This is a genomic window from Hymenobacter sp. YIM 151858-1 (assembly GCF_025979705.1).
Classification (GTDB): Bacteria; Bacteroidota; Bacteroidia; order Cytophagales; family Hymenobacteraceae; genus Solirubrum.
This window is the reverse complement of sequence record NZ_CP110136.1, coordinates 572,049-687,391: the sequence shown is the minus strand read 5'-3', so window position 1 is coordinate 687,391 and position 115,343 is coordinate 572,049. Positions and strand designations below refer to the sequence as shown.

The window sequence follows — 115,343 nt, the reverse complement described above, 5'->3', positions numbered from 1 at the left end:
GCCTTCGGGGGTGTTCGAGGAAAACGCTTCGGCGTAGATGATGCCCTGGCCCGCGGGGTAGTCGCCGGCGCGCGAGTAGAGCATGCGCAGCAGGTTGGAGAGCGTAGTAACCGAGCCTACCGACGAGCGCGTGGTGGGCGTGCCCCGCTGCTGCTGCAAGGCCACGGCCGGCGGCAGCCCGTCGATGCTATCGACCTCGGGCACAGCCATTTGGTGGAACAAGCGCCGCGCGTACGGCGACACCGACTCGAGGTAGCGGCGCTGGGCCTCGGCGTACAACGTGCCGAATGCCAGCGACGATTTGCCCGAGCCCGACACGCCGGTAAACACCACCAGGGCATCGCGCGGAATCTCGAGGTCTACGTTCTTGAGGTTGTGCTCACGGGCGCCGCGCACGTGCACAAAGCCGGTGAAATCGGGAGCTGCCGAAGCAGGAGGATTTTGTGTTGCCATGGATCAGAAACGCGGCCAAAGCCTGGCCGTAGCCTGCAGCCCCTACATACGTAGCTCCGCCGCCAACAACCACCCGGGCCGCCCGCCCGCCGCGCTGGGCCCGGCCAATTCCTTAAGCGCAGCGGCGAGGCCAGGTGCTTTTTCATCACCGCAAAAGCTGCCGCAACTGCCCTGCCCAGGTTACCTACAAATCACCGGCTCGTGCGCATCCATCCCCACGCAATGCCGTTACTTTACACCGGCAACGCGCAGGCAGCAGCTGGTTGATTGAGGCGCCGCACTCTGCACTCCGCCCCTACTAGCCTATTCATCAACGCCTTAGCCCGCAGTTACGCACCGGGTATTTCCGGGCGCAGTAGCGGCTCTGGCCCACCCCGCCCAAAGTGCCGCCGGCATTTTCCCAGGTACTTTCTCCATGACGAAGCAACGATACTTTTCGCTTATCCTGATCCTGGGCAGCCTGTCGGCCCTGGGTCCGTTCACCATCGATATGTACCTGCCGGGCTTCCCGGCCATTGCCCAGGATTTGCATACCACGCCGGCCCGGGTGGCGCTGTCGCTGTCGAGCTACTTCATCGGTATTTCGGCGGGGCAGCTGCTCTACGGGCCGCTCCTCGACCGCTACGGGCGCAAAAAACCGCTGTACGTGGGCCTGGCGCTCTACATTCTCAGCTCGGCGGCCTGCGCCACCCTGCACTCGATTGATGCGCTTATTGCCCTGCGCTTTTTTCAGGCGGTGGGCAGCTGCGCGGCGGCGGTAGCCTGCATGGCCATGGTGCGCGATTTGTTTCCGGTGCAGGATACCGCCAAGGTGTTTGCCTTGCTGCTGCTGGTGGTGGGCCTCTCGCCCATGCTGGCGCCCACGGTGGGCGGCTACGTTACGGCCGCGTTTGGCTGGCAGGGCGTGTTTGTAACGCTGGCCCTCATGGGCGTGGCGCTGCTGCTGGCTTGCCTGCTCTGGCTGCCCGAGTCGTATCAGCCCAACCCTAATCTGTCGCTGAAACCCCGGCCCATCCTCGCCAACTTCTGGCAGGTGCTGCGCGAGCCCAGCTTCTACACCTACACCCTCACGGGGGCCTTGTCGTTCTGCGGGTTGTTTGTGTACGTGGCCGATTCGCCGCTGGTGTTCATGGATATTTTCGGCGTCGACAGCAAAGTATACGGCTGGATTTTCGCCTTCCTGTCCATCGGCCTCATCGGCGCCAGCCAGGTAAACAGTGTGCTGCTGCGCCGCTTCCGGAGCGAGCAGCTGGTGTTTGGCGCCTTGTGCTGCCAGGTGGCTACCAGCGTGGTGTTTTTGGTGCTGACGGTGAACGGATTGATCGGCCTGTACGGCACCATCGCGTTGCTCTTCGTTTTTCTGTGCTGCCTGGGTTTCAGCAGCCCCAACACAGCGGCTTTGTCGCTGGCTCCGTTCAGCCAAAACGCCGGCAGTGCCTCGTCGCTGATGGGCGCCATTCGCATGGGCATTGGCGCCATGGCGTCGGCGGCCGTTAGCGTGTTCAACAACCACACGGCCGTGCCCATGGTGGCTATCATGATGGTAACCTCGGTGGTGGCCCTGCTGATTTTGCTCGTGGGGCGGCGCAACGTTACGCCCATGCCCGCTAAGGCCGAGGCGGCAGTGGCCGAACCGGCGCATTAGCCCTAGGTGCTCGTGCGGCTTAGCGCCCTCCGGGCTTACTGCGTTGGCTTATTTGATTTGGCTGCAGCAACTGCACCTAGGGCTCGCGCAGCGGGTTTTCCAGCAACCGGATACACTCCGAGTTGATGCAGTAGCGCAGCCCGTGCGGCGCCGGCCCATCAGGAAACACGTGCCCTAGGTGACAATCGCACACGTTGCAGAGCACCTCCACGCGCTGCATGTGGTGGCTGCCGTCGAAGGCGTATTTGATGGCGTTTTTAGCCGCCGGCTGCGTGAAGCTGGGCCAGCCCGAAATAGCGTGGTACTTGGTGGCCGAATCGAACAACCGGCTGCCGCACCCGATGCACACGTACACGCCCGGCTCGTAGGCGCGGCAGTAGGCATTGCGGTACGGCGGCTCGGTGCCTTTTTCGCGCGCCACGTGGTATTGCGCGGGCGTAAGCTGCCGGCGCCATTCGGCATCGGTTTTCTCGACGCGCCGCGGCGGCTCGGGGTTGCTGTATTTGGCGTACTTGATAACGTCGGACCAACGAAGCATACCACTCAGTACGGCCCGGAGCCGCGCACGGAGCGCTAGGCCTGCAACTCACCTAGGGCTTGCTCGATTTCGGCGAACAGCGGGCGGCTGGCTACCTCTGGCTGCACGCAACGTTGCTGCAAAGCACCTAGGGCTTGCCGTACTTCGGGGCGGGCGTCATCAACGCAACGCTGCAGCAGTTCCTCCAGCAAACAGCCAAAGGCGCGGGCCTCTACCTGCTGCAGTGCGCGGGCAGTAGCCTCGTCGGAGGGGTCGAAAAAGCAGGCGGCGCCGAAGTCGCCGAGCAGGCATTGGCCGCCCGCGGCCACCAGAATATTGTGGGCGTACAAGTCGCCGTGCAGAATGCCGCGGCTGTGCAAGTGCCGCACCGCGGAGGCAATACCCAGGGCGATGCGCAGCACCTCGGGCAGCGAGAAGCGGGTGCCCGCGGCGTACACATCGCGGGTGCAGCTGGCCAGGCTGGGCGGCCCGGCGAGGTTGCCAAAACGGGGCTCGATGAGCTGCAGCACCAGCCCCTCGGCGCCGGCGGGGTGCTGCTGAATTTTGCCCGCCACGGCAATCAGGTTGGGGTGCGCGCCGGCGCTGATGCAGGCGGCCATTTCGCTGTGCGGCAGCCCGTCGCTCGTAACGGCGCCTCTGAACAGCTTTACGGCTACTTCGGCCTGGGGCGCAGCCCGTTCGGGTTGCCACCGCGCCCGGTGGATGACGCCCGAAGCGCCTTCGCCCAGCTGCTGCTCGAGCTGCAAACTGGCCCAATCGATGCCGACGATGGGGCGCCGGGCCACGGCTGCGGCCTCGATGCCGTCGGCGAAGGGGTTGCCGGCGTAGGCCAGCCAGGCAAGCCGCGGCAGCTGCAACAGCCACTCGGGCAAGGCCTCCAGGCGGTTGGCGGCAATGCGCAGCAGCTCCAGGCCGGTGCACCGGGCCAGGGTTTCGGGCAGGTGCTGCAGGCGGTTGCCGGCCAGCATGAGCTTTTGCAGCTGGGTGCAGTTGCCGATTTCCGCGGGCAATTCCTCCAGCTCGTTATCCGTGAGAATCAGCCACCGCAGCTGCTCCGGCAAGGCGGCGGCCGGCAGCGTACGGATGCGGTTGGCCTTGAAGCCCACCATGCTCAGTTGCGGGCATTGGCCCAGCACTTCGGGCACGGTGGTAAACTGGTTATCGGAGCAGAACAGGATGCGCAGCCGGTGCAGGCGCCCTAGGTCGGCAGGCAGCGCTGATAGGGCATTGCCCGACAGGTTAAGGATTTCGAGCGTGTCGGCCAGGTCGAAAATTTCGTTTGGGAACTCCGTGAGGCCACACGATAAATCGAGCCGGTTAATGCCCGCCAATTGCCCGGTGCGCAGCTGTTCGAGGGTATGCATGCCGCAAAGGTCGGCAATACGCGGGGCATCGTGGCTGCTGGCCGGCCCCGGGCGCGGCGGCACCTAGGGCTTACTGCTCGAAAAACAAGCTATACACCGCCCAGGCCACGGCGAGCAGCCCCATCAGGTACCAGCCCCACTTAATGTATTTGTCGTCGGGCGATTCGTCGCGAATGGGCCGACGCTTTAAACCGGGAAGCTTCATACCAGTGGGCAAACAGGTTCGAGGAGGTGGACTATGCCTGCATACGTGCGCCGGGCCAGGCGGGTGGCCGGCGCCGGCAGCGCAACGTGCTGCATACCAGGCTGTGTCTGGAAATAATGAGACGGTTATGCTGCGCTTGTCGAACCGCAGGTCGGCGTAGCCAAGCATCTCTACCGCTCCGTTCGGGTTACTACCACGCGTCAGCACGCGAGATGTCTCGACTGGGCTCGACATGACGTTCTGTGACGATTGCGGACGAAGCGGTAGAGATGCTTGGCTTACGCCTTCCTTCGGTTCGACAAGCGGACGCCAGATGAAGCATGACGTTCAAGAATCACGAAATCATTCCTCAGGCGCAACCTAAACCTACAACGGCCGGCCGAAGTTGGGCGAGCCATCGGGGTGCCACCCAAACGGCTTGGCTCTGATTTGCCGCGCCCAACCGGCCTGGCTGCTGCGCGCCGCGTGGTAAATGATGTGGTGCTGCCCATCCACGACCACAAACGAAGCGTGGCCCGGCCCGAAGATGGTATCGGTTTTCGAGAACACCGGCTGCGGCTCCTTGCGCCACGACGCGGGCTCGAGCGGGTAGCCGCCCAGGTAGGTAAGCTGGCCGAGGCAGTAATCGTCCGTCCAGCTGCCGCTGGCGGAGTAAATGATGAACGTGCGCCCCGCGTGCTGCAGCACCTGCGGCCCCTCGTTTACGTGCGGGTAGCCCTGCTTTTCCCAATCGTGCTCGGGCCGGCTGATGCACACCCGATCCGAAGCAATGGTGTAGGGGTTGCGCATGCGGGCGATGTAAATGTTCTGGCTGGTGTTGCTGAACCCCTCCCACCCCGACCACAGGAAGTACATTTCGCCCTCGAGCTGCAGCACCGTCCCGTCGATGGCCCACCGGTCGGTGGGCACCTCGAGCTTGCCCCGGAACGCGTACGCACCCAGGGCATCGTCGGTGAGGCTTTCGAGGGCGTAGAGCCGCTCCTCGCCGTTGCGGGCGTTGTAGAGGGCGAAGTAGATGTACCATCGGCCATTGATGCGCTGCAGCTCGGGCGCCCAAATTTCGCGGTACTCGGGCACGGCGCCGTGGTTGCCGGGCCACACCTGCACCAGCTCGGCCGTGGCCATGTCCTGGAGCTTCGAGAACCGGCTGATCAGGATTTTCTGCTTCAGCCGATCCACGGTGCAGTAATACAGGTGGTTTTCGTGCGAAATCACCCACGGGTCTTCGCCGTCGGGCACCAGCACGTGGGTTTGGTCGCCGCTGGGCGGCTCGGCCCGCGCCCGGGCCGTCATCACGTTTATCTCGTCTACCGTCATGGGCGCCAGGTGCACCTCCTGGTAAATGTGGTCGTCGGGCGTGTGCATGAGGTGGTTGTACGGGGTATTGGTGAACGGTGCCGGTTGGTCGGGCGTCATATTGCCAGCCCTAGGTCGTCATGCCGAGCATGTTGCGCATCGAGCAAGGAACCGAGGCATCTCGCGTGCCGCCGTCAGATACTAACCACTCCCCTTTCTACGGAAGAGGGGCTTGCCCCGTGGGGTCCCGTGGGGGTCCTGACGTTGGCTGGCGTGATAAGGTCCTTCCTGCGTCAGGATGACAATTACCAGCCACTTACCACCCGGTTACTAGCGGGCATCAGCACGCGAGATGTCTCGGCTAGCTCGACATGACGTTTTGTACCTAGGCGGTTAGCCTTAAGCCTCGCCCATCATCAGCCCTTCGATGGTGTGCGCCTGCACAATGGGCTCGAGCTTATCCACGATGCGACAGGTAAGGTGCCGGCGCAGGCTTTCGGGCAGGGCTTGGTAGTAGGCGCGCGTTACCTGCAAATCGTGGCGCTCGGCGTTGTTGGCGGTGGGGGCATCCACGCCCAGCACCAGCGCCGGGCGCGGGGTATTGGAGGTGTTGGCAGTGCCGCGGTGGATGGTAAGCGCCGACCGGGCCGAAATGTCGCCCATCTGCGGCATTTTTTGCTGAGCCCTTGCCTCGTAGCGCGTGTACAGCGACCTAGGCGGAAACATGCCGTGCTCGAAACCCTCGGGCAAATCCCACTGCGTGCCAGGCGCCACCTCAAACGGTCCCATGTCGGGCGTCACATCGACGGTGGTCAGGTTGAAAGCCAGGGAGTTGAGGCGCCGGCCCACAATCGTGTCGTCGGGGGCCGGAAAGTCGCGGTGCCAGGGTTGGTTTACGGCGCCGGGGTTGGGCACATCAAACCCGATTTCCACGATTTTGTACTCCGGCCCCAGCACCGCTTCGCACACCGCCGCCACCCACGGGTGGGTGCACAGCTCCACAAAGCCGCGGATGCCTTCGGGGTGAATTTCGACGTAGTGGCGCTTGGGCCCGCGCCCGATGGCACCGCCCGGGCGCTTCAGGGCATCTTGGTACAGCACGGCAATGTCTTCGCCCAGCTGCTGCGCCCACTCGCGGCTGAAAGCACCCTTCAGGCCAATAATGCCGTCGCCGTACAGGCCGCCCATAATCTGGGCTATATCGAAGGCGGTTTGGGTTTTAAGCTCCTCTGCTATCATGCTCACGGGGTATTTGGTGGCCGATGCTTGCGCCCTAGGTGCACTGCGCTGATTGCAGGGCAAAGAGGCAGCAAGCTTCTCCGCTGATAACGAAATCGGGCGGCAATGGGTGGCAACGGCCGAGCTTGGCAAGTACCGTTCCCAACGCTGTCATTGCGAGGAGGCACGACGAAGCAATCCGTCCTGGGCAGGGCACAACTGCTCACCCAGCACTAAGCGAAACCGACCTAGGACGTAGCAGAACGCAGTAGCGCGGGCTTTGGCTACGCCGACCTGCGGTTGTAGTCCGCGTCCGCAGAGAGTATTCTCAATCGTCCAGCTGATTGGAGTTACTATCCGGGGACGCGGACTACAACCGCAGGTCGGCGTAGCCAAAGTCCGCGCTACTTGTTTTTCGGTTGCTGCTAGCTGAACGGTTGTGCCCGGCTCAGGACCGATTGCTTCGCTTTGCTCGCAATGACAGCGGCGGGAACGGCGCCTTAAGAGCTGCACGAAAGCGTGGCGCAGCCGGGCTTGGAGGCGGCCCAATCGGGGCGCATGGCAGCTAAGTCGTCGTGCTCGGGCTGCTCGGCGTAGGGCGTTTTCAGCACTTGCATCAAGCGGTTCAGCACCGATAAGTCGCCGGTTTCGGCGGCTTCGATGGCCTTTTGCGCCAGGTAATTGCGCAACACATACTTGGGGTTGGCTGCCAGCATGCTTTCGCGAATGGCCTCGGGCGTGGCGGGCTCCTGGCGCAGGCGTTTCAGGTAGCGCTGCAGCCACTGCACCAGCACGGTATGGCCGGCGTACCCGGGTTGGGCGTAGGAGTTGGCTTCGACGAACTCGAGCAGCTGGGTTTCTTCGTTGGCGGCATCGCGCAGCAACGCGGGGGCCAGGTGCGAGAGGTTGCGGAAGAACAGCGTCATGTCCATCACGGCGTCAACCAACACCTGGTGCATGTCCTCGATCAGCTGCTGATCGTCGGCGGTTTCGTGCGTAGTGAGGCCGAGCTTGCGCAGCATCATGGCCTGCATGGTTTCGGCCAGGGTAGTGCCGTAGAGGTCGAGGCCGGGGCGCAGCTGCTCGGGGTCGGGCACGAGGTGGGCAATAGCGCGGGCCAGCTGCACCAGGTTCCAGAGGGCCACTTGCGGCTGCTGCCCAAAGGCGTAGCGGCGGTAGCTGAAATCGGTGGTGTTGGGCGTCCAGTCGGGTTCGTAGGGCTCGAGCCAGCCGTAGGGGCCGTAGTCGATGGTGAGGCCCAGGATGGACATGTTGTCGGTGTTCATCACCCCGTGCACAAAGCCCACCGACATCCAGTGCGCAATCATGACGGCGGTGCGGCGGCTCACCTCCTCAAACCAGCGCAGGTACACCTCCGCCGACGGCTCGCCCAGCTCGGGGTAGTACCGGCGAATTACGTAATTGGCCAGCTCGCGCAGGTTATCCATTTCGCCGTTGGCGGCAAAAATCTGGAAGTTGCCAAAGCGCACGAACGTGGGCGCTACGCGGGCCACAATGGCGCCGGGCTCCTCCTGCGGATTGCCGTTATAGAACATATCGCGCACTACTTTGGCGCCGGTGCCTACCAGGCTAAGGGCGCGGGTGGTGGGCACGCCCAGGTAGTGCATGGCCTCGGAGCACAAAAACTCGCGCACCGACGAGCGCAGCACGGCGCGGCCGTCGGCACGGCGCGAGTACGGCGTGGGGCCCGCGCCCTTCAGCTGAATTTCCCAGGGGCTGCCATCAGTAGCGCGCAGCTCGCCCAGCGAAATGGCGCGGCCGTCGCCGAGCTGGCCGGCCCAGCTGCCAAACTGGTGGCCGCCGTAGCGGGCGGCAAAGGGCTTCATGGTTTCGGTTACGCGGTTGCCGGCCAGCACCTCCACGGCGGGGCCACGCTCGGCGGGTTTTTCGAGCCCTAGGTACCGGGCCAGGTCGTCGGACCAGGCCAGCAGGTGCGGATCGGGCACGGGCGTGGGCTGCACGCGCGAGTAGGCAAAGCCGGGCACCTGGCGCGGCTGTTTATCAAACGTAGCCTCGCCGCGCAACTCCTCAACCAAGGAGTTTTCGAAGGAGGCCTGATCTATGGAAAACGTATTTGCTGACATACAAAAAAGCGGAAGGAGTAAGCGGCAGCCCTGGGTTTGGCGCCGCAATGTCGGCAACACCGCGTGGCTGCTCAGGATTCCTTTACGGCACCGGGCGCTTGGCGAGTCGGGCCTGCCAATCAAAACCCTGATTAACACCTAGGCTTTGTGCCCGTGGCTAAGTACTTATTGCGTGGCTGATGCTGCGCCTTCACACCACACCAGGGCAGCCCAACAGCGCAGCTACGCGCAAACCTATTGCCGTGGAGCGGGTATTCAGTGCATTACGCTACTACCCCTGTGCTCCATGAAACGTTTGCTCCCGCTCGTGTGCTGCCTGTTTGGGCTAACCGCCCCCTCTACCCTGGCGCAGCGCCTGCAACCCGGTTTCGACAAGGCGGAATACATCGAGTTGCTGCGGGTGTCGTCGAGGCAAGCTACCGACTCAGTGTACTACGCCGGCGTGGCCGCGCCCAAGCAGTTTCGGCGGGTGTACCGCTCGCCCGTGGTGGGCCTCGATAACCGCTGGGACCTGTGGAGCAACGGCCGCGGCACGGTGGTGGTGAGCCTGCGCGGCACCACCCAAAACAACGAGAGCTGGCTCGAAAACTTTTACGCGGCCATGCTGCCTGCCAAAGGCGAGCTGCGGCTCAGCAAGGAGCGCACGTTTCGGTACGAGTTGGCCCAGCACCCGCAGGCGGCCGTGCACGCGGGCTGGCTGCTGGGCATGGCCTCGATGGCCGGTGACATCGTGAGCAAAATCGACTCGTGCTACCGCCGCGGTTCCAAGGATGTGGTGGTGCTGGGGCACAGCCAAGGCGGGGCCATTGCCTACCTGCTTACCTCGCACCTGCGCAACCTGCAAAGCCGCGGCGAGCTGCCCGCCGATGTACGCCTGAAAACCTACTGCAGCGCTGCGCCGAAACCCGGCAACCTGCAGTACGCCTACGAGTACGAAGCGCAAACTTACGGCCCCGATGGCGGCTGGGGCTTCAACGTGGTAAACGCGGCCGATTGGGTGCCCGAAACGCCCATTTCGATCCAAACCCTCACCGACTTCAACCCCACCAATCCATTTGTGGGTGCCCGCGGCATCATTCGCAAGCAAACTTTGCCCAAGCGACTCGCGCTGGGCTACGTGTACCGGCAGCTCGATAAGCCTACGCGCAAGGCCCAGCGCAACTACCAGCGCTACCTGGGTACGTTTGCCTCGCGCGAGGTGCGCAAGACGTTGCCCGAGTACCAACCGGGCACCTACTACGCCAGCAATAACTACGTGCGCACCGGCCGGCCCGTGGTGCTGCAGCCCACGGCCGAGTACTACCGCCGTTTCCCCGACGACCCCAAGCGCATATTCGGGCACCACTTGTTCTTGCCATACCTGTACCTGGCTGAGCAATTGCCCTAGGTGCGGCACCGCAGTAGCGCGGCTGTAGCGCGGACTTTGTAGTCCGCGTCCACAGATAGTATTCTCAATCGTTTGGGCACTAGGTGCCGCACGATGTAGAGCGGGCTGAAGCCGGCGCTACGATTGATTTTACTATCTGTGGACGCGGACTACAAAGTCCGCGCTACAGCCGCGCCCCATCACGACCTAGGAAAACCCACCTACGCCTGAGCGGTTTGCAAAAGCGGCAGGCTACGCTCGCGCCACAGCTGCAGGTGGTGGGCCTCGTGGCCGGCGGTAATGTAGGCCAAAGCACGCACCGTTATGGGCTGGTTGCTAGCCGTGCCTTGCTGCTCGTACGCCTCAGGTCCGAACGATTCAAATAAACTCAAGGTGGCGGCGCGCACGGCGTCGTACTCGGCTAGCAGGCTGGCAAGAGAGCGGGCGTCGGCACCGGAGGTTACCACGTACTCGTCCTGCTCGAAACCGGGCAATGACTGCTTGTCGCCGCGGCCTACGCGCAGGGCGCGGTAAGCGAAAATGCGCTCCGTATCGATGATGTGCAGCAGCGTTTCCTTGATGCTCCACTTGCCGGGTGCATAGCGCAGCAAGGCCTGCTCGTCGGAGAGGCTGCCAATCATTTGCTTCAGCTCGGTTTGCTGGTTGCGCAGCTGCTGCACGGGGTCGGCGCCGTCCGGAATCAGGCTGATGTAGCGCGCGTAGTAGGCGCCGAACTCGGTGGCGGCGGGGCGGGTGGTGCGGTAGTTCATGGGCGCCAAGTTACAAGGCCAGTTGGGGAGTTTGCCGCTCCAGCTCGAGCAGCCACTTTTTGCGCCACAAGCCCCCGCCGTAGCCCGTAAGCTTGCCATCGGCGCCGATAACGCGGTGGCACGGAATGAGGATGGAAATGCGGTTCATGCCGTTGGCTGCCGCCACGGCGCGCACAGCACCAGGTTGCGCCAGGGCGTTGGCCTGCTGCAGGTACGAGCGGGTGCTGCCGTAGGCAATGGTTTGGAGCTGCTCCCACACGCGCTGCTGAAACGGCGTACCGGGCGCGTGCAGCGGCACCGAAAAGGTGCGCCGCCTACCGGCAAAGTACTCTTCCAGCTCAGCCCGCAGCGTGGCAAAGTGCGGGTTTGGCCCCTGCACAACGGAGGCGTTCAGCAGCTTAGCCAAGGCCTTCAGCTCGGTTTCGAGCATTTTGCGGTCGGTGAATTCGAGCAGGCATATCCCCTCCTCCACCGCGCAGGCAATCATGGGACCTAGGGGCGTTTCGAAACGCAGCAGATCGATAACCCGCTGCGCGCGGCTGTTGGAAGGCGCCACGCCGAATACCGCTTTAAACGAATCCTGAAAACCGCTCAGCGACTCGTAGCCGGCATCGAAGGCGGCAGCTGTTACCGACTCGCCTTCCTGTATTTTCTTGAATGCGGTATTGATGCGCACCATGCGTTGGTAGGCTTGAAACGTGAGGCCGTGATGCTTCAGAAACCAGCGGCGCAACATGCTGGGCTCGAGGCCGCGGCGGCGCAGCTCCCGGTCGTTGATTTTGGCGGCGGGCCGGGCGTGTACTTCCTGCAGCAGCTCGCCGATAAAGGCCGGTGCCTCGCCGCGCTTGCCTAGGGGCGTACACACTTTGCAGGGCCGGTAGCCGCGCACCAAGGCCTCTTTGGTAGTGCCGTAAAACTCCACGTTTTCGGGCTTGGGTTTGCGGGCCGTGCAAGTGGGCCGGCAGAAAATGCCCGTGGTTTTCACGGCGGCGATAAACGTGCCCTCGTAGGCTACATCCTTGGCTACCAGGGCGCGGTAGTACTCGTGGGTCAGCGCGGGGTCGGCAATCATCGGAACAAGGTCGCAAAGTTTTGCTCGGAGCGCAGCGTAGCCATGGCTTGCGCATGCACGCGCCCTAGGTGCTCAAAGGCGAAATTGCCCATGCTGATGCGCCGCACCCCGGCTTGCTGCAGCTCGCCGAAATCGGGCAAGTTGGGCAGGCACATCACGTTCAGGGGCAAGGCGGTGCTGGCGGCCAGCTGACGCATCTCGCCTAGGTCAGTTAGACCCGGCACAAACAGGCCATCGGCGCCGGCTTGCTCGTAGGCTTGGGCGCGTTGGCTGGTTTCGGCTAAGGGCTGGGCCGTGCCGAGCAGGTACGTATCGGTGCGGGCGTTGATGAACACCTCCAAGCCGCGCGCCGCCAGATAGCTTTTGAGTTGGTACAGCAGCTCAGCAAACACGGCGGCGGGCACTAGCTGTCGGTGCCCGTTGCTTACCACCGAGTCTTCGATGTTGATGCCGACCACACCCAGCTCGGCGAGCTGAGCCACGTTGGCGCACACCTGCGTGGCGTCGCGGCTGTAGCCGGCTTCCACATCAACCGTAACGGGCACTTGCACCGCCTGGCAAATGCGCGCCACTACAAACCGCAGATCAGCGAAGGGCATTTGCTCGCCATCGGCGTAGCCCAGCATGCCGGCAATAGCGGCGCTCGACGTGCCTACGGCCCGAAAGTCCAGCTCCTGGTAGGTGGCGGCGCTGCGGGCATCCCAGGCGTTGGGCAACAGCAGGGGCTCGGCGTGGTGGTGCAGCTCCCGGAATAGCTGCGCGTTGGATGGTGTCATGCTCGTGGGATTTTGGGCGAAAGTAGACGCGCCACCCAAGGGCCGGCAACCGAAAATTGAACAGCTATTTCTTCGGGCCGGCTCCCAGGCTCCGGCTGGGCCTGGCGCACCTAGGGCTTGCTCCCGGCGCAAAAGGCCGCAGCCGAAGCAAAAAACTGTTTAAGCCGAACCGCCTGCAACTCGTTTTAATATCCAAATAAATAACTATATTATACACGAAATCCAGTGCGCTCGGCGTGGGCGTTCCGGACGCGGTACTTCCTATTAAGCTTGCCCTGGCCCATGAAGAACATCCTCGTACCCACCGATTTTACGCCCAAAGCGCACAATGCTTTTGAGGTAGCCCTGCAACTCGCCCAACGCACGGGCGGCCACGTTACCCTGCTCCACGTGGTGGATATGCCGGCCGGCGGCGGGGTGGTTTCGTCGGGCGGGCCGGCGGGCGGCGGCACCCTCAACGACTTGTACGCCATTAAGTTGCTGCAAGTAGTTAAGCACCGCATGTACGAGCTCATTGCCGAGGCGCAGCGCCGCGTGGAAGGCGTGGAGGTGCAGGACCTGATCCATACCGCTTCGCTCGAAGACGCCATCATGGAGGTAATCGAGGAGCGCGACATTGATTTGGTGGTGATGGGCGCCGAGGAACCCCGCGACTGGACGCGCCTATTCACCGAAACCACCTCGCAGCGGCTGATTCGTACCGCACCCTGCCCGGTGCTTACCGTGAAGCAGCCCGCCCCCGATTTCAAGGTGCAGCACATCGTGTTTGCCTCCGATTTCTCGGCCGAGGCCGACCGCGTGGTGCCCAGTCTCAAGCAAATTCAGGCGGCCTTCCCCGAAGCCACCCTGCACCTGCTCGACGTGGTGCCCTCGCACGACCGCGACGCCGCCGTGCTGGCGCGCATCAACGCGTTTGCCCGCCGCCACCAGCTGCAGCACTACGAGCCCGACGTGATTGACGCGCCGAAGGTGAGCATTGGCATACCGCGCTTTGTGGAGCAGGCCCACGCCGATTTGGTGGTGATGCTCACGCACGCGCACACCGGCCTTAGCCATATGCTGCACAACAACACCGCCGAGAGCGTAGCCGTGCACGCCGCCCCGCCGGTGCTTACCCTGCACACCTAGCAAACCACCTAGGGCCGGGGCGGCAGCTGCCACTTTATGCGGGTGTAGGCAATCCGGAAGCCGTGCTTTTCGGCGTTGCGCTGCGACTGGCTGCCCGGCAGGGCGCCCATCATAGCCAACGAGCAGCCTTGTGCGGCGGCATCGCGCAGGCGCGCGTGCAGCAAGGCCTGCTGCCCACCTTGCCGGCGGCCGTGCGGCACCGTGGTGGCACCGGCCAGCAGGGCCACGCCACCGTGCACATACATACCGCCGGCCGCAATGGGCACGCCGTCGAGTTCGGCCAGGTAAGCCGAGTAGCCCGCGCTGTGGGCATTAATGCGGCCGAAGTCATGCATAAAGGCTTCGGCGTTGTCCATTTCGGTGCTCCAACCTTGGGCCAGGGTCGTTACCCACGCATCGGCCTCGGTTGGGGGCACCACGCGGGTTTGCACCCGGGAGCCGGGCACGGTACCGGTAGCCAACGCGCCTTGCGCCAGCGGGAGGTACAGCACACTGGTGTACTCGATGGGCACGTAGCCGCGGGCGGGCAGCAAGGCCAGCAAGGCGCCATCGGCCATGGGGCTTACCTCGTGGCACACGGGTGCTTCGCGCTGCGCAAAAAACTGTTCCAGCCTGGTCAGTTCGGCTTCGCCCACGGGCCCAAACAAGCCCAGGCCAAAGGTTTGGGTAAGCGGCGACTCGGGCCCATCGAACATGGCGTAGGCGCCGGCTACCTCCAGCCACTGCGCGCCGCTGTTTGGGAACAGTTGCGCACGGGCTTCCACAAAGCTGGCGTTGCTGCGGCCCTCGGCGCGTTCGAGCCGGCGGGCTAGGTCCTGATCAGAAAATACCATGGCTGTTAGAAAAACGGGGGTGCCACTGGCGCCAGCTTTGCTGCACCGCCTTAGCATCACAACGCCGCAGCGTTACCCTGAAAACGCTTTCTCCGGGCTACCCCGTCGCTATATTAAAAAACTTGTTTATTCTTTACCTTAACTCAGCACGCCTACCTCCTCCCACAAATTCAGCAACCCATGAACCGTGCCCTCCTGCTCGTGCTGCTGGCGGCGCTGGCCCACGCCCCCGCGTGGGCCCAAACGCGCGCCGGCCTCACCGCCCCCACCAACGCCGATATCCTGGATAGCGAGTTAGCCAAGGGCAAGGGTGCGGCCGCGCGCTCGGCCACCACCGGCAGCCCATTTTTGTTTACGCACTGGACGAGCGGCCGGCTTGTTGGCACCAGCCTGGGCCCGCGGCGCGCCCTGCTGAAGTACGACCTCGCCCAAAACCGCCTGCTGGTACGCCGCCCCACCGGCGACTCGGTGGAGGTGATGATGGCGCAGGTAAAGGAATTTACCCTGGGTGATTCGGCGCGGGGCGAGCAGTTTACCTTTCGGCTGTACCCCGACATCAAGGCCGATAAGCCCGCCCTGCGCGCCACGTTTTGGGACGTACGCTACGATGCCGGCCGCACCGCCCTGCTGCGCCACCGCACCCGGGCGGTGTTTCAGCACGGCAACTCGCCCTCGCTCGCCGGCACCAAAGGCTCGGCCTGGCACGACATGAACGCCTACTACATCAAGCACTCCGATAACACCCTGACGCCGGTTCGGCTGACCAGCCGCTCCGTGCTCGAAGCGCTAGGCAAAACCCACGCAGCTGCCCTGCAGGCTTTCATCGAGCAGCAGCGCCTGAAACTGAACGCGGAGGCCGACGTAGCCAAATTGCTGGCCTACTACGATTCGCTCCCGTAAACCTACCCGAATAACGGACAGATTACCATTCTGAACCCAGGGTATTGTAATTTTGCAGCCTGCAACCCTGCCAACGGCGGAACTGACTGCCGCGCAATTGCATTGAGGAACGTTGCCGCGTATCCGTCACCAATCTTACTTACCCGAATGACTGACTCCGCCCTGCGGTTGTACTTCGAGAATCCTGTGGGCCGCGTGCTCGAGCACCCCGGTGGTTTTGCCGTGGTGCTGTACCACCCGGGCAAGCGCAAGCTGCACCACCTGCAAGCCTTCCTGACGCACACCAGCCGCTTGCTGCAGCTGCGCAACTGGAACAAGCTGCTCGGCGACCAACGCCTGATGGCGCCGTTTACCGACGAAGAAAGCCAGTGGATTGTAGGCTACTGGTTGTCGCAGGAGCGGCAGGACAGCACCATTTACGGGGCCGTGCTGCTGCCCAACGACGTGTTTGCCCGCCTCTCGGTAAACAACATGATGCACGAGGCCAAAGCCGCTGCCCTCACCTACCGCATGTTCGACAACGAGCCCGACGCAATAGCTTGGCTGGTGCGGCAGCCGTAGCCCCGCTCCTGCAAACCGCTTTGCCGAGGCACCCCACGGGGTGCCTCGCTGCGTTTCGGGCCACTGCGGCGTATGCCTGGCTACCTCCAGCCGGCGGGCCGGCTCGGCCCCTGACCAGCAGCATCGTTCGTGCTACCTAGGTGTTTTTTTCACTGGCCGTACTCCGCACCTAGGGCCCGATACCGCCGCCCCGGCCTGCAGCGCAGAACGCGCGTTCGGAGGTTTGCCGTGGCGCGCTGTTGATGAGCGGCAGCGAGCCATCATTACTCTTGTAGTAAGCTATGCCGCTCAACAACAAACGCGAAATCAACCACCAATTTTTAGCTGAATATACATTTGCTAATCAGATGCTTACCTGACATCATCTACACTTATACCTACGACACAATTGAGGCCCAACGAGCACACCACGCTTACCCGCGCCGCCGACCGAGCCACGGAAAGCCGCCGTGCCCGCCCCCAACAAACAGCCGGCCCCGCTTGCTGCCGGGCAGCAAGCGGGGCCAAAACCACCCAGGCGCTACGGCAAGCGCGGGGCAGCGCCTTTAGCGGTAGATGAGAATGCGCGCGTCGTCGAGGCAATGGAGCGAGTGGCGCGCCCCGGCCGGAAACACGATGTAGTCGCCGGCTTCCACTTCGGTAGCCGTATCCTCCACGGTAATAATCAGGCGCCCGGCCAGCACGGTTACCAGCACATCAACGGGGGCATCGTGGGTGGGCATGGTTTCGCCGGCCCGAAACGTCTTGAAAATGACTTTCTGCCCGTTTTTATCGACCAATACCTGGGCTTTGGTTTCGCCGATGGCGGTGTGGCGCCCGCCAAGCAAGCTGCCCGTTTGCAGGGCCGCGGAAGTAGCTGAATTCATGAGTAAAGTCCCCGTTGGGGCATTTGGTTGGGGCGAAGCTACGCGGCCGCTCCGGGCACCGAAATGACATTTATCAGCCCAAAACCTGACGCTGCTTACCTGGCCCGCGCGCCCGCCCGCAACTCCCTCAGCCCATAGCCGCCCCGCCGCCCCACCCCCCCGAACAACCTGGCCGCCGGCGCGTTAAACCTAACTCACCAAACGCGATACGGCCATGAGCAAGCATTCGATAGCAGGCCAAACGGTGGTTATTACGGGCGCCAGCAGCGGCATTGGCCGCGCTACGGCTTTGGCGTTTGCCCGCTGCGGGGCCCGGCTGGTGCTGGCCGCCCGGCGGGCCAACGTGCTGGCCGAGGTGGTAGCCGAGTGCGAGCACCTAGGGGCCCGGGCGCTGGCCGTACCCACCGATACCACCGATGCGCAAGCCGTGGAGCGCCTGGCCCAGCAGGCCGAAACTTTTGGCGGCCGTATCGACGTGTGGATTAACAACGCCGGCAGCGGTGCCGTGGGTGCTTTTGATGAGGTGCCCGTGGCCGCGCACGAGCAGGTGCTGCGCCTTAATTTGCTTGGCTACCTCTACGGAGCGCACGCGGTGTTGCCGCTATTTAAGCGGCAGCAGGGCGGTATTCTCATCAACGTGATATCCCTAGGTGGCTGGGTGCCCATGCCCTTCACGGCATCGTACACGGCCAGCAAGTTTGGCTTGCGCGGCCTGAGCGAGTCGTTGCGCGCCGAGCTGACGGACACGCCCAGCATTAGGGTGTGCGACGTGTACCCGGCCTTCGTCGATACGCCCGGTTTTCAGCACGGCGCCAACTACACGGGCAAACTCATCAAGCCGGCGTCGCCGGTTTTCAGCCCGTACAAAGTAGCCGATGCCTTGGTGGAGCTGGCCCGGCACCCGCGCAACACCACCATGGTGGGCTGGACGGCCACTGCCATGCGTACGGCTTATGCCCTGGCCCCCAACGCCACCCGCTCGGTGCTGGCGCGGTTTTTCAGGCTCTACCTGAAGCAGGCCAAACCCGCCCCCGTGAGCACCGGCAGCCTGCTGGCCCCAACCGCCGTACCGCACGGCACCGATGTAGAAGGTGGCTGGGGCAGCAGCGGCAAACCCGGCGTAGCCGCCTGGCTGGGCACGGCTTTCGCGGCGGGTTTGGCAGCCAGCGTTTACGCGCTGGCGCGGCGGCAGTCGGGCGGTGCGGCCTTCAGCAAACCGGTGCATTAGCTTGCTCCCCTGTGTCCTCAACAGCAGCTGTACCTAGGGGCGTCCGGCCCGAACGACCGAACTGCGCAACTAATTGATTAGCTGCTTGCTACTTCATATCCGTAAAAACCACGCATATAACTGCTTCAAGTTCAAATTATACCAAAAGACACGAACTAACTAATTGTTAACAACTTACCTACAAGACCTGGAACAAGCTTGCTACTCTGATTAGAACCCAACTTGAGCTGGCTTCAATGCTAATACAAACGCCAAACGGCCCGCAGCGAGTAGGTTTTGCCTACCCTGCTGCGGGCCGTTTGCTGTTGGAGCGGGCTTACTTCTTGGCCAGCGGAGCTGCTTGCACAACGGTGTTGTCGGGCAGCGGAATTTCGCGGGCGGTTTGGAACGTGAAGGGCTTGTCAGCTTGCTCGTCGATGCGGCGCTGCAGGATGCGCAGGCGGGCGCCGTCGCCGGGCGTTACCGATACATCGGAGCCGGTGCCGGAGTTGGCGTCGTAGCTCCGGAAGCCCACCAGCGTATTGCTCGGAAACTCCGCGCGCTTGGCTTTGGCTTCGTCTACCACATCGGGCTTGCCGGCAAAGCGGCCCAGGTCGACTTCCTTGGTTTCGCTGCCTTTGATGACGAGGTACACCGTGGTTTTTTTCTGGCCGCTTTCGGCATCTTTCACAGGCTCGAAGCGAAACGACAATTTCGCGGGCACGGGGGCGGCAGTAGTGGGCGCGGCGGCCGGCGTGCTGGCCTCGGTTGGCGCGGCAGTGGTGGCGCTGCTATCGGCCGCGGTGGCTTGCTCGGTGGTGCCGGCAGCGGCCTCGGGTTGCTCGGTGCTAGGTGCCGACTGGTTGCAGCCGGCCGCGAGCAGCGCCGCAGCCAGCAGACCCAGGTAGTAAGACTTCATAAAGGGGCGTGTACGAGGAGGTTGGTACTTTCTGAACGGTAAGAATAAGCAGAAATGGCCGGCTTTGCACTATCCGGCGGCGAATTGCACTTTACATTTCGGCCCCGAACCCTGCCGGCAAAGTTTTGGTGGTATAAATCCGAGTATATATATTGCTATGGAGCCATACGCCTGCCTTCCACCTGTTGCATGTTGCCGCGCCGTTTCACCGGCCGGCCCGAAGTGATTATTGCTGATTGCAGCCACCCTAGGCTTACTCGTATGCAACAAGTTGTTCTGCAGAATTCCTTCGGCAAACCCTTCCTCACGGTGCGGTGGGACGCAGCCAACCACTGGATTTACAACCGCTGGGAGGGCATGCTCTCGAAGGAAAACGTAATAAAGGGCGGCGAGCAGGTGCTGGAGGTGATGCAGGCCACCGGCTGCCGGCTGCTGCTCAACGACAACCGCGAGGTAAAAGGCTCGTGGAGCCAGGCCAACGACTACATTGCCCACCACTGGATGCCCAAAGCCAAAGCCCTGGGCTTGCGCCGCTTTGCGCACATTCTGGCGCCGGGCCTGTTTGCGCAGCAATCGGTAGAAGAAATGCTGCACCGCGTGGAGGGCCGTTTTGAAATGCGCCTGTTCGGTAACCTCGACGAGGCCACCGAGTGGCTGAAAGCCGAGCAGCCCACTTTTCAGCCCACGCCGGCCTCGTAGCCGCGCTGCCGGCAGCCAAACCCAGCGCAGGCACCTAGGCCGGTTGTAGCCTCCGGGGGCCCAACTGCGTACTGCCCATTGCGGGTGCTACCGTGGAGCTAACGACGCCCTGGGCTCCGGAGCGGTGCGGCACCCGGCACTGCGCTATGCTGCTGAAGAATTTCCGACGAGCTGCCCTGCTGGCCCTACTGCTTGCTGCGGTAGGAAGCGGGCTGGTGTTGGCGCTGCTGGGCACGCGCTCGGGCCGGCAACAGCTGGAGCAACAGCTGCGCGAGCAGCTGCGGCAAAGCACCAGCTTGGTGGCAAGCCCCTACACGGTGCGCCTTTCTACCTGGCAGGATTTTCCGCATTTCACGGCTACGGTGCAGGGTTTTGCGCTTACCGATACGGCCCACGGCCGCCCCCGGCAGGTGCTGCGCGTGGGCCGCGCCGATTTGCGCCTGCACGTGCTGGCGCTGCTCCGCGGCCGCGTGCAGGTGCGGCGCCTGCATCTGGCCGATGTAGTGCTGAGCAGCTACGTCGACTCGGCGGGGCGGCGCTGGGGCGTGCACGGCCGCGACTCAGTTGCGCAGCCGGCCGACCCATTGCCCTTCGAGCTGAAAAGCCTGCGCCTGAGCAACGTGCGCCTGCAGTTTCGCAACGACTACAAGCACAGCGCTTTTGCGGCCGTCATCCAACAGGCGCAGCTAAAGGCCCGCCAGGCCGACGGGCTGCTGCAGGTGCAGGGCCAGCTGGCGGGTACCCTGGAGCTGTTGCGCGGCCGGCGCGGCACCATGGTGGCCCGCCAACCCATGCGCGCCTGGGTGCACTACCGCTACCACCACGCCAGCCGGCAAGGCAGCCTCCGGCAAAGCGGCGTTACCCTGCACGGCGACACGCTGCACGTGGCGGCCACCCACACCACCGGCCTGGCAGGCAATCATTTGCAGCTGAGCATCAAAGGCAAGCAGCCGCTTAGCCGCGTGCTGCCCCCGATGCTGCCCCCCAGCCTGGCCGCCTACGTGGCCGATGCCCGCAGCCCCAGCAAAGCCTACATCGAATACCGCCTGCGGGGCGCCACCGGCCCCACGGTGTGGCCCCGCAGCACCACGCGCCTGCAGCTGCGCAATGCCCAACTCAACTGGCCCGATTCGGCCCGCCGCATCCGGCGCTGGAACCTGCTGGCCGTGCTCGACAACGGCCCCGCGCACCACCCGCGCACCACCACGCTGCGCTTGGAGCACTGCCGCATTTTTTCGTCGGTGGGCGAGCTGGACGTGCAGCTGACCATGCGCGACTTTCGGCGGCCGTACCTGGTGGGGCGCATGCGCGGCCGCACCGATTTGCCGGCTTTGGCCGCCCTGGTAGCGCCCGGTTTCTGGCAGGCCCACCGGGGCAGCGCCGAGCTCGACATAGCCCTGCGCGGCCTGCTGCCGCCCCCGCCCGGCCAGATCAGCCCCCGGCACGCCGCCGAAAACCTGCAGGCCCGCGGCACTGTGGTGCTGCGCAACGCGGCCTTTCGGCTGCCCGACCGCAATGCCGAAGTGCGCAACCTGCGCGTGCACCTAGGGATGCAGGACAGCGTGTGGCAGCTCAACAACCTGGCCGGCGAAGTCGACGGCATGCGCTTTCAAGCCTCGGCCACGGCCACGCACCTGCTCGATTATTTCACGGGCCTCGCCCCTGCTACCCACATCAGGGGCCGTTTTGCGGTAGAGGAGCTGCGCACGGCCCGCCTGCGCCGCCTGCTGCAACCGGCGGCACCTAGGGCCGCCGGCGTCAGGCCCAACCCACGCCCGCGCCACGCCCCCGCCGATACCAGCCTGATACCGCCGGGCTTGCGCCTGAACATCGACCTGAGCTGCCAGCGCCTGCTGTTGCCCGCCGACACCGTGTACCGCCTGGCCGCCGCCGTGCAGCACGATAGCCGGCGCACCTCGCTGCGCAACCTCTCGGCCCGGGTGTGGGGTGGCGAGGTGCGCGGCCAGGCCTCCTGGCCCTCCGCCGAAGCCACAAACCAAGCGCCGGCCAACCTGCAGCTCGATGTGCGATTTGGTGCCCTCAGCTACCAGCGCATGGTGCATTTGCTTACGGCCAAACCCCGGCGCCGCCCGGCCGCACCGGCTTCGGCGCTTTCTGAAATGCTGCTGGCCGCCAACGGCCAGGCCAATTGCCGCATTGCAACCCTGCACCTGCCCGCCAGCGGGCAGGTGCAAAACCTGCGCCTGCGGGTGCTGAAAACCGGCAACACCTTGCGCATGCCGTACATGCTTTTTAGCGCTTCGGGCGGCGGAGCAGGCCGCGCCACCGCTACCGCCCGCCTGGCCGGCGGCAAGCTGGCGGCAGCCAATGCCAACCTCGATTTGCGCTACCGCACGCTCGATATACAGCGCCTGTTGCTGCAGCTGGCCAGCCTGGCGCCCGACAAGACTGCCGACGACGCCCCCGCCGCCACTGCTTCGGCTAAGCCCAACGGCAACGGTACCAGCCGCATGCTCACCGATGGCCGCCTGAGCGCCCGGCTGCGGGTGCGGGCCGAGCAGGTGCGGTACGGCGTGCTTACGGGCTCCAACTTCCGGGCACTTTCTACCCTGCAACCCGGCAGTGCCCGGCTCGAAGACTGTGCCCTGCATGCGTTTGGCGGCTACTTTCGGCTGCGCGGGCGGCTGCAAACCACGGCGGTGCAGGGCTTGCACCCCTTGCATGCCCAGCTCGATTTGGGCAACGTGGCCCTGCCGCAGCTTTTCCGGTTGGCCGATGCCCTGCAGTTCGATGTGCTGGGCAGCCAGAACATCCGCGGCACCTTGCACTGCAACGCCGACGTACGCACCACCCTCGATGCCAACTTTTTGCCGGCCGCGGGCCGCACCGTGGGCTACGCCAGCGCCGACGTACTCAACCTGGAGCTGCTGAACGTGGCCGCGCTCGAACAGGCCTTTAAGCTGGCCGGCGCCCGCCGCACCAGTCATCTGGTATTCGAGCCCGTCAGCTCGCGCTTCTTCTTCGACCGGGGCACCGTGCTCATCCCCTCGCTGCACCTCAACAGCAACCTCACCGACCTCGATGTCAGCGGCTTTTACAACCTTAGCGGGCAGGCCAATTTGTATTTGGGCCTGAGCCCGTTTCAGGCCTTGCTGGGCAACAACGCCAAACGCGTGGGCCGCATTTTGCGCGACGAGCCTGCCCGGCGCCCGGGGCGCAACCTCACCTACGTGAACCTGCGCCGCGCCCCGCGCGGCCGCAACAACCTGCGCTTGTTCAAGGGCCAGGAAAAACGCCAGCAACAAACCTTGCTGCAGCAGCAATGCCGCCGGCTGCTGCTCGCCCACCCCCTCGACACTACCTTGCGCCAGCTTCAATAGCGGCCGCTTCGGTCCCTAGGTGGCGTTTGGTCTTAAGCCAATACGGGCCCGCCGCACCGTTGCACATCCGCCTATGCGCTGTGCCTGGGCGCGCAATTGTGTGGTTGCTGACATTCAATTTCGTACGTCATGCTGCGCTGGTCGAACCGCAGGTCGGCGCAAGGCAAGCGTCTCTACCGCTTCGTCGGCACGTCATGTCGAGCGCAGTCGAGACATCTCGCCGGATAGTATTGTCATCCTGACGCAGGAAGGACCTTATCATGTCAGGACCTCACGGGACCCCTCCGGGGCACGGCCCCCTCCCCAAAAGGAGAGGGGGAGTGTATGCTAACGGACGACCGCACGCGAGATGTCTCGACTGCGCTCGACATGACGTGCCGGCGAAACAGTAGAGATGCTTAACCTAAACCTTCAAGCGCAGCCGCACGCTAACTTGCCTTCCGGCCCAAAACCTTTCGGCGAGGCCGATTGTAGGAGTGCCCGACATGACAGAAGCAGACGTACTGATTGTAGGCGCCGGCGCGGCTGGCTTAATGGCGGCCCGCGAGCTAAGCCAGGCCGGCAAACGCGTGGTGGTGCTGGAAGCGCGCCCCCGCCTGGGCGGCCGCATCTACACCTTTACCGGCGAGGGTTTTACCGCCCCCACCGAGCTGGGTGCCGAGTTTCTGCACGGCGACGTACCCCTGACCCGCAGCCTGCTGGCCGAGGCCCACGTGGCCTGCCACGATACGGCGGGCGAGCTGTACGAAGTGGAAAACGGCGAGGTGCAAGCTTCCGAAAGCATGTTCGAGGAATTGCCCACGCTGCTGGAGCACCTGCAAACCCTCGAGCACGACATGACCCTGGCCGATTACCTGGCCCGCTATTTCGCCGATGATCAGTACGCCGCCCTGCGCACCTGGGCAACGCGCTTTGCCGAGGGCTACGATGCCGCCGATGCCCACCGCGTAAGCGTATTTGCCCTGCGCGACGAGTGGGCCGCCGGCGGCGCCGAAGACTCGCCCCGCCCTGCCGGCGGCTACGGACAACTTATTGAGCACCTGGCCCATGCCTGCCGTTCCGCTGGCTGCGAAATGCACCTAGGGCACGTGGTGCAAACGGTGCAGTGGCAACCCGGCCGCGGCGAGGTGCGGTGCACCAACGGCCAGCAATTTGCGGCCCGGCAAGTGCTGCTCACGCTACCGCTGGGTGTGCTGCAGGCCGGCGCCGGCCAACCTGGCAATGTGCAGTTTCGGCCCGGGTTGCCCGAGCACCGCGCGGCTGCCCAGGCGCTAGGTTTTGGCCCCGTGATTAAAGTGCTGCTGGAGTTCAAGACAACGTTTTGGGAAACCGCCGGCCCGGCCTTGCAGCGGCCGTTGCCCAACCTGGGTTTCTTGTTTTCGGATGCGCCGGTGCCCACGTGGTGGTCGCAGCGGCCCGACGCGCGCCCGTTGCTAACGGGCTGGGTGGCCGGCCCCGCCGCCGATAAGCTGCGCCACACCCCGCCCGCCGAGGTGCTGCAGCAGGCCCTGGAATCGGTGGCGTACTTGCTCGGCTGCAGCCCCGCAACCGTGCGCGAGCAGTTGGTGGCCCACAAAGTAGCTAACTGGGGGGCCGATGCTTTTGCCCTAGGTGCTTATGCCTACGCCACCGTGGGGGCAGCCGAGGCGCGGGCAGTGCTGGCGCAGCCCGTAGCCAACACGCTCTTTTTTGCCGGCGAAGCCCTGTACGAAGGCCACGCCATGGGCACCGTGGAGGCAGCACTGGCCAGCGGCCAGCAGGCAGCGCAAAAGCTGCTCGCGGCGGAGTAACCCGCAGGCCCGTGAGGCAGCGCACGTCACCAGCGGCACCGTCGAGCCAGGCGGTATCTGAAAAGGATGAAACGGTCCTGCTTCATCTGGCGTCCGCTTGTCGAACCGAAGATCGGCGTAGCCAAGCATCTCTACGGATAGTATTCTACTATCCAACGAAGCGGTAGAAATGCTTGGCTACGCCGACCTCCGGTTCGACAAGCTCAGCATGACGCTCAAGAAACGCGGCATCACTTTTCAGGCACAACCAGGCTGCGATTCAGGGCACAGGCGCGGCTTAACTGTCCAGCCGGGCCTTTTGCTGAGACGTATACCACACTCCCCCTACGTTTTCAGCTATGACATCCTTCGCTTCCAATAACCAGCCGCTGCGGGCCGGGCAGTCCGGCATGGCCGATATCGTTGAACGCAACATCGATGCGCTGCTGCAACGCCAGCGCCAGCACGACGAGCGCAAAAACTGGCAGGAGCGCCTTGCCGACGGCGTTACGCGCTTTACCGGCAGCATGACGTTTGTGTTTATTCACCTAGGGCTGTTCGGCCTCTGGATTGTCTGGAACCTGGGCTGGCTGGGCCTCAAGCCGTTCGACGAGTCGTTTGTGGTGCTGGCTATGTTTGCCTCCGTCGAGGCCATCTTCCTGTCCACGTTCGTGCTCATCAGCCAAAACCGCATGGCCGCCGTGGCCGACAAACGCGCCGACCTCGACCTGCAAGTCAGCCTGCTCTCGGAGCACGAAATCACGCGGCTTATCATCCTGACCACCGAAATAGCGCGCAAAATGGGCATCGAGGCCGCCAACGACCCCGAAATTCCGGAGCTGGCCAAAGACGTGAACCCCGAGCACGTGCTCGATACCATTGAGAAGCAGGAAGATAAAATGGCGCGCGAGACCGGCGGCACCTCGGCCTAGGTGCCCGCGGGCTGCAGCTTGCGCAGGGCCAGCAGGCAAAGCGCCACCGAGCCGGCTACGCGTATCTGCCCGCTCATCACGAGGCCTTCAATCTCGTGCAGCGGCACCGTAAGCACCTCAATGTTTTCGGTGTCGTCGAGCTGCTGCCCGGCTACGCGCCGGGCGTTGCGGGCCACGAAAAAGTAGATGCGGTTGGTGTCTTTGGTGGGGTTGTCGGTTACGTCCAGCACCTGCTCCACGTCGTCGGAGGCGTAGCCGGTTTCTTCGAGCAGCTCGCGGCGGGCGGCTTCGAGCGGGGTACTTTCGCCTTCATCAACCACGCCGCCGGGCAGCTCGATAAACACATCGGCGGCGGCGTGCTTGTACTGGCGCACCAGCACCACCTGGTTATCGGCCGTGAGCGGAAACACCAGCACCACGTTGGGCCGCACGCTCACGAAGTAGTCGTCGAGCACCTGGCCGGTGGGCAGTTCCACGTGGTCGCGCCGCAGCTTGTACCAGCGGTGGTTTACCACCAGCTCCGATTTCAAAATCTTCCACCGTTCCATGTCGAGGGGGTAGTTGGTCATGTGTAGCGCGGAAATCCGTTCCGCGCTACAGCGCCTACCAGAACTTTACGTAGAGCGCCGATACCATCAGCAAAATCAGTACAATGAGGAAAGTGTTTTGCGGGCTCACCCGGAACATGGCCGCATTCAGTACCAGAGCTTTGGGGTTCACCCGCGGGCCGAACAGGCTGATGACCACCATGAGCGCCACCGTGAAGAAGAACGACCAACCCATGCTTACCAGGAAAGGAATTTCGTAGGCGCCCTGGGCATTGCGGAAGGCCGAGTAGAGCACCGTTTCGGGCCCGAACAGCGTGGGCGCGTAGTTGTTGAACAGCACCGACAGCAGGAAACCCGCCAGAATACCCGCTACCGCGGCCGGGGCACTGGTGCGCCGCCAGAACATGCCCAGCACAAACACCGCCACGATGCCCGGCGAGATAAAGCCCGTGTACTTCTGAATAAACGTGAAACCGCCTTCGCCGCTGATGCCGAGCACGTCCTTCCACGTCAGGAACACGGCCAGCAGCATGGCGGCCAGAATGGTGAGGCGGCCCACCCACACCAGCTGCTTTTCGTCGGCCTGGGGGTTGAGGTAGCGCTTGTAGATATCGAGCGTGAAGATGGTGGAAATGGAGTTGGCTTTGCCGGCCAGCGAGGCCACGATGGCTGCCGTGAGGGCGGCCAACGCCATGCCCTTCAGGCCGTTGGGCAGAAAGGTGAGAATGGCTGAGTAGGCGTTGTCGGGGTTGAAGGCGCCGGTGGAAGCCATTTCGGCCTGCAGGCCGCCGTTTTTGTGCAGCACGTAGGCCGCAATGCCCGGCAGCATCACGATTACGGGCATGATGAGCTTGAGCAGGCCCGCGAACAGGATGCCCGTGCGCGCCGTGTTCAGGTCGGCACCTAGGGCGCGCTGCGTAATGTACTGGTTGCAGCCCCAGTAGTTGAGGTTGGCCACCCACTGCCCGCCGGCGTACATGGCCAGGCCCGGCAGGGCCAGGTAACGCGCCGTTTCGGCCGTGGAGGCGGCGGGGCCGGGCTTCTCGAAAATCATGTGGAAGTGGTCGTCGGCGTCGCGCATCATGGCCGAAAAACCGGCCAGCACATCGTTGCCAAGGCCAAACTGCTGGCTGACGAGCGTGAGGGCGATGTACGTGGTGGCCAGGCCGCCGATGATGAGCACCGTTACCTGCACCACGTCGGTGTAGCCCACCACCTTCATGCCGCCTAGGGTCAGCAACAAGGCAAACAGGGCCAGGGCCAGCAGTATCAGGTGGAAGCTTTCGCCGCCCACGATGTTGTTGATGGCCAGCGCCCCTAGGTACAAAATGGCCGTGAGGTTGACGAGCACGTACAGGAACAGCCAGAACACGCTCATAATCAGGCTAAGCGTGGCGTTGTAGCGCTGCTCCAGAAACTGCGGCATGGTGTAAATCTTCTCGCGCAGGTAAATCGGCATGAAGAACACCGCCACGAAAATCAGGATGAGCGCCGCTACCCACTCGTAGGCCGCAATGGCAATGCCCTGCACAAAACCGCCGCCCGACATACCGATGAACTGCTCGGCCGAAATGTTGGAGGCAATCATGGAGGCCCCGATAGCCCACCACGTCAGGGAGCCTTCGGCCAGGAAAAAGTCCTTCGAATCGGATTCGGTACGCTTTTTTTGGCGGTAGATGTAGTAGCCGTACAACGATACGCCCACGAGGTAAATGAGAAAGACCAACAGGTCGATAAGAGCCAGATCGTTGCGCATACCGCGGCTTGTAGATTCGGAAGTGACAGGCGGTGCTACGGCCGCCAAAATGCGCAGAAATATAAGCGCACCAGCGCGGCCCCGCGCCGCTGCCGCCCCCAAAACATGCCAGCCGCCGCGCCGCCGGGCATGTGCACGGCCTGGGCCGCCGCCCGGGGCCGCACGGGCATTGCCGGCTCACGGCATTGCCGGCGAAACCACAGTAATTGACTTATCCCTAGGTGCAAAGCAAGCGCCGCCGGCCAGGCAGGCCATAGCTGCAACGGCCTGCTTCGGCTTCAACCTACAAAGAGTCAGGAAATTGATTACCCAAAACCCTGATTCACAAATCGGTATTTGGCCGATGCCTGCCAAGCCCAGATATTTGCCTTTTCTTTTTCTTATGCCTACGCTACGTATGTTCAACTTTAGCCGCCGCAGCCGCCGTTTGGTATTGGCTACGGCTCTGCTGCTTACCGCTCCCTCGCTGCTGTTTGCCTGGGGCAACTGGGGCCACCAACGCATCAACCGCGCGGCCGTGCTGGCCCTGCCCGCGGCCATGCGCACGTTCTTCTACAACCACATCGATTACGTGGTGACGGAATCGGTCATCCCCGATTCGCGCAAGTACAGCATCAACGACAAAGCCGAGTTTCCGCGGCACTACATCGATCTGGAAGAGTATGGCCCGGTAGCGGAGATACCGCAAGCCGCTGCCGATGCCTACAAAAAATACGACGCCGAAACGCTGGACAAGCACGGCCGCCTGCCCTGGTACCTGCAGGATATGCTGGCCAAGCTGACCACGGCCATGAAAAACCAGCGCAAGGACGAAATCCTGTTTCTGGCCGCCGACCTGGGCCACTACCTCGGCGATGCGCACCAGCCCTTGCACACCTCCTCCAACCACGACGGCCAGCGCACCGGGCAGCGTGGTATTCATGCGTTCTACGAGTCGCAGCTGCCCGAGCAGTTTGGCCGGAACTACAACTTCAAGCTTGCGGAGCCCAAGCTGATTCAGGACCCCGTGGCCGAATCGTGGCGCATTGTGGCCCAGAGCCACGCCGCCATCGACTCGATGCTGACCATTGAGAAAAAGCTGGCCGGCGAAACGCCCAAAGAAGCGCTGTACGTGCTGAACGCCGACGGCCAGGTAAAGAAAAACGTGTTCAACAGCTGGGTGCACACGCCCGCCTACTCGGCCGCCTACCACAAGGCCCTCAACCACATGATTGAGCGCCAGATGCGCAACGCCGCCCAAACCACGGCCAACTTCTGGTACACGGCCTGGGTAAATGCCGGCAAGCCCGACCTCACCAAGCTCGACACCGAATACACCACCAAGAGCAACCAGAAAAACCTGCAAACCGAGCTGAAACTGATTCAGAAAGGCAAGCTCGTCGACTTCTCCTCGTTCGCCGAATTCCCGGTCAACTAAGGCATTTTAGCCGCCTTATCAGCCGCGAAACGCGCCGCCCTGGCGGCCGTTTCGCGGCTTTTTTGTTGCCGAAACCATAACCGCCGGGCTTGTTCGTTGCGAAGAATATTTGTGTTTTCGGCAAACGCTGCTATACCTTTGCAGCATCAATTCTTTCCGACCAAAGGATTGTTTTTATACAGAGGCGTGGAGAGACAGGCTCCCTGAAGCGCCGGCAACCACCAGCGGGGTAACTCCCGGGAACGGTGCCAAGTCCTGACCATATAAAAACAAGTAGCCGTGGCTTCAACTACCCGCACCGCCGCTTTTCGCTCTGCTACCACCGCCCCCAACCTGCGCCAGGCGCAGCGTTGCTGTATGGGCATGGCAGTTGCGGCCTGTTGTTGTTGAGCCCAACCCACACCCCCTCCCCTTGCTGCTGCATGGCTGCTAGGTGCCTGGGCACCTAGGGCTTGGTGCGTCGCAATGCCAGCCCGATTTGCGCTGGCATTGCCATCGGCTCAGTTCAGCGCTTGATTTCCAAGCACTTGGTGGCTTGTGAATTCGGCCGGCAACTGCCTCCTTCCCTGTTTTCCATTTTCTGCTGCGGCTCCGGCTTTTCGGCAGCGTGGGCGCGTGCTGCCCTCGGCTGCCCTGCTCTGCAGCACCTGGGGCAGTTGCAGCTGCACTTTCCAACCGACAATCAGCTCAGCAGCGCTTTTGCGGCTGCTTTTCCCTTCCGCTTACATCGTCATTATTTCTGCTAAACATGGCACAATACCCCAAGCCCATAGGAATTTATTACGAGCACCCCGAATGGTTTAAGCCGCTCTTCGCCGAGCTCGACCGCCGTGGCCTGCCCTACGAGAAGATTGATGCCGCGCACCACCTCTTCGACCCTTCGGAGTCGGAAAGCCCGTACGCATTGGTAATCAACCGCATGAGCTCTTCGGCGTACTTGCGCGGCCACGGCCAGGGCATCTTTCACACGGCCGGTTTCCTTACGCATCTGGAGCGCCTGGGTGTTCGGGTTATCAACGGCACGGTGGCCTCGGGCATCGAAACCAACAAAGCCCGGCAGCTCGATTTGCTGGCCGGTTTGGGCCTGAAATTTCCGAAGTCGCGGGTGGTAAACCACGTGTCACGCATTCCGGACGCGGCCAAGGAGCTGAGCTTCCCGCTGGTAGTAAAGGTGAACATCGGCGGCAGCGGCGCGGGCATCGTGCGCTTCGATACGCCCGAAGGCCTGCAAGCCGCCGTTGATAACGGCCAGATTGACCTAGGCATCGACCAGACTGCGTTGGTGCAGGAGTTTGTGGCCCCGCGCGGCGGCCACATCACTCGCGTCGAGACGCTGAACGGCAAGTTCCTGTACGCCATGAAGGTGTACACCACCGGCACCAGCTTCAACCTGTGCCCGGCCGAAATCTGCCAGATTCCCGACGAGCCCGCAGCGGAAGGCGAGTTCTGCCTTACCCAAGCCCCCAAGAAAGGCATTCAGGTAGAAGCCACCACGCCGCCGGCCGAGGTAATCGAGGCCGTGGAGCGCCTGGTAGCCGCGGCCAAAATCGACGTGGGCGGCATCGAATACCTCGTCGACGACCGCACCGGCGAGGTGCTGTTCTACGACATCAACGCGCTGTCCAACTTCGTGGCCGATGCCGTGAACGTGGTCGGCTTCGACCCCTACGCGCTGTTTGTCGACTACCTGGAGCAAGAACTGGCCGCCGCCACTGCCGAGCTGGCCCTGAGCCTCGCCACTAACTAAACCAGCCCGTCATGCTGAGCTTGTCGAAGCATCTCTACCGCTTCGCCAGATAGTAGATTACTATCCGTAGAGATGCTTCGGCGGGGCTCAGCATGACGTTCTTACAAGACAAGAAACCATGCGTTACGGATATTGGATGCCCGTTTTTGGCGGGTGGCTGCGCAATGTTGAGGATGAAAACATGCGCGCCGACTGGGACTACGTGAAAACGCTGGCCCAACGCTCGGAGGAGCTCGGTTACGACCTGTCGCTTATCGCCGAGCTGAACCTGAACGACATCAAAGGCGAAGAAGCCCCTTCGCTCGATGCCTGGAGCACGGCGGCCGCGCTGGCGGCCGTTACCAAAAAGCTCGAGCTGATGGTGGCCGTGCGGCCTACCTTCCACTCGCCGGCGCTGCTGGCCAAGCAAGCCGCCAACATCGACCACATCAGCGGCGGGCGGTTGTCGCTGAACGTGGTGTCGTCGTGGTGGCAGGACGAGGCCAAGAAGTACGGCGTGCACTTTGAGCAGCACGACGACCGGTACGCCCGCACCGCCGAGTGGCTGCACGTGGTAGACAACCTCTGGAAGCAAGACCACTTCAGCTTCAAGGGCAAGTACTACGAGGTGACGGACAGCATTCTGCAGCCCAAGCCGGTGTCGCGCCCGCGGCCGTTCCTGTACGCCGGCGGCGAATCGGAAGCGGCCAAGAACCTGATTGCCGCCCAGTGCGACGGCTACGTGATGCACGGCGACGAGCCCGCGGCCATCGGCCGCCGCATTCGGGATTTGCAGGAGCGCCGCGACCGGCTAGGCCTGCCCCCGATGAAGTTTGGCGTGGCGGCGTACAGCATTGTGCGCAACACCGAGCAGGAGGTGAAGCGCGAGCTGGAGCGCATCACGAACGTAAACGGCTCGGCCGCCGGCTACAAAAACTACCAGCAGTGGCTGGCCGGCACGCAGCTCGAAAAGCAGGTGTCGCTGCAGGACTACTCCGTGTCGAACCGCGGCCTGCGCTCGGGCCTCACCGGCACGCCCGATCAGATTGCCGAACGCGTGGCGCAGTTCGAGGCCGTGGGCGTTGACCTGTTCCTGCTGCAGTGCAGCCCGCAGCTTGAGGAAATGGAGCGTTTCTCGGAAGCTGTTATTCAGGTACTGGCCTAGGGCTCAGCTGTCATGTCGAGCCAAGCGAGACATCTGGGTGGGCGGTAATTATCGTCCTGACGCAGGAAGGACCTTACCGGTACCTCACCCCCCGGCCCCCTCTCCAAAGGGAGAGGGGGAGTGAATACTAACAAGAGTAGGCGCGCCAGATGTCTCGCTTTACTCGACATGACAGCCGAGCCCTAGGTCGTCAGGCTCCCCCTCTCTTTTGGAGAGGGGGCCGGGCCCCGAAGGGGTCCCGTGAGGTCCTGACGTGAGGAGGTCCTTCGCTTGGGCTCAGGATGACAATGTACCAACGCACAACGCCCCACCTGCCTGGCAGGTGGGGCGTTGTAATTCAGGCACCTAGGGCGCTGCTTAGTGCTTGTTGGTTTGCTCTTTCAACTGCTTCAGGCGCTCGTAGGTTTTCAGCGACTGATCGTACTGGCGCTGTACCTCATGGCGCAGCTCGCCGGTGAGGGTTTGGTCGGCCAGGGCCTCTTTGTAGGCTTTGATGGCCCACTCTTCGCCGTAGATGTTCGAGCCCAGAATGGCTTGTTCGTCGTAGCCGGTAACGGCGGCTTTGGCCTCCATGAAGGCGCGGTACACCTTGCCTTTCAGGGTGGTTTTGGTTTCGCGGGTGCCGCCTTCCTCGCGCAGGTAGTCGTTGAGAATACCGGCAAAGCGCTGGCTCTGGCTTACCAGTTGCTTGTAGTAGCCGCGCAGCTCGGCGTCGGTGCTTTCATCCACGGCGCGCTGGTAGCCCTCGATGCGGTCGTTCACGAACAAGAGCAACTCCTGCAGAGTGGCAGCCGTGCCGCGCTGCCCGCCGGTGCGGCCGCGGGTAGCAAAATAACCTACGCCCAGGGCCAGCAGCGCACCGCCCACTACCTTTTGGGTGGTGCTGAGGCGACCAATGCTGGAGCCCAGGTTGGTGCCTACGTTGCGTACCGGCGCGGGCAGCTGGCCCACCAGGTCGCGGCCTTGGCTAAGCCAGTTTTGGGCCTGGTTCAGCAGCGAGCCGCCGGCCTGCGTGTTGTTGTCGGATTGCGAGTGGGCGCCCGTTTGTGCGCCGGTGTTCGAAGAGGATTGCGGTTGATTCATAGCTAGAGTGTCGTATGGTTAGCTTGGCTGCCTGATACGGCCAAAACGCGGGCTTCGTTTAATAAAGCTTGCCATCAGCTGCATTTTTAGTCAGCATTTCTTGCCCTTCTCGTTCTCGAAACCGATTTAGCCAGCGGCCCGACCCCAATGCGTTTGCAACTGTAAATCAGCACCTAGGCAGCAGCATGCGAGGGTGCACCCGCCGTAGCCGGCATACCCTCGCATTGTCAACCCAACAATTACCCGTGGCCTACAGCAGTGCCACGCCCGCGCTGCTTAGCTCCTGCCGCACGGCTTCGGGCCAGATGCTTACCTGCACCTCGCCGATGTGCGCCTTGCGCAACATAAACATGCACACCCTCGATTGCCCAATTCCGCCGCCGATGCTTTCCGTCAGCTGCCCGGCCAGCAACAGGCTATGGAAACCTAGGGCCGCGCGCTCGGGACAGCCGCGCAGCGCCAGCTGGCGCAGCAAAGCCGCCTTATCCACCCGAATACCCATCGACGATACCTCAAACGCCGATTGCAGCACCGGGTGCCACAGCACGATGTCGCCGTTCAGGCCGCGCCGGCCGGGAGCGGTTTCGGTGCTCCAGTCGTCGTAATCGGGGGCGCGGCCGTCGTGGCTTTCGCCGTGGCTTAGCTCGCCGCCAATACCCACGATAAACACCGCGCCGTACTCGCGGGCCGCGGCGGTTTCGCGCTCCTTTACCGTGAGCGTGGGGTAGCGCTGCAGCAGCTCCTCGGCATGGATAAACGTGATTTGCTCGGGCAGCACGGGCACCACGTCGGCGTACTCTTCGGCCACGCGCAGCTCGGTGGTGCGCAGCGCGTCGTAAATTTTCTCCACGGTTTCCTTCAGAAAAGCCACGGTGCGCTGCTCGGGCAAAATGTGCTTTTCCCAATCCCACTGATCGACGTAGATCGAGTGAATGGGCGAGTAATCCTCGTCGGGGCGCAGGGCGCGCATATCCGTCAGGATGCCGCGGCCCACCGGTATGCCCAGCTCCGTGAGGCGCAGGCGCTTCCATTTGGCCAGGGAGTGCACCACCACGGCGCGGCGCTCGGCCAGGGCTTTAACCGGAAACGACACCGGGCGCTCCACGCCGTTCAGGTCGTCGTTGATGCCGGTGCCGTCGAGCACTGCTATCGGCGACGACACCTTGGTAAGCTGCAGTTGCCGGGCCAGCTCGCGGGCAAACGTGTCCTTCACGAACCCAATGGATTCTTCGGTTTTGAGCAGCCCGGCGGGGCTTTGGGCTTTGGCGGGGGCTAGTGTTGCTTCCATGCGAAATGTGTGGTTTTTGGATTAAAGAATTGTGTTTGGATTCGGCAATTAGAAATGTTCAGGCAAGGCTTCGCCGGACCGAAAAAACACGATGTTTTTTCGGTGCCGAAAACCCATTATTGGCCGCGTATGGGCGAAAAAAAAGCCTCCCGAATTCGGAAGGCTTATTGAAATCAGTTACTGATTTTACGTCTGTACATCAGACCAATAGCCTTCCAGCGTCGGAATTATTATTCCGATTCTGATTATTGAGGCTGTTGGCGAACTGAAGCATGATTGGCGCTTTTAGGGCGTTTTGTTTGGCCAAATTATAAAGCTTGGGTAGCAATGCAACATATCGACATCAATATTTTTTTCAAGCGCAATAATTAGTGGTTGTAATTAACCCTGCTTTGCATTGCTGCTCCCCTAGGTCCGGCACATATCATCCGGATGCAGGAAGGCCTTTATCGGGACCTCCCCCCCCTGCCCCCTCTCCAAAAGAGAGGGGGAGCCACGGCGACCTAGGGCCCAGCTGTCATGTCGAGCGCAGCCGAGACATCTGGGTGCTGACACCAGATAGCATCTGCTCCCCTCTCTTCTGGAGAGGGGCTGGGGGTGAGGTCCTTCGCTTTGCTCAGGATGACAGTCGCTATCCAACGCCAGCACGCGAGATGCCTCGACTGCGCTCGACATGACGGCCTGGTTTGCCTGACGCATCTTAAGACGACCCGGCTACCGGATTATTTCAAAACAAAAAACCGCTCCCAAACCATCAGGAGCGGCTTCTTACCTAGGGGCTATGTGCAGCCTCAGCCTTTGGCTTTGCGGGCTTCGTCGTAGCGCTTGCCGGCTTCGCTCCAGTTTACCACGTTCCAAAAAGCGGCCACATAGTCGGGCCGCTTGTTCTGGTACTTGAGATAGTAGGCGTGCTCCCACACATCGAGGCCGATGAGCGGGGTACCGCGCTGAATGCCGGGTAGGTCCATCAGCGGGTTGTCCTGGTTGGGCGTGGAGGTAATGGCCAGCTTGTTGGCCTTGGGGTCATGAATGAGCCAGGCCCAACCCGAGCCGAAGCGGCCGGTGGCAGCCTTGGCAAACTCCTCCTTGAACTTATCGAACGAGCCAAAATCTTTGGTGATGGCCGCGGCCAGCTCGCCGGTGGGTTGGCCGCCGCCCTTTTGGGCCATCAGCTGCCAAAAAAACGAGTGATTCCAGTGGCCGCCGGCGTTGTTGCGCACGGCATCGGGCTGCTTACTAGCCGAGGCCAACAGCTGCGCCAGCGACATTTTCTCGAGCGGCTTACCGGCCACCGCCTCGTTCAGCTTCGACACGTAGGTTTTGTGGTGGGCGTCGTGGTGGATTTCCATGGTACGCGCGTCGATGTGCGGCTCCAGCGCATTGTTGGCGTAGGGCAGCGGCGGCAGCGTAAAGGGGCCGTCGGCAATGGGCGTGGCGCGGGCTTCGCGCAGCAGCTTTTCGTCGCGGGCGTGGGCCAGCAGGCTGGGGCTTACCATGGCGCCAACAATCGTCAGCAAACCGTTCTTCAGAAAATCTCGCTTAAGCATCGTGGTACGGATGAGGAGGTGAACAGTGGGGCAACTAAAACCGCCGCCGGGGTGGCGGATCAGGCAAGGGTATCGGGCGTGGTGTCGGGGTCGTCTTCCTGCTCGGGCGGGGTGTGGCCCAGCTCCAGCACCACCTCGCGCACGGAGGGGTGCAGGTAGTCGGGCAGCTTGCTAGGGTCGAGCAGGCGCAGCAAGCGCAGGTATTTGGCGCGGCCTTCTTCGAGCATGTGGGGCGGCACTTCGAACACGAATACGTGGAAGGGTTCTACCTTCTGCACCCCTACCAGCAAGAAGCGTTCCGCCCGCAGCGCATCGGAGTAAAACGCGGCCTGGCGGTCGTAGTCGTAGCCGGAGCATTGCGCCACAAAGTGGTGGTAGTCGCGGGCAATGGTGGTTTTGAAATCGATGATGGTGTAGGGCTCACCGGGCACGTTGTACACCAAATCGGCGCGCAGCTTGCACATGGTGCCGGTAATGGGCTCCGTAAACACGCAGCTGGGCTCGGCCACGCCGTTGTCGATCATTTCGCGCAGGTCGTCGCGCAGGCGCACGCCCTCCACCAGCCACCACACCAGCGTGTCGTTTACGGCGGGGTAGCTGGGCACGTACTGGTCGGGCTCGAGCAGGGCCGTATGAAAAGCCGTGCCGAAGCTAAGCGCCGAGTTGCCACCCGATTCGCGCCGGGGTCGGCCGTTAAGCGCATCGCGCAGCTTCGAGAGGTCGGAGTTGGCAATGGCGGGCAGGGCGCGGTAATCGTCGTACGAAAGGCGCAGCAGATCGGGGCGGCGGTAAGGGGTGTTTTCGGGCATAGCGTAGTGCAATGTACTACGCTTGCGGCGGCTGGGTTGTGTGGGCGGGGGCGCCAACAACGGCCCGGCCAAAATTCAGCCAGGCTTGCGCAACTTTGCAGCTTGCGCCGCGGAATAAAGCCCGGCCGACTGCCCAACGCAGTTGTTTCTTCAGCACTACTCCCCTATTCTCCCTATGCTTCAGCTGATTGGCCTTGCGGGCAAACGTGGCAGCGGCAAAAACACCGTGGCCGAACTGGTTCAGGCAATGCAACCCGAGCGCAACTGGCAAATTCTGGCCTTTGGCGATGGTATAAAGGCGGTCAGCGCCGCACTGGCTTCCGAGCCTACGCAGCCCTACTACAGCCAGGAAGGCAAGGCCGAATTGCTGCCGGTTTTTGGGCTAACGCGCGGCGAACTGCTGCAGCAAGTAGGCGGCGCGCTGCGCGCGTGGCGCCCGCAGGTTTGGATTGAAGCCCTGCTGGCCGCCTTGCCCGCCGACAAGCCCGTGGTGGTAGCCGACCTACGCTTCCCCGACGAGGCCGAGGCCATCCGGAGCCGTGGCGGCGTGGTGTGGCGCATTGAGGGCGACCCGCTGCAGCAGCGCGGCGACGGCACCCGCGACGACAACCACCCCAGCGAAACCGCCCTCGATAATTACGCCCACTACGATGCCGTGCTGCGCAACACGGGCTCGTTGCAGGATTTGCAAGCGCAGGTGCAGGCGCTGCTGGCCGAAGTGTAGCACGGAAATCCGTTGGCTACGCCGACCTTCGGTTGCGCAACGCGCCCCTAGGTGCGTATGCGTAATTGCCCCGCAACAGCTAGCGAGCCGCGGAACCGATTGCCGTGCTACCGCAATTAAGTATCGATGAGAAACCTGCTCACTACCCTTTGGCGGCCGCTACGCCGTTCGGCTTTCGTTACGGTTCCGCTGGCGTTGTACCTCACGGGCTGGCACACCGAGGTAATCGGGCGGGTGCAGCAAGCGGTGCTGGCTACCGGTCTGCTGGCGCCTACCCTGCCCGATACGCCGCCGGTCGCGGAGGCCAAAGTCGATTACTCGTTGCCGCTGCGCACGCTCGATGGCCGCCGCATTACCCTAGGTGAGCTGCGGGGCCGGGTGGTGGTGCTGAACTTGTGGGCCACGTGGTGCCCGCCGTGCGTGGCCGAGATGCCCAGCCTGCAGCGCCTGCACGAGCAGCTGCAACCCGGCACCGACCGCATTTCGCTGGTTCTGCTTTCCGTCGACGACAACCCCGAGAAAGTGCGCAAGTTTGTGGCGCGGCGCGGCTTTACCATGCCTGTTTACACCCTCGCGGGCGACGTACCCAGGGTGTTCGACACGCAGTCCATTCCCACCACGTTCATCATCGCGCCCAACGGCGACATTGTATCGCGGCACGAGGGCATGGCGCAGTACGACAACCCCAAAATGCTGCAGTTTTTGCGCAAACTGCAACAGCAGCGGTAGGCACTTGGGCCGGGCAGGAAGAGCATCAACCGCGCCCGGGCAACCAGGAATAGCTGCCTGCATGCTGCCCAAGGCGGGTGGCAGGCGCGCTACCTAGGGCGTTACCTCCAGCTCGTCGCGGCCGTCTTCCGTCGAGATGTCGAGGATGGCGTAGATGGGGCAATAGGCAGCGCCGCCGGTTAGCAAAAAGATACCGCCGAACACCAGCAACAGCACCAACACCGGCTGGCTGGCGCCAATGGGCAGCAGCGCAATCAGTATCAGAACGGCGCCCACCGCCAGCCGAATCTCCCGATCCAAAGTTCCCACATTCGTGTCCATAGCCGTAGGTGCTTTTAGTTAAACATCTAACCATAAGTTAGATGCTGCGGCACTGAAAATCAACTACTTTCTCTTAAAATTACCACAACCCCAGCCGGACTACTGCAGGGGCCGGGTTGCCCAAAGGCGCGCCAGGCGGGCATCGCGGCCGTACACGTCGGCATAGGTGCGCAGCTCCCCACCCTCGGCGGCACCGGTGGCGTAGCGAATATGAATGGGCAACGGCTTGCGCAGGTGGTAATGCCGGGGCCGGGGCTGCCGGGCGCACTCGGCCTCGGAGGGCAGCTGGGCGCTGCTGCGGCCCTCGCGCTGCAACAGATAAGCCGCAAACTGCATGGGGTGCTCCAGCCGAATGCAGCCGTGGCTAAAGGCGCGCTCGGGTGCCCGAAAGGCCTCGCGGGCCGGGGTATCGTGCAGGTACACGGCGTAGGGGTTGGCAAACCGAAACACCACGTTGCCGAGGGCGTTGTCGCAGCCGGCGCTTTGCCGAATAAGGTACGGGAACCGCGCGGCCGATACCTGCTGCCAATTGATGCTGTATGGATTAAGCACGGCGCCTTGCTCGGAGTACAGCGCGTAGTTGTGCTCGGCCAGGTACCCGGGGTTGCGCTGCAGGCGGGGCAGTATTTCGCGGGTGGCAATGGAGCGCGGCACGTACCAATCGGGCGCGGTGGTGAAGTAGCCGATGCGGCTGCTGAGCGTGGGCGACGGGGTTTCGGGCTTGCCGATAACTACGCGGTGCGTGGCCACCACCCGCCCCTGGCTGATTACCTGCAGCTCGTAGGCTGGCAAATTGATCAGCACGTACGCCGTATCGGAAATGGGCTCCTGGCGCCAACGCTCCAGGCTGAACGCGGCACTGCTGAACTGGGGCTGCTGCCATAGCTCCGCGGGCTCCCATTGCTGCTGCGCGCTCAGCCAGCTGGCCAAAGCGGCTTGCAGCTGCCGGTACTCGCGGTTGGCGGGTTGGCTTTGGCGCAGCACGGTGGCAAAACCTTGCTCCTGCAAAGCCTGCTGCAGCCCGGCCACCGGGCCCGTGGGCTCCGGCCCGCCCGGGGCCGGTGGTGCGGTGGCCCGCATGCGCCCGCGCTGCACGTGCGCCAACACCTGCAGCATAGCGTCGGTAAGCAGCAGCTCGGTGCGGGCCTGCTGCCCTAGGTTGGGGGCGGCCTGCTGTGGCAAAGAGTCGCGCAGGGCTTGCAGCGCAGCAAAGTGGTAGTGGCGGCGGTCGAGGCCGTACGCGGCGGCGCGGGTAAGCAGCTGCGTTGCAGAGTCGGCCAGCGGCACGGCCTGGCCGGCGGCACCGTGCCAGGCCGGGGCAAAGTTGCGCCGGGCATAAAAGGCCTGCACCTGGGCGTAGGCCCCTAGGTGCGGGTGGGCAGCGGCGGAGTCGGTGAGTTGCGTGCGCAGCCGGTGCTGCAGGGCCGTATCGGGCGGGGCGGGTGCGGGCGGCGCCAGCGCGGGCAAAACCAAGGCTACCGGGTTGGGCGTGCCGCGCAGGGCCAGCAGCAAGGCGGCCGCGCCCAGCAATACCAAGCCCCCGAGCAGCGCCCGAACGGCAGGATTACGGCGGAGAGTATGAAACATCTGAAAGACGTGGCGCCGGCAGGCGCTGGTGTTGCCGCCTATTATACCACGGCGCAACTAGCAGTAAAGTTTTTGTCAAAAAAATGACATAAATCAGTGTATTAGTACTCTGCGAATGTCATATTTGTAAAGCGCCGAATCGCATCATCTGCCCTGCGGCGCAGGTGGTTTTGGCCTGCTGAATCTTTGCGCGGCGCCTCTGCCCGTTTGCGCCGCCGCGAGCCTGATGCCGCTCCGGGTTCCGTTGCTTTTGCTTACGCGTGTTGTTCCTCTCAACCAGTTACCATGCCTGCTTTAGCTTCGCTCATGGGCCAGCGCCCCACGGCCAATCCCAAAGCCTTCGTACACGACCTGTACCGCCGCATCAGCCTCGATGCCATGCTGCGCCCGCTTTTCGGCGACGCGGCCAGCCTTGCGCGCGTGCCGCAGCCCGATTTGGTGTACCTGTTTTGGGAAAGCGCCATGCAAGGCAGCTGTTACGAAGGCCGGCCTTTTCCGCGCCCGCAACCCGTGCCCCACTTGCTGGCGGCCTTTGGGCGGTGGCAGCAGGTGCTGGCCGAAACCCTGGATGCCCACTTTCCGCGCCACCAAGCCGACGAGCTGAAGGCCCGCACCGCCAACCTGGCCCTGCTGCTGCAGCACCACCTGCTGCACCGCCCGCAACCCGCGCGGCAGCACGCCCGCCGGCACGCCACCCGGCGCGCGGCCGCGCCCGTGCACAGCCACGCGGCCTAAGCCCCTGGGGCCCAAAGCGGCCCGCCCCACCTAGGGCCTCGCCGCTCCTGCGGGCGGCCGGGCCGCACCCCTCGGGGCAGATGCCGGGCCCCGCCGGCACATTCGCAACGTCACGCTTTCCAAACGCACGCGGCCGGGCTGCCGGCTAACCAAGCACCCAAGCCCCATGACGCCTTTTCCTTCCATCATCGTTCTTACCGACTTCTTCGCCGTTTCGAACCGCGCGCTTTCGTACGCCGGCGAGCTGGCCGAGCCCCTGGGTGCGCAGCTGGTGTTGCTGCACGTGCAGCACGATGCCCTGCTCGACCCGGCCGAGCACGGCCCGCACCGCACCCGGCGCGAAGAGCACAAGGCCGCGCATCAGCTGGTGCAGCTGGCCGAGCAGCAGCCCGTGCCCGCCGTAGCCGAAATTTCCGACGCCTTTCTGCCCGATGCCATTCGCGAATCGGTGGAGCACCACCACCCGCTGATGCTGGTGCTGGGCCGCCCCGGCACCGCCAACACCCCCTCCGACCTGGTAACCGGCGCCACCATGGATCTGATGCGCACCGTGCACCGGCCGCTGCTGGTGGTGCCCACCGTGGGCTGGGGCACCGTGCCGCCGCGCCGCCTGGCCATTGCCATCGACGACAGCGCCTTTACGCTGATGCAGCACGACGACCTGGTGCGGCGGCTGCAAACCTGCCTGGGCGCCAGCCTCAGCCTGGTGCACGTGGCGCCCCCGCACGAGCCCGAGCCCACGCCCGAAAGCCTGCTGAAACTAACCAGCGCCGCCGGCATCAGCTCCGAAATACCCGCCACCAGCGTGCACACCGTGTACCACACCGAACCCGCGGCGGGCATTTTGCAGGCGGCCCACGAGGTAAAAGCCGATTTGCTGGTGCTGGTGGCGCGGCGCCGCAGCCTGTTTGGCAGCCTGTTCCATCGTAGCGTAACGGCGCAGGTGGTGGCCGAAAGCCCCGTGCCCGTGCTGCTGCTGCCCGCCGCCGAGTAGGCGCGCTCGTTGCCCGGTTGCCCCTTCGTTGTTTTCCCTCTCTTCCTCAACCAACCACCCGTATGTCTGCTTCCCTGATCGTGCTGATGGACTTTTCGCCGGGCGCCGAGGCGGCCCTGCGCTACGCCACCGGCCTGGCCCGGCAGCTTTCGGCGCGCCTGGTACTGCTGCACCTCTACCACGACCCCTTGCTGGTAACCGAAACCGCGCTCGTAACGGTACCCGTGGAGGCGTATTACCAAAGCCAGCAAGAGGTAACGGAGCATTTGCAGCGGCTGGCCCAAACCTTGCCCGTACCCGCCGAGGTGGCCGTGGCCGCCAACACCATTCCGGAGGTAGTAGCCGATGCCGTGCAGCGCTACCAGCCGCTGCTGCTGGTGGCCGGCCGCGAGCACACCGACAATTTCCTCGACCGGCTCGTGAGTAACCTGGCCCTGCCTTCGCTGCGGGCCGTGCGCTTTCCGCTGCTGCTGGTGCCCGAGCGGCTGCCCGAGCCCAAGCTGCCCACGCGCGTGCTGGTAGCGGCTGATCAGCACCCGTTTCAGCTCAAACACACCTCGACGAACACGAAGGCCCTGTTTGCGGCCCTCAAGGCCGAGCCGGCGGTGGTGCACGTAGCGCCCGATGGGCCACCGGCCGCTGCCCAGGCGCGGGCGGCGCTGGCCTACGTGCGGCGCACTGGCCTGTTTGAGCAAGTGCCCGACAACCGCCTGTACGAAGTGCGCGACGAAGACCCCGCCGAAGGCATTGTGCAAGCCGTGGCCGATTTGCAGGCCGATATGGTAGTGGTGCTGGCGCGGCCCCACTCCTTTTTCGGCGGCTTGTTTCACCGCAGCGTTACGGCCCAGGTAATGAGCCACAGCCCCGTACCGGTGCTGGTGCTGCACACCCAGTAACCTACTTAGGCGCATTTTCAGCCCAGCCACACCCGCCAAGCCATACCAGCCATGCCACAACTTACCGCCCAACCCAAGCCCGCCAAGCTGGCCGCGCCCCTCGGCACGCCGCTGTCGCTGATTGTGCTGACCAACTTTTTCCCGGCGGCGCACCGCGCCATCCGGTACGCGGCCGAGCTGGCTGCGCCCCTGGGGGCGCAGCTGGTGCTGCTGCACGTGCGGCAAGCGCCTGCCCTGGCCGACGACGACGCCACCGGCCCCGAGTGGCTGCACGATGCGCACGAGCGCGACGGCGAGCTGCTGATGGCCCTGAATGCCCTGGCCGACGAGGTGTACGTGCCCACCAGCGTGGAGCTGGTGCCCAGCCTGCAGCCCGATGTCGCCCTCGACCTGGCCAAGCGCTACCAGCCCGCCCTCTTTGTGGTGGGCCGCGCCGCCACCGAGCTGGCCGAGCTGAGCGCCGCCGTGCTGCAGGTGCTGCGCACGGGCCGGTTTCCGGTGCTGCTGGTACCCGAAACGTACCGCGGCACCTCGTGCCCCACGCAGGTAGCCATAGCCGCCGACGGCGACGCCTTCCGCCTCGACGATGCCGCCACCGGCGCCCGGCAGCTGCTGGCCGAGCTGGAGCCCGACCTCACGGTGGTGAACGTGTCCATCATCGAAACCGACGATTACTGCCTGGCCGCCCGGTATCAGGTAGAGCAAAGCGGGCTTTGCGAGGGCGCGCGGCAGGTGCATACCCGCGCCTTTCAGCACCTCTCCACCGCGCACGGCCTGCTGCAAGCCGTGGAGGCCACCAAAGCCGATTTGCTGGTGCTTATTGCCCGCCGGCACAGCGTGCTGGGCGAGCTGTTTCAGCGCAGCGTAACCGACCGGCTGATGCAGCTAAGCCCCGTACCCGTGCTGGTGCTGCCCGCCCACGATTAAGCCTTACCGCACGCCCCAAAGCCCGCCGGACGGCCACGCACCTAGGGTTTGCGTGGCCGTCCGGCGGGCTTTGGGGCGTGCGGCGCCGAGTTGGCTTACCGCTCGTTTTGCTGCAGCCAAGTTTCGAGCTGGGCCAGCGAGGCAGTTTGCTCCGAAGCCAGGCGCTGGGCCAGTTTTTTCACCTCGGCATCGCGGCCGTGGGCCACTACGGCGTTGGTGAGGGCAATGCCGCTTTGCGTATGAATGCGCAGCAACCGGGCAAAGTCCACGTCAATCTTCTCCGACGACACCAGCGGCTGCTTCATGATGCGCATCACCCCAATCAGGCGGGCTTTGTAGGGGTCGGTGGCGTCCTGGGGGTTGTAGGTGGGGCGCGCGCCCGCCAGGCGCTTGGCCGTTACGCGCAAACGCTCGGCCTGGGCCGGGCGCTCGGCAACAATCTGCTCGGCCAGGCGCCGCAGCTCGGGGCTTTTCCCATCGCGCAGCTGCACGCGGGCCAGATCCACGGCGCCCACGGCGTGCTCGGCCATCATGGCGGCAAAGTCGTGGTCGGCGTTGCCGGTGGTGCGCACATCCGCCAGGCGCCGCGCATCGTTGTTGAGGGCCACGGTAAGGCTGGCGGCCGCCTCAACCACGGCCGGGTTCAGGGTGCTTTTGCCCGATGCGGGCGCCGGGGCCGCCGTGGGCGCAGCCGAGGCCGTAACAGGCGCCGCCGTATCGGCTGCTATGGCCGCGCTGGCCGAAACACTATCCCGATCAATCACCCGATCGGGCGTGGAACGAACCTGATCGGTACGGGTGCAGGCAACAGCAGTGGCCAAAGTGGCAAGCAACAGGTAGTGGCTTTTCATGCGCATGGTACGGATAATATGTTGTGCAGGGTGTGCGTGTACGGCGCTTTGGCGCAGGAGTTAGCGGCTAAATTGTTGATCTTAAGCTCCATCAACCAAAACTTAAGGCCCCGAACGCAGGCCGCGGGCTGTCGGTTCAATCGGGCCGCACCAGGCCCTAGGTGCCCGATGCCGGGCGGCCCCCAGGCACCTAGGGCTTGCGGGCTTAGTGCGCTCATTCTGGCTTGGGGCGGGCGCCGGTGGCGTTGCCCGAAAATGAGGAGGACTGCCACCGGCGGATGTAGGTCCTAGGTGATGCTTAGCTTGGTTGCGGAAGGCAGCAAAGCCGCATGCGCTAATTAAGCCTGAAGTTGAGCCCTTCTGGTTTATTCCATTGATTTACAATAAACTAATAAACACCTACGGAAACCTCGTTAGCAATTATCAGCCTGGCCAAGTGCCCGCTGCTGCCATCCCAACCAACCCGGTACGCACGGCTGAAGACCACTTGGCTGCCCCGGCCAACCGATAGCGCCGCGCCTGCTGTGGCGCGGCGCGAGCTGAAAGCTGCTGCCAGCACCGGCCCCGGCTAGCCGAAAGCCAAGCCCTGTTTTGTTGCCAATAACTTCTATTTTGTACCCGATTCTGCTCCCTGCTTTCCTTACCGAATACGGCTACCGCTTCCGGTTCTTCAGCAAATGATTGTTACACAACCGCTAGCATAAATCTCCGAGCATTCGGCCACCACTACCGCTACCCCACCCGTTTGTGCGCGCTATTGCATTTTGCTTTTTCAGCGTTCTGCTGATTCAACTTTTTTGTGCCTTGCCGGCCCATGCCGGCCGGAGTTACTGGGTCACCAGTTACGACTCGCTGCGCAAGGCGCTGCCCCGGCAGCAAACCGACAGTGCGCGTATGCGTACCCTGGTGCACCTGCTCGATTTGGTGGAGCTTACCGAGGCTCGGGGGCGCGAAGAAGCCGTGCCGATGATTGACGAGCTGCTTGCCCTGAATGCCCGCACGCAGCTACTCGACGATACCCCCTACCGGCTGCTGCGCCGGGGCGTGGTGCTGTGGCAAAAAGGCGGCAACGACCAGCAGGCCCTCGAAATCATTAAGCAGGCCATTGCCGAGTTCGACCGGCTCGAACACCCCATTCCGCGCCTGCTCATCGACCTGGCCCCGCTTTACAACCGCCTGCACCAATCGCAGGAGCGCTACGCCTACTTTCGGGACAAGCTGGCTTACTACCGCCTGCACAACTCGCTCGAAAACACCGCCTCCTGCTACCTCGTCATCAGCGGGTACTTCCGGCACATGGGCGCCTACAACCAGGCCATCAGCTACAGCCTGCGCGCCGCCGATTTATTCAAGCAGTTCGACCCGAAATACCACGTAAACGAGCTGATGGTGGCCGGCTCGCTCTACGCCGACTGGGGCAACGCCCAAAAGGCCCTGCAATACCTGGGGCAAGCCATGGCGCTGGAGGATAAGTACGGCGTGGAGGGGCTGCAGCGCTTTTACACGGTGCAGTCGCTCTCGAAGGTGTACTTGCAGGAAGGCGAGCTGACCGATGCGCTGCGCTACGCCAACCTGAACCTGCAGGAAGTAACCCAGGCGCAAAACCCGCTGCAGAAACAAATTTGCCTGGCCTACGCGCTGGTTCAGAAAAGCGCCGTGACGATTGCCCTGGGCCGGCCGCAAGAGGCCCTGCCCATGCTGCAGCGCGCCCAGTACCTGGCCGATTCGTTGCAGCTGCGCATTTCGGGCCGGCCGGGCGAGTTTTTGCTTGATGCTACCTGGGCCAAGTACTACCAGGCCACGCGGCAGGCCGGCCAGGCCGAGCAGCACTGGCGCCGGGCTTATACCAAAGCCACGGCCGGCCGCCTGAAAATTTTGCGCTACCGCGTGCTGCGCGACATCATCGGGTTTTACGCGGCGCAGCAAAAGCCCGCGCAGGTGCAGCAGTACACCGAGCTGTATTTGGCCCTTACCGACTCGATGCACCAGGAGCAAAGCGCGTTTTTGGTGGCGCAGTACGAGGGCGAGCGGGTGGAGCAAGCCCAGAACACGCGCATTGCCGCGCTTCAGCAGGCGCAGGCCATTCAGGAGCTGCACCTGCGCCAGCGCAACCGCCTGCTGGTTATTGCCCTGCTTGCGGTGGTGCTGGTGTCGGGGCTGGGGGTGTTTTTGTACCGCCAGCTGCATATCAACAAACGCACGCTGGCGCAGCTCAGGCAAACCCAAAACCAGCTGGTGGCCGCCGAAAAATGGGCTTTTGTGGGCGAGGTATCGGCCGGCATTGCGCACGAGCTGCAAAACCCGCTCAACTTCATGAAGCGCTTTGCCGAGGTGAGCACCACCATGATTGACGGCATGCCGCAGCAAGGCGCCCACGCCCACAACGGGCAACCGCTGCAGCAGGAGATTTTGGCCGGCCTGAAGAAAAACCTGCAGGAAATCAGCCAGCACGGCCTGCGCGCGTCGTCTATCATCAAGGACATGCTGGAGCACTCCCGCTCGGGCACCGGCCAGCGCGAAGCCACCGACCTGAACGCCCTGGCCGCCGAATACCTGCGCCTGGCCTACGAAGGCGTGCAAACCCAGGACCCCAACTTCCGGGCTACGCTCACCACCGATTTCGACGCCAGCCTGGGCGAGGTGCAGGTTGTGCCGCCCGACTTGGGCCGCGTGCTGCTGAACCTGCTCACGAACGCCTTTTTTGCGGTGCGCAAGCGCCAGCACCTGAGCCCCGGCAACGGCTACCAGCCCGAAGTGCGCATCAGCACGCGGCGCACCGCGGCGGGCGTGGAGGTGCGCGTGCGCGACAACGGCACGGGCATGCCCGAGGCCGTGCGCCAGCGCGTGTTCGAGCCCTTCTTCACCACCAAAGCCGTGGGCGAGGGCACCGGCCTGGGCCTTTCGCTCAGCCACGACATCGTAACCAAAGGCCACGGCGGCAACATCAGCGTCGAGAGCAAGGAGGGCCACTACACCGAGTTTGTGATTACGCTGCCGGCCTAGGTGCCCGGGGCCGCACGCCAGGCGGGCACCTAGGGCGTGCGGGCGGGGTTATCTTTGCGGCCGTGCCGCCCCCGCGCGCCGGCCGGCACGCCGCTTCCCCCGCATGAACGACCCCGAAATCCGAGCCCTGCTTTACCCGCTGCTGCAAGGCGGCGTGTACGTGGATGAGCTGCCCACCAGCACCACCCGCGCCGATGTGGTGCACATTACCGAGCACTACATGCACGGTTTCGAGATAAAAGGCGACCACGACACGCTGCAGCGGGTGCCCAAGCAGCTGCCCTGTTACACCAATGCCTACGACCTGGTAACGTTCGTCGTCACGGAAAAGCACCTCGACAAGCTGCTCCCGCTGCTGCCCGCGTGGGTGGGCGTGCTGGTGGCCACGCCCGCGGGCCTGCGCCCCCACCGCGCCCCGGGCTACAACGCCACCGTGCAGCGCGGTGCCGTGGCGGGCCTGCTGCGCCTCACCGAGGTAAAAGAGTTTCTGGCCGACCTAGGGCTGTACCACGTGGGCCTGCTGCGCCGCCGCGACATTACCAAGCTGCTGAATACGGCCCACTCCATTCCGCTCTCGCAGCTGGCGCAGTTTGTGCGCACCCGCCTGATGCAGCGCATGCCGCAGCGCCTGGAGGCCCGGGCCGAGCGCAAAGCCGAACGCCTGCGCCAACCCGCCCGCCGCCGCAAAAAGCCCAAACCCAAGCGCGCCACAGCCACCAAAAGCCGCGTGCGCCGCGCCGCCGGCAAGCCCTAACCTGGGTGGGCGGTAAGTACAAAGCCCGTCGTGCTGAGCCCCGTCGAAGCGGTAGAGATGCTTGCCTAACGGCGACCTTCGGTTCGACGGGGCTCAGCATGACGGGCTAACAGCATGCGAGTGCCGCTTGCACCTATTGCTCACAGTGCCCTAGGTAGCTTACAGATCGAGCACCAGCTGGCGGCCCACCAGGTCGTCGGTGTTATCGAGGTTGGAGAGCGACACCCCCAGCAGGCGCACGCCTTTGGGCAAGGGCAGCAGGCCCGCCAGCAGCTCCAGCACCAGGCGCTCCAGCAAAGCCTGCGAGCTGATGAGCGCAAAGCTGGTGCGGCTGCGGGTGATGAGCTGGAAATCGGCGTATTTCACTTTCAGCGTAACGGTGCGGCCCAGTACCTCGGTGCGCTGGCAGTACTCCCACACTTCGTCGAGGGAGGGTTGCAGGCCGGCCACCAGCTCCTCGTACTCCGTCAGGTCGTGCTCGAAGGTGTTTTCGGAGCCCACCGATTTGCGCACGCGGTCGGCTACCACGGGGCGGTGGTCGATGGCGCGGGCAATGGCGTAGTAGTACGAGCCGGCCTTGCCAAAGTGCTGCCGCAGCCACTGCTCGGACTGCTGCCGCAAATCGGCCCCGGTAAAAATGCCCAGCTGGTTCATGCGCGCGGCCGTAACGGGCCCGATGCCGTGAAAATCGCCCACCTGCAGCGGCTCCACAAACGCCAGGCCTTCGTGCGGCTTGATGACGAACAAGCCGTTGGGCTTTTGGTAATCGGAAGCCAGCTTCGCCAGAAACTTGTTGTACGACACGCCCGCCGAGGCCGTCAGCTGCGTCTGCTCGAAAATGCGGGCCCGGATTTGCTCGGCAATGCGCGTGGCCGAGGCCATGTGCTTGAGGTTGTGCGTCACGTCGAGGTAGGCTTCGTCGAGCGACACGGGTTCGATCAGCGGGGTGTATTCGGCAAAAATGGCCCGCACCTGCCGCGATACTTCCTTGTACACCTCGAAGCGCGGCTTCACGAAAACCAGCTGCGGGCATTTGCGCTGCGCCACCACCGAGGGCATGGCCGAGCGCACCCCAAACTGCCGGGCCTCGTAGCTGGCCGCCGCCACCACGCCCCGCTCCCGCGAGCCGCCCACGGCCACGGGTTTGCCGCGCAGCGCGGGGTTGTCGCGCTGCTCCACCGAGGCATAGAACGCGTCCATGTCGAGGTGAATGATTTTCCGGTGTGCTTCGGCCGCTTCCACGTGCTGTTGTCGAGGTTACGAAGTTACACCCGGGCGGCTTGGTATGCCAGCCGGGGCAGTTGGCGCGAGGTGAAGCAACAAACTGGCGCGCGTCTTAGCGCTTTCAGCGCGCGACTCGTGCCCGAGCATGGAGGGGAGTCTCCAGACTCCCGGGCGTTGCACGGCACCTGGGGCACGGCATGCCCGCGTGAGGTGCCTGCCCTTTCAAAAGCCACCGGCACCTAGGCCGCGTCGTTCACGGCACGGGAGTCGGAGACTCCCAACCATGCTCAGGCACGAGTCGCGCGCTGAAAGCGCTAAGACGCGCGCCAGTTCGCTCACGCCAATTCGCCAGCTCGGTGCTCAGCCGCGCCACTTGCCCTAGGTGCTTCCGAACCGAACAAGCCTTGGCACCCCAACGCATCGCCAAAAGCCTATATTGGTGGCCGTTATCCCCTGCTTATGGACCCCAACATCCTGGCCTCGCTGCAGCAGCGGCAAATCATCGCGCCGGAGCACGCCCGGGCGCTGGCCGAGCACGAGCGCACCCGGCCGTTTTCGTTGTACTTCGAGCTGCGGGCGCTCTTGTCGTTGGGCGTTACGCTGCTCAGCACGGGCCTGGGCATCTACCTCTACCAAAACCTCGACAGCATCAGCCACGCCGTGATTGTAGCCGGTATTGCGCTGGTGTCGGCGGCGGGGTTTGGCTACGCTTACTGGCGCCGCCAGCCGTTTACCTGGGCCGAGGCACCCAGGGCCTCGGTGTTTGCCGATTACGCCCTGCTGCTCGGCTGCCTCACGTTCCTCACGCTCGAGGGCTACCTGCAGGCGCAGTACGGCGTATTCGGCGCGCGCTACGGGTGGCTGCCCTTGCTGCCCGCGCTGCTGTTTTTCGGCTGCGCCTACCGTTTCGATCATCGGGGGGTACTGGCCATGGGCATTACGGCGCTGGCGGCGTGGGTGGGCCTGGCCGCCGCCCCGGCCGATGTATTCAGGCAAAACGACTTTTCGGCGCCTTACCTCGATGTGGTGGCCGTGTTACTGGGTCTTGCGCTAGTGGCCGCCGGTGTGGCCTCGGAGCGCTACCAGCGCAAGCCGCACTTTGCCTACACCTACGTGCTGATGGGCAGCAACCTGGCCTTGCTGGCCGCCCTTACCTCGCTGTTCCGCAGCTCCTACGAAACGGCGCACCTGCCCGCGGCGCTGGGCGTGGTTTTGCTGCTGGCGTTCAGCGCCGGGCTGTGGTGGTACGGCCGCCGCAGCCACTCTTACTTGTTTGTGCTGCTGGCCGCGCTCTACGGCTACGTGGCGGTTACTTACGTCTTCATCGAGCTGATTACCGCCATCGACAGCAGCCTTATTTCGGCGCTGGCCTTTTACTGCGCCATGCTCTACTTCCCGGCCTCGGCGGCGGGCGTTATCTGGCTCCTGAAAAACATCAAGAAAATCGTGCGTGGCCATGAATCCGAAGGCTTATAACCCCGCGTGGAGCTTTAACCAGGAGGTGCGCCGCCGGGCCCGCCGCTGGCTGAAAACCGGCCTGCTCTCTGAGGTGCAGGCCGCGGCCATTGTGCAGGCCTACCCGCTCGATTTCTACCAACCCAACTTCTTCATCAAGGTTGGCCTGTTTCTGTTCACGTGGTTTGGCTGCTTTATGGCGGGCGGCTTGTTTCTGCTGATTTTCGGCAGCACCCTTTCCGACAGCCATTTAATAGAGTTTGAAGGCGTGCTGCTCGTCGATTGCCTGCTGCTTGGTGCGGGCACCGTGGTGGCCCTCGATGCCTTCATCCGCAGCTCGCGCCTCTACCACTCCGGCACCGATAACGCCCTGCTGTACTTCGCCCTAGGTGCTTTTCTCACGGCCCTGGGCTTGTTCTACGACCACATTCTCGGCCTGCCAATCTTTGACGACGCGCTCATCGGCCGGGGCGTGTTCTGGCTGCTGCTGGTGCCGGTGGTGGCCCTGCTGCTGGCCGCCGTGGTGCGCTACGCCGATGCCCTGGTGGCCGCCGTGTGCTACCTCGCTATACTGCTGCTGGTGGCCACGTTCACGCTGCAGTTTGCCCTGGGCAAAGTACTGCTGCCCTTTGTGCTGATGCTGGTTTCGGGGGCCGCGTACGGGGCGCTTCAGCAACTCAAGCGCCGCCCCGATTACCTGTACTACCGCACCTGCATCAGGCTTACCTCGGCCCTGGCGCTGGTTACGGCGTACCTGGGCGGCAACTACCTGGTGGTGCGCGAGGCCAACGCCGCGCTCAACGATTTGCCTACCTCGGTGCAGATCGGCTTCGCGCCGCTGTTTTACGTTTTCACGGCTGCTATTCCGGTTGCGTACGTGGTGCGCGGTCTGCAGCGGCACAACCGCCTGTTGCTGCACGTAGGCCTGCTCGCGGTGGCGTTTTCGCTCTACACGGTGCGCCACTACCGCTCGGTGCTGCCGCCCGAAGCCGCCCTAACCCTAGGTGGCGCCGTGCTGGTGCTGCTCTCGGCCGTGGCCCTGCGCTACCTGCGCCAGCCCAAACACGGCCTCACGGCGGCCCCCGTTCAGGCCGCCGACCCGCTGAACCTGGAGGCCTTGGTTACGGTGCAGCTCAACAAACCCGCCGTACCCGCCGAGCCGGCCTTTGCATTTGGCGGCGGCCAGGCCGGCGGCGGCGGTGCTACGGGCAGCTACTAAAAGCTTATCGGGATTGTGTTAAAACTATCCGCAGCACGTCATGCTGCGCTTGTCGCAGCACCTCTACCGCTTCGCCTGAACGTCATGCCGAGCCCCGTCGAGGCATCTCGCGTGCTGATGCCGGATAGTAACTAATCAGGGACTGTCATCCTGAGCCAAGCGAAGGACCTTATCACGTTGGGCCTCACGGGCCCCCTCCGGGGCACGGCCCCTCTCTAAAAGCGAGGGAGCAGATGCCATCCAGCGTCAGCACGCGAGATGCCTCGACAAGCTCGGCATGACACGACCTAGGGAAAGTCGTTCTCACGTGAGAAGGCCCTTCGGCTAGCGCCTCAGGATGACAATACTATCCAGCGAGGTGTCTCGGCTCCGCTCGACATGACGGGCTGTGACTATCTCAGACGAAGCAGTAGGGATGCTTCGGCTGCGCTCACCAATTCAGCCACGAAGCACTTGCCACGGCCACTAACCCAAAGAGCCTTAGCAAATAAGCCCGAAACCCGCCCAAAACCGGGCTGAAAGCTCATCTGGCACTATTTAAACATTACATTGCATAAACCTGACGAGCAGTGTGTAGCTTAGGGACATTGGTGGCCGCGCTTTGCCAAGCGTTGCGGCTCGCCAAGCTCCGATCCTGCCGGGCAGTGGAGTGATGCTTTTTTGCTGAGTACCCGCTTACCCGTCCGGCTACTTACCACCTGCCTCGCTATGCCCGCTGAGCTCTACCACCCTGCCCAAACGGATACCCCCAGCACCTGTCGGCCCGTTGCGAAACCTGCCCTGCCCGCCCGCCACGGTTGGCGGCGCGCCGGGCGCCGGGCGCAAGCGGCGGCCGGCTGGCTGCTGATGCTGTTGCTGCTGCTGGCTGCTGCCCCCGCCGCCCACGCCCAGGCGCCCACCCCACCGCCGGAGTGCAGCGAGGACGAGAAGTATATCAACAACTGGTACTTCGGCTACAAGGCGGGGCTTGATTTTAACGAGGCCACCGACTCCATTCCGCCGAAGGTGCTGACCGACGGGCAGATGGTGGCGCCCGCCGGCTCCGGGGTGATGTCGGATGGCACGGGCGCCTTGCTGTTCTACAGCAACGGCGACACCGTTTGGAGCCGCAACCACAGCATCATGCCCAACGGCACGGGCCTGGGCGGCAACCGCCTTACCACCGACGGCCCGCTGGCCATTCGCAAGCCGGGCATTGTGCCCGCGGGAAGCCCCCGTACCTACTACCTGTTTACGCAGGATGCGCAGGGCGGCCCCAAAGGGCTCAGCTATTCCGAAATCGTGATTCCGGCCGGTGGGCAGGGCGAGGTGGTGGCCGCCACCAAAAACACACTCCTGACGCGCGGCACCGCCGAGAAGATGACCGCCGTGCAGCACAAGAACGGCTGCGATGTGTGGCTGATCGTGCACGGCTACGGCCCGGCCACCTCCGGCACCGAAAACCGCGGCGACGCGTTTCTGGCCTACCGCATCACGCCGGCGGGCGTGCAGCTACCACCCATCATTTCTCAGGTGGGGGCGCGGCACCTAGGGCCCCAGGGCTACCGCGGGCAGATGAAAGTAACCCCCGACGGCGAGCAGCTGGCCGTGGCCCGCTACAGCGAAACCCTGGGCGACAGCAGCAGCACCGTGGAGCTGTTTGCTTTTGATGCGGCCACGGGCGTGGTCAGCAACCGGCGCGTGGTGGACAGCGGCGCGGGGCGGTATTACGGCGTTGAGTTTTCGCCGGGCCGCTCGCGCCTCTACGCCACCGTGCTTAGCCCGCCCCAGCTGCTGCAGTTCGATTTGACGGCCACCAACATACCGGCCAGCAAGCAGAGCATTCCGCTTAAGCAAACCACCCCGGTAAACCTGGGCTCGATGCAGGCCGGCCCCGACGGCAAGATTTACGTGGCCCGCGAAAACCAGACTACGATTGGTTTCATCGCCTACCCCGACTCCCTAGGTGAAGCCATTGCCTACGCCGACGACAGCCTGACCCTGGGCGGGCGCCGCGGTGGCCTGGGCTTGCCCAACTTCAACCAAAGCTCCCTGCTGCGGGCGGGTATCGGGGCCGAAATCACGGCTTGCCGGCAGATTACCTTCCAGGCCAGTTTTGGGGTGCAGGCGCCCAACCTGGTGTACTCCTGGGACTTCGGCGACGGCACCAAATCAAATCAGCAAAACCCCGTACATACCTACGCCACGCCCGGCGACTACACCGTTACGCTGCGGATAACCAACGAATGCTTTTGCCGCGAAACCAGGGGCATTATCCGGGTACCAAACCTACCCGACCCCGGCAGCATTGCGGCCCCGCAAACGGTGTGCGCCGGCACTGCACCGGCACCGCTTACCAGCACCGCCCCGGCCACGAGCGACGCCGGTTTGCCGGTAGTGTATCAGTGGCAGTCGTCGACGGATAACGTCAATTTTACACTCGTCGGGGCTACCGGCGCAACGTATCAGCCGCCTGCCAACCTGCCCGTTGGCATTACCTACTTCCGGCGAAGCGCGCAGCTGCTGTTGCCCAGCGGCACGGGCCCGTACTGCGACCCGCGGGCTACCGCCTCGGTGGCCATCACGGTGCTGCCGTCCCTGAATGCCGGCACCATTGCCGCCAACCAAACCATTTGCGCCGGTGCTACGCCGGCCCCGCTCACCAGCACCGTACCGGCTTCGGGTGGCGCGGGCACGTTTACCTACCGCTGGGAATCGTCGGCTGACGGTGGCACCACCTGGACGCCCGTTCAGGGAGGTACTGCGGAAACCCTCACGCCGGGGCCGCTCAGCGTCACTACTTCGTTCCGGCGGCAGGTTACGTCGGGCCCTTGCCCGGCCCCGCCTACCAACATCGTTACCATCACCGTATTACCTGCCCTTACGGCCGGCACCATCGCCGCCGACCAGACCATCTGCGCGGGCGCTACGCCGGCCCCGCTCACCAGCACGACCGAGGCCTCGGGCGGTACGGGCACCATCGCGTACCAGTGGGAGTCGTCGGCCGATGGCAACAGCTGGACGGCTATTGGCGGCGCTACCGGCCCCACCTTCGCGCCAGCCGCACTTAATGCCACCACCTTTTTCCGCCGGCAGGCAAGCTCGGGAAGCTGCGCACCGGTTGCTTCCAACGTGGTAACCATCAGGGTAGCGCCGGCTTTGGCGGCTGGCTCCATTGCCGCCGACCAGGACATTTGCCCTGGTGCTACGCCGGTGCCGCTCACCAGCACCGTGGCTGCTACGGGCGGCACGGGCAGCTACACTTACCAATGGCAATCGTCGGCCGACGGCACCGCCTGGACGGACATTGCAGGCGCTACGGCCGAAACCTTTGCGCCGGGCCCGCTCACTACTACTACCTACTACCGCCGGCAAGTGCGCTCCGGCCCCTGCGGGCCCGTAGAAACGCCGGCCGTCATCATCCGGGTGCTGCCCCCGTTGGCGCCGGGCAGCATTGCCGCCGACCAAACCATTTGCGCCGGCACGGCGCCCGCGCCGCTCACCAGCACGGCCCCGGCCTCGGGCGGCTCGGGCACCTTTACCTACCAGTGGCAATCCTCGCCCAACGGCAGCACCTGGGCCGATATTCCGGGAGCCAACGCGGCTACGCTGGCACCGGGCGCGCTTACGGCTACCGCTTACTTCCGCCGCATCAGCACCAATACCTGCGGCAGCGTGGCCTCGAACAGCGTTGTTATCAACGTGCTGCCGGCCCTTACGGCTGGCAGCATTGCCGCCAGCCAAACTCTGTGCTTCGGCGCAACACCGGCGCCGCTCACGAGCACAGCGGCTGCCAGCGGCGGCGCGGGCACCATCGCGTATCAGTGGGAGTCGTCGGCCGATGGCACCAGCTGGACGGCCCTTGGCGGTGCCACGGCGGCTACGTTTGCGCCCGGTCCGCTGTCGGCCACCACCTACTTCCGCCGTCAGGCAACGGCTGGGGTTTGCGGACCGGTGCCTTCCAACGTGATTATTATCACGGTGTTGCCGGCCCTCACGGCCGGCAGCATCGGCAGCCCGCAAACGGTTTGCCTAGGTGCCACGCCGGCCCCGCTCACCAGCACCACGCCTGCCTCGGGCGGCACGGGCTCGTTTGCCTACCAATGGCAGTCCTCGCCCGACAACTCGACCTGGACCGACATTGCCGCTGCCACCGCCGAAACGCTCACCCTAGGTCCGCTTACCGCCACCACGTACTTCCGGCGGCTGGTAACCTCGGGTAGCTGCACGGCTCCGGCTTCAAACTCGGTAATAATAACTGTACTGCCGCCCCTGGTAGCGGGTGGCATAGCGGCCGACCAGGACGTTTGCGCAGGCACGGCCCCGGCCCCGCTCACCAGCACGGCCCCGGCCTCGGGCGGCACCGGCACGTTTGCGTATCAGTGGGAATCCTCGGCCGATGGCACCAGCTGGACGGCTATTGGCGGCGCCACCAACGAGACGTTTGCCCCCGGCCCGCTATCGGCTACCACGTTCTTCCGCCGCCGGGTAACCTCCGGCACGGGCAGCTGCGCCACAGCCTTCTCGAACGTGGTGCGGGTACGGGTTGAGCCGCTGGTTACGCCCGCCGTAAGCCTGGCGCAGCCGCCCGTGCAGTGCCCGGGCACGCCGCTTACGTTTACGGCCGTGGCCACCAACGCGGGAGCCGCGCCTACTTTCCGGTGGTTTGTGAACAACGCGGCCGTGGCCACGGGGCCCACCTTCGTCAGCAGCACCGTGGCCACCAACGACGTGGTGCGCGTGGAGGTAACGCCTACTGCGGGCCTGTGCAGCACCGGGCCGGCCACTGCAAGCGTTACGGTAACGCGCACGCCCACGCCGCCGCCCACCCTGGCCATTGCCGTGCAGCCGGGCGGGCCGGTTTGCCTGGGGGCGCCACTTACGTTTAGCATTGCCAGCGTAACCAACCCCGGCCCCGCGCCCGAGTACCAGTGGCAGGTGAACGGCACCGACGTACCGGGCGCCACGGGGCCGGTGTTTACGAGCACCACCCTGCGCGAGGGCCAGACCGTGACGCTGCGCCTGCGCACCACCAACGTGTGCGCCCAGCCGGTAGCGGCCGTGTCGAATGGCATACCGGTGCGCATTCAGCCGCCGGTTGATGTGGATGCCGGCCCCGACCGCGAAATTCTGGCCGGCAACTCCGTGCGGCTGGAGGGCCGCGCCGATGGCAACTACCCCGTGCGCTGGACGCCCGCTACGGGCCTGACCTTCCCCGACAACGACCCGCTCCGGCCGCTGGCCGCGCCCACGGTTACCACCACCTACACGCTTTCGGCCGGCGAGGGTGGCTGCGCCGACAGCGACCAGGTGACGGTAACGGTGCGGCCGCCCATCCGCATTCCGAACGCCTTTACGCCCAACGGCGACGGGCGCGACGACACCTGGCAAATTGAGTTTATTGAGCAGTTTCCGGAGAATACCGTGAGCGTGTTCAACCGCTGGGGCAACCGGGTGTTTTCGGCCAACAACTACGGCCGCTCCAACGAGTGGCGCGGCGACATCAACGGGCAGCCGGCGCCGGTGGGCACCTACTACTACGTGGTGGTGACGAAGGGGCCGCTGGGCCGCTCGTACAGCGGCTCGATTACCATTCTGTACTAACCCCCTAGGTGCTGCCGGGCCGGTGGCGGCGCGGCAGCAGCACCTGTTTTCTGGACTGGCTTTAAGCCCCCCGTACGGTTATGAAAAGAGCTTTACCCCTACTGCTGCTTCCGCTGCTGCTGGCCGCCGCGCCGGCCTGGGCTCAACAGCAAGCGCAGTACAGCCAATACATGCAGAACAGCTACCTGCTGAACCCCGGCGCCACGGGCGTGGAGGACTACATCGACGTGAAAGCCAGCCACCGCACGCAGTGGGCCGGCCTGGAGGGCTCGCCCAAAACGTACTACCTCACGGCCAACTCCTCGCTGGGCAAATGGCGCAGCACCAGCAAGCGCACCCTCCGCGACCGGCGCCGGCCGTTTCATGCCATCGGCGGCATTATGTACCGCGACGTAACCGGGCCCACCAGCCGCTCGGGCTTTTATGCCTCCTACGCTTATAACCTGGTGCTGCGGCCCGATTTGCGCGCGGCCCTGGGTGCCACGGTGGGCCTGCAGCAATTTGCCGTCGATGGCTCGCAGCTGCAGTTCTTCGACCCCACTACCGTGGCGCCCAGCGCCGCCTCGCGGGTGCCCGATGCCAACGTGGGCCTGTGGGTGTATAGCTCGCGCTTCTACGTGGGCGTGTCGGGGGCGCAGCTGCTGGGCAACCGCCTCAACTTTGCCTACGGCCCCAACCAGCTGGAGTCGGGCGCGCCGGGCAACGTGCTCAAGCGCCACTACTTTCTGACGGGCGGCGTGCGCGTGCCGCTCAGCCGGGATTGGTCGTTTGTGCCCTCGGTGCTGCTGAAGGCCGTGAACCCCTCGCCGCTGTCCATCGACCTGAACGCCAAGGTGAAGTACCAGGATTTGCTGTGGGCCGGCGTATCGTGGCGCGCCTTCGACTCGGTGGTGGCCATGGCGGGCCTCAGCTACGAGCAGTTCACCCTAGGATACTCCTACGATGCCGGCCTCTCGGAGCTGGCGGGCTACCACGGCGGCAGCCACGAGATATTGCTTGGGCTTCGGATCAAGAAAAAAGCGCAGGCCGTGTGCACCAACCGGTTCTGGTAAAGGCGGTTGCCCGAAACCTGTGCGGCCCTTAGGCTTCTGCGTTCAGGTCGTGCAGGGTGCTTTCGAGGCGCGCCAGGTGCTGGCCGTACGAGTGCTTGTAGTGCCAGCGCAGGCACAGGTGTACCATCAGCAGGCTAACCATAATTGTCAGAACCAACCAAATCCAAACCCTAGGTTGAATTTCAGGGGGCAGCGTAGGCAGCACATAGTGCACCATGCCGGCCAACACTACTACCGCTACCATCGCCGTAAGCCACATGCTCAGCTGGTAATTCAGCCGCAGCAGTTGGCGTAGCTGGGCAATGTGCGGTGGCAGCACCTGGCGCAGCGCGCCAAGCGGCTGGCGCATGCCGCGGAGCAAGGCCAGCTGCCGGTAATGATAGAGCACCGTAACCAGCTGCAGCCCAGCCAGCAAGCCACCCGCCCAGGCGGCATAGCGCCAACTGAGCGAGAATACCCAAAGCATAATGGGCACGCCGAACAGCACCGCACCGATTAGCTCGGCCCAGGCGTTGCGCTGCATTTGTGCCACCGGAAAGCTAAGTGCACTGCTGGGGGCAGCAGCCGGAACGGCGGCGTTTGGGGCAGCTACGTGCTGTTGCTGCCAGTTGCGGCTGAGGCGGTCTAGGTCCATGGTTAGTGCGGGGGTAATAGTTGACGGAGGCGTTGCAGGGCGCGGTGCATTTTCACGCGCACGTTGTTCACGGTGATGCCCAGGATGTCGGCTATTTCGTCGTCGGGCCGCTCTTCGAGGCGCAGCAGCACCAGGGCTTTGTCGACATCGGAAAGCCGCTCGATGGCGGCGTAGAGTTGTTCCAGCTCGTCGGCATCGGGGCCGGCAGCGTTGGGAGCGGGCAGTTCCTGGGCAGCGGTGTCGAGCCCACTGGCGGCGGGGCGACGCCGCTCTCGGCGCAAAGCCGAAATGGCCACGTTGAGCGCAATGCGGTAGAGCCAGGTGCTGAGCTTGGCGCGTCCCTGGTACTGGGGCCAGGCCTGCCACAGCTGCAGCACCACCTCTTGGTACAAGTCGCGCTGGTCGTCGGGCGAAGCCGGGCAGTACAGGCGGCACACACGCCAAAGCATGGGCCGGTACTGGGCTAAGGTTTCGACGAAATCGGGCGGGGCTACCAGCGGCATAGCGGTGTGGTTTGGCTTATTAGTCGCCGCTCGGCCCAAAAGATTACACCCACGCCCGCAAAAACCTGCGCTGCCTGGTTTCGGCGGCTACAAGCTGCGCACCTGCTCAACAAACACGCTCGCGCTCATCCAGGCCATTACCAGCACCACGAGCACCCCGCAGAGCGTCAGCCACCACGGATGCCGGTACGCCCCTACCACGTTGCGGCGGTGAGCCGCTACCAGAATGGTAGCCAGCGTGATGGGCAGAATAAACCCGTTGACGGCCCCGGCCAGCACCAGCAGCTTCACGGGTTTGCCCACGAGCACGAACACCACCGTGGAGAGCAGAATAAACCCCATGATGACGCGGTTTTCGTGGCGGCCGATGCTGGCGTGAAAGGACTTCAGAAACGACACCGAGGTATAAGCCGAGCCGATGACCGAGGTAATGGCGGCCGCAAACATCACCACCCCGAACAGCTTGTACCCCAGGTTGCCGGCCGCCAGCCGAAACACCGAGGCCGGCGGGTTGGCGGCATCCAGCGCCAGCCCCTTGCTGACAACACCCAGGGAAGCCAAAAACAGCAGCACCCGGATAACCGATGCCACCGTGATGCCCGACACCGCACTGGAAGTAACCTGCGGCAGCGCGCCTTGCCCCTTTATGCCTGCATCGAGCAGGCGGTGGCCACCAGCAAAGGTGATGTAGCCGCCCACGGTGCCGCCCACCAGCGTTACAATGGCCATCAGATCGATCTTGCTAGGTGCTACCGTGCGCAACGCCGCTTGGGCAACGGGCGGGGCTGAGGTAACTGCTACATAGATGATAACCAGGATCATCAGCAAGCCCATGAGTTGCGCGAAGCGGTCCATGGCCCGGCCGGCTTCCTTCACCAGAAAAACCCCGATTGCCAGCGCCGCCGAAATAGCCGCCCCTAGTTCGGCCGACATGCCCGTAAGCACCTGCAGGCCCAGGCCCGCCCCCGCCACGTTGCCGATGTTGAAGGCCAGGCCGCCGAGCACAATCAGCACCGAAATGAACGCTCCCAGGCCCGGCAGCACGGCGTTGGCAATGTCCTGCGCGCGCCGCTCGGCCACGGCAATTACGCGCCAGATATTCAGCTGCACACCTAGGTCGATGAGGATGGACGTGAGGATAACAAAGCCGAAGCTGGCGCCCAGCGACTCGGTGAACACGGTGGTTTGCGTGAGAAAGCCCGGGCCTACCGCCGAAGTAGCCATCAGAAAGGCGGCGCCCAGCAGCACGCCCCAGTTGTGCCGCTGCTTCATGCGGTGGCGCGGGGCTGCGGGGCCTGCACTTGTACGCCCTCGTGCTGTAGCACCTGCCTGATTTGCTGCGCAAACTCCACGGCGTGCGCACCGTCGCCGTGAATGCACACGGTATCGGCTTGCATGGCCACATCCATGCCTTGCTGGGCGCGCACTTTGCCCTCCTTCACCATGCGTACTACTTGCCGTATGGCCAGTTGCGAATCGGTGATGAGCGCATCGGGTTGGCGGCGGGGCGTGAGGGTGCCGTTTTGCTGGTAGGTGCGGTCGGCAAACACCTCGTTGGCGGTGCGTAGGCCCAGCTTGGCGCCGGCTTTAATCAGCTCGCTGCCGGCCAGGCCGTAGAGCACCAGCTCGGGGTTTACGCGGTACAGGGCTTCGGCAATGGCCTCGGCGAGGGCGGCGTTTACGGCGGCCATGTTGTAAAGCGCGCCGTGGGGTTTGAGGTGGTGCATGCGGCCGCCTTCGGCCCGCACAAACGCCTCGAGCGCGCCCAATTGGTAGACAACCATGTCGTGTGCTTCCTCGTGCGAAATGGCCATTTCGCGGCGGCCGAAACCTACCAGGTCGGGCAGGCCGGGGTGGGCGCCGATGGCTACATTGTGCTGCAGGGCAAGGCGCACGGTGCGCTTCATCACGGCGGGGTCGCCGGCATGAAAACCGCAGGCAATGTTGGCCGATGTAACGTGGGGCAGAATGGCTTCGTCGGCGCCGAGGTGATAGGCCCCGAAGCTTTCGCCTAGGTCGCAGTTAAGATCAACGGTAAAGCTTGCGCTCATGTATGCTGCAATTTCAGTTGGATGCCCTCGCGCAGGGCACGTAGTTGTCGTTCGTGCTGCAGGTAGAGCTGCTGCGCTTCGGCCAAGGTAACCTCCCGGAAGCGGATTTTACCACCTAGGGGTAGCTGCGCCAAGCGCGAGAAATCGGCCGTGATTACCTGCACAATGCGCGGGTAGCCGCCGGCGGTCTGATGATCGGCCATGAGCACAATGGGCAAGCCGCCCGCCGGTACCTGCACCGTAGCAAACGTAACGGCGCTCGACAGCAGCTCCTGCGCTTGCTCCAGCGCCAGCCCCGGGCCAAGCAAGCGGTAGCCCATGCGGTCCGATTCGGTGCTGAGGCTGTACTCTTCTGCCCACAAATTTTCCTGGCTTTCAGCCGAAAACAAGTGGTACTCAGGGCCTGTGGTAACGCGTACCTCGATGCTGCTTTCGTACCTAGGCAGCAAGGTTGCATCGGGTGCCCAGCTAGCTTCAGCCCACCGCCGACCTAGGGCTTCTGCACTGCTTGCCAGGGTCTGCATCAGTGCCGCAGTATTGGGCGTTGGCTCGGCGCAAGGCACCACATCGCCTTTGCGCAAGGCCCTGCCCTGCAGCCCTCCCAAGCCAGCGCGCAGGTAAGTGGAAAGGCTTCCCAACACTGATGGCAGCGTCAGCCCGCCGGCTACGGCCAAGTACGCCCTGCTCCCCGCCCTAGGTGCCCCGAACGACAACACCGCTCCGGTGCGCACCAGCATGGGCCGCCACATGCGCACCGGCTCACCATCGATTGCGGGCGAAAGGTCGGCGCCGGTGAGGGCAAGGAGGTGGTCGGCTTCGAAGCGGATTTTGGGGCCGAGCAGGGTTAGCTCCAGCCCGGCGGTGTTCTCGGGGTTGCCCACCAGCAGGTTGGCGAGGCGCAGGGCCGTGGCATCCATGGCGCCGCTCACGATGATGCCTTGCTTTTGGTACCCCACGCGGCCTAGGTCTTGCACGGTGGTGAGCAGGCCGGGGCTGATGATGCTAAAGCTCATGCTGTTGCAGGCGCTGGTACTCGCTATCGGAAATGGGCACGAACCGCACCCGGTCGCCGGCTTGCAGCAGGCTGGGCACCTCGGCTTCGGGGCGAAACAAGCGCAAGGGCGTGCGGCCAATCAGCTGCCAGCCGCCGGGCGTGGCCAGCGGGTACACGCCCGTTTGCTTACCGGCAATGCCTACCGTGCCGGCTGGCACCAGGGGGCGCGGCTGCTCTTTACGCGGGGCGGTTAGTTGCTCATCTAGCCCGCCCAGGTACGGGAAACCGGGCGCAAACCCAATCATATACACCAGATATTCGGGGGCTGCGTGTAGGGCCACCACTTGCTCGGGCGCAAGGTGCTTGTAATCGGCCAGCCAGCCTAGGTCGGGGCCGTGCTGGCCGCCGTAGCACACGGGTATTTCAACTAGCCGGTGGGCGGGCGGTGCTGCGGTGGTATTGGCGCTGCGCAGTAGCTGCTCGAGTTGCTGTAGCACGGCGTCGTAGGGCGTGGCAGCTTGCTGGCGGAGCAGCCACGGGTCGTAATACACGGTTACGGTGGTGAAGGCCGGCACATACTCCACCAAGCCAGCGAACGGCTGTTGTTCGAGCAGCTGGCAAAATGCCTGCACGGTTTCGTGCGTGACCGGGCTGATGCTGTTGCCGAACTCCACCACCACGGCCGCATCGCCCAGCGGGTACAGCTGCACGGCGGGTTGCATTCGCGGCTTTGGTGGGGTGTATTCATTCATTGGCCTAACATAGGCAAGTTACTCCCTACCCTTGCCAGCGCAGCTTGTATTATCAGCCTGCTTGTTTCATCCTATTCTCCTCCATCTGGCTTTAGCCGCTACCCTAAACAATTCAATCGATGATTACTACGTCTTTCGCAGGGTTGTTTTGGTTGAATCGAATGCGGATAGTGTCTCCTTGAACATGCTTTTGTTGAGATGTACCGCTGGACTCGTACATTTTTCCACTATATGTAAAATGAATACGATGTGTGTATTCGCTCTTCAAATACCTTACATCCTTTATGATGCCATTAGTGTACAATCCATTCTCCTCAATAAAACGTGTATTAGACCAACTGTTATAACACATCACGCCGATCGTCATTCCTGTTGTTATCAAAATCAGTATCCCCATAGCGTTGGGTTTGTTCCTATTTTTCCCATTTGCTACCGTTGTCTTCATTGGCTGCGTCGTTGGCAGATAAGCTACTTACAATTCTACTTATTGTATCAGCTGTGGAATTTGCTTCTGCTCTATTTAACAGCCACGCCGATATCGCCGGTTGTTAAGTCGCCAACTAACGCCATCGTTCTCTAAAACGCATTTAGAAACTTGTGCTCTTCCTGTTGCACTGTTCTTGTCGACAATACAATAACCTTTATGCATTAATCAAAACGTTGCAGCGCCAGCACTGACCTAGTGTTTCTACTTTTACTACTTCCCTAGGTACTGATCTGGCCCGATGAACATACGTTTCAGTAAATATGAACAGGCAAGCTGGTTTATGCTTGCCTTGCTTGCTACTGCCTGCCAAAAAAACATGGCGCCAACCACCGCTACGACTGTGCCCGTGGAGAAGGGCGTTTCGCTGCAGCTAGCTGAGCAACGCAAACAGCTCATCAGCAACCTAGGGTACCAACTGCAGCTAAGCGTACCCGAGCGCAAAGCCGAGCCGGTGGTTGCGTCGGAGGTGGTGTCGTTTAACCTTAAGGACGCCAGCCAGCCCGTGCAGCTCGACTTTAAGGAGAAAACTGACCACCTCAAGCGCGTGGTGGTGAACGGCAAAGAGGTTGCCATCGACCACCGCGACGAGCACCTGGTGCTGCCGGCCAGCGCGCTCAAGCGCGGCCCGAATACCGTGCAGATTGAGTTTGTAGCCGGTGATTTGTCGCTGAACCGCTCCGACGATTTCCTCTACACCTTGCTGGTGCCCGACCGCGCCCGCACGGTGTTCCCGGTGTTCGATCAGCCCAACCTGAAGGCCAGCTTTCAGCTGCAGCTTACGGTGCCGCAGGGTTGGCAAGCCTTGGCCAACGGACCGGTGCAGGATTCCACAACCACGGCCGGTACCAAAACCTACCGCTTCGCCCCTTCCGACACCATCAGCACCTACTTGTTCTCGTTTGTGGCGGGCAAGTTCACGCGGTTGTCGCGCGAGGCGGGTGGGCGCACCATGCAGCTGTTGCACCGCGAAACCGACCCCAGCAAACTGCAGCTTAGCCTAGGCCCGATCTTCCAGATTCATGCCGATGCGCTGAAGTTCATGGAGGCGTACACGGGCATTCCGTACCCCTTCCGCAAGTTCGATTTCGCGGCCATTCCCGACTTTCAGTACGGCGGCATGGAGCACGTGGGCGCCATTGACTACAAAGCCTCCACGCTGTTCCTCGACGAAGGCGCCACGCAGGATCAGAAGATTGCCCGCTCCTCGCTCATCGCCCACGAAACCGCCCACATGTGGTTTGGCGACCTGGTGACGATGCAGTGGTTTAACGACGTGTGGATGAAGGAGGTGTTTGCCAACTTCATGGCCGATAAAATCACGCAGGTGGCCGTAGAGGGCTCCAACTACGACCTCAAGTTCGTGACCGACCACTTCCCGGCCGCGTACGGCATCGACCGCACCCAGGGCGCCAACCCCATTCGGCAGGAGCTCAACAACCTGCAGGATGCCGGCTCGCTCTACGGCAACATCATCTACCACAAGGCGCCCATTATGATGCGGCAGCTCGAGCGGCTGATGGGCGAAGAAGCTTTCCGGCAGGGCTTGCAGGAATACTTGCGCACCTACGCCCACGGCAACGCCACCTGGCCCGACCTCATCAGCATCCTCGACCGCCGCACGCCCGCCGATTTGCAGGCCTGGAACCAGGTGTGGGTAAACCAGCCTGGCCGCCCCGTCATTGATTACAAGCTGCAAACCCAAGGCGGCAAAATCAGCCAGCTCGAACTCACGCAGCGCGCCGAAGACAACTCCGACCGCCTGTGGCCGCAGGTGTTCGAGGTGCTGCTGGTATACCCCAACGGCACCAGCAAGGAGCTGACCGTAAACATGAACGAGCGGCAGGTGCAGTTGGCGGAAGCGGCTGGCCAACCAGCTCCGGCGTTTGTCTTGTTCAACTCCTCGGGCCTAGGTTACGGGGTGTTCCCCATCGATAAGCAGCTGCTGCCCAACCTAGGCAAACTGCCGAACCCGGTGGCGCGGGCCGCGGCCTACATCAGCCTTTACGAGAACATGCTCAACGGCCGGGTGCTGCCCCCGCGTCAGCTCCTCGACCTGTACCGCCAACAGCTTCCCCTCGAAATCGAAGAGCTGAACCTGAAGCTGCTCACCGGCCAGCTTTCCGACATCTACTGGAAGCTGCTGAAGCCTGAAGAACGCTCTGCACTTGCCCCGGCGCTCGAAGCTGACTTGTGGCGTACCATGTCGCAAAACTCGTCGGCCAACATCCGCAAGCTGCTGTTCAAGAGCTACCAATCGGTTGCCCTCACACCCGCTGCCCAGCAGCGCCTGTACCAGGTTTGGGACAAGCAGCAGGCCCCTACTGGCGTTACGCTTACCGAAGACGATTACACCTCGCTGGCGCAGGCGCTGGCCGTGCGCGACTACGCTGCCGATCCACAGATTCTGACCAAGCAACTGGCCCGCATCAAAAACCCCGACCGCCAAAAGCGCCTGCAGTTTTTGATGCCCGCCCTCTCGCCCGACGTGGCCACCCGCGACGCGTTTTTCGCCTCGCTGCGCGACGAGCACAACCGCGAAAAGGAAGCGTGGGTGCTTTCGGCCCTAGGTGCGCTGCACCACCCCTTGCGCCAGCGCACCTCCGAGAAGTACCTGCCGCAAAGCCTCGAGCTGCTCGAAGAAATTCAGCTGACCGGCGACATCTTCTTCCCCTACTCCTGGCTGCAGGCTACCCTAGGTAATTACCAGACGGCCAGCGCAGCGGCCACAGTCCGGAGCTTTCTGCAGGCGCACCCCAACTACAATCCCAAGCTGCGCGCCAAGCTCCTGCAAGCCGCCGACGACGTGTTTCGGGCCGAGAAGCTAGTGCAGTAAGCCGCTGCGCACCTAGGGTTGGCCCTGGGCAGAACCTAGGTGCTCGGGCTGTGGCTTAGCCCCCACAAAGGGCAGCAGTTGCCGGTAAATCAGGTTGTTTTTCCAATACAGCTGCAGCACCATGGGCACGTGCTTTTTGCCCTCCATCACGGTAAAGCCCGGCCGGTGGCCCAACTCCGTCAGCCGCTGCCGAAAATCCTCGCTGCTACTGGCAATGGAGCCGTAGGTTTCGCCGCCCACGAAGATGAGAAACGGCGGACTTTTGGGCGTGAGGTAGTAGTACGGCGACACCTGCCGCCAGCCTTCGGGCTTGTTGCCGAAAGCCACCATGTACTGCGAGTCGTCGGGGTACTGCTTCTTCAGCAAGTACGAGTACATGTTCAGGCCGGCGGGGTCGTTGAGGATGACGCCGCGTACGGGGTTTTCTTTCAGACCTAGCTGGGCGAAGAGCGCATTGTTGGTGGCGAGCAGGGCGGCTAATCCGCCTCCGGCCGAATGGCCCATCAGATAGATGCGCTCAGGGTCGCCACCAAACTCCTTGATGTGTTCTTTGGTCCACAGCACGGCGCGGGCACAGTCGTTGGCCATGGCGGGTACCTGCACCTGCGGCGAAAGTCGGTAGTTGATAACCACGGCCACTACGCCTTGCTTAGTGAGGTGCCGCCCGATAAAGCGGTAAATTTCTTTGCGGCCGCTGTTCCAGTTGCCCCCGTGGATGAATACTACCACCGGGTGCCCAGCTGCGGCCCGCCGACGGGGGGCGTACACATCCAGCCGGTGCCGTTCGGCGTCGAAGTCGGGCGCGTTGGCGGCTACGTAAGCAATGTCGGCCGTGCGGCGGCTGGGCCGTGCCACGGCGTACTCGTTGGCTACAAGCAGCAACAAAGGCGCGGTTAGCGCAACCATCAGCATAAGCCACCGAACAGCATTCATAAGCACGCGCCATAAACAGCAGCCCCAACCCAGGGCTTGCCTCGTCTATACGCCCTAGGTGCCCGCATCGGTTTGCAAAGGCGGGAGGTTAGCAGCATGCCGTGCAGTGGCGAATTGGCCAACTTGCATAAATTATGGTGAAGCTATGCTCCCGTGCAGGCTACCGCGCAACACTTCTGCCGACGCGGTGTCTTGTTTTACTACCTCCTTCTGCCACCACCTAGGCAATTGCCCATGAACCGTTTGCGTATTCTGTTTCTGTTACTACTCTGCCTAGGTGCCGCTCCGGCTTGGGCCCAAAAGGTATCGGTAGTAAAGCTACCCGCCTTGCAGCGCGTGCTGGCCCGCCCCACCGACACCACCTACGTCATCAACTTTTGGGCTACGTGGTGCAAGCCGTGCATCGAGGAGCTGCCGCACTTCGAGAAAGTGCGGGCGCGGTATGCCAACCAAAAAGTGCGGGTGCTGCTCGTTAGCCTCGATTTTCCATCGAAGCTCGAGCAGAAGGTGAAGCCTTTCGTGAAGCAGCAGCGCCTGGCTTCTACGGTGTGGCTGCTCAACGAAACCGATGCCAATGCTTACATTGATAAGGTAGACCCAAAGTGGTCGGGTGCGCTGCCGTTTACGCTGCTCGTCAATAACAAGCGCAAGCTGCGCGCTTCCTTCGAGAAGCAGCTTACCGAAGCCGAGCTAACCCAGGCATTGCGCCCGTTTGTGCGGACCTAGGTCCGTTTTTGTTGTCAACCTCTCTCACAACCCAAACAACCCATGAAGAAAGCAGCGTACATCCTCCCCCTGCTGTTGGTGCTGGCTCTGATAGTCGGCTTTAGCACCTACATGCGCACTCCCGGCCCCGGCCCTGGCCCCGATGAAGGCTACAAGGTTGGCGACAAAGCCATAGATTTCAAGCTGAAGAACGTGGATGGCAAAACGATGTCGTTGGCCAGCAACGCCGGCGCCAAAGGCTACATCGTGGTGTTCACCTGCAACACTTGCCCCTACGCCCAAGCCTACGAATCGCGCATTATGGCCCTGCACCAGAAATACGCCTCGCAGGGTTATCCGGTAGTGGCCATCAACCCCAACGACCCGCAAATTGCCCCCGGCGACTCGTTCGAGAAAATGCAGGAACGCGCCACCGAGAAGAAGTACGCTTTCCCCTACTTGTTCGACGAAACCCAGAACGTGGCCCGCACCTACGGCGCTACCCGCACCCCGCACGTGTACATACTGCAGCGCTCGGGTCAGGATTTTAAGGTGGCGTACATCGGCGCAATCGACAACAACACCGAAGACGGCAGCGCCGCCACCGAACGTTACGTGGAAACGGCCATGGCGCAACTGCTGGCCGGCCAGCCCGTGCAAACTACTTCTACCAAAGCCATTGGTTGCACCATCAAGTGGAAGAAGAAAGCCTAGGTGCCGCCGAACAAGTCATCAGTAGAGTGAGCGTGATTGCGCTTGGTTAAAAATTTGGTGCGAAGGTCAAACAAATGGACGGGCTTGGGACGCCCACTGTAAGGCAGAAAGATGTATGCGGGAATGCTGAGCTGCCCTCGCTTGGGCGGTGGTGGGCCCCACGACTGCCGGAACGACCGGTGCCTTCGGTAGGCGCAGCTCCGGAGCCCCAAGCGGATGCCCTTCTGCCTGGAAGCCTCTCCGGCGTGCAGCGGCGGCCCACTTTGGGGCGCTGGCTCACCCCATTCCTTTTTGGGTGGGCACAAGGAGTTGGGCTACCCGCAGTAAGAGTAAACCAGTGCCTAAAAAGCGTCGAGGCTGTTGCTGAAGCGGCTCTTCGATGCGCCGGAAATAAATCTGCACTTGGCCATGCACGCTTATCACGCGCCCATTGCCAAATTCAGCTGATGCAGCCACACGCCGAACGTCGGCAACTGCCTTGCCCAACGCCTTGCTAGCCTTGACTACGTGGCGGCCAGGAGCCTGCAAAGTCGCCAAGCCCGTGTTCGCCTAATCAGCCGCAATGCTGGCATAGCCCTTTGCGCTACGCTCCGGCTTGCTACCGTGGCGCTTGCCTGAGCCGGCAAAAGTGTCGTACACTTGAGTGGCGGAGCCTTTTGTTTCGCTTGCTAAGCATGGTCACGCCTCCACCCTTTCCGCCCGACGCTTTATTCCCCGAAGCGCCGTCCGACTGCACCGCGCTGCTCGACGCGCTGCCCTGGGGCGTGCTTGTGCTCAACCAAGACGGCATCATCTGCCGCGTCAACCCGATGGCGGCCCGCTGGTGCAAGGCCCAACCCGACGCCCTACTCGGTCAATCCCTCGCCCAGGCACCCCTGCCGCCCGCTCTGGCCACCGCTCTGGAACGGCTGCTGGCCGCGGGCGATACGCCGCCCGACGTGTGGCTGCCCCACGCCCGGCAATGGGTGAGCTTGCGCCTGGGCCCCGCCCCGGCCGGGCAGCGCTGGGTGTTCTGGGAGGATGTTACGGACCGCCACCGCGCCCAGGCCACTCAGCAGCGCAGCAGCCAGCTGCTGCTCGACATGGAATCTGTGGCCCACATGGGCTCCTACGAGGCTGGCCTCACGACGGGAAGCTTTTACTTTTCCGACGGCCTGTACCACCTCTTCGGCGAAGAGCCCCAATCCTTTGAGGTCACGCTGGAGGTCATCGACGCCCGTTCGCATCCCGACGACGCGGCCGCTGTGCGTCAGGTGCTCGACCAGGCCGTGGCTACCCGGCAGCCCTATACCTACCGACGCCGCATCCGCCGCACCGACGGGCAGTGGCGCACCCTCGAAGCCCACGGCGAGGTGCGCTGCGACGCAGCTGGCACCCCCACCGGGCTGCGCGGGCTGGTGCAGGACGTTACCGAGCGGGTGCAGGCCGAGCAGGCCTTGCAACAAAACCAGGCGCTGCTGCGCCGCAGTATCGACAGCTCCCTGGATTTGGTACAGGTGTTCGAGGCCGTGCGCGACGAGCAGGGCCAGGTAGTCGATTTCACTTGGGTGCTGAACAACGCCGCCGCTGAGCAGGTGTACGGCAACGTCATCGGCCAGCGCCTGTGCCAGCGTAACCCCGGCGTCATCGAAGAAGGCATTTTCGACACTTTTCGGCAGGTGCTCGAAACCGGCGTGCCCGACCAGCGCGAGCGGCACTACCGGCACGAGCAGTTCGACGGCTGGTTTTACCAATCGGTGGTCAAGCTCGACGACGGCGTGGCCACCACCACCCGCAACATCACCGCCCGCAAACAGGCCGAACAGGAGCTGCGCGAAAGCAAAACCTTGCTCCAGGACGTCATCGACGCGCCCCACATCGGCATTGCCGTGTACCGGGCCGTGCGCAACGAAGCCGGTGCCGTCGTGGATTTCGTGCACGAGTACATCAACCGGGCCAGCCGCGACATGCTGGGCGAAGACGTCACCGGCCGGCTCTTCACCGAACACGGCAAAAACGCTCGGGTGCAACTCCCACATTTCCGCGAAGTCCTCGAAACCGGCCAGCGCAACAGCTACGTCCACGAAGCCCAGTTCCGGGGCCGCCAAATGTGGTTTGCCATTACCAACACCCCGCTCGACGGCGAACGGCTGGTGCACACCTGGGAAGATGTGACCGAGCGCCAACAGGCCGAAGCCGAAATCCTGCGCCTTAAGGACGAGCTGGCCCGCCAAGCCACCGACAACTACCACGCCCTGCTGGCGGCCACCACCCAGGGCTTCTGCCGGCTGCAGCTGCTCTTCGATGAAACCGGGCAGCACGCCGTCGATTTCCGCTACTTGGAGTTCAACCCGGCGTTTGTGCAGCACTCGGGCCTGCCGGCCGAGGCCCGGGGCAAAACCGTGCGCGAGCTGGTGCCCGACCTGGAGCCGCGCTGGTTTGAGGTGTATGGCCGCGTAGCCCGCACCGGGCAGGCCGAGCGCCTGGAGTACCACGTCGACCAGCTCGGGCGCTGGTTTGATGCGCACGCCTTCCGCATCGGGCCGGCCGAAGCCCGGCAGGTGGGCGTGCTCTTCAACGACGTCACCGAACGCAAGCGCCGCGAGTTAAACGTCGCTTTGCTGGCCGAGGTCAGCCACGACTTGTCCGTGCTCTCCGCGTCCGACGACATCATGCAGGCAGTTACCAAGCGCGTTGGAGCCTATCTCGCATTATCGGGCTGTTATTTTGTGGATGTCGACGACATCGGGGGAATACTAACGGTTAACCAAGGCTGGTCGGCCGCCGAGGTGCAAAGCCTGAAACAAAGCTACCGGTTGGACGAGTACCTCACCGAAGAATACCGTCAGTCGCAGCGCGCCGGCGAGGTGTTCATCATGCGCAACACCGCCCAAGACGAGCGCAGCAACGCGGAGAGTTACGCCAGCATTCAGGTCGGTAGTTTTGTAACCGTCCCCTTTCTGCAGGAGGGAAAATGGGTGGGGCATATCGCCGTTACCAGCCGTGAGCCCCGGGAGTGGCGACCCGACGAAATCGGGCTGCTGCAGGAAATTACGGCCCGTGTGTTCCCACGCATCGAGCGCGCCCGCGCCGAAGCCGCCCTGCGCGCCTCGGAAGAAAAATACCGCACCCTGTTCGAGAACATCGACGAGGGCTTCGCGCTCTACGAGGTACTCCTGGACGAACGGGGCCAGGCGGTCGACATCCTCTACCACGAGGCCAACCCCGCCTTTGCGCGGCAGTCGGGCGCGCGAGATGTCGTCGGCCGCAAAGCCAGCGAGCTGTTTCCCAACACAGAGCTGCCGTGGATGGACACCCTCACCCGCGTGTACCAAACCGGCGTTGGCGAACGGATGGAAGACTACCACGCCGACACGGACCGCTGGTTTAGCCTGTACTATGCGCGCGTCGGTAGCGAGGGCAGCCCGCTTATTGCCGTCGTGTTCCGCGACATCACCGAGCGCAAGCGCCGCGAGGCGAACCTGGCGTTTATAGCCGGCCTGATGAGCGACTTCGCGCCGCTGAGCACCGTGGAGGAGGTAATGGAGCTGGCGGGCCAGCGCCTGACCGAGCACTTGCAGCTGGTGCACTGCTTCTGCGTCGCCGTCGACGCGGAAGCCGGAGAGTGCACCGTGTTGCACCACGCCCACCCGGCCGGGCTGCCAACCATGACCGGCACGTATCCTCTGGCCACCTTCCACACCGAGGAAGACAACCAGCGGCTGGCGGCGGGCCAGCCCATGATTGTCAGCGACGTAGACGACGGCCAGCGCCCGGCCGCGCAGGCCGCGGCATACCGCGCCATCGGCGTCCGGGCGCTGGTGAATACGCCCTACGTGGCTGAGGGGCGCTGGCTGTTTGACCTGGGCGTGTGCCGTTCCGAGCCAGGCGCATGGGCGCCCGACGACATCGGGCTGCTGCAGGAGGTGGCGGCCCGGGTGTGGCTGCGGCTGGAACGTGCCCGCGCCGAGGAAGCCCTGCGCGAGTCGGAAGCAAAATACCGCACCATATTCGAATCCATCGACGAAAGCTTCTGCCTCCAGGAGCTGGTGGTGAATGAGCATGAGCAGGTGGTGGACCTCGTCTACCGGGAAACAAACGGCGCCTTCGCCCGGCACACCGGGCTGGCCGACGCCAACGGCCGGAAGGCCAGCGAACTGATGCCGAACCTCGAGCAAAGCTGGCTCGACGCCCTGACCCGCGTGTACCAAACCGGCGAGCCGCTCCACACCGAAGGCTACCAGGCCCACCTCGACCGCTGGTTCACCATGCAGTGCACGCGCGTAGGCGGGCCCGGGAGCCGCCGGGTGGCCGGCGTGTTCAACGACATCACCGAGCGCAAGCGCCACGAGCAGCGGCAGGCGTTTCTGCTGCAGCTCAGCGACGCGCTGCGCCCGCTCGCCGACCCGGTGGCCATGCAGCGGGCGGCGATGCGCGTGCTGGGCGAATTTCTGGCGGCCGACCGCGTGTATTACGTCGACATTGAGCCGGACTACGAGCACTGGGTGGTGGCCGACAACTACGTGCGCGAAGGCGTGCCACCGCTCATCGGCCGCGGCCGGGTGGAGGATTTTGGCTGGGCGGGCCAGGAGCTGCGCGCCGGCCGACTGGTGCGCATCGCCGACGCCGAAACCGACCCGAACCTAAGCGAGGCGGCGCGCGCCGAGTGCCGGGCGGTGAACCTGGCGGCCTTGCTGGCCGTGCCGCTCCTCAAAGAAGGACGCTGGGTGGCCTCCTTCGCCGCGCAGCACCTAACCCCGCGCAAGTGGAGCGGCGACGACGTGGCGCTGATACAGGAAGCCGCTGAGCGCACCTGGGCCGCCGTGGAACGCGCCCGTGCCGAAGCCGCCCTGCACGACGCGCAGGAGCGGCTGCAAATCGCCGTGGAAGCGGCCGAGATGGGCACCTGGTACCTGGACCTGACCAACGACCCTTCAAGCTACCGCAGCTTGCGCCACGACCAAATTTTCGGTTACGATAGCTCGCAGTCTGCCTGGGGACAGGAAATTGCCCGCCACCACGTGCTGGAAGACGACCGGGCGGCATTCGACGCCGGCTTTGCCCGCGCGCTGGAAACGGGCGAACTGCAGTTTGAGGTGCGGGTGCGCTGGGCCGACGGCAGCATCCATTGGATGGCCTGCCACGGGCGCTTCTATTTCGATGACCAGGGCCGGCCCGTGCGCGGGGCAGGCGTTAACTTCGACATTACCGCCCGCAAGCAGGCCGAGGAAGGCCTGCGCACCAGCGAGGCTCAACTGGCCCAGCTCAACGCCCAACTGGAGGAACGTGTGGCGCGGCGCACCCAGCAGCTGCAGGAAAACCGCGACCTGCTGCACGCCATTGCCGAGGCCCTTACCTTCTTTGTGTGCGCTTTCAAGGCCGTGCGCGACAAGCAGGGGCGCATCGTGGATCTGGAGTACATCTTCGTCAACCCCGCCGCCGAACAAGTAGCCGGTGGGCGGCAGCTGGTGGGCCGGCGCTATTCGGAATTGTTTCCTGAGGTGGAAAGCGGAGGCTTGCTGCCCTCTTACCGCCGCGTAATCGAAACCGGTGAGCGGGACGACCGGGAGCTGTCTTACGCCGACGGTACGCTCACGGGCTGGTTCCGTTCCAACGCCACCAAGCTCGGCGACGACGGCGTGCTGGTCATCGGCGAAGACATCACCCCCCGCAAGCGGGCTGAGCAGGAGCGCCTGCGCAACCTGCGCCTCTTGGAGCAGGCCGAAGCCGTGGCCGGCCTCGGCAGCTGGGACTACGAGCTGGCTACCGGCACCTTGCGCTGGTCCGAAGGCATGTACCACCTGTTCGGCTTGCCCGTGGGCAGCGCCGTGTCGCCCGACTACTACCTCGGGGCTGTGCTGGACGAGAATCGGGACCGGGCCGAAAACTTGGTGCGCCTACTCCGGGCCGGCGAAGGCTTTGAGGAAACGCTGCGCCTGCGCGTAGCCGGCGAAATTAAAACGGTGCGCTTAAAAGCCGTGGCGCTGCCCGACGAAGCCGGACAGCCCGCACGCGTGCTGGGCGTGGATCTGGATATTAGCGAGCTGCAGCGCCTTGAAGCCGACAACCTGCGCCTGCGTCTGACGCAGCAACTGGCTTTGTTTCAGGCCGTTCAGGCCGCTCAGGAGGCCGAGCGCAAGCGCCTGGCCGAAAGCCTGCACAACGGCATCGGCCAAATTCTTTACGCCACCAAGCTGCGCCTCGACCAACTTCGCGCCCCGCTGCTGGGGTCGGCCCCCGCCCTGGCCGCTGCCAGCGCCGAGGCCGACAAGCTGCTAAGCGAGGCCATTCACCAAACGCGGGCCCTCTCGCACGAGCTCGTGCCCATGGCGCTGGAAGAGTTCGGCTTGTCGGCGGCCCTGCACGACATCGGGCGCAAGATGAGCACCCCGCATTTGCACTTGCGCAGCCACGTCGAACTTGATCAGGATGCAGCTCCGCTGACGCCCGCCCTCGAGTTGGCCCTCTACCGCATTGCGCAGGAGCTGGTCCAAAACATTGTTAAGCACGCCCACGGTGCCACGGCGGCTACGCTGGAGCTGGAAACCACTCCGGGCTGGGTGCTGCTGCGGGTAGAAGACAACGGCGCGGGTTTTGCCCCGGCCGCCACAAACCGCCCCGGGCTTGGCCTGCGCAGCATCCGCGACCGGGTGGCCTTGCTTGGGGGCCAGCTGGAAACAGGCAACGCCCCCACCGGGGGTGCCTACGTGCGCATCCGCCTGCCCTTGCCTGCTCAACCGCCTGCATGATTGGCCGGTTTATCCCCGACAGCCACGCCGTGCTGCGGCACCGGCTTACGGGGCCAACTGCCGCCGGTAGCGCTTGCCGCTCGACTAGCTGATGCCTGTGGCGGCCACGGTTTGAACACGGACATACCAGCGGCCGGTGGGACCTGCAACCTGACCGGCCTCGCAGCGTGCCCCGGGCGGCGGCTCAGGTGCCTGCTCCTTAGGCAAGATGATGCCCGTCATGGCCCGGTTACGGATGTTTTCGCGGCCGTGCTCGGCCAGCGCAGCGAAGATGCCCGCACCCGGCGGGCTTGGCCGTGTTGGTGCCCACGTGTGGGGGTGCGAAACGCACCTGCCGGGCGTGCAGGTCGGCCACCGCCTGCATGATGTGGGCGCTGTTGCGGCCTAGCCGGTTCACGCGAGCTACGGCCACGGTTTCGCCGGCGCGCAGGGCAACCCGTAACTAGGTGAGCACCAGCCGTTGTGTGGTGGTGCCGCTGGCTTTTCCTGAGATAGGTGGTTGATTCCTGCGGCCTTGAGATGGTCGAGTTTGGGCATCGAGCTGTTGTTCTTTGGCCAAGACGCGGGTATAGCCAAAATGCATACAAACGGGTCAACAAGGCAGGGCCACGAGGGCAATGAAGTGAACCCTCTTCCTGGTCCCGTTCCAGTTTACCTAAATGCCTCCGATTGTGGACACCAGCAAGGTGCCGCTTTCGGAAACCTGTCCGCTCTCGGCTGTCGGCAGGCGGTGGCACGCCCGCCTGCTGGCTTGCGCCGTTCAGCTTTTGTACCACACTTTTTCACCACGGCCATGATTGACGCACCCCTAGGTGGTAGTGCTGGCTGGGCACAGCCGCAGCACGGTGTTCCCTTCGTAAGTTGTTGTGCAGGAATTGAGTAAGCATAAAGTCGCTACTTGTTGCCTGTTTGCCGGGCCATAACCGAAGAAGCTGTCTTAACATCCTCCACGTTGTTGTCGCCATCCAAATCCACGAGTAACAGGTACGGATCGATGCCGGCGCGGGCGGGTTTGCTGGGCACGGTTACCTGAATCGTCTGGTGGCCGGAGCGGACGCGGTGCTTTTGCAGGTACAGCGGCTTGCCATAGTCCTCATCCTTCCCGCGCGGGGCAATTACCCCTATTTCCACCCAATCATTCATGGGTTGCTCGTGCCGGGCGCCGGTGCTGTCGATTACTACTTTGTGCGCCTGCACATCTAGCGTTACCTGCCAGTTGCCGGTTTTGGTTTGCACCGCGGCGGCCTGCTCGGTTTTCAGCTCCCAGTAAGTGTTGGCCTCGAACAGGTCGTGCAGCAAGTAGTGGAGCGAATCGGGCGTAACGGCCTTTATCTCGCGGTACAAATCGAGGGTGGTGGGCAGCGGTGGCTGCTTCGAGCTGTGCTTCCGTTTCAGCTCCCGAAGCGCAGTGTTCACCTGCTCTTTGCCGATGTATTTGCTGAGCGCGTACAGCGCCAGCGGGCCTTTGCGGTAGCCCATAAAGGCATTGTTGGCCCGCAGCAAAGGCACCATGGCGCGGGAGCGTGGCACCTCGTACGACTGGCGCAAAAAGCTGAGGTAGCGGCGCAGGTGGCCGTAGCCGTAGTTCTTTTCGAGCACCTGCATGCCCGAGTACACCGCCAGGCCCTCGGCCAGGAAAGGCGCACCTTCAACGCTTGCGAAGCCCAGGCCAAACTGGTGCGCTACCTCGTGGGCCAGCACGTAGTACGGCAGATCGAAGCCGCGCGGGCTGTCGTCGGGGTTCATCAGGGCAAACTGCTCGCCGTAGTCGATGGTGCTGGCTTCGGCGTTCAGCTCGCCCTCGGTGCCGGCCCGCTCGATGATGGTGAGGTGGCCATACGAGTAGGGGCCGAACTGCTCGGTGTAGTAATCAAGCGAAGCCCGCACGCTACGCAACATGCGCTCCACGTTGGCCGTGTGCCCCGGAAAGTAGTAGAGGCTGATGGCGACGGGTTTGCTGTTGGCCAGCTTGGGGTTGTGCCACTGCACGTTGCGCACCGCGTAGTTGGCCGAGAAGAACGCCGCCTGGTTTTGAGTGGGCGCATCGGTAACGAAATGGAAGTAGCGGCGCCCGCCTTCCGCCCAGGTGCGGCGCAGCGTGCCGGGGGCCACAGCCACTTGCTCGGCAGCGGTGCCAACTACCGCGTCAAAAGTCATCCAGTCGCCGCGCGTTGATTTCTGGCGGGCGGCCACATCGTAGAGCGACGGAATTTCGGGGCGCACGCTGAGCCCGTATTGCTTGCGGGCGCTGGCCTCGCGCAGTTCGCGCAGGGGCTGATAGCCAATGGCGGGCAGCACATCCTGGCTCATCAGGTAGGTACCGTTGGCCTCTACCAAAGCTGTGCTGCCGTTGTTGGTGAAACCCTTGGGCTTGCCATCAACCCGAAAGCTCAGCCGCAGGGAGTCGCCGGGCTGCAGCGGTTGCTGAAGGGTGTAAATGCGGTGGCCGTGCTCATCATCGTTCAGCACTTGCTTGGCAGGCCTACCAAACGACACGGCGCTGGTTTCGGCACCTAGGGCGGGGGCTAAGTGAATGGTGTCAAGAGCCAACGTGCTGCGGTTGACGAGGCGGTAGGTACCCTGAATCGTTACTTCCTGCCGCTCGGGGTACAGCTCCACACGCAGCTTGGCACCAGCTACTTGCGGCTGCAGCACATCGGCGTACCGGGCATAACGTCGTTCGTACTCAGCACGCTGCTCGGTTACATCGGCAGCGGTTTTGTACTTGTTCAGCACGTTGGTGTTGTAGAAGATAAACCCACCTAGGCCCAGCACCAGCCCGCCTGCCACCGCGGCTGTGGCGGCGGTTGCGGGCGTAAAGCGGCTACGCGCCAGTTGGTTTCGGGCGCCTAAGTCGTTTTCCTTGCCGCGTGCCCACAGCAGCCGCGCCGCCACGGCCAGCAGCAATGCCCACGCCGCCCAGTACAGCTTAAACCACACCCACGGACCTAGGGAGCTGCCGAAGCCTCGGATGTCGGTGTACCACCAATCGGGCGCGGCGCCAAAAACCAGCAGGTTGTGGTGCACCCCAAGCTTGGCGGCAAAGCCCATGAAGCCCAGCACCAGCAACAGCACCAAGTGCCCTAGGTATTTTTGGTTGACTACCACGTGCACCACCAAGGCCAGCATGGCAAAAAGCAGGTACTCGGGCAGCTGCAGCCCGAACAGCGCCTGCAGGTACAAGCCTACTTCGAACTTATCGTACCCCAGGATGAGCTGCAGCAGCATGCCGCCCAGCAGCAGGATCAGCATCCAGGTGGCAATCAGCAGGCTCAGGCCTAGAAATTTGCCCACTAACAACGCCCACTCCGATACGGGGGCCGCGTCGGAAATTTCGCTGAGGCCGGCCTCTCGCTCGCGCCACACCAGCTCGCCGGCGAAGTACATGATGAGCAGCGGCAGCACAATCCAGGGCGTTTTGACATTGCCCAGCGGCGTGGTCAGGAAATCAACGACCTGCTGGGTGGTTGGGAAGATGGGAATGCTGTTCTGCTCCATGAACTCCGACCCGACCAGTGCCGAACCTAGGGCAATAAGCGCCACCACCGGCAGGCCAATGCGGCTGCGGGCCACCTTGCCAAACGACGACCACGCTACGGCCAGGGTTTGGCGCACATCGGTAGCGAAACCGAACGTGCGGCTAACCTGCGGCAACGTAACCGGGCGGCTAGCCAGCGACGGGGCTGCCGCGGGCGTTGCGCTTGTTGCTTTTGCCCGGCGTTTGAAGGGCGCCCACCCGCGGCTAACGGCAGGGTTGCCAAACCGGAAGCCGTGGTAGGTGAAGGCAAGTACGCCGGCGGCAAGTCCAAGCCACAGCATGCGGTTCCAGCCGAACAAACCCGCCAGCTCGATAAGCCGCGTGTTCTTTTCCGCGGTCGTCCAGGTTTCAATCTGGCCGCTTACAATGCTGGCAAACCCTACGAGGTCGAGCAGCTTGGTTAAATCCCACCAGCCCACGGCCTTGGCGGCAATCATCACGATAAAATGCGAGGTGATGAACAGCAGCACGCTGCCGACGTAGCTGCCCATGCCGCGCCCGTTGAGCTGGGCCAGGCAGAACTGTACGGCGGTGCCCACAAAGGCAATGGGCAGCGCCAGAAAGGCGTAAGCCGTGAGGTAAGCTACGGGCAGAAACGGACCGAGCAACTGGGATTTCCAGCCGGGCGTGTAAAAACCCAATATCAGCCCGACTTGCACAATCAGCAGCAGCAGTGCATTGAGCGCGAAGGCCGCCAGAAAGCGCCCGCCCAGGTACTTGGCCTTGCTCACGGGCGTGGTGTAGAGCAAAGGGTGCATGCGCGTTTGCACATCGCGCGCGGCAGCGTCGCCGCTAATGGCCCCGGCCATCAGCAGCCAAACCACGTTGCCGAATACCGTGAAAAAGGCAATGGATGCCGGACCGTTGTTGTAGGTGCCATCGGAAGGAGTGCCGAGCTTGGTCAGCAGCAACGGAAACAGCAGCAGCACCGCAAAAAACAGCCACGTGCTTACGTGCCCCAGCTGGTAGCGGAACTCGTAGCGAAAGATGCTCCGGAACTTCATGGCTTGATATCGGCGGTATTGTCTTCGGGCTTCAGGTCGGGCAGCAAGTGGTTGGGGTCGATACCGGCGCGCAATGGCTGCTGAGGTACCGTGAACGTGACGGTTTGCCGGCCCGTGCGCAGGCGGTGCTTGTGCCGGTACAGCGGCTTGTTGTCGGCCGCGGAAGCACCAACCTCCACCACATCGTTCATGGGTACTTCGGTTTCGGTGCCGGCGCTATCCACCACCATTTTGCGGGCGCGTACTTCGAGGGCTACCTGCCAAGTGCCTGCCGGGGTTTGCCTGGCGGTGGCGCGCTCGGTTTTCAGCTCCCAAAACGTATTCACCTCAAACAAATCGTGCAGCAGCGGCCGGAGCGAGTCGGGCGTAACGGCGCGCAGCTCGCGGTACAAATCGAGCGTGGTGGCCAGCGGGGCATCGGCTTGCCGATGCTTTTCGAGCAGGCGGCGCAGCGCGGCATTAACCGGCTCCTCCCCTAGGTACTCGCTCAGGGCATAGAGCACAAAGGGCCCTTTGCGGTACGACATGTACGGGTCGAGGCCGCGCAACAGCGGTTCGCCGCGCCGGATAACCGGGTACGGGTAGGGCTGCCGCATGTAGCCCAGCAGGTGTTGCAGGTGCTCGGGGCCTTTGGCGTGCTCCACCAACTTCAGGCCGTAGTACCAGGCCAGGCTCTCCGACATCACCGGGGCACCCTCCACGGCGGCGTAGGGCACCGTCCATTGGTGGGCCATTTCGTGGGCTACAATGGCGTAAGGGTGGTCGTGGCTGCCGGGGGTGTTTTCGGGGTTCCAGAAGGTGAATCCTTCGCCGTGCGAAATCATGCTGGCATCGGCGTGCATGCCCGTACCCAGGCCTGGCCGCTCCACAATGCTAAGGTGCTTGTAGCGGTACGGCCCGAACTGCTTGGTGTAGTAATCCAGCGAAGCCTTAGCACTTGCCAGCACGCGCCCTAGGTGCGCCGTGTGCTTAGGGTGGTGGTAGAGCTGAATGGCAACCACTTGCCCAGGCTTATCGGGGTTCTGCCATTGCTCCTGATGCAAGGCGTACTTGGCCGAGAAGAAGCCCCACTCGCCGCCGATTGGTGCATCGGTTGCGTAGCGGAAGTAGCGGCGCCCGCCTTCGGCCCAGGTGCGGCGCAGCGCCCCCGGCGCCACGGCTACTTGGTCGGGGGCGGTACCCACTACGGCCTCGAAGGCAGTGCCTTCGCCGTGTGTGCCGCGGGCGGCCGTGTTGTAGAGCGAGGCAATTACCGGGCGCGGTGCCAGGCCGTGTGCCCGCCGCTCGCCGGCATTGACGAGTTCGCGGCTTGCCTGGTAGCCAATGGTTGGCAGCCAAGTGTTGCTGAAGTAGGTGCCATTGGCTACTACCGAACCATCGACGCCATTTTCGCGGAAGCCCCGCGGCGCCACCTGCACCCGGAAGTTGAGTTGCAGCGAATCGCCGGGCTGCAGCGGCTGGTGCAGGGCGTAGATATGCTGGTAAAGCTCCTTATCGGCCAGCACGCGGGTGGCGGGCCGGTCGAACGTAATTACATCCGTTTCGACACCCGGCGCCGTGGCCACGTGAACGGAATCGATGGCAACGGCGCTGCGGTTGACAAGGCGGTAGGTACCCCGAATATCGGCTGCTTGCCGCTCAGGATATATCTCCACGCGCAAGCTGGCGGCGGTGCGCTGCGGCTGCGGGCGGTGGGCGTACCGGGCAAAGCGCCGCTCGTACTCGGCGCTGCGCGTTTGGCCTTCGGCAGCGGTTTTGTACTTGTTCAGCACGTTGGTGTTGTAGAAGATAAACCCACCTAGGCCCAGCACCAGCACCGCAGCAATGCCAGCCGTTACGGCCGTACCGCGCGTAAACCGACGCCGTGCTATCTGCAGCCGCAGCCCTAGGTTGTTTTCCTTGCCGCGCGCCCACAGCAGCCGCGCCGCCACGGCCAGCAGCAATGCCCAGGCAGCCCAGTACAGCTTAAACCACAGCCACGGACCTAGGGAGCTGCCGAAACCGCTCATCTCGGTATACGACCACCCCGGCCCCGCCCCGTAGATAAGCAGGTTGTGCTCGATGCCGAACAGCGAGGCCAGCGTGATGAATACAAAAGCCAGGATGGCAACCAGGTGCCCAACGTATTTCTGATCGACTACCACGTGCACCACCAAGGCCAGCATAGCAAAAAGCAGGTACTCGGGCAGCTGCAGCCCGAACAAGGTTTTTAGGTACAGCGCTACCTCAAAGTTTTGGTAGCCCTGGGTGGCTTGGGCAAGCATGCCGGCCCCGGCCAGCAAAGCCATAAACACGAGCAGCACACCACCAAGCCCTAGGTATTTGCCAAGGAAGGAGGCCCACTCGGAGCTTGGCATGGCGTCGGTGATTTCGTTTACGCGGGCATCCCTTTCGCGCCACACCAGCTCGCCGGCGAAGTACACGATCAGGAAAGGCACAACAACCCAGCGGCTCAGCTCATCGGCCAGCGAGGCAGTTAGTTGCTTAACCACCAACGCTGTAGTAGGCACCAGCGGCACCCCGTTCGACGACATCTGATCGAGCACCACGGGCACCGTGAGGAGCGGCAGCGCAATCAGCATGGCCAGCCCGGCCCAGCTCGTCACGATCACCCGGAACGAATCGGAGGCTACGGCCAAAAGCTGGCGCACGTGCGTAGCCGGACCGAAATGCTGGCGCACCTGCGGTACTACTACCGGCGTGCTGGCGGCAATACCTAGGCGGGCAGGCCCGGCTGTGTCGGCTGATCTGGAGCGTTTTCGGAACCAACTCAGCCAGCTGCTTTCGGTGCGGTGCGCGAACCGAAAGCTTAAGTAGGTAAGCATGCCAGCAACTACCGCAAGGCCTAGCCAAAGCAAGCGGTTGGTAAGGAGCGTACCCTCCAGCGCGAGCAGGCGCCCGTTTTTCTCGGCCGGCGTCCAGAGGTGCGCCATGTCCTCCACCACGAAGCGGATGCCGATGGGGTCGAGCAGGGAGCCCAGGCTGCGCTTGAACAGCAGCATGGAGGCCACGAAAAACCCCATGAACACAATCAGAAAGCTGCCGAAGTAGCTGGCCATGGCGCGGCCCGTACGCGCAGCCAGCCCAAACTGAATGGCAGTAGCTGCCAAGGCGTTGGGCAAAGCAATCAGGCCGTACGCACCCAGAAAGGCCGCTGGCCGAAACGGGCCGATCAGCTCCGCATCGACGCCGGGCAGGTACACGCCCAGCACGATACCGGCCTGCACCGCCAGCAGAATAAGCGCGTTGAGCACCAGCGCGGCCAAAAACCTGCCCCCTAGGTACTGTGCCTTGCTGATGGGCGTGGTGTAGAGCAAGGGGTGCATGCGCGTTTGCACGTCGCGCGCGGCCGCATCGCCGGCAATTGCGGCGGCCATTACCAGCCACACCAGGCTGCCGAACACCGTGGTTTTGGCTACGGCGAACGGCGAGTTCAGGTAAAATTCGGAGTATAGCACCTCGGCTACGGAGCCGTCGCGCGTCATCAGAAAATTGAGTCCGAGCAGCACCACCACAAACAGCCAGGGCCATGGACGGCGGAGCTGGTATACTAGCTCGAAGCGGTAAATCGCCCAGAACTTCATGAGCGTACGGCCTGCATCGGTTCGGCAACGTGCGGACCGAAATGCCCGGCCATGGTGCTGAAGTACACGTCCTCCAGGTCGGGCGCCACGGGCTCGAAGCCCGCGCCGGGCGCCGCCTCGCTATACACGTGCACCAGCGTGCGGCCGCTGAGCAGCTTGGTGGAAATTACGCTATGCTCCTGCTCGATCCGGGCCAGGACGCTCTTCTCCACTATGCGGCGCCAGATGCGGCCCTGCAGCTGCTCGACGGCGTGCAGCGGCTCGGCTTCGAGCAAAATGCGGCCCTGGTTGATGATGGCCATGCGCGTGCAGAGCTCGGCCACGTCCTCCACGATGTGGGTGGAGAGGATGACGACGCTGTTTTCGCCCAGCTCGCTGAGCAGGTTCAGGAAGCGCACGCGCTCGGCCGGGTCGAGGCCGGCCGTGGGCTCGTCTACGATCAGCAACCTAGGCTTGCCCAGCAAGGCCACGGCCACGCCGAAGCGCTGCTTCATGCCGCTCGAAAAGCCGCCTAATTTTTGGCGGCGCACGTCCCAGAGGTTGGTTTGCCGCAGCAACGCCTCCACCACCTGGCGCCGCTCGCTTTGGTTGCTGATGCCCTTGAGGATTGCGAAATAATCGAGCAGCTCTTCGGCCCGGGCTTTGGGGTACACGCCGAACTCCTGCGGCAGGTAGCCCAAGGTCTGGCGCACCTGCTCCGGCTGGTGCAGCACGTCGAGGTCGCCTAGGTGGATGGTGCCGGCATCGGGCTGCTGCAGGGTGGCGAGCGTGCGCATGAGCGTGCTCTTGCCCGCCCCGTTCGGGCCCAGCAGCCCGTACATGCCCGCCGGGATGGTCAGCGACACGTTTTGCAGGGCTTGCACCCCGTTGCCGTAGCTCTTTGAGACATTGCGTATCCGTAATTCCATAATAACTCAGCAGGCGGGTGAAGTCGAGGTGTGGGCAAGGGCAAATCAGCCAGCGAACGGGCGCCAGCACTTAGCGTTGAGTTAGCTTAATTAGCTAGGCTGCGCCGAAGGTCGAAAAACTGTTGAAAGAACTTTGCGATACAAAGCAATGTATTGAACCGATACTTTGCAATACAAAGTGCTTGTTTATTTCCTGAACTATTTAGAAAGCGTTCGGGGCCAGAAATGACTTATGCCTGAAAAGTAATGTCGCGTTTCTTGCACGTCATGCTCATCTGGCGTCCGCGTGTCGAAGCATCCCTGCCGCTTCGCCAGATAACCACCGCAGCAAAACGGTCATGCTTCGACAAGCTCGGCATAATCGTATCATCCTTTTCAGAAACAGCCTGGCCTCCTGCCGTGCGCCTTGGCCAACACCTCTCCTACCCGGCTTGACTGCCCCTAGGTCATCCGCGGCCGCGACCAGGCACGGGGCCGGGGTTCTGCGCAATGGGATGCAGAAACGGTTACCAAATCAGGGAACAGGCCGCCGCTACCATAGCGCCCACCAGCGTGTTGAGACTGTTTACCACGTCGTTGGATAAGCGGCCGCGCCGCTCCAGGGTGGCGCCCAGCACCGAGTCGGTGAGGTTGCCGGTGGTGCCGGCCAGCAGCAGCCACCAGGCCCAGGGCCCCCACCCTTCGGCCAGGCAATAAACCAGCACGATTACGCCGCTGCCGGCCGCGCCGAGCAGCGTACCCTCGATACTAATCACGCCGTTTTCGCCGCGGGTGTCGGGGCGCAGGGTGAGGACGTTGACGTAGCGGCTGCCGTACACATTGCCCAGCTCGGAGGACAGCGTATCGGCGGTGGCCGAGGCGAAGGCGCCGGCCAGCATAAGGGTACCCAGGGGCGCAAACTCCGGAAGCGCCCAGCTAAGCAACCCGAGCACGCCCGCCACCCCGGCATTGGCCAGCACCTGCCCGGCGGTGCGCTGGCCGCGGTTTTCTTCGGCCAAACCCAGCCGGCGTTTGTCGGCCACGCGCCAGGCCGAAGCCGCGGTGCCAAGCCCGAAAAAAAGGGCCAGCAAGCTCAGCCCTAGGTAGCCGGTGCCCAAAAAGATGAGCAGGCCCAGCACCCCGCCCGCCCATACGCCCGCTGCCGTGAGCTTACGTGCCCGGTAGCTGTAGCCCATGCCCAGGCCAAGAAACACGAGTACGGGAACAAGCTCAGGCAAGGGTCTCATGGCCGGAAGATATAGCCGGGCGCGCGAAGTGAGGCCGCGCGGGCCCTAGGTACTGGCTCTGGTGCTTCGCTTAAGCCAGCTCACTGGGCCGGCAGTTGCCGCCGCGCCAAGGTGCTTGAGCCCAAAAACAACTCCGGGTAGCTGTGGCATCGGCCACCTGCCGCAGCTCGTGCCGGGGCAACGGCCCGTAAGCTAACACAGCACCAGCTCCGCAGCCCGTTGGTGCGCCGTTAATAACTTCTAATACGAACTTAATCCGCGGTTAATGTTGGCCTTACAGTTTTGCAGCATCCGTAAGGGGTGCTTACCCGGGCGCCGCCCGGTAGCAAGCCTTGGTTGGTTCCCGGAAACCAACCGGCCAAGGTCTTGCTAGGGGTTTGCTTCAGGAGCGAACTGCAAGCCCTGCCCCCTTCCGGTGGCCTAACGGCCGACCCGCAGGAAATGCTTTGTTGGGCATGGAAAACAACGAACGGCTTCCCTGTGCCTACCGCGAAACGAGGCAAACCCGTTTCGCCCCCAGACGAGCCCGGTAACTACGCCACGCGGCAGGTGCCGGGCTTTCCTGTGCCCGGCAAAGCTGCCGCATACGTTAGCATCAGGCCCCATTCTGCGCTGAAGCCGTGCCCGTTATCCGCGTGGGCCCTATGGCCCAGCCCGCAAAGCAAAAGCCCAGGGCAAAACCCTGGGCTTTTGGGTGGAGCTATGGATTGTGGACTAGCCGCTGCCAGCTGCGCGCAATTTTGGTGCCCAAAAGCCTTAGCCCGGTAGTGAAGCAGGTTTTAAGCTCGGGCGTCCGCGGAGTAGCGTTACGTTCGGCAGCCACCCTCGAAGAGGGCCTGACCGCATTGCCTGGCAGTCGGTACAAACATTCAATCAACATCAAATAAGATTTTGCTATGATATTATTATACTTAATCATACTTTAGAACACCTCTTCCACCAGGAGCACTAGCCGCATTGGGATTAGCACATACCCCGGTTGTACCGACACCCTACAGCCGGGCCACGCCTTACTATACCCTTTCGTTTCACCTTCCCATCCGTTTGTATGAAACAAGTAAAGCTATTGCTGGCCTGCGTTGCCGCTTCGTTTACCCTGCTCACGGGTTGCCAGAAAGAGGCTGATAGCACGGTTGCGCCGGTGGCAACCACGCAATCGGCACAGCTCTCGGCGGCGGCGACTATCGAGCGCGTTGAGCAGCTGCGGGCTACTTTGCCGGCCGGGGTCGAGGAAAAACTGCAGCAACGCTCGGCGCGGCTGCTGCAAACCGATCCGCAGTACCGCGATTTGGCCCAGCGCCTGCTGGCCGTTGAGCCCACCCCCTGCGACGACAGCACGCCCCTGAACCTGTGGCTCGACGGGCAGCTATCCGACTGGAACCGGCAGGTGATTAACTACGCCATCCGGTACGACATGCTGAACCTGCCCTCGTACTACGCCTTCGTGTTCGAGAACAGCTCGGCCAACCAAAGCTTTGGCCAGAACGGCGAGTACAGCCAGCGCCTCACCAAATCGTTTAAGGACCTGCGCCGTTTCTGGACGATTGAATCGGGCGAAATGGTGATGGTGGCCATGCACGGCAACGTGCTGCTCGACCAAACCAAAATTGCCAAAACCTACGAGGCGGCCTACGGCGTCAGCAAAACCACCGCCGCTACGCTGGCCCAGATTGTGGCCCTGCTCGCCGACCAGATACCGCAGTTCCGCGACGGCACCCACCCCATCTTTACCTTCAACGCGTTTGCCCTCGATGGCTTCGACTACCCGCCCTTCGCTACCATTCCGGATAAAATCGTGATGGGCGACGGCATCATGGAAGGCTACACGGCCATTGGCTTTGGCGACGTGGCCCCGCAAGCCATCCTGGCTCACGAGTTCGGCCACCAGATTCAGTTTGCGCTCAATTTGTTCGGCGATGTGGAAAGCCCCGAGGCAACCCGCCGCACCGAGCTGATGGCCGATGCCTACTCGGCTTACTACCTCTCGCACGCCCGCGGCGCCGCCATGCAGTGGAAGCGCGTACGCTTGTTCCTGGAGGTGTTCTTCAACATCGGCGACTGTGCCTTTACCAGCGACGGGCACCACGGCACGCCGGCGCAGCGCATGGCTGCCGCCGAGTGGGGCTACAGCCTGGCCAACAACGCCCAGAAGCAGGGCCACATCCTGAGCCCGCAGGAGTTTGCCAGGCTGTTCGACGCGCAACTGCCCCAGCTGGTGATGTAGCAACAACCTGGCTGCCAGCACGCAAAAAGGGCGAACCCAGCGGTTCGCCCTTTTTTGTGCGTGGCCCTAGGTGCCCGGGGCGTGCGGGGTTAGTAGCACTTCTGGCAGGCGCGCTTGCCCATTTCCTGCGCTGCCCCCACGGCCATGGCGCGCACCTCGTGCGTGCAGCGGTTCAGGCCCGGGCAATCGTCGGATGCGTGGTACGCCACCGACGATTTGCTGACGCACACATACACGGTTTGCGCTGTGGCGGCCGGGCGGGTTATGTAGGCTTGCCGTGCGGCCGGGGCGGGCGCCCCAGCCCACAGCAAACTGGCAAGCAGCAGAGCTTTGAACATGGACATAAGGTGGTGGTAGGCAGCGGTGCGGTACTGCCAACCTAGGGATTTGTCCTACTACCTACAAGTATTGCAATTCATCTATACTAAAAACCCGTACCAGCACGGAGCTGCCCGGCTTAGCGGCCCCCAGTGCACCTAGGGCCTGCGGCCGCGGCCCCCGCGGCGTAGCTCGCACGGCAAACCAACCCCACACCTTACCATAAAATTGCGTGGGCTTGCTACCTTGGCGGCGCAACTATCCCGCTGCCACCTAGGCCATGCTTTCAGCCGATAAACCCCACTATTACCACGAGGCCCTCGAGCTTCAGTCCGTGCCGGAGCCGGGCCCGGTGCTGGCCGCCCCCGCCGACGCGGCCCCGCACCCCGACCGGCTCAACCGGGCAATGATTAGCGGGGCCTGCAAGCTGCTGCCGCTGGTAACGTTGCTCAACTCGGTGCAGCGGCAATTGGCGCAGGAGTCGGTATTTCATATCCGGCGCAAAAACATGCAGGCCCACGTGGCCGAGGCCCTGGCCGAGTTGCGCACCGAGCGGCCGCGCCGGCAAGCGCTCAGCCAGGCCGTGCAAACGCTAACCGAGCTGGTGCAGGAGGAAATTCGCGACATCCACCGCGACGAGGTAAAGCAAGCCGCCAAGGAGGTTGCCCTGGCCACGCTCAAAAATGCCCCGGCGCTTATCAAAGCCGCGCAGCAGGCCCGCTTGCTGTCGTGAGCGGCGCTGGCACCTAGGCGCGTGGCTGCGCCTGGCTGGGCGGTAGCCGTACCGGGCGCGTTGGTAGCTGCGGCGCGGCAGCCAAGCCACAACCTTCTTTTTATCAATAGCTAGCATTGCATCGATGAAGCAATTTGTACTTACGCTCGGCTTGCTGCTGGCCGGTTGCGGCCTGGTTGCTGCGCAAGAAACCCCACCAACTACCGCAGCCGCGCCGCAGCGCGTTCGGGTCGATCAGAACTCCGTGGTGACCGATGCCGAAGGCCAGCGCCTGCCGTACCAGGTGTGGAGCGGCCTGGTAGCATCGGGTGAGTTTAAGCTGACGCCTGCGCCTAATTACTCGCCGGCCAACCCGGTGTTTGTGGTGCTGCCCCAAAGCCCCGAGGAGCGGGCGGCGCAGCTGGCCCGCATGCCCCCGCCCGCGGAAAGCCCGTTTTTCAAAACCGGCCAGGCCATGGCGCCATTTAAGGTGTGGGACATCAATGGCCGGAAGTACGACAGCAAGGAGCTGCTCGGCAAGGTGGTGGTGCTCAACTTCTGGTTTATCGGCTGCCCGCCCTGCCGCCGCGAAATACCCGACCTGAACCGCCTGGTGGAGCAAAACGCCCAGCGCCCGGACGTGGTGTTTCTGGCCGTGGCCCTCGACGAGAAATTCGCCATTCAGAAGTTTACCAAGGATAACCCGTTTGCCTACGCCCACATACCCGGCGCCCGGGCGCTGGCGCAGCGGTACGGCGTGCGGGCCTTCCCCACCAATGTGGTGCTCGATAAGGAAGGCAAAGTCGTGTTCCATGCCCTTTCTCACCCCAACATTGCCGGCTTCATGCAAAAGGCCATCGACGGGGTAAAGTAACCCCATCGGCCCCAGGCACTTGCTCCCGACCTAGGGCACTGCTGATAAGCGCCGGCAGTGCCCTGGGTGTTTATGCACCTTATTACTTGCGCTGCACCAGCTGCTTGATGCGCCCTACCCAGCGCGGCTCGGCCACTTCGTCTTCGAGCAGAAAGGCGTAGGGGTGCAGGGCCGGCACGTGGGCGCACACAATCCGGATTACGGCCAGGATGGGCTCAAACAGAATCATGCCCGGTATGCCCCACAGCAGCTCGCCGATTACGATGGCAATGATGGTGAAGATGGGGCTCAGGTTGAGCTGCGACCCCATTACCAGCGGCTCGATGATGTTGTTGTCGATTACCTGGGCGGCCACCAGCACGCCCGCCACCGGCAGCATTTGCCCCGAGGTGCCGCTCACCAGGGCCATGGTCAGCGGAAAAAACGCGCCCACAAAGGCCCCCACGTACGGTATGAGCGTGGGCAGCACCGCAATCAGGCTTAGCAGCAAGGCGTTTTTCAGCCCGACGATGGAAAAGCCCACACCGTAGAACACGGCCAGAAACAGCATCGACAGCAGCCGCCCCGAGAGGTACTGGCCGGCCACCTTGGTGATGTCGTCGAGCACCTGGCCTACTTCGGCACGGCGCTCGGCGGGGCCGAGCTGCAAAAAGAACTTCCGCAGTTTATCGCGGCCCCAAATCAGGAAAAACAAGTACAGCAACACCAGCACAAAGCCGCTCAGCAGCCCGCCGATGCCCTTGAGCGACATGGTAAGAAACTGGTTGGCCGATTGGGCCAGCCGGCTTACCTGCTCCTGCACAAACTTAATCTGCTGGGCCGGCGCTACCCCAAACTGCTGCTGAATCCAGTGCTGGGCCTGGGCCAGCAGCTGCTGCAGCTTTTGCTGAATTTGGGGCAACTGCTCCGAAATGTTGGCCGCCTGCACCCCGATGATGAAAATGCAGCCGCCCACAAACGCCAGCAACAGCAGCACGCACAGCAGCGCCGCCCCTACCCGCCCTAGGTGCCACCGCTCGAGCCGCCGCGCCACGGGGGCCAGCAGCATGGCCAGCACCGCCGCAAACACCAGCGGAATCAGAAATACCCGCCCGAAGTACAGCACCACCACGCTCAGCACAAAGAGCAGCAGCACCTCGTTGGAGCGGCGCAAGGAAAGGTTTTGCAGCGACATATGCGGGCAAAGTTATATATGCCTGCATACGGCGCCGCCCCTGCCCGCGGCTGTCGAGGTTGCGGCTAATTTCTGGACCTAGGGCAGCGGCCCCCCTCCCAAGCCTGGCGGCCCTATTGCTGTTGCTGCTGTTGCTGCTGTTGCTGCTCGAGGTGGTGGCGGTACGAGTTAACGGGGGCGTCCGCATCGCGCGCCTCCTGCGGGGCCAGGGGCAGCGCCAAGGCCTGTTTGGCCTGCTCGGGCTGGCTGCTCTCGATGTGTACCGCCACCGAAAGCTTGTGGCTGCCGCTGCCTTTGTAGGTGCCTTTCACGGGGGTGCAATCGGCAAAGCTGCGCCCGAGGGCAATGCGCACGTGCCCGTCGCTCACCAGGCAATTGTTCGTCGGATCGAGGCCCAGCCAGCCGTAAAACGGGATGTACGCCTCCACCCAGGCGTGGGTAGCCCCGGTGCCGCGCACGGTTTCGTCGCGGGGGCACACGTAGCCGCTTACGTAGCGGGCCGGTATCCCAAACAGGCGCAGCATGGCCAGCAGGATGTGGGCAAAATCCTGGCACACGCCGGCCTTCAGCCGCCATATTTCCTCGGCGGGGGTTTCCACGTTGGTTATGCCCTTCTGGTACAGAAAGTTATTGTACACGTACGCCGACAGCGCCTGCGCGTTTTGCAGCGGCGTGCTGGCGAAGCTTACCAACGGGCTGAGCGTGTTTTGGACCTCCTGGGCCGAGGGGAAATCCTCCGGCGCCATAAAATCGATGAACGCCGGGTTGGTTGCCAACGTGCGCAAGTGCTTCCACTGCTGCTCGGCCGGCACGTCGTCGGGGGGCAGCGCCACGGGCCGGGTCACCACCTGCTTTTCCGACTCGATGACGAGCACCGTGTGGGGCTGCAGCACCGTGAACACCCCCACCGTGTTGCCGAAGCAATCGGTGTAGGTGCCAATGGCCGTGGGCTGCCGCTCGCCCGAGTCGTGTACCACGGTCAGCTCGTGGCGCAGCACCTCCAGCCGCTCGTCCTCAATCGGGTACAGCATAATCTGGTTGGCACAATCGATAACCTCGGAGGCGTAGGTATAGCGCGTAATGTGCTTGATGTTGTAGGCGGGCATGGGTGCTACTGGCTTCTTCCAAAGAAATGTTTACCGAGGGCCACGGCTATGTCGAGCAGGGCTTTGCGCACCTCCAGCAAAAACGCGTTGAGCTGCTCGGGCCGGGCCGCCGCCACGCGGGTGTACTTTACCTGGCTGCTCAGCCGCCCGATCATAAACTCCAGCTCCTGGTGGCTTTTGGGCTGGCTATCGGTTTTCAGGCGCTCGAAATACCAGCTCAGCCGGTTGAGGCACGAGGTGAGCGAGTGCGTAAAGTGCGGGTTGTGCAGCACAAACTGCAGCACGCTTTCGGGGTTGAAGTTGCCGCGGTTGGTGCGCAGGTACAGCTCCTGCCCCGATACGGCCTGCGTAAGGTGGCGCAGCTCGGCCGCCTCGCCGTCGGGCTGGTTTTTTTCGGCGATGCCCAGCCAGCTGATGCGCAGGATGTCGGCCGTCTGGAACGCGCGCTCCAGCAGCTTGCCCATGCTCAGGTAGCCGTAGCTTTCGTCGCGGGGCATGGTGTTTTGCACCGCGCCAATGTATACCAGCCCGTTGCGCATCAAGGCATCGATGCCCGAGAGCGGGTCGCCCTGCCGGATCTGCAGCACGGCCTCGCCGCCGCGGGTAGCGTGGTAAAAGTCGTTGAGGCACTGCCACACCTCCTGGGTAATGTGGTCTTGCACGGCGCGGGCGTTTTCGCGGGCCTGCAGCACGTTGTTCAGCACCGAGCCCGGGTTGTTCTTGTCGAGCAGCAAGCGCTCCAGCACCCGGGGCGTGTCGCGCTCGATGGCGGCCAGCTCGGGGGCCGCGAGGTTGCCGTAGCTGTACAGCACCGGGCGCCAGCTGAAATCGGTGGGGTTGTCCTGCGAGGTTTGGTAATGAACCCGGATAACCTGCAACATGGCCTGGGTACGCTCCATGTAGCGGGCCATCCAGTAAAGGGTATCGGCAACGCGGCTTAGCATCGGTGAAATAGTGAATGAGTGGATGAGTGAATGAGTGCATGAGTGATTGCCGCAGAACGAGCATCACGCATCTACTCACTCACTCATTCGCCGTGGGCCCTAGCACCCAGGTATCTTTGCTGCCGCCGCCCTGCGAGGAGTTTACCACCAGCGAGCCTTCCTGCAAGGCTACGCGCGTAAGGCCGCCGGGCACAATATCGATGCCCGAAGGGCCGTAGAGCGCGAAAGGCCGCAAATCGACGCGGCGCGGCTGCAGCACCCCGTTGATGTAGCAGGGCGTGGAAGAAAGACTGATGATGGGCTGGGCAATGTAGCTGCGCGGATCGGCCCCGATGGCTTCCCGGAAGCTCTGCATCTGCTCTTCAGTGGCGCTGCTGCCGATGAGCATGCCGTACCCGCCCGACTCGTTGGTCTTTTTGATGACCATGCGCTCCATGCTGTCGAACACCAGCTGGCGGTGCTCGGGGTTGCTCATTTGGTACGTGGGCACGGTCTTCAGAATGGGCTCTTCGCCCAGGTAGTACCGGATCATCTGCGGCACGTAGGCGTACACGGCTTTGTCGTCGGCCACGCCATTGCCCATGGCGTTTACGATGGCCACGTTGCCTTTGCGGTAGGCGGCGTACAGGCCTGGCACGCCCAGCATGCTATCGGGCCGGAACACCAGGGGGTCGATAAACTCGTCGTCGACGCGGCGGTAAATCACATCTACCTGCTTGAGGCCGCGGGTGGTTTTCATGAACACGTGGTGGTTGTGCACCACCAGGTCGCCGCCCTCCACCAGCTCAATGCCCATCAGGCGGGCCAGCGTAGCGTGCTCGAAGTAGGCCGAGTTGTAGATGCCCGGCGAGAGCAGCACCACCGTTGGGTCGCTGGCGTGGCGGTTACCTAGGGCCAGCAGGTTGCGAAACAGCAGGTTGGGGTAGTTCTTGACGGGCTGCACGTTGTTTTTGGGCAGCAAATCGGGGAAGATGCGCGAGGTAATGCTGCGGTTTTCGAGCATGTACGACACCCCCGAGGGCGTGCGCAAGTTGTCTTCGAGCACGTAAAACTGGCCGTCGGCGTCGCGGATCAAGTCCACGCCCGCAATGTGGGTGTAGATGTCGTAGGGCACCTGCACATTCATCATCTCGCGCAAAAACTGCGGGCACGAGTAAATCAGCTGAGCCGGAATGAGGCCGTCCTTGATGATGAACTGGTCGTGGTAAATGTCCTTCAGAAAGATATTGAGCGCCCGCAGCCGCTGCTTGATGCCGGCCTCGATGTGCAGCCATTCCTGGTGCTGAATGATGCGCGGAATGATATCGAAGGGGAAAATCTTCTCGATGCCTTCGCCGCTGTTGTACACCGTAAACGTGATGCCCTGGCTCATGAAGAGCTTTTTGGCCAGCTCGTCTTTGCGCGTCATCTCGGTGCCGGGCAGGTTCTCGATGGCGGCCACGAATTTCTGGTACTCCGGACGAACCTGCTCCGTGTGAAACATTTCGTCCCAAACGTTGGGCTGCTCCTGGTAGGCTTGCAGCAGGGAGTTGTATTGCATAAGTAGGGGTAAGTAGCCAGCGCACGGCAACTGCCGCAGCCCAGCCCCCGCAGGGGCACCCGGGCTGGCACACCTCCGCTTACGACTGCGGTGCCGTTAAGTTGTATTTTATAAATAACCGGCTGTTGATTTAATGCTGACCAGCAAGCCCGGGCAAGCACGTATCGGCTCGTAGCAGGTTGCTTATTTGGTGGTTAGGCGCTGCTATAAGCTCGCCTGAAAACCCTACCCAATTACTCAAAAACCCCTATCCGCTTGCGCAGGTGCCTAAGCCGACGTTAGGTACGCAGGTGGTTATGTACTTACGGGCGGTCATTTATACCTAGGGCATGTTATGTAATTTTCCTTATACACCCTAGGTATTTGCCACGCTCGCGAACGAGGGCAGCAGAGCGCTCCAACCCAAGCCCGCGGTGCCCCGTTGTAATCAGCCCACGGGGGCCGGCCGCGGCAAACGGCACCGGCCCTGCTAACCATCTCAGCGCATGAAGCTTTTCAAATGCACGCACTGCGGGCAAGTGGTATACTTCGAGAACGATAAGTGCGAGCAGTGCCACAACCCGCTGGGTTTTGTGCTGGAGCAGCAGCAAGTAGTGGCCCTGTATCCGCAACCCCACCAGCAATTTAAGCAGTGCGGCCAGCCCGAGGGCACCAATTATAAGTACTGCGCCAACCACGCCCACGACGTATGCAACTGGTTGTTGCCGGCCGCAAGCCCCGATGCGCTGTGCAAAGCCTGCTCGCTCAACCAAACCATACCCAAGCTCGACGAGCCCGAGCACCTGGAGCGTTGGCGCACCCTCGAACGGGCTAAGCACCGCCTGGTTTACAGCTTGTTGCAGTTGCAACTGCCGGTGGTCAGCAAAACCGACAACGCCGATACCGGACTGGCGTTCGATTTTCTCTCGGACGCGCAAAAGCCCAAAGGCGAAAAGGTAATGACCGGGCACGACAACGGCCTGATTACCATTAACATTGCCGAGGCCGACGACGTGGAGCGCGAAATGGCCCGCCGCAACATGGACGAGGTGTACCGCACCGTGCTGGGCCACTTTCGGCACGAGGTGGGCCATTATTACTTCGACCGCCTCATCGACAACACGCCCAACCTGGAGCCCTTCCGGAAGCTGTTCGGCGACGAGCGCGCCGATTACGGCGCCAGCCTGAAAACACACTACGACCAGGGCCCGCCCGCCAACTGGCAGCAGGAGTTCATCAGCGCGTACGCCACCACGCACCCCTGGGAAGACTGGGCCGAAACCTGGGCCCATTACCTGCACATCATCGACACGCTGCAAACCGCCTCGGCCTTTGGCCTACGGGTGCGGCCGCAGGTAGCCGAAGCCGACGATAACCTTACCGCCGAAATCACCCACGACCCCTACACCGAGGCTAGCTTCGACCGAATTATGGAGCAATGGCTACCGCTTACGCTGGCCCTCAACAGCCTCAACCGCAGCATGGGCCTGCCCGATTCGTACCCCTTTGTGATTCCGCCGAAGGTGGTTGAAAAGCTGACTTTTATTCACGGAGTTTGCCGCTCGGCCGCAGGCAAAGCGCGCTAAGCGGCTTTCGGCTGGTAGCAGCCCCGCCCCCGCCCTAGGTGAAAACTGCAGCCGCCGCGCCGGGAGCCTGCCGCTGCCTGCTGCGGGTAGCACCTGCGCCATACACTGTACCAATCGGCACTGCCCATGAACTGGCACGACCTGCGCTACCTCGCCACCGGCAACCCGCGCCAGCAGCAAGCCCACGCGGTGGTGCGGCAACTGGGCTTGTGGCAGTTGCTGGCGGCCTACGGGCCCGTGATGGCCGGCACCGTGCCGCTGGGCCTCGACACACCCGCCAGCGACCTGGATATTATTTGCGAAGTACCCCAACCCGGGCAGCCGCAGTTCGTGGCCTTGCTTCAGCAAACCTATGCCCACCACCACCACTACCGCCTGAAGCACAAGCTGGTGCGCGGGGTGCCTTCGGTGGTTTGCGGGTTTTGGTACGGTGGGTTTGCCGTTGAGGTGTTTGGCCAGGGGCTGCCCGTGCGGCAGCAGCACGCCTACCGTCACCTGGTGATAGAGCATGCGGTGCTGCAGGCCGGCGGCCCGGCCTGGCACGCAGCCGTGCACCACCTGAAGCAGCAGGGCCTGAAAACCGAACCGGCCTTTGCCCACCTGCTGCAGCTGCCCGGCGACCCATACGAGGCCCTGCTGACGCTGGAAGGCATGCCCACCGCCCAGCTGGCGGCTTATCTGGCTTCGCTGCACCTAGGGCAATAGCTCGCAACCCCGAGCCGCACCGCCGAGCTGCTGCCGCAATAATGCTATTGCATCGTAGTGGCAAACTGCCGGTAGCAAACGCTCGTGCCTGATGGCTTCGCAGGCCCATTCGGCACCTGGCAAAGCCTGCGGCCAACGCGCTGCGGTTAAATATTTTAACCACAAAACACAACTGCCGCGCACCCGTTTAAAGATTATTCCAACCACCTACGCTGCATTCTATGCCAACACCTCTGCGCATTACCTTCATAGGCTTGCTAAGTACAATTCTGTCCTTCAGCAGCTTCGCCCAGCAAGGCGGCCAGTTTCTGGGTTTCACCAGCAGCAAGTCGTCGAAAGTATCGGTGCCGTTGCTGGTGCCCAACGGCGCCCTTAGCCTCGAGGCGTGGGTGTACTACACCGGCGCGAGTTTCGCCACGGGCAAAGGCCACCACACCATTATGGAGTTCGGCGACGACACGCCCTGGTTTGGCGTGAACGCGCTGGGCCAGCTGGAGCTGTTCAACGTGGCCGCCGGGGGCGCGGTGCCCCTGCGCACCTGGACGCACGTGGCCTACACCTGGGACGGCGCCAACGGCGCCCTGTTCGTAAACGGCACCCAGGTAGCCACCTCCACCAAAGCCCCCTGGACGTTGCCCACCGCCAACAACCTGGGCATCGGCTACAACACCGACGACATGGGTTGGGAAGGGTTTATCGACGAGGTGATGGTGTGGAAGGACGACCGCAGCGAAGAAATCCTGCTCGATATGCAAAGCGGCGTGGCCGTGCCCCCGGCCGATTTGCTGGCCTATTTTAAGTTTGAAAACGTGACGGGCCAAACCGTGGCCAACCAAGTGCCGGGCGGCCCGGCCGGCACCCTAGGTTCGACCAACGCCGTGGAGGCCAACGACCCCGTGCCGACCACCTCGGTGGTAACCAGCACGCGCCGCAACGCCGCCACCTGGGCGCAGCTGCAAGGCGCTTACCCCAACCCCGTGGCCGCCGAGGGCGCCGTGCTGCCGTTTGTGCTTACCCGCAGTGCCCACGTGCGGCTGGCCGTGCTCGATATGGCCGGCCGCGAGGTAGCCGTACTGCTCGATGCCCCCCGCCCCGCCGGCAACTACGCGCTGCGCTTTAGCCCCGCGGGCCTGGCTGCAGGCATGTACGTGTGCCAGCTTAGCCTCGATGGGCAGCGCCTGACCCAGCCATTGCTGGTGCAGTAGCGGGGCGGCCCGGGGCTTGGGGTAAATGCAGTGCCGCTTGCGCCCGGCGCAACCAAACCACCGCCGGGCGCCTACCTTTGCGGCCTCATTCCGATGCTATGACCCTTACCTGGAGCACCAAGCCCTTTGCCGAGCTGGCATTAGCCGAATTGTATGCCCTGCTGCAGCTGCGCAGCGAGGTATTTGTGGTGGAGCAAACCTGCGCTTTTCAGGACATTGATGGACTGGATCAGCAGGCGTTACACTTGCTGGGCTACTCCCCGGCCGGCGAGCTGGCGGCCTATGCCCGTTTGTTCGAGGCCGGGCGCTCCTACGAGCAAGCCAGCATTGGGCGCGTGGTCGTCAGCCCGAAGTACCGCCGCTACGGCCTGGGCCGCGAGCTGATGCGCCAGGCCATTGCCCAATGCGAGGCGCTGTTTGGTGCGCAACCCATCAAAATCGGGGCGCAGTACTACTTGCGGGCCTTCTACAGCAGCTTTGGCTTCGAGCAGCTCGACGATATTTACCTCGAAGACGGCATCGAACACATTCATATGCTGCGGCCCTAGGTGCCTGCCGAAGCAGCTGACCCGAAACCCGACGCCCCGCGGCCTGCAATTGCAGGCCGCGGGGCGTCGGGTTTCGGGGTAGTCTGGAAGTACCGACCAGCTGAAAATTCCAGCTACATCGGTTTATAGTTAAATTTTATGTTTATATTATCATAATATCCCACGCTAACCGACCTGTGCCATGCATCATACCTTTATCGTAGAGCGCTACCGGTTGCGCCACCACGAACATGCCGACCGCACGTTGCCAGCCTGGGTTAGCATTGCTACCGTGGGTGCGGGCATGCTTATTCCGCTGATTGCCCTCCTGCTGGAAGCCTGGCAACGGATGTAGCCAGTATCGGCGGCTTGGCGAGGAGAAAGTTAGGCGGCCTGGCTTAGCGCGGTGCGCTGCGGCGCGGGCGCCGTGGTGCGGATGCGCTTCAGGGCCTTGTGCACCGTGAGGGTGCAAATACGGTCGGTATGGCCGAGCTCAACAATGCGCTGCGCGAGCAAAGCCAGCGTCCAGCGCTTGCCTTTGGCGGGGCCTTGCCCCTGCGTAAGCTTGCGCAGCAACAACTCCAGCTCGGGCGTGAGCTTGTTGGGGGCGCCGCAGCGCGGCACCTCGTGCAGGTAGCCCCGGAAGCCCTGCTGCGTAAAGGCCCGGCGCATGCTGTACACGCGGTCGATGCTCAGGCCCAGTGTTTCGGCCGACTCCTGGGCCGAGTGGTTGGCCAACCAATGCTGCAGCACCAAGGCGCGGTTGCGCTGCTGCTTGGAAAGCGTTTCGGAGCTGACAAAATCGGCTAGGTATGCCTGTTGCTTGCGGGTAAGCTGTAAGGTGTAACGCTGACGGCCCATTGGTAACAGTGACTAAAGGCTAACGATGTGTTTTGGGTGGGAAAGACACAAGGGTCGGTAGGTGCGGGCACCACCCGAACGAGGCATTTGCGGCCCATACCTCGGGCGGGAGCGGTAGCTCACTTGCCAAATGTATGCGACTTAATTATTCTGTGCAAACGTTTGCATAAAACATCTGCCAGCTTCTTCGCGCCAAGTGCTTTCGCCAGGGGCGCCATTGTTCTGTAACACAGCCCGAACCCAGGTGCCGGTAATACTTGTTGTTACTTGCAAGTCTGGCTCCGGCGAAGCCATGCCGCATCAGTGCCCGTTTTCGCCGAACTTGCGGGCTCATTTCTTATTTAGCACTCCCCAGTGGCTACTCGTCGCGCTTCCATCTCTGACCTCGCCAAGCAGCTCAACCTGTCGGTTTCCACCATCTCGCGGGTGCTAAACAACCACCCCGCCATCAGCGACGCTACCAAAAAGCGGGTGTGGGAACTGGCCAAGCAGCTCAACTACCAGCCCAACCACCTGGCCGCGGCTTTGCGCAAGGGCCGCAGCAATACCCTAGGTGTGGTGGTGCCGCACATCGATGGGCACTTCTTCGCCCTGGTGCTTAAGGGCATCGAAACCATTGCCAACCTGGCCGGCTTCAACGTGATGATCTGCCAGTCGAACGAAAACGAGGCCCACGAAAAAAAGAACCTTGCCACGCTGCTCAACGCGCAGGTAGATGGTATTCTGGTATCGGTGTCGCTGACCACGCGCGACTTCAGCCACTTCGACGAGGTGCGCCGGCGCAATATTCCGCTGGTGTTTTTCGACCGCGTGGTGGAAACGCCCGAGGCCAGCGCCGTGGTGCTCGACGATTACCAGGGCGCCTACCAGGCCGTATCGCACCTGATTGAGCAGGGCTGCACGCACATTGCGCACCTGGGCGGCCCGCAGCACGTGAACATTTGCCAGAACCGCTACCGCGGCTACCAGGCAGCCCTGCAGGCCCACGGCATTGCCTACAACGAGGCGCTGGTGCACTTCTCGAACCTCTCGATGCAGGACGGCCACGACGGCATGGAGCAGCTGCTGCAACAGGCGCCGCAGCTCGATGCCGTGTTTGCGGCCAATGATTTGTCGTTGGTGGGGGCCATGCAGGTGCTAAAGCAGCACGGCCTGCGCGTGCCCAACAACGTGGCGCTGGCGGGCTTCAGCAACGAGCTGTTTTCGTCGCTTACCGAGCCGCAGCTCACGTCGGTCGATCAGCGCTGCGAGGAAATGGGCCGCACGGCGGTGCACCTGCTGCTGGAGCTGATGGCCCAAAACGAAAACGATGAGAAGCCGACGGGCCGGCAGATTACGCTGCAGCCCGAGCTTCTCATCCGCGAGTCGTCGGAGCGGGTGCCGGCGGCCTAGGTGGCCGCCGGCGCGCTACCGCCGGGGGGTTAGTTCAGAAAAACTTCGGCCACCACGGCAAAGCGGTGGGGCGCAAAGGCATTGTAGTAAGGCGCTTCGGCCTGAAAACCAAGCACGTGCACCAGCTCCATGCCTTCGAGCTTGCTGGTAACCAGGCGCACGGGGTACACCTTGCCTTCTTCCGGCCAGTCGCCCACGTGGTTGCCGGGGCGGTTGTCGGCGTCGATGCAAATGGCGTAGTGCAAAACAGGCTCCAGCTGCGTGGCTTCGGCCAGGGAGAGGTTGGCTACTTCGTAAGACATATCGGCAAGATAAGCCTTCTGCCGAAAGATAGGTTCCCCTGCCCGGCCGCGCCCGGTACTGCGCAGCAGCTGAGCCTGTTTCGTTGGGGCGGCCGGGTTAAGCGGGCCGCGCCAAGCCCGAAAAGCGGCCCGCGGCGCATAACCCCAAAGCCGCGGCCGGGGTTAAATACCAGCACCTACCCCCTGCCGCATGGCCGCCAACCCTTGCCCCTGGGCCGACCTCAATCCGCAAATGCGCGCGTTCCACGACCACGAATGGGGCGAACCCGTGGCCGATGCCGGCATCCTGTTCGAGTACCTCGTGCTCCACTCCTTCCAGATCGGCTTCGATTTTCCGGTGGTGCTGAAGCGGCGCGAGGCGTTCCGGGAGCTGCTGGCCAATTTCGAGCCCGAGCGCCTGGCCCGCTTCGGGCCCGACGACGTGGAGGAGCTGCTGCACAACCCGCGCATTTTGCGCAACCGCCGCAAGCTGGAGGCCACCGTGCAAAACGCCCGGGCCTGGCTGCAACTGCGCCAGGAGCTCGGCGGCGACCTAGGGCTGCTGCGGTTTTTCTATGGGTTTGTAGGCGGGCAGCCGCTCGATAACCAGCGCACCGCCGCCAACCCGCCCCCGCTCTCAACGCCCGCCAGCGAAGCCCTGAGCAAAGAGCTGAAGCGCCGCGGCTTTATGATGACCGGCCCCGCCACGTGCTACAACCTGATGCAAACTGCCGGCCTGGTAAACGACCACCTGCTGAGCTGCCCACGCCATGCCGAGTGCCGGCAGTTGGCTGCCACCTTTGGTTTAGCCCCAGGCACCTAGGGCTTGCGCCCCGGGCGGCGTGCGGTGCTAGTTGGTGGCCGGCCGTGTGGTAAGTATTTGTAGATTAAGCTGTCGGCCCAGCCCAAAATGCTGGCTTTGCCGCACCCAAACTACCTGCCGCCATGCTCGATTTAGTGATTGATGCCCGCCCGGCCGCTATCAGTGCCGGGTTCAACGTGCGCCGGATTCTGCCCTTTCGGATGCGCCGTATGGTGGGGCCGTTTATTTTTATGGACCACGCGGGGCCCGTGAACCTGGCCCCTGAGCAGCTGCCCAACCTCGATGTGCTGCCGCACCCGCACATCGGCCTTTCGACGGTGAGCTACCTGTTTGGCGGGCAGGTTACGCACCGCGACAGCCTGGGCGTGGAGCAAATCATCAGGCCCGGCGAGGTAAACTGGATGACGGCCGGCAGCGGCATTGCGCACTCCGAGCGGTTTGAAGACCCGGCGGCGCTGGCTGGCGGAAACCTCGAAATGATTCAAACGTGGGTAGCCCTGCCCGCTGCCGACGAGGAAACCGCGCCCTCCTTCGTGAACTACCAGCCCCACGAGCTGCCCGTGTTTACGGATACGGGCGTGTGGATGCGCCTGATTGCCGGCCACGCCTACGGCCTGCACAACGCGGTGCGCACGCACTCGCCGTTGTTTTACCTGCACGTGGTGCTGCAGCCCGGCGCCCGGTTTGGCCTGCCGCAAGGCCACGCCGAGCGCGGCGCCTACGTGGCCAAAGGCAGCCTGGAGGTAAGCGGCCGCACCTACACGGCGGGCCAGCTGCTGGTGTTTTCGGCGGGCCAGGACCCCGTGGTGCGCGCCCGCGAAGCCAGCACCCTGATGCTGCTGGGCGGCGAACACCTAGGCGAGCGGTTTATCTGGTGGAACTTCGTGTCGTCGAGGCGCGAGCGGATTGAGCAGGCCAAGGCCGACTGGCAGGCCGGCCGCATTGCCCTGCCGCCCACCGACAACCACGCGTTTATCCCGCTGCCGCACGACGGCAGCAAGCCCGCCGGCACCGCCGCTCCCGAGCCGTTGTCGTGAGTCCTAGGTGCCGGCCGCCGTTTCGGGCCGCGGCACCTAGGGCGGCGCTTGGTGCGCGGCACTGGCCGGGGCGGCCCCGAGCCAGCGCGGCATTTAGTCGGCGGCCTGGGTTTCGGCTTCTTCCAGCTGCTGCTCGTGCTCCTCGGCGGTGGGGCGGCCGTGCCGGCGGTCGAGCCAGTTCATCACGGGCGTGGCCAGCACCCCGTGCAGGGTTATCGAAAGCAACATACTGAAACCCAAAATGGCCCACAGCTCCTCGGCGTGGTCGAACTGGCCTTTCTCCAGGCCAAAGCTCAGGTAGAAAACCGAGCCGATGCCGCGGATGCCGAAGAAGGCAATAACCCACCGCTCGGCCCGGTTTACCTGCTTATCGCCGAGCAGCGTGAGGTAGCCCGCCAACGGCCTGATTACCAACACCAGCAGCACCCCCACGGCCGCGCCCGGCCAGGTTAGCGGTTTCAGCAGGCCGCTGGCCAGGCTGCCGCCGAACAACACCAGAATAATCACGATCAGCACGCGCTCCATCTGGTCGGTGAAGGCGTGCATCTGGCGGTGGTACTCGTGCTTCCGCTCGCGGCTGCGCACCGTAATGGCCGCCACAAACACAGCCAGGAAACCGTAGCCGTGCAGCAGCTCTGTAAGGCCGTAGCTGGTAAGCGTAATAGCCAGAGCCACAAAGCCGTAACCGCTGGGCTTGATGCTGATTTGCTTAGGCAGGTTGAAGATCAGGTACGACAGCAGCTTGCCCGACAGCCACCCCACCCCAATGCCCGCCGCCGTGCGGTACAGCACATCGTACCAGGCCCACTGCAGCACCCGCTCGGAAAGCGGCTCGGCCGCGGGCAGCAGGGCAATGGCCAGGTACACGAACGGGAAGGCCAGGCCGTCGTTCAGGCCGGCCTCGCCGGTCAGGGAAAACCGCACGTTGTCTTCGCGGCCTTCGCCGGGGTCGCCCACCTGCACGTCGCCGGCCAGCACGGGGTCGGTGGGCGCCAGGGCTGCGGCCAGCAGCAGCGCCGAGGCCACGCTCAGGCCCGCCACGCCCCAGGCCACGGCCGTAAGCCCCCCGATGCTCAAAATCATCAGCACCAACACCAGCAGCAAGGGCGTGCGCCACGTTCGGACGGAAAAAGGCCGGTCGATTTTGAGCCCGGTGCCCGTAAGGGCCACAATCACGCAGATTTCGGACAAGTGCGTTACCAGCGGCTTGTGCAGCAGCGGCTCGGCCGCGGGCCAATCGAGGGGCAGCAAATACACGCCCAGCCCGAAGGCGATGAACAGCACGGGATACGAAAGCGGATACTTGGCGAGCAACGAAGGCAGCCAGGAAACCCCCAGAATGGCTATGCCCAGCACAGCCAGCAAAACAGGATAAAGCGACATCGACGGCGGTGTGGTTTTGCTGCCCGTAAGCAGCAGTGCGACGCGCTTACCTACGTACTTTCGGGCGAAGCGGCCAACCGGCCCAGGGTTTAGTCAAGAGCTTTTGTAGCGCGGAAATCCGTTCCACGACGCGCCTTGAGCGCGTATGCAATAAAGCGCAGAACCACATACGCGCCTGCAGCGCGTCGCGGAACGGATTTCCGCGCTACATATTCTTCTGCGCCTAGGTGGTATGCTGGCTTGCGGCTGATGGCAGCCATTCCTGGCCCTAGGTGCCTGGCGCCGTGGAGCAGCGCGGCAGGCGGCCGCTGCCGAATGCTGCTGCGTTTCCGCTAATTTGAGCGCCGCCGCCCGCTTTGCTTGCTCCTTTTTCAGCTCTTAATCTTCCTGCACCACATGCGAAATGCTACCGCCGCGCTGTTGCTGGGCACGCTGCTGCTCACCGCGGCCTCGGGCCCGGCCGATACCACTCCCGTGGAAGCCCTGAAACAACAGGCCCTGAAAGACCTGGAGGGCAGCTACGCCGAGTACCGCAAAGTGGCCCTGCAGATCTGGGATTTTGCCGAGGTAGGCTACAAAGAAACCCGCAGCTCGGCCCTGCTGCAGAAAACCCTGCGCGCCAACGGTTTCAGCGTGCAGGCCGGCGTGGCCGAAATTCCGACGGCATTTGTGGCCAGCTACGGCAGCGGCGAACCGGTAATTGGCATTTTGGCTGAGTTCGACGCGCTGCCGGGCCTTTCGCAGCAGGCCACCCCGGCCAAGCAGGCCGTGGCGGGCCGCGACGCGGGCCACGGCTGCGGGCACCACTTGTTTGGGGCGGCCAGCGTGGCGGCGGGCATCGAGCTGAAGAAATTGCTGCAGCAGCACAAGCTGAAAGGCACCATCCGGGTGTATGGCACGCCCGCCGAAGAGGGCGGCAGCGGCAAGGTATACATGGTGCGCGACGGGCTTTTTAAGGACGTGGATGCCGTGGTGCACTGGCACCCCGCCAACGAAAACCGCACCATGCTCAATAATTACCTGGCCAACTCATCGGCCAAGTTTCGCTTCCGGGGAGTGTCGGCGCACGCGGCCATGGCGCCCGAGCGCGGCCGCAGCGGCCTCGATGCTGTGGAAGCCATGAACCACATGGTAAATCTGATGCGCGAACACGTGCCGCAGGAAACCCGCATTCACTACGTAATTACCAGCGGCGGCAAAGCGCCCAACGTGGTGCCCGATTACGCCGAGGTGTATTACTATGTGCGCCACCCCAAAAAGGACGAGGTGGCCGCCATTTTCAACCGCGTGGTGAAGGCCGCCGAAGGTGCCGCACTGGGCACCGGCACCACCATGGAGTACGAAATCATTGGCGGCACCCACGATTTGCTGCTCAACGAAACCCTGGCGAAAGCCCTGCAGCAAAACCTTGAGCGCGTGGGCGGCGTGCAATACACCTCGCAGGAGCAGGAGTTCGGGCGCAAAATTCAGGCATCGTTCGGGTTTCCGGCCCCGCCGCTCGAGGCCGCGGCCGGCATCGGGCCCTACACCATGCACGAGGGCGGCGGCAGCACCGATGTGGGCGATGTAAGCTACGCCGTGCCCACCGTGGGCCTGGAGGCCGCCACGTGGGTGCCCGGCACCGCCGCGCACAGCTGGCAGGCCGTGGCGTGCGGCGGCACCGAAATCGGCACGAAAGGCATGTTGGTAGCCGCCAAAACGATGACCCTGACGGCCCTCGATCTGTTCACCAACCCTGCCCTGCTTAGCCAGGCCAAAGAGGAGTTCAAGCAAGATGTGGACAGCTACCAGTACAAGCCCCTGCTCGGCAACCGCAAGCCGGCGCTTAACTACCGGGATTAGCGCGGCAGTAGCGCGATGTAGCGCGGACTTTGTAGTCCGCGTTCCCGGATAGTAATTTAATCGTTGACCTAGGGAAATGTAGCGCGGGCTTCAGCCCGCGTTGGCGTGAACGAGTGGTGCTGCGCGGTTTCACCCCAACGATTTCGTTCTGACAAACGCGGGCTGAAGCCCGCGCTACATGCGCTGCCGGCAACGATTGATTTTACTATCCGGGGACGCGGACTGCAAAGTCCGCGCTACGGCGCCCTACACCGCCCTAAGTACATTTTTGCTCAGCGCTGGCTGTACAGTTGTGCCCCGCCAAGGCCCGATTGCTTCGCTTGGCTCGCAATGACAGCCGAGGGAACGGCCCACACGCTTACAACCGGGCCAGCACTTGCTCCTGCGGGCGCGGCAACGACGACTCGCGCACGATCAGCTCGGGCTTCAGGATTACGTGGGGCGGCGTGTACTCGGGGCCGCGCTTCAGCAGCTGCAAAAACAGGCGCACGGCGGTTTCGCCCATTTGCTCGGCCCGCTGATCGACCACCGTCAGGCGGGGCTGCGTCATCAGCGTAAAGGGCTCGTTGCTGAAGCAGTCGAGGGCCACGTCGTGGGGCACGCGCAGGCCGTGCTCGCGCAGCACCTCCAAAGCGCCTACCGTCGGGATGGCGTAGGCGGCGAAGATGCCGTCGAAGTTGGCCTGGAGGCTCAGCAGGTGCTGCATTGCCTGGCGACCGGCCTCGTGCGTGAGGGCGGGCAGCGAAAACACCCACTGCTCGTCGAAGGGCAAACCGTGGGCCTGCAACGCCTCGCGGTAGCCCAAAAAGCGGTTGCGGCTGGTGTTGAGGTGCTGCGGCCCGGCCAGGTGGGCAATGCGCGTGCAGCCCTGCTCGATGAGGTGCGTGGTGGCCTGGTAGGCGCCCTGAAAGTCGTCGAGGATAACGGCCATGCTTTGCTCCAGCTCGGGCACCCGGTCGAAGAAGACCAGCGGCGTGCCGTGGCGCCGCACCTGCTCGAAGTGGGCAACTTCCTTGAACGTAGTGGCCGATACCGATACCAAAATGCCCTCCACCTGCGCGTCGAGCAAGGCCTCTACGTTTTGCTGCTCGCGCCCCAGGTCCTCGTTGCTCTGGCACATCATCACCTTAAAGCCCTCCTGCGTGGCCACCTTCTCGATGCCGTTCATCACGGCCGGGAAAAAGTAGCCTTTGATGTGCGGCACGATAACGCCGATGGTTTGGCTGCGGCCCTTGCGCAGGGCGGCGGCCAGCTGGTTGGGCCGGTAGTTGAGCTCCTGCGCCAGCTGCTGCACCCGCGCCTTGGTGGCGTCGCTGATGTCTTTGTGATCGGACAACGCGCGCGACACGGTGGAGGTAGACAGATTGAGCTGGCGGGCTATATCCCGGATAGAAGCTTGGTGCTTTTTGGCTGACATAGGAGGACGGGGCGCACGAGAGAAAACCGCACGTCGGGTATGCAAAATTCATAACCGGCAGCCGGTTCGGAAACACGCAAGCCAGAATACAAGATAAAACTTACGGGTACGCCGGAGCAGTACCTAGGTGCAAACATGCTAAACTAGCTGAAATAGCCGGGTGTACGGCGCCAGATTGAACGCGGCGCCGCCGCAATTTGCTTTGCATGGGTATGGAGTATTTTGTTGCCAGGCACTCGGTAGTGCGCGCCATTTGGGGCAAAGCCGACACGGTGCTCATTGTGTTTGCCGGCGCGGCGGCTGAGTTTGCCCTCAACAAGGCCATCGATTGGCTGTACTTCACGGGGCGGCTGCCCGCCGATCCGCTGGCCCGGCTGTTCTCGACGGTGGAGTACGCCCGCCGCATCGTGTTTGCTCCGCGCGCAGCGGCCGAACGCGCCATCGATACCATTGCCGCCATTCATGCCGGCGTGGAGGCCAAGCGCGGCGCCGCCATTCCCGACTGGGCCTACCGCGACGTGCTGTTTATGCTGATCGATTACTCCATCCGGGCCTACGAGCTGCTGGAGCGCCCCCTCACGCTGCCCGAAAAGGAAGAAGTGTTTGACGTGTTCGGGCGCGTGGGCCGGCGCATGGGCATACCCGGCCTGCCCGCCACTTACGCCGAGTGGGTGCCCATGCGCGAGCAGCACCTCGCCGAGCACCTCGAGCACAGCCGCTTCACCACCGACCTTTACCGCCAGTACCGCCGCCACCTGGGGCCCTTGCGCTACCAATTGCTGCGGCAGGCCCAATTGCTGGTAGCCCCCGCGCCGGTGCGCCGTTTGCTGCCGCTGGGCCGGTTTCCGTGGCTGCGCCCGGCAGTGCCGCTGTACCGCCGCACGCAGCACCTCAAGCTCAGCCAGTGGGCCAAAACCGGCCTGCTGCCCGCCGAGTACCGGGCACAAATCCAGGCCCTCGACCACGAACCGGCAAGCCTAACGCATCCAAGCTAAGCCTGAGCACGGGGTCTGCATCAGCCCTTGCCCCTTGCTTGGCGCCGGGGCCCTAGGTGCCCAGCGCCGAGGCGTACGCCCGGTAGCGCCATGCCTTGTACAGCTCGAACCACAAAGTACAGGCAGCCGCTACTGCCCCGCAGCCCGCCCATTGTGCCCCCGCCAGCGGCACCAGCACAAACAGCTGCCGCAGGGCCGGCACCGCCTGGCACAGCGCCAGGGCACCTAGGGTTATCAGCAGGGCCAGCAGCAGCAAGGCGTTGCGGTAGCGCCACGTGGTAAGCAGCGTGTGGCGGCGCGAGCGGCTTACCACCGTAAGCAGGGCGTTGGCCAGCACAAGCGTGCTGAAAACCACCGTACGCACCAGTGCCTCGCTCCCCTGTTGCGCCTGCGCGTAATAGCCCAGGCCCAGTACCCCCAATGCTACTGCCCCACCCTGCACCAGGCTCAGTCCCAGCTCGCGCACCGACATGAAGGTGGCCGTAACGGGCCTCGGCGGTTGCTGCAGGGTGCCGGCTTCCATGGGCTCGTTTTCGAACACGATGGAGCAGGTAGGGCCCATCAGCAGCTCCAGAAAAATTACGTGCACCGGCCCCAGCAGCACCGGGTACTGCCAGCCCAGCAGCGAGGGCACCAGCACGGCCAAAATCAGCGGGATGTGAATGGCGATGATGTACTGCACGGCCTTCTTGAGGTTCGCATAGATGCGTCGCCCGAAACCGATGGCCGTTACCATACCCGTCAGCTCGTCGTTGGGCAGCACCAGGGCGGCGGCCTGGCGGGCCAGCTCGGTGCCGCGCTGCCCCATGGCCACGCCAATGTGCGCGGCCTTGAGGGCGGGGGCGTCGTTTACGCCGTCGCCCGTCATGGCTACTACTTCGCCGTTGGCCTTCAGGGCTTCTACCACGCGCAGCTTGGCCTCAGGAAACATGCGCGCGAAAACATTGACGCCCGTTACCCGCCGGCGCAGCTCGGCCGCGGGCATGGCCGTTACCTCGGCCCCGGTTAGCACCGGCTCGGGCTGCTGCAGGCCCACCTGCCGGGCTATGCTCACGGCGGTCAGGGCGTTGTCGCCGGTAATCATTTTTACCTGAATGCCCGCCTGGTAAAACTGCTGCAGTACGGGCGCGGTGCTGGTTTTGGGCGGGTCGCTGAACCCCACGAGGCCTCGGAACCGCCACTTAAACTCCTCTTGGGTGGCGGGGTAGTCGGCTGTACTCAGCTCGGCGCTGGCCACGCCCAACACGCGCAGGCCGGCCGCGGCCATTTGCTGCAGGGCACCTAGGGCAGCGGCCCGCTCGGCGGGCGGCAGCTGGCACCGGCCAATTACCCCTTCGGGGGCACCCTTGGCCGCTACTATGTGCCGGCCGGCGGCGTTGGCGAAAACGTGCGTCATGAGCAGAGGCTGCCCGCCCAGGGGGTACTCGTGCACCAGCGCGTAGGCGGGCCGCTCGTCGGTGGCGGCGGTGGCGGCATAAGCCGCGTGCACGGCTTGCTCCATCGGGTCGAAGGGCTGCGGCTCGCTGGCCCACATGGCCGTGGTCAGCAGCTCGGCTTCGGCGGGCCCTAGGTGCGGGGGCGCAGCCAAGGCCCGGGGGGCCGTTTGGCCGGGGCAGTACAGCTGGGTAAGCGCCATCCGGTTTTGGGTGAGCGTGCCGGTTTTATCGACGCAGATAACGGTGGCCGAGCCGAGGGTTTCGACGGTTTGGGGTTGCTTGGTGAGAATGCCGCTGCGCATCAGGCGCCACGCACCCAGGGCCATAAAAGCCGCCAGGGCCGCCGGAATTTCTTCGGGCAAAATGGCCATGGCCAGCGTAAGGCCGTGCAGCAGCCCGTGCAGCACACTGCCCGACTCCCACCAGTTGTAGGCCCACACCAGCGCAAAAGCCACGCCGCCCACCAGCGCCATGCGGCGCACAAACAGGGCAATTTGCCTTTGCAGCGGCGTGGCGGGAGCCTGTACCTCGCCAATCAGCCCGCCGATGCGCCCGAGGCGCGTGCGTGCGCCCACGGCTGCCACCCGGGCCACGGCGGTGCCACGCGCAACGGTAGAGCCCGCATACACCTGCTCCGCCCCGTCGACGGCCTTCGCCACCGGCAGCGACTCGCCGGTCAGGAATGACTCGTCGGTGAGCAAATCGTGGGCTTGCAGCAGCAGGCCATCGGCCACTACCTGCTCGCCTTCGGTAATTACCAATACGTCGCCTACCACCACTTCTTCGGCGGCCAGCTCTTGCTCCTTGCCTTGGCGCCGTACCCGAGCGCGCGGCTGCGTCAGGGCTTTCAGGGCTTGCAGCGCCCGGTCGCTCCGGGCTTCCTGGTACAGCGAAATGCCCGCCACCAGCCCCGTGGCCCCGAGCAGCGTAAGGGCTTCGGCCCGGCTACCCATCAGCAAATACAGGCCCGCCGTAACCACCAGCAGCACAAACATGGGTTCGGCGGCCAGGCGGCGCAGGCTGGCCCAAAGGCTGCTGCGCTGGGCTTGCGCCACCGTGTTGCGCCCGAAGCGCTGCCGCTGGTGCTGCACCTCGGCAGCCGAAAGGCCAGCGGGCAAAGTTTCGGGCTGAGTTACCAACGGGGGCATAAAACTAACGGCTTAGCGGATGTAGCAGTGCGGGCTGCGGGCACCGAAATATCGCACCCGCGCGAAGCTGTACGCCTGACTTTGAGCACCATTTGCATTGACCATCGTCATTGCCATGGGCTATGGCGTAGCCGCATCTTTCGGCTGGCCGGTTGGCCACTGTGCGCAGTGTTCACCTCTTTTCTTTTGATAGCCATGGTAACCCCCACCTTCTGGTTTTCATTGGTAGTGCTGATGCTGGCCGCCATCAGCTGGCACCAGTACCGCTCGGCCCAAAACGGCCCCTGGATCTACTAAGCCGCGCGTGCAGGCACTTGGTGCGCTTAGGTACGCGGCAGCCGGCGTTACGAAGCAGCCCCGCCCGGGGCCAAGCCCGGCCCCGGGCGGGGCTGCTCGGGCACTACTGCGCTTAAGTTTAAGCGCTTACAACGGCCGACACCAAGCACAACAATAATATTAAGCTAATATTTAATATGATATAAGTCAGTATATTTATTAACGCACGTCATGCAATACCCCCTGAATACCAGGCAACTTGCTACTGCACTTTGTGCACCGCCTGCAGTTGCAAGGGCGGCACCTACAGGCTCGGCTTCGCTTCATTTCACTTACCTCGCCGCTTATGAACTACCGCACTGCTCCGACGTTGCGCCCGCGCTCCGGGCGGTCAGCCTCCTTGCACCACGGCTCCGGCCAGCTTGGCAAGTATTCGGGCCGCCAGGCGTGGGCTGCCACGGCCGAGGCTTACTCCTCGCCCCTAGGTCAGCACCGCCTCAACGACACCCTGACCGAAGCCGAGGGCCTGCGCAATGCCCACGCCCTGGGCGTGTACGGCAGCGCTTATTAACCACGCAGCCCTTTTAGGCCTGGCGCAGCGCCTAGGTTTCCGCTCCTTTCCACCTGCCCCCTTACCTGGCTTTTCATCATGGGCACCACCTTCATTGTTCTGACGAACTTTTACCCGCCTGCGCGGGCGGCGCTGCAGTACGCCGATGCGCTGGCCAGCGCCCAAGGAGGCCAGCTGGTGCTGCTACATGCCAACCGCGCCTCGCTTTACGACCCCTACGTGTTTGCCGGCGAAGCCTGGCGGCGCCAGGAGCTTGAGCAATCGGCCGATACGGAGGCGCTGCTGGCGCAGCTGGCCGCCCAGCTGCGCGTCCCGGCCACGGTGGAGGTTACCACCGATTTGCTGCCCACGGTGGCGGCCGATCTGGCGGCGCGCTACTACCCGGCCGTGTTTGTGCTGGGCTTGCCGGCGGCGAGCCACAACTCGCCCGAGCAGGTGAGCGCCACCACCCTCGATCTGCTGCGGGCCGCGCAGCTGCCGCTGCTGCTGGTGCCCGAGGGCACCGCCCCCAACCCACCCCAACAGCTGCTCGTAGCCGCCGACCGCGAAGCCTTCGAACTCACCGAAGCGGCCAAAGTGGTTACGCCACTGCTGCGCCACATGGGTACGGAGCTGACGGTGGCGTACGTATCGGAGGTGGAGGACAACGCGGGCTGCACCCGGGCGCTGCGGGCCGTGCAGCACAGCGGCCTGGCGCCCAACCGCAGCCTCAGCCTGCGCGGCTACCTGCACAAAAGCGCCGCCACGGGCATTATGGAAGCCCAGCAAGACGTAGGCGCCGACCTCGTACTGCTTATGGCCCGCAGCCGCAGCTACCTAAGCGAGGTGTTTCATCGGAGCGTAACGGCGCAGGTAATGGCCCGCACCCGGGTGCCCATGATGGTTGTTCCGGTAACCGAACCCAAGCCGCAGGCGCAACACGCCAAACAACCCGCCGCCAACAGCGGCGCAATGCCCGAAGCTTAAAGCATCATCCGGCAAGCAAAGGCCCGGCCCGCGCAGTGCTGCACTGCGCGGGCCGGGCCTTTGCCACGAAAGAGACTGAAGGTGCCGCCGGCCACGCCGAGCCCTGCAGCCATCTGTTGCGCCGTGCAGGCTGCAAGCTTCGCAACCAAAACTGCCCTGCATCATAAGCCCGCTAAAGCCCCGCAAACAGATCGGCAAAACCAAACGGCCAAGCAACAATTAGCCGCTCACCTAGGCGGCAGCGGATGCGCAAACACACGCATTCCGCTGCAGCAGCCTACCCCATAGCGCACTTTTGCACAGCCTGTTAAGCGCTACAATTAGCTCCGTATCAGCCCCCGCCCCTCGGGCACCTAGGGTTGGCCTAGGTGCCCGGGGGCAATCGGTGCGTCGGGGTGGCAGGTTTAGGCGGGCACTGCTTGCTCTTGCGACGTGGCCACTTGCCCGTTGGCTACGGCCTGCTCGGCCTGCACCATGTTGGCAATGCCTTTCAGCAGCGCATCGGGCGTAAAGGAAATGCTGTTGATACCCTGCGCCACCAAGAACTGCGCAAACGCGGGGTAGTCGCTGGGGGCTTGGCCGCACAAGCCAATGGGCCGCCCGCAGGCTTTGCTGATGCGGATAACCTGCGCGAGCATGCGCGTAACGGCCTCGTTGCGCTCGTCGAACAAGTGGCTCACAATCGAGGAGTCGCGGTCGATACCTAGGGTAAGCTGCGTGAGGTCGTTCGAGCCGATGGAGAAGCCGTCGAACACCTGCGCGAAGTCTTCGGCCAGGATTACGTTGCTCGGGATTTCGGCCATTACGTAAATCTGCAGGCCGTCGTCGCCGCGCTTCAGGCCAAATTCCTCCATCAGGGCTACCACTTGCTGGCCCTCGGCCACGGTGCGGCAAAACGGAATCATGGCTTTCACGTTGGTGAGGCCCATTTCGGAGCGCACGCGCTTCAGGGCTTCGCACTCCAGCCGGAACCCCTCGCGGTACTGCGGGCTGTAGTAGCGCGAGGCACCCCGGAAGCCCAGCATCGGGTTTTCCTCACTTGGCTCAAACTGCTGCCCGCCAATGAGGTTG

The 115,343-nt window shown here is 63.4% G+C and carries 91 protein-coding genes and 1 riboswitch (2 of these 92 cut by a window edge); of the genes, 45 read left to right on the top strand and 46 right to left on the bottom strand.

Going from position 1 to position 115,343, the window contains the following annotated elements:
• On the bottom strand, nucleotides 1-453 hold the start of the coding sequence (uvrA, locus tag OIS50_RS02840) for an excinuclease ABC subunit UvrA (protein WP_264692817.1). 2,103 nt of this gene lie to the left of the window's left edge; 453 of the gene's 2,556 nt are visible here — the first part of the coding sequence; the start codon lies at nucleotides 451-453; its stop codon lies off the left edge, out of view.
• Between the two features lie 415 nt (nucleotides 454-868).
• Here uvrA and OIS50_RS02835 point away from each other — a divergent pair, with 415 nt between their 5' ends.
• On the top strand, nucleotides 869-2,098 hold the full coding sequence (locus OIS50_RS02835; RefSeq protein WP_264692816.1) for a multidrug effflux MFS transporter: 1,230 nt from the start codon (nucleotides 869-871) through the stop codon (nucleotides 2,096-2,098).
• Between the two features lie 76 nt (nucleotides 2,099-2,174).
• Here the strand turns inward: OIS50_RS02835 and msrB are convergent, their stop codons facing one another.
• The 6 genes from msrB to OIS50_RS02805 all read right to left on the bottom strand — a co-directional run bounded on the left by msrB (nucleotide 2,175) and on the right by OIS50_RS02805 (nucleotide 8,824).
• Nucleotides 2,175-2,636: a peptide-methionine (R)-S-oxide reductase MsrB gene (gene msrB, locus OIS50_RS02830; protein WP_264692815.1), complete on the bottom strand. Its 462-nt coding sequence runs from the start codon at nucleotides 2,634-2,636 to the stop codon at nucleotides 2,175-2,177.
• A 35-nt stretch (nucleotides 2,637-2,671) separates the two neighbouring features.
• Nucleotides 2,672-4,000: a protein kinase gene (locus tag OIS50_RS02825; protein ID WP_264692814.1), complete on the bottom strand. Its 1,329-nt coding sequence runs from the start codon at nucleotides 3,998-4,000 to the stop codon at nucleotides 2,672-2,674.
• Between the two features lie 70 nt (nucleotides 4,001-4,070).
• Entirely contained in the window at nucleotides 4,071-4,205 is a 135-nt protein-coding gene (locus OIS50_RS02820; RefSeq protein WP_264692813.1) for a hypothetical protein, read from the bottom strand.
• Between the two features lie 366 nt (nucleotides 4,206-4,571).
• On the bottom strand, nucleotides 4,572-5,570 hold the full coding sequence (locus OIS50_RS02815) for a glycoside hydrolase family 43 protein (RefSeq protein ID WP_264692812.1): 999 nt from the start codon (nucleotides 5,568-5,570) through the stop codon (nucleotides 4,572-4,574).
• A gap of 330 nt (nucleotides 5,571-5,900) precedes the next feature.
• Entirely contained in the window at nucleotides 5,901-6,740 is an 840-nt protein-coding gene (locus OIS50_RS02810) for a phytanoyl-CoA dioxygenase family protein (RefSeq protein ID WP_264694319.1), read from the bottom strand.
• A 479-nt stretch (nucleotides 6,741-7,219) separates the two neighbouring features.
• A complete protein-coding gene (locus OIS50_RS02805; RefSeq protein ID WP_264692811.1) occupies nucleotides 7,220-8,824 on the bottom strand; it encodes a protein adenylyltransferase SelO in 1,605 nt (534 codons plus the stop codon).
• A 286-nt stretch (nucleotides 8,825-9,110) separates the two neighbouring features.
• Here OIS50_RS02805 and OIS50_RS02800 point away from each other — a divergent pair, with 286 nt between their 5' ends.
• Nucleotides 9,111-10,211, top strand: a complete 1,101-nt coding sequence (locus OIS50_RS02800; RefSeq protein WP_264692810.1) for a lipase family protein — start codon at nucleotides 9,111-9,113, stop codon at nucleotides 10,209-10,211.
• A 200-nt stretch (nucleotides 10,212-10,411) separates the two neighbouring features.
• Here the strand turns inward: OIS50_RS02800 and OIS50_RS02795 are convergent, their stop codons facing one another.
• The 3 genes from OIS50_RS02795 to OIS50_RS02780 are packed head-to-tail and all read right to left on the bottom strand — an operon-like array spanning nucleotide 10,412 to nucleotide 12,808.
• Nucleotides 10,412-10,960 (bottom strand): DinB family protein, encoded by a 549-nt coding sequence (locus OIS50_RS02795; RefSeq protein ID WP_264692809.1) that lies wholly within the window; start codon nucleotides 10,958-10,960, stop codon nucleotides 10,412-10,414.
• Nucleotides 10,961-10,970: 10 nt separating this feature from the next.
• Nucleotides 10,971-12,032: a bifunctional transcriptional activator/DNA repair enzyme AdaA gene (locus OIS50_RS02785; RefSeq protein WP_319805317.1), complete on the bottom strand. Its 1,062-nt coding sequence runs from the start codon at nucleotides 12,030-12,032 to the stop codon at nucleotides 10,971-10,973.
• Nucleotides 12,029-12,808: an isocitrate lyase/PEP mutase family protein gene (locus OIS50_RS02780; RefSeq protein ID WP_264692808.1), complete on the bottom strand. Its 780-nt coding sequence runs from the start codon at nucleotides 12,806-12,808 to the stop codon at nucleotides 12,029-12,031. The genes OIS50_RS02785 and OIS50_RS02780 overlap by 4 nt, the downstream gene beginning before the upstream one ends.
• Nucleotides 12,809-13,090: 282 nt before the next feature.
• Here OIS50_RS02780 and OIS50_RS02775 point away from each other — a divergent pair, with 282 nt between their 5' ends.
• Nucleotides 13,091-13,936, top strand: a complete 846-nt coding sequence (locus OIS50_RS02775; RefSeq protein WP_264692807.1) for a universal stress protein — start codon at nucleotides 13,091-13,093, stop codon at nucleotides 13,934-13,936.
• A gap of 8 nt (nucleotides 13,937-13,944) precedes the next feature.
• On the opposite strand, the gene OIS50_RS02770 is transcribed toward OIS50_RS02775, so the two are convergent.
• Nucleotides 13,945-14,769, bottom strand: coding sequence for a GNAT family N-acetyltransferase (locus OIS50_RS02770; protein ID WP_264692806.1), 825 nt, complete (start codon nucleotides 14,767-14,769; stop codon nucleotides 13,945-13,947).
• Nucleotides 14,770-14,949: 180 nt separating this feature from the next.
• On the opposite strand from OIS50_RS02770, the gene OIS50_RS02765 reads away from it, so the two are divergent.
• Complete coding sequence (locus OIS50_RS02765) at nucleotides 14,950-15,669, top strand: hypothetical protein (protein WP_264692805.1); 720 nt, start codon at nucleotides 14,950-14,952, stop codon at nucleotides 15,667-15,669.
• 147 nt (nucleotides 15,670-15,816) lie between these two features.
• Nucleotides 15,817-16,230 carry a hypothetical protein gene (locus OIS50_RS02760; protein WP_264692804.1) on the top strand — a complete coding sequence of 138 codons (414 nt, stop codon included), beginning with the start codon at nucleotides 15,817-15,819 and terminating at the stop codon, nucleotides 16,228-16,230.
• A gap of 545 nt (nucleotides 16,231-16,775) precedes the next feature.
• Here the strand turns inward: OIS50_RS02760 and OIS50_RS02755 are convergent.
• Complete coding sequence (locus tag OIS50_RS02755; protein ID WP_264692803.1) at nucleotides 16,776-17,096, bottom strand: cupin domain-containing protein; 321 nt, start codon at nucleotides 17,094-17,096, stop codon at nucleotides 16,776-16,778.
• A gap of 214 nt (nucleotides 17,097-17,310) precedes the next feature.
• Between OIS50_RS02755 and OIS50_RS02750 the strand changes: the two genes are divergently transcribed.
• A complete protein-coding gene (locus OIS50_RS02750; RefSeq protein ID WP_264692802.1) occupies nucleotides 17,311-18,324 on the top strand; it encodes an SDR family oxidoreductase in 1,014 nt (337 codons plus the stop codon).
• 316 nt (nucleotides 18,325-18,640) lie between these two features.
• Here the strand turns inward: OIS50_RS02750 and OIS50_RS02745 are convergent, their stop codons facing one another.
• Nucleotides 18,641-19,222 (bottom strand): hypothetical protein, encoded by a 582-nt coding sequence (locus tag OIS50_RS02745; protein WP_264692801.1) that lies wholly within the window; start codon nucleotides 19,220-19,222, stop codon nucleotides 18,641-18,643.
• Between the two features lie 261 nt (nucleotides 19,223-19,483).
• Here OIS50_RS02745 and OIS50_RS02740 point away from each other — a divergent pair, with 261 nt between their 5' ends.
• The 4 genes from OIS50_RS02740 to OIS50_RS02725 all read left to right on the top strand — a co-directional run bounded on the left by OIS50_RS02740 (nucleotide 19,484) and on the right by OIS50_RS02725 (nucleotide 25,963).
• Nucleotides 19,484-19,921: an STAS/SEC14 domain-containing protein gene (locus OIS50_RS02740; RefSeq protein WP_264692800.1), complete on the top strand. Its 438-nt coding sequence runs from the start codon at nucleotides 19,484-19,486 to the stop codon at nucleotides 19,919-19,921.
• 146 nt (nucleotides 19,922-20,067) lie between these two features.
• Complete coding sequence (locus OIS50_RS02735) at nucleotides 20,068-23,262, top strand: AsmA-like C-terminal region-containing protein (protein ID WP_264692799.1); 3,195 nt, start codon at nucleotides 20,068-20,070, stop codon at nucleotides 23,260-23,262.
• Nucleotides 23,263-23,738: 476 nt separating this feature from the next.
• Entirely contained in the window at nucleotides 23,739-25,052 is a 1,314-nt protein-coding gene (locus tag OIS50_RS02730) for a flavin monoamine oxidase family protein (RefSeq protein WP_413617036.1), read from the top strand.
• Between the two features lie 338 nt (nucleotides 25,053-25,390).
• Nucleotides 25,391-25,963 carry a DUF1003 domain-containing protein gene (locus OIS50_RS02725; protein WP_264692797.1) on the top strand — a complete coding sequence of 191 codons (573 nt, stop codon included), beginning with the start codon at nucleotides 25,391-25,393 and terminating at the stop codon, nucleotides 25,961-25,963.
• On the opposite strand, the gene OIS50_RS02720 is transcribed toward OIS50_RS02725, so the two are convergent.
• Together OIS50_RS02720 and OIS50_RS02715 are read right to left on the bottom strand one after the other, a co-directional pair.
• Complete coding sequence (locus OIS50_RS02720) at nucleotides 25,960-26,532, bottom strand: NUDIX hydrolase (protein WP_264692796.1); 573 nt, start codon at nucleotides 26,530-26,532, stop codon at nucleotides 25,960-25,962. The two genes, OIS50_RS02725 and OIS50_RS02720, sit on opposite strands and share 4 nt — an antisense overlap.
• 34 nt (nucleotides 26,533-26,566) lie before the next feature.
• Nucleotides 26,567-28,267 carry a sodium:solute symporter family transporter gene (locus tag OIS50_RS02715; RefSeq protein ID WP_264692795.1) on the bottom strand — a complete coding sequence of 567 codons (1,701 nt, stop codon included), beginning with the start codon at nucleotides 28,265-28,267 and terminating at the stop codon, nucleotides 26,567-26,569.
• A gap of 382 nt (nucleotides 28,268-28,649) precedes the next feature.
• Between OIS50_RS02715 and OIS50_RS02710 the strand changes: the two genes are divergently transcribed.
• The 4 genes from OIS50_RS02710 (at nucleotide 28,650) to OIS50_RS02695 (ending at nucleotide 32,575) form a co-directional block, all read left to right on the top strand.
• Nucleotides 28,650-29,684 carry a zinc dependent phospholipase C family protein gene (locus OIS50_RS02710; protein WP_264692794.1) on the top strand — a complete coding sequence of 345 codons (1,035 nt, stop codon included), beginning with the start codon at nucleotides 28,650-28,652 and terminating at the stop codon, nucleotides 29,682-29,684.
• A 171-nt stretch (nucleotides 29,685-29,855) separates the two neighbouring features.
• Nucleotides 29,856-29,954: riboswitch (SAM riboswitch) on the top strand.
• A gap of 185 nt (nucleotides 29,955-30,139) precedes the next feature.
• A complete protein-coding gene (locus OIS50_RS02705) occupies nucleotides 30,140-30,430 on the top strand; it encodes a hypothetical protein (protein WP_264692793.1) in 291 nt (96 codons plus the stop codon).
• A gap of 2 nt (nucleotides 30,431-30,432) precedes the next feature.
• The gene (locus OIS50_RS02700; RefSeq protein WP_264692792.1) at nucleotides 30,433-31,431 is read left to right on the top strand and encodes an ATP-grasp domain-containing protein; all 999 of its coding nucleotides are present in this window, start codon (nucleotides 30,433-30,435) and stop codon (nucleotides 31,429-31,431) included.
• A 118-nt stretch (nucleotides 31,432-31,549) separates the two neighbouring features.
• Entirely contained in the window at nucleotides 31,550-32,575 is a 1,026-nt protein-coding gene (locus OIS50_RS02695) for an LLM class flavin-dependent oxidoreductase (RefSeq protein ID WP_264692791.1), read from the top strand.
• A 357-nt stretch (nucleotides 32,576-32,932) separates the two neighbouring features.
• Here the strand turns inward: OIS50_RS02695 and OIS50_RS02690 are convergent, their stop codons facing one another.
• From OIS50_RS02690 to OIS50_RS02675, 4 genes are all read right to left on the bottom strand, one after another.
• Nucleotides 32,933-33,658, bottom strand: coding sequence for a PA2169 family four-helix-bundle protein (locus OIS50_RS02690; protein WP_264692790.1), 726 nt, complete (start codon nucleotides 33,656-33,658; stop codon nucleotides 32,933-32,935).
• Nucleotides 33,659-33,908: 250 nt separating this feature from the next.
• Nucleotides 33,909-34,946, bottom strand: coding sequence for an aspartate--ammonia ligase (gene asnA, locus OIS50_RS02685; protein ID WP_264692789.1), 1,038 nt, complete (start codon nucleotides 34,944-34,946; stop codon nucleotides 33,909-33,911).
• A 791-nt stretch (nucleotides 34,947-35,737) separates the two neighbouring features.
• Nucleotides 35,738-36,493: a superoxide dismutase gene (locus OIS50_RS02680; RefSeq protein ID WP_264692788.1), complete on the bottom strand. Its 756-nt coding sequence runs from the start codon at nucleotides 36,491-36,493 to the stop codon at nucleotides 35,738-35,740.
• Between the two features lie 59 nt (nucleotides 36,494-36,552).
• A complete protein-coding gene (locus tag OIS50_RS02675) occupies nucleotides 36,553-37,302 on the bottom strand; it encodes a PD-(D/E)XK nuclease-like domain-containing protein (RefSeq protein WP_264692787.1) in 750 nt (249 codons plus the stop codon).
• 175 nt (nucleotides 37,303-37,477) lie between these two features.
• Between OIS50_RS02675 and OIS50_RS02670 the strand changes: the two genes are divergently transcribed.
• Both OIS50_RS02670 and OIS50_RS02665 read left to right on the top strand, forming a co-directional pair.
• Nucleotides 37,478-38,026, top strand: coding sequence for a nucleoside/nucleotide kinase family protein (locus tag OIS50_RS02670; protein ID WP_264692786.1), 549 nt, complete (start codon nucleotides 37,478-37,480; stop codon nucleotides 38,024-38,026).
• A 126-nt stretch (nucleotides 38,027-38,152) separates the two neighbouring features.
• Nucleotides 38,153-38,755, top strand: coding sequence for a TlpA family protein disulfide reductase (locus tag OIS50_RS02665; protein WP_264692785.1), 603 nt, complete (start codon nucleotides 38,153-38,155; stop codon nucleotides 38,753-38,755).
• A 93-nt stretch (nucleotides 38,756-38,848) separates the two neighbouring features.
• Here the strand turns inward: OIS50_RS02665 and OIS50_RS02660 are convergent, their stop codons facing one another.
• Both OIS50_RS02660 and OIS50_RS02655 read right to left on the bottom strand, forming a co-directional pair.
• A complete protein-coding gene (locus OIS50_RS02660) occupies nucleotides 38,849-39,076 on the bottom strand; it encodes a YgaP family membrane protein (protein ID WP_264692784.1) in 228 nt (75 codons plus the stop codon).
• Between the two features lie 99 nt (nucleotides 39,077-39,175).
• Nucleotides 39,176-40,663 carry a L,D-transpeptidase scaffold domain-containing protein gene (locus tag OIS50_RS02655; RefSeq protein WP_264692783.1) on the bottom strand — a complete coding sequence of 496 codons (1,488 nt, stop codon included), beginning with the start codon at nucleotides 40,661-40,663 and terminating at the stop codon, nucleotides 39,176-39,178.
• 285 nt (nucleotides 40,664-40,948) lie between these two features.
• Between OIS50_RS02655 and OIS50_RS02650 the strand changes: the two genes are divergently transcribed.
• The 4 genes from OIS50_RS02650 to OIS50_RS02635 all read left to right on the top strand — a co-directional run bounded on the left by OIS50_RS02650 (nucleotide 40,949) and on the right by OIS50_RS02635 (nucleotide 44,215).
• Complete coding sequence (locus tag OIS50_RS02650) at nucleotides 40,949-41,398, top strand: globin family protein (RefSeq protein ID WP_264692782.1); 450 nt, start codon at nucleotides 40,949-40,951, stop codon at nucleotides 41,396-41,398.
• A 166-nt stretch (nucleotides 41,399-41,564) separates the two neighbouring features.
• The gene (locus OIS50_RS02645; protein WP_264692781.1) at nucleotides 41,565-42,392 is read left to right on the top strand and encodes a universal stress protein; all 828 of its coding nucleotides are present in this window, start codon (nucleotides 41,565-41,567) and stop codon (nucleotides 42,390-42,392) included.
• 62 nt (nucleotides 42,393-42,454) lie between these two features.
• Nucleotides 42,455-43,288: a universal stress protein gene (locus OIS50_RS02640; protein ID WP_264692780.1), complete on the top strand. Its 834-nt coding sequence runs from the start codon at nucleotides 42,455-42,457 to the stop codon at nucleotides 43,286-43,288.
• 51 nt (nucleotides 43,289-43,339) lie between these two features.
• Complete coding sequence (locus OIS50_RS02635) at nucleotides 43,340-44,215, top strand: universal stress protein (RefSeq protein WP_264692779.1); 876 nt, start codon at nucleotides 43,340-43,342, stop codon at nucleotides 44,213-44,215.
• Nucleotides 44,216-44,310: 95 nt separating this feature from the next.
• Here the strand turns inward: OIS50_RS02635 and OIS50_RS02630 are convergent, their stop codons facing one another.
• Nucleotides 44,311-45,066 (bottom strand): DUF305 domain-containing protein, encoded by a 756-nt coding sequence (locus OIS50_RS02630; RefSeq protein ID WP_264692778.1) that lies wholly within the window; start codon nucleotides 45,064-45,066, stop codon nucleotides 44,311-44,313.
• Between the two features lie 894 nt (nucleotides 45,067-45,960).
• Here OIS50_RS02630 and OIS50_RS02625 point away from each other — a divergent pair.
• Nucleotides 45,961-48,069, top strand: a complete 2,109-nt coding sequence (locus tag OIS50_RS02625) for an ATP-binding protein (protein ID WP_264692777.1) — start codon at nucleotides 45,961-45,963, stop codon at nucleotides 48,067-48,069.
• 103 nt (nucleotides 48,070-48,172) lie between these two features.
• Nucleotides 48,173-48,823, top strand: a complete 651-nt coding sequence (locus tag OIS50_RS02620; RefSeq protein WP_264692776.1) for a sce7726 family protein — start codon at nucleotides 48,173-48,175, stop codon at nucleotides 48,821-48,823.
• A 159-nt stretch (nucleotides 48,824-48,982) separates the two neighbouring features.
• On the opposite strand, the gene dinB is transcribed toward OIS50_RS02620, so the two are convergent.
• Nucleotides 48,983-50,065 (bottom strand): DNA polymerase IV, encoded by a 1,083-nt coding sequence (gene dinB, locus OIS50_RS02615; RefSeq protein WP_264692775.1) that lies wholly within the window; start codon nucleotides 50,063-50,065, stop codon nucleotides 48,983-48,985.
• Between the two features lie 441 nt (nucleotides 50,066-50,506).
• On the opposite strand from dinB, the gene OIS50_RS02610 reads away from it, so the two are divergent.
• The 4 genes from OIS50_RS02610 to OIS50_RS02595 all read left to right on the top strand — a co-directional run bounded on the left by OIS50_RS02610 (nucleotide 50,507) and on the right by OIS50_RS02595 (nucleotide 59,356).
• Entirely contained in the window at nucleotides 50,507-51,523 is a 1,017-nt protein-coding gene (locus tag OIS50_RS02610) for a DUF2157 domain-containing protein (RefSeq protein ID WP_264692774.1), read from the top strand.
• Nucleotides 51,504-52,721 carry a hypothetical protein gene (locus OIS50_RS02605; RefSeq protein ID WP_264692773.1) on the top strand — a complete coding sequence of 406 codons (1,218 nt, stop codon included), beginning with the start codon at nucleotides 51,504-51,506 and terminating at the stop codon, nucleotides 52,719-52,721. The genes OIS50_RS02610 and OIS50_RS02605 overlap by 20 nt, the downstream gene beginning before the upstream one ends.
• A 708-nt stretch (nucleotides 52,722-53,429) precedes the next feature.
• Nucleotides 53,430-58,304, top strand: coding sequence for a T9SS type B sorting domain-containing protein (locus tag OIS50_RS02600; RefSeq protein WP_264692772.1), 4,875 nt, complete (start codon nucleotides 53,430-53,432; stop codon nucleotides 58,302-58,304).
• Nucleotides 58,305-58,384: 80 nt separating this feature from the next.
• Entirely contained in the window at nucleotides 58,385-59,356 is a 972-nt protein-coding gene (locus tag OIS50_RS02595) for a PorP/SprF family type IX secretion system membrane protein (protein WP_264692771.1), read from the top strand.
• A gap of 28 nt (nucleotides 59,357-59,384) precedes the next feature.
• Here OIS50_RS02595 and OIS50_RS02590 read toward each other — a convergent pair whose 3' ends face one another.
• The 6 genes from OIS50_RS02590 to pxpB all read right to left on the bottom strand — a co-directional run bounded on the left by OIS50_RS02590 (nucleotide 59,385) and on the right by pxpB (nucleotide 64,260).
• The gene (locus OIS50_RS02590; protein ID WP_264692770.1) at nucleotides 59,385-59,990 is read right to left on the bottom strand and encodes a hypothetical protein; all 606 of its coding nucleotides are present in this window, start codon (nucleotides 59,988-59,990) and stop codon (nucleotides 59,385-59,387) included.
• 2 nt (nucleotides 59,991-59,992) lie between these two features.
• On the bottom strand, nucleotides 59,993-60,493 hold the full coding sequence (locus tag OIS50_RS02585) for an RNA polymerase sigma factor (protein WP_264692769.1): 501 nt from the start codon (nucleotides 60,491-60,493) through the stop codon (nucleotides 59,993-59,995).
• 87 nt (nucleotides 60,494-60,580) lie between these two features.
• A complete protein-coding gene (locus OIS50_RS02580; protein WP_264692768.1) occupies nucleotides 60,581-61,765 on the bottom strand; it encodes an NRAMP family divalent metal transporter in 1,185 nt (394 codons plus the stop codon).
• A complete protein-coding gene (gene pxpA / locus OIS50_RS02575; protein WP_264692767.1) occupies nucleotides 61,762-62,544 on the bottom strand; it encodes a 5-oxoprolinase subunit PxpA in 783 nt (260 codons plus the stop codon). Before pxpA ends, OIS50_RS02580 begins: the two co-directional genes overlap by 4 nt.
• Nucleotides 62,541-63,557, bottom strand: coding sequence for a 5-oxoprolinase subunit C family protein (locus OIS50_RS02570; protein WP_264692766.1), 1,017 nt, complete (start codon nucleotides 63,555-63,557; stop codon nucleotides 62,541-62,543). The genes pxpA and OIS50_RS02570 overlap by 4 nt, the downstream gene beginning before the upstream one ends.
• Complete coding sequence (pxpB, locus tag OIS50_RS02565; protein WP_264692765.1) at nucleotides 63,547-64,260, bottom strand: 5-oxoprolinase subunit PxpB; 714 nt, start codon at nucleotides 64,258-64,260, stop codon at nucleotides 63,547-63,549. The genes OIS50_RS02570 and pxpB overlap by 11 nt, the downstream gene beginning before the upstream one ends.
• A gap of 833 nt (nucleotides 64,261-65,093) precedes the next feature.
• Between pxpB and OIS50_RS02560 the strand changes: the two genes are divergently transcribed.
• Complete coding sequence (locus tag OIS50_RS02560; RefSeq protein ID WP_264692764.1) at nucleotides 65,094-67,610, top strand: M1 family metallopeptidase; 2,517 nt, start codon at nucleotides 65,094-65,096, stop codon at nucleotides 67,608-67,610.
• A 12-nt stretch (nucleotides 67,611-67,622) separates the two neighbouring features.
• Here OIS50_RS02560 and OIS50_RS02555 read toward each other — a convergent pair whose 3' ends face one another.
• Nucleotides 67,623-68,495: an alpha/beta hydrolase gene (locus OIS50_RS02555; protein ID WP_319805316.1), complete on the bottom strand. Its 873-nt coding sequence runs from the start codon at nucleotides 68,493-68,495 to the stop codon at nucleotides 67,623-67,625.
• A 282-nt stretch (nucleotides 68,496-68,777) separates the two neighbouring features.
• On the opposite strand from OIS50_RS02555, the gene OIS50_RS02550 reads away from it, so the two are divergent.
• From OIS50_RS02550 to OIS50_RS02540, 3 genes are all read left to right on the top strand, one after another.
• Entirely contained in the window at nucleotides 68,778-69,269 is a 492-nt protein-coding gene (locus OIS50_RS02550; RefSeq protein WP_264692762.1) for a TlpA disulfide reductase family protein, read from the top strand.
• 42 nt (nucleotides 69,270-69,311) lie between these two features.
• The gene (locus tag OIS50_RS02545; protein WP_264692761.1) at nucleotides 69,312-69,962 is read left to right on the top strand and encodes a thioredoxin family protein; all 651 of its coding nucleotides are present in this window, start codon (nucleotides 69,312-69,314) and stop codon (nucleotides 69,960-69,962) included.
• 674 nt (nucleotides 69,963-70,636) lie between these two features.
• A complete protein-coding gene (locus OIS50_RS02540) occupies nucleotides 70,637-76,690 on the top strand; it encodes a PAS domain S-box protein (RefSeq protein WP_264692760.1) in 6,054 nt (2,017 codons plus the stop codon).
• Nucleotides 76,691-76,919: 229 nt separating this feature from the next.
• Here the strand turns inward: OIS50_RS02540 and OIS50_RS20575 are convergent, their stop codons facing one another.
• From OIS50_RS20575 to OIS50_RS02520, 5 genes are all read right to left on the bottom strand, one after another.
• The gene (locus OIS50_RS20575) at nucleotides 76,920-77,087 is read right to left on the bottom strand and encodes a recombinase family protein (protein ID WP_413617035.1); all 168 of its coding nucleotides are present in this window, start codon (nucleotides 77,085-77,087) and stop codon (nucleotides 76,920-76,922) included.
• Nucleotides 77,088-77,584: 497 nt separating this feature from the next.
• Nucleotides 77,585-81,232 carry an ABC transporter permease/M1 family aminopeptidase gene (locus OIS50_RS02535; RefSeq protein WP_264692759.1) on the bottom strand — a complete coding sequence of 1,216 codons (3,648 nt, stop codon included), beginning with the start codon at nucleotides 81,230-81,232 and terminating at the stop codon, nucleotides 77,585-77,587.
• On the bottom strand, nucleotides 81,229-84,816 hold the full coding sequence (locus OIS50_RS02530; RefSeq protein WP_264692758.1) for an ABC transporter permease/M1 family aminopeptidase: 3,588 nt from the start codon (nucleotides 84,814-84,816) through the stop codon (nucleotides 81,229-81,231). Before OIS50_RS02530 ends, OIS50_RS02535 begins: the two co-directional genes overlap by 4 nt.
• Complete coding sequence (locus OIS50_RS02525) at nucleotides 84,813-85,724, bottom strand: ABC transporter ATP-binding protein (protein ID WP_264692757.1); 912 nt, start codon at nucleotides 85,722-85,724, stop codon at nucleotides 84,813-84,815. The genes OIS50_RS02530 and OIS50_RS02525 overlap by 4 nt, the downstream gene beginning before the upstream one ends.
• 506 nt (nucleotides 85,725-86,230) lie before the next feature.
• Nucleotides 86,231-86,950, bottom strand: a complete 720-nt coding sequence (locus OIS50_RS02520; RefSeq protein WP_264692756.1) for a DUF92 domain-containing protein — start codon at nucleotides 86,948-86,950, stop codon at nucleotides 86,231-86,233.
• 1,048 nt (nucleotides 86,951-87,998) lie between these two features.
• Between OIS50_RS02520 and OIS50_RS02515 the strand changes: the two genes are divergently transcribed.
• Nucleotides 87,999-89,174, top strand: coding sequence for a neutral zinc metallopeptidase (locus OIS50_RS02515; protein WP_264692755.1), 1,176 nt, complete (start codon nucleotides 87,999-88,001; stop codon nucleotides 89,172-89,174).
• 89 nt (nucleotides 89,175-89,263) lie between these two features.
• Here the strand turns inward: OIS50_RS02515 and OIS50_RS02510 are convergent, their stop codons facing one another.
• On the bottom strand, nucleotides 89,264-89,518 hold the full coding sequence (locus OIS50_RS02510) for a hypothetical protein (protein WP_264692754.1): 255 nt from the start codon (nucleotides 89,516-89,518) through the stop codon (nucleotides 89,264-89,266).
• A gap of 254 nt (nucleotides 89,519-89,772) precedes the next feature.
• On the opposite strand from OIS50_RS02510, the gene OIS50_RS02505 reads away from it, so the two are divergent.
• Nucleotides 89,773-90,225, top strand: coding sequence for a hypothetical protein (locus OIS50_RS02505; protein ID WP_264692753.1), 453 nt, complete (start codon nucleotides 89,773-89,775; stop codon nucleotides 90,223-90,225).
• A gap of 124 nt (nucleotides 90,226-90,349) precedes the next feature.
• Nucleotides 90,350-91,078, top strand: coding sequence for a TlpA family protein disulfide reductase (locus OIS50_RS02500; RefSeq protein ID WP_264692752.1), 729 nt, complete (start codon nucleotides 90,350-90,352; stop codon nucleotides 91,076-91,078).
• 82 nt (nucleotides 91,079-91,160) lie between these two features.
• Here the strand turns inward: OIS50_RS02500 and OIS50_RS02495 are convergent, their stop codons facing one another.
• From OIS50_RS02495 to OIS50_RS02480, 4 genes are all read right to left on the bottom strand, one after another.
• Nucleotides 91,161-92,252 carry an AI-2E family transporter gene (locus OIS50_RS02495; protein WP_264692751.1) on the bottom strand — a complete coding sequence of 364 codons (1,092 nt, stop codon included), beginning with the start codon at nucleotides 92,250-92,252 and terminating at the stop codon, nucleotides 91,161-91,163.
• A 113-nt stretch (nucleotides 92,253-92,365) separates the two neighbouring features.
• The gene (locus tag OIS50_RS02490; protein WP_264692750.1) at nucleotides 92,366-93,358 is read right to left on the bottom strand and encodes a transglutaminase family protein; all 993 of its coding nucleotides are present in this window, start codon (nucleotides 93,356-93,358) and stop codon (nucleotides 92,366-92,368) included.
• Nucleotides 93,359-93,363: 5 nt separating this feature from the next.
• Complete coding sequence (locus OIS50_RS02485; protein WP_264692749.1) at nucleotides 93,364-94,302, bottom strand: alpha-E domain-containing protein; 939 nt, start codon at nucleotides 94,300-94,302, stop codon at nucleotides 93,364-93,366.
• A gap of 79 nt (nucleotides 94,303-94,381) precedes the next feature.
• Complete coding sequence (locus OIS50_RS02480) at nucleotides 94,382-95,842, bottom strand: circularly permuted type 2 ATP-grasp protein (RefSeq protein WP_264692748.1); 1,461 nt, start codon at nucleotides 95,840-95,842, stop codon at nucleotides 94,382-94,384.
• A gap of 485 nt (nucleotides 95,843-96,327) precedes the next feature.
• Here OIS50_RS02480 and OIS50_RS02475 point away from each other — a divergent pair, with 485 nt between their 5' ends.
• The 5 genes from OIS50_RS02475 to OIS50_RS02455 all read left to right on the top strand — a co-directional run bounded on the left by OIS50_RS02475 (nucleotide 96,328) and on the right by OIS50_RS02455 (nucleotide 100,199).
• Complete coding sequence (locus tag OIS50_RS02475; RefSeq protein WP_264692747.1) at nucleotides 96,328-97,407, top strand: zinc-binding metallopeptidase family protein; 1,080 nt, start codon at nucleotides 96,328-96,330, stop codon at nucleotides 97,405-97,407.
• Nucleotides 97,408-97,533: 126 nt separating this feature from the next.
• Nucleotides 97,534-98,112, top strand: coding sequence for a DUF4269 domain-containing protein (locus tag OIS50_RS02470; RefSeq protein ID WP_264692746.1), 579 nt, complete (start codon nucleotides 97,534-97,536; stop codon nucleotides 98,110-98,112).
• A 221-nt stretch (nucleotides 98,113-98,333) separates the two neighbouring features.
• Complete coding sequence (locus OIS50_RS02465) at nucleotides 98,334-99,317, top strand: LamG-like jellyroll fold domain-containing protein (RefSeq protein WP_264692745.1); 984 nt, start codon at nucleotides 98,334-98,336, stop codon at nucleotides 99,315-99,317.
• Nucleotides 99,318-99,415: 98 nt separating this feature from the next.
• Entirely contained in the window at nucleotides 99,416-99,865 is a 450-nt protein-coding gene (locus OIS50_RS02460) for a GNAT family N-acetyltransferase (protein ID WP_264692744.1), read from the top strand.
• A 181-nt stretch (nucleotides 99,866-100,046) separates the two neighbouring features.
• Nucleotides 100,047-100,199, top strand: a complete 153-nt coding sequence (locus tag OIS50_RS02455) for a hypothetical protein (RefSeq protein WP_264692743.1) — start codon at nucleotides 100,047-100,049, stop codon at nucleotides 100,197-100,199.
• Between the two features lie 29 nt (nucleotides 100,200-100,228).
• Here the strand turns inward: OIS50_RS02455 and OIS50_RS02450 are convergent, their stop codons facing one another.
• Complete coding sequence (locus tag OIS50_RS02450; protein ID WP_264692742.1) at nucleotides 100,229-100,705, bottom strand: helix-turn-helix domain-containing protein; 477 nt, start codon at nucleotides 100,703-100,705, stop codon at nucleotides 100,229-100,231.
• A gap of 354 nt (nucleotides 100,706-101,059) precedes the next feature.
• On the opposite strand from OIS50_RS02450, the gene OIS50_RS02445 reads away from it, so the two are divergent.
• Complete coding sequence (locus OIS50_RS02445; protein ID WP_264692741.1) at nucleotides 101,060-102,097, top strand: LacI family DNA-binding transcriptional regulator; 1,038 nt, start codon at nucleotides 101,060-101,062, stop codon at nucleotides 102,095-102,097.
• A gap of 29 nt (nucleotides 102,098-102,126) precedes the next feature.
• On the opposite strand, the gene OIS50_RS02440 is transcribed toward OIS50_RS02445, so the two are convergent.
• Nucleotides 102,127-102,399: a hypothetical protein gene (locus tag OIS50_RS02440; RefSeq protein WP_264692740.1), complete on the bottom strand. Its 273-nt coding sequence runs from the start codon at nucleotides 102,397-102,399 to the stop codon at nucleotides 102,127-102,129.
• 190 nt (nucleotides 102,400-102,589) lie between these two features.
• On the opposite strand from OIS50_RS02440, the gene OIS50_RS02435 reads away from it, so the two are divergent.
• Nucleotides 102,590-103,201: a DNA-3-methyladenine glycosylase I gene (locus OIS50_RS02435; protein WP_264692739.1), complete on the top strand. Its 612-nt coding sequence runs from the start codon at nucleotides 102,590-102,592 to the stop codon at nucleotides 103,199-103,201.
• Between the two features lie 122 nt (nucleotides 103,202-103,323).
• Nucleotides 103,324-104,238 (top strand): pirin family protein, encoded by a 915-nt coding sequence (locus OIS50_RS02430; RefSeq protein WP_264692738.1) that lies wholly within the window; start codon nucleotides 103,324-103,326, stop codon nucleotides 104,236-104,238.
• 93 nt (nucleotides 104,239-104,331) lie between these two features.
• On the opposite strand, the gene OIS50_RS02425 is transcribed toward OIS50_RS02430, so the two are convergent.
• Nucleotides 104,332-105,621 carry a cation:proton antiporter gene (locus OIS50_RS02425; protein WP_264692737.1) on the bottom strand — a complete coding sequence of 430 codons (1,290 nt, stop codon included), beginning with the start codon at nucleotides 105,619-105,621 and terminating at the stop codon, nucleotides 104,332-104,334.
• Nucleotides 105,622-106,017: 396 nt separating this feature from the next.
• On the opposite strand from OIS50_RS02425, the gene OIS50_RS02420 reads away from it, so the two are divergent.
• A complete protein-coding gene (locus tag OIS50_RS02420) occupies nucleotides 106,018-107,463 on the top strand; it encodes an amidohydrolase (protein WP_264692736.1) in 1,446 nt (481 codons plus the stop codon).
• 358 nt (nucleotides 107,464-107,821) lie between these two features.
• Here the strand turns inward: OIS50_RS02420 and OIS50_RS02415 are convergent, their stop codons facing one another.
• Complete coding sequence (locus tag OIS50_RS02415; RefSeq protein WP_264692735.1) at nucleotides 107,822-108,880, bottom strand: LacI family DNA-binding transcriptional regulator; 1,059 nt, start codon at nucleotides 108,878-108,880, stop codon at nucleotides 107,822-107,824.
• Between the two features lie 212 nt (nucleotides 108,881-109,092).
• Between OIS50_RS02415 and OIS50_RS02410 the strand changes: the two genes are divergently transcribed.
• The gene (locus tag OIS50_RS02410; protein WP_264692734.1) at nucleotides 109,093-109,875 is read left to right on the top strand and encodes an oxygenase MpaB family protein; all 783 of its coding nucleotides are present in this window, start codon (nucleotides 109,093-109,095) and stop codon (nucleotides 109,873-109,875) included.
• 52 nt (nucleotides 109,876-109,927) lie between these two features.
• On the opposite strand, the gene OIS50_RS02405 is transcribed toward OIS50_RS02410, so the two are convergent.
• Nucleotides 109,928-112,459, bottom strand: a complete 2,532-nt coding sequence (locus OIS50_RS02405; RefSeq protein ID WP_264692733.1) for a cation-translocating P-type ATPase — start codon at nucleotides 112,457-112,459, stop codon at nucleotides 109,928-109,930.
• Nucleotides 112,460-113,081: 622 nt separating this feature from the next.
• On the opposite strand from OIS50_RS02405, the gene OIS50_RS02400 reads away from it, so the two are divergent.
• Together OIS50_RS02400 and OIS50_RS02395 are read left to right on the top strand one after the other, a co-directional pair.
• Entirely contained in the window at nucleotides 113,082-113,306 is a 225-nt protein-coding gene (locus OIS50_RS02400; RefSeq protein WP_264692732.1) for a hypothetical protein, read from the top strand.
• 78 nt (nucleotides 113,307-113,384) lie between these two features.
• Nucleotides 113,385-114,272 carry a universal stress protein gene (locus tag OIS50_RS02395; protein ID WP_264692731.1) on the top strand — a complete coding sequence of 296 codons (888 nt, stop codon included), beginning with the start codon at nucleotides 113,385-113,387 and terminating at the stop codon, nucleotides 114,270-114,272.
• A 404-nt stretch (nucleotides 114,273-114,676) separates the two neighbouring features.
• Here OIS50_RS02395 and ppsA read toward each other — a convergent pair whose 3' ends face one another.
• Nucleotides 114,677-115,343 carry the 3' portion of a phosphoenolpyruvate synthase gene (gene ppsA / locus OIS50_RS02390; RefSeq protein ID WP_264692730.1) on the bottom strand. Its footprint extends 1,757 nt past the window's final position, so 667 of the gene's 2,424 nt are visible here — the last part of the coding sequence; its start codon lies beyond the right edge, outside the window; its stop codon occupies nucleotides 114,677-114,679.

Coding starts and splice junctions, on each gene's coding strand:
- OIS50_RS02835 (WP_264692816.1), top strand. CDS start 869: ATGACGAAGCAACGATACTTTTCGCTTATCCTGATCCTGGGCAGCCTG.
- msrB (WP_264692815.1), bottom strand. CDS start 2,636: ATGCTTCGTTGGTCCGACGTTATCAAGTACGCCAAATACAGCAACCCC.
- OIS50_RS02825 (WP_264692814.1), bottom strand. CDS start 4,000: ATGCATACCCTCGAACAGCTGCGCACCGGGCAATTGGCGGGCATTAAC.
- OIS50_RS02820 (WP_264692813.1), bottom strand. CDS start 4,205: ATGAAGCTTCCCGGTTTAAAGCGTCGGCCCATTCGCGACGAATCGCCC.
- OIS50_RS02815 (WP_264692812.1), bottom strand. CDS start 5,570: ATGCACACGCCCGACGACCACATTTACCAGGAGGTGCACCTGGCGCCC.
- OIS50_RS02810 (WP_264694319.1), bottom strand. CDS start 6,740: ATGATAGCAGAGGAGCTTAAAACCCAAACCGCCTTCGATATAGCCCAG.
- OIS50_RS02805 (WP_264692811.1), bottom strand. CDS start 8,824: ATGTCAGCAAATACGTTTTCCATAGATCAGGCCTCCTTCGAAAACTCC.
- OIS50_RS02800 (WP_264692810.1), top strand. CDS start 9,111: ATGAAACGTTTGCTCCCGCTCGTGTGCTGCCTGTTTGGGCTAACCGCC.
- OIS50_RS02795 (WP_264692809.1), bottom strand. CDS start 10,960: ATGAACTACCGCACCACCCGCCCCGCCGCCACCGAGTTCGGCGCCTAC.
- OIS50_RS02785 (WP_319805317.1), bottom strand. CDS start 12,032: ATGATTGCCGACCCCGCGCTGACCCACGAGTACTACCGCGCCCTGGTA.
- OIS50_RS02780 (WP_264692808.1), bottom strand. CDS start 12,808: ATGACACCATCCAACGCGCAGCTATTCCGGGAGCTGCACCACCACGCC.
- OIS50_RS02775 (WP_264692807.1), top strand. CDS start 13,091: ATGAAGAACATCCTCGTACCCACCGATTTTACGCCCAAAGCGCACAAT.
- OIS50_RS02770 (WP_264692806.1), bottom strand. CDS start 14,769: ATGGTATTTTCTGATCAGGACCTAGCCCGCCGGCTCGAACGCGCCGAG.
- OIS50_RS02765 (WP_264692805.1), top strand. CDS start 14,950: ATGAACCGTGCCCTCCTGCTCGTGCTGCTGGCGGCGCTGGCCCACGCC.
- OIS50_RS02760 (WP_264692804.1), top strand. CDS start 15,817: ATGACTGACTCCGCCCTGCGGTTGTACTTCGAGAATCCTGTGGGCCGC.
- OIS50_RS02755 (WP_264692803.1), bottom strand. CDS start 17,096: ATGAATTCAGCTACTTCCGCGGCCCTGCAAACGGGCAGCTTGCTTGGC.
- OIS50_RS02750 (WP_264692802.1), top strand. CDS start 17,311: ATGAGCAAGCATTCGATAGCAGGCCAAACGGTGGTTATTACGGGCGCC.
- OIS50_RS02745 (WP_264692801.1), bottom strand. CDS start 19,222: ATGAAGTCTTACTACCTGGGTCTGCTGGCTGCGGCGCTGCTCGCGGCC.
- OIS50_RS02740 (WP_264692800.1), top strand. CDS start 19,484: ATGCAACAAGTTGTTCTGCAGAATTCCTTCGGCAAACCCTTCCTCACG.
- OIS50_RS02735 (WP_264692799.1), top strand. CDS start 20,068: ATGCTGCTGAAGAATTTCCGACGAGCTGCCCTGCTGGCCCTACTGCTT.
- OIS50_RS02725 (WP_264692797.1), top strand. CDS start 25,391: ATGACATCCTTCGCTTCCAATAACCAGCCGCTGCGGGCCGGGCAGTCC.
- OIS50_RS02720 (WP_264692796.1), bottom strand. CDS start 26,532: ATGACCAACTACCCCCTCGACATGGAACGGTGGAAGATTTTGAAATCG.
- OIS50_RS02715 (WP_264692795.1), bottom strand. CDS start 28,267: ATGCGCAACGATCTGGCTCTTATCGACCTGTTGGTCTTTCTCATTTAC.
- OIS50_RS02710 (WP_264692794.1), top strand. CDS start 28,650: ATGCCTACGCTACGTATGTTCAACTTTAGCCGCCGCAGCCGCCGTTTG.
- OIS50_RS02700 (WP_264692792.1), top strand. CDS start 30,433: ATGGCACAATACCCCAAGCCCATAGGAATTTATTACGAGCACCCCGAA.
- OIS50_RS02695 (WP_264692791.1), top strand. CDS start 31,550: ATGCGTTACGGATATTGGATGCCCGTTTTTGGCGGGTGGCTGCGCAAT.
- OIS50_RS02690 (WP_264692790.1), bottom strand. CDS start 33,658: ATGAATCAACCGCAATCCTCTTCGAACACCGGCGCACAAACGGGCGCC.
- asnA (WP_264692789.1), bottom strand. CDS start 34,946: ATGGAAGCAACACTAGCCCCCGCCAAAGCCCAAAGCCCCGCCGGGCTG.
- OIS50_RS02680 (WP_264692788.1), bottom strand. CDS start 36,493: ATGCTTAAGCGAGATTTTCTGAAGAACGGTTTGCTGACGATTGTTGGC.
- OIS50_RS02675 (WP_264692787.1), bottom strand. CDS start 37,302: ATGCCCGAAAACACCCCTTACCGCCGCCCCGATCTGCTGCGCCTTTCG.
- OIS50_RS02670 (WP_264692786.1), top strand. CDS start 37,478: ATGCTTCAGCTGATTGGCCTTGCGGGCAAACGTGGCAGCGGCAAAAAC.
- OIS50_RS02665 (WP_264692785.1), top strand. CDS start 38,153: ATGAGAAACCTGCTCACTACCCTTTGGCGGCCGCTACGCCGTTCGGCT.
- OIS50_RS02660 (WP_264692784.1), bottom strand. CDS start 39,076: ATGGACACGAATGTGGGAACTTTGGATCGGGAGATTCGGCTGGCGGTG.
- OIS50_RS02655 (WP_264692783.1), bottom strand. CDS start 40,663: ATGTTTCATACTCTCCGCCGTAATCCTGCCGTTCGGGCGCTGCTCGGG.
- OIS50_RS02650 (WP_264692782.1), top strand. CDS start 40,949: ATGCCTGCTTTAGCTTCGCTCATGGGCCAGCGCCCCACGGCCAATCCC.
- OIS50_RS02645 (WP_264692781.1), top strand. CDS start 41,565: ATGACGCCTTTTCCTTCCATCATCGTTCTTACCGACTTCTTCGCCGTT.
- OIS50_RS02640 (WP_264692780.1), top strand. CDS start 42,455: ATGTCTGCTTCCCTGATCGTGCTGATGGACTTTTCGCCGGGCGCCGAG.
- OIS50_RS02635 (WP_264692779.1), top strand. CDS start 43,340: ATGCCACAACTTACCGCCCAACCCAAGCCCGCCAAGCTGGCCGCGCCC.
- OIS50_RS02630 (WP_264692778.1), bottom strand. CDS start 45,066: ATGAAAAGCCACTACCTGTTGCTTGCCACTTTGGCCACTGCTGTTGCC.
- OIS50_RS02625 (WP_264692777.1), top strand. CDS start 45,961: ATGCGTACCCTGGTGCACCTGCTCGATTTGGTGGAGCTTACCGAGGCT.
- OIS50_RS02620 (WP_264692776.1), top strand. CDS start 48,173: ATGAACGACCCCGAAATCCGAGCCCTGCTTTACCCGCTGCTGCAAGGC.
- OIS50_RS02610 (WP_264692774.1), top strand. CDS start 50,507: ATGGACCCCAACATCCTGGCCTCGCTGCAGCAGCGGCAAATCATCGCG.
- OIS50_RS02605 (WP_264692773.1), top strand. CDS start 51,504: ATGAATCCGAAGGCTTATAACCCCGCGTGGAGCTTTAACCAGGAGGTG.
- OIS50_RS02600 (WP_264692772.1), top strand. CDS start 53,430: ATGCCCGCTGAGCTCTACCACCCTGCCCAAACGGATACCCCCAGCACC.
- OIS50_RS02595 (WP_264692771.1), top strand. CDS start 58,385: ATGAAAAGAGCTTTACCCCTACTGCTGCTTCCGCTGCTGCTGGCCGCC.
- OIS50_RS02590 (WP_264692770.1), bottom strand. CDS start 59,990: ATGGACCTAGACCGCCTCAGCCGCAACTGGCAGCAACAGCACGTAGCT.
- OIS50_RS02585 (WP_264692769.1), bottom strand. CDS start 60,493: ATGCCGCTGGTAGCCCCGCCCGATTTCGTCGAAACCTTAGCCCAGTAC.
- OIS50_RS02580 (WP_264692768.1), bottom strand. CDS start 61,765: ATGAAGCAGCGGCACAACTGGGGCGTGCTGCTGGGCGCCGCCTTTCTG.
- pxpA (WP_264692767.1), bottom strand. CDS start 62,544: ATGAGCGCAAGCTTTACCGTTGATCTTAACTGCGACCTAGGCGAAAGC.
- OIS50_RS02570 (WP_264692766.1), bottom strand. CDS start 63,557: ATGAGCTTTAGCATCATCAGCCCCGGCCTGCTCACCACCGTGCAAGAC.
- pxpB (WP_264692765.1), bottom strand. CDS start 64,260: ATGCAACCCGCCGTGCAGCTGTACCCGCTGGGCGATGCGGCCGTGGTG.
- OIS50_RS02560 (WP_264692764.1), top strand. CDS start 65,094: ATGGCGCCAACCACCGCTACGACTGTGCCCGTGGAGAAGGGCGTTTCG.
- OIS50_RS02550 (WP_264692762.1), top strand. CDS start 68,778: ATGAACCGTTTGCGTATTCTGTTTCTGTTACTACTCTGCCTAGGTGCC.
- OIS50_RS02545 (WP_264692761.1), top strand. CDS start 69,312: ATGAAGAAAGCAGCGTACATCCTCCCCCTGCTGTTGGTGCTGGCTCTG.
- OIS50_RS02540 (WP_264692760.1), top strand. CDS start 70,637: ATGGTCACGCCTCCACCCTTTCCGCCCGACGCTTTATTCCCCGAAGCG.
- OIS50_RS02535 (WP_264692759.1), bottom strand. CDS start 81,232: ATGAAGTTCCGGAGCATCTTTCGCTACGAGTTCCGCTACCAGCTGGGG.
- OIS50_RS02530 (WP_264692758.1), bottom strand. CDS start 84,816: ATGAAGTTCTGGGCGATTTACCGCTTCGAGCTAGTATACCAGCTCCGC.
- OIS50_RS02525 (WP_264692757.1), bottom strand. CDS start 85,724: ATGGAATTACGGATACGCAATGTCTCAAAGAGCTACGGCAACGGGGTG.
- OIS50_RS02520 (WP_264692756.1), bottom strand. CDS start 86,950: ATGAGACCCTTGCCTGAGCTTGTTCCCGTACTCGTGTTTCTTGGCCTG.
- OIS50_RS02515 (WP_264692755.1), top strand. CDS start 87,999: ATGAAACAAGTAAAGCTATTGCTGGCCTGCGTTGCCGCTTCGTTTACC.
- OIS50_RS02510 (WP_264692754.1), bottom strand. CDS start 89,518: ATGTCCATGTTCAAAGCTCTGCTGCTTGCCAGTTTGCTGTGGGCTGGG.
- OIS50_RS02505 (WP_264692753.1), top strand. CDS start 89,773: ATGCTTTCAGCCGATAAACCCCACTATTACCACGAGGCCCTCGAGCTT.
- OIS50_RS02500 (WP_264692752.1), top strand. CDS start 90,350: ATGAAGCAATTTGTACTTACGCTCGGCTTGCTGCTGGCCGGTTGCGGC.
- OIS50_RS02495 (WP_264692751.1), bottom strand. CDS start 92,252: ATGTCGCTGCAAAACCTTTCCTTGCGCCGCTCCAACGAGGTGCTGCTG.
- OIS50_RS02490 (WP_264692750.1), bottom strand. CDS start 93,358: ATGCCCGCCTACAACATCAAGCACATTACGCGCTATACCTACGCCTCC.
- OIS50_RS02485 (WP_264692749.1), bottom strand. CDS start 94,302: ATGCTAAGCCGCGTTGCCGATACCCTTTACTGGATGGCCCGCTACATG.
- OIS50_RS02480 (WP_264692748.1), bottom strand. CDS start 95,842: ATGCAATACAACTCCCTGCTGCAAGCCTACCAGGAGCAGCCCAACGTT.
- OIS50_RS02475 (WP_264692747.1), top strand. CDS start 96,328: ATGAAGCTTTTCAAATGCACGCACTGCGGGCAAGTGGTATACTTCGAG.
- OIS50_RS02470 (WP_264692746.1), top strand. CDS start 97,534: ATGAACTGGCACGACCTGCGCTACCTCGCCACCGGCAACCCGCGCCAG.
- OIS50_RS02465 (WP_264692745.1), top strand. CDS start 98,334: ATGCCAACACCTCTGCGCATTACCTTCATAGGCTTGCTAAGTACAATT.
- OIS50_RS02460 (WP_264692744.1), top strand. CDS start 99,416: ATGACCCTTACCTGGAGCACCAAGCCCTTTGCCGAGCTGGCATTAGCC.
- OIS50_RS02455 (WP_264692743.1), top strand. CDS start 100,047: ATGCATCATACCTTTATCGTAGAGCGCTACCGGTTGCGCCACCACGAA.
- OIS50_RS02450 (WP_264692742.1), bottom strand. CDS start 100,705: ATGGGCCGTCAGCGTTACACCTTACAGCTTACCCGCAAGCAACAGGCA.
- OIS50_RS02440 (WP_264692740.1), bottom strand. CDS start 102,399: ATGTCTTACGAAGTAGCCAACCTCTCCCTGGCCGAAGCCACGCAGCTG.
- OIS50_RS02435 (WP_264692739.1), top strand. CDS start 102,590: ATGGCCGCCAACCCTTGCCCCTGGGCCGACCTCAATCCGCAAATGCGC.
- OIS50_RS02430 (WP_264692738.1), top strand. CDS start 103,324: ATGCTCGATTTAGTGATTGATGCCCGCCCGGCCGCTATCAGTGCCGGG.
- OIS50_RS02425 (WP_264692737.1), bottom strand. CDS start 105,621: ATGTCGCTTTATCCTGTTTTGCTGGCTGTGCTGGGCATAGCCATTCTG.
- OIS50_RS02420 (WP_264692736.1), top strand. CDS start 106,018: ATGCGAAATGCTACCGCCGCGCTGTTGCTGGGCACGCTGCTGCTCACC.
- OIS50_RS02415 (WP_264692735.1), bottom strand. CDS start 108,880: ATGTCAGCCAAAAAGCACCAAGCTTCTATCCGGGATATAGCCCGCCAG.
- OIS50_RS02410 (WP_264692734.1), top strand. CDS start 109,093: ATGGAGTATTTTGTTGCCAGGCACTCGGTAGTGCGCGCCATTTGGGGC.
- OIS50_RS02405 (WP_264692733.1), bottom strand. CDS start 112,459: ATGCCCCCGTTGGTAACTCAGCCCGAAACTTTGCCCGCTGGCCTTTCG.
- OIS50_RS02400 (WP_264692732.1), top strand. CDS start 113,082: ATGAACTACCGCACTGCTCCGACGTTGCGCCCGCGCTCCGGGCGGTCA.
- OIS50_RS02395 (WP_264692731.1), top strand. CDS start 113,385: ATGGGCACCACCTTCATTGTTCTGACGAACTTTTACCCGCCTGCGCGG.